Here is a 113,207-nt window from a genome sequence, read left to right as displayed (position 1 = left end):
GAGAAGAAACGCAAAATGAAACGAGTTTTGCTCGGCGCCGTCATGACACTGATGCTCACTGAGCTATTCTTCTGGCAGTTCGGTGACAGCCTGCGCGCTCTGGTGATCGGGACGGTGGTGTTCTTTACCGCGTTCAATCTGCTGGAAGCCTCGCTGCCGTCGCTGATCAGCAAGGTTTCACCGGCGGGTGGCAAGGGCACGGCCATGGGCGTGTACTCCACCAGCCAGTTCCTCGGTTCGGCACTCGGCGGGATTCTCGGCGGCTGGATGTTCCAGCATGGCGGTCTGTCGGTTGTGTTCCTCGGATGTGCCGGGCTGGCTGCCATCTGGCTGGCCTTTGCTGTTACCATGCGCGAACCACCCTACGTGACGAGCCTGCGCTTGCCGTTGTCGCCCGAGGCGATCCGCGAAGCGGGTCTGGTCGAGCGCCTCAGGGCCCTCGTAGGGGTAACAGATGCAGTGATAGTCGCCGATGAAGCGGCTGTTTACATCAAACTGGATAAAGAATTAGTGGATCGCGACACCCTCGAACGCCTGGTGAACAACCCGGCCGGGGCTGCTTGCGAAGCCTAGGAGAACGTTATGGCCCGTGGGGTTAACAAAGTCATATTGGTCGGCACTTGCGGCCAGGATCCCGAAGTTCGCTACTTGCCTAACGGTAACGCCGTGACCAACCTGAGTCTGGCAACCAGCGAACAGTGGACCGACAAGCAGACCGGTCAGAAGGTCGAGAAGACCGAGTGGCACCGTGTATCGATGTTCGGCAAGGTTGCCGAAATCGCCGGCGAATACCTGCGCAAGGGTTCGCAGGTGTACATCGAAGGCAAACTGCAGACCCGCGAGTGGGAAAAAGACGGTATCAAGCGTTACACCACCGAAATCGTGGTCGACATGCAAGGCACCATGCAACTGCTGGGCGGCCGTCCACAACAGGGCGACCAACAAGGCGGTGGCAACAACTACCAGCAGCAGGCGCCACGCCAGCAGGCTCCGCGTCCGCAGCAGTCGGCTCCTCAGCAGCGTCCGGCTCCGGCTCCACAGCAGGCCGCACCGCAACCGGCTCCGGATTTCGACAGCTTCGATGACGACATCCCGTTCTGATTCGCAGCTATACCCGCTTTAAATAAAAAAGGCCCGTCGCTGAACACGACGGGCCTTTTTCATGTACGCAGGTTTTTCAGTCAAGAATCAGATGCGGCAAGAACCGGCTCGAATCCTTGGTGATCAGACTGTTGTCCTCCCGCACGCCAATCCCTGCGGCCTGGTCGCCGATCACCCAGGAGCCAATCAGCGTGTAGCTGTCATCGAACTTCGGCAGCGGCGCAAATTCCTGCAGGATGAAGGGCGCATCCGTGTAGGGACCATCCTCTTTGACGATCAGACCGTCAGCAGTTTGCAGCTCGATGTTGGCACCTTCCCGGGAGAAGTACGGTTTGCGCACCCAGCCTTTCGGCACTGCGCTGGCCGGATTCGGATCGAGATGAGCGGCCAGCAGATTCGGATGGCCTTTGTGCAATTCCCAGAGCAGGGGCAGGGCGCCTTTATTGGAAAGTATGGATTTCCACGCCGGTTCAAAAAACTGCGTATCGCAATCGGCAATGGCCGTACCGAACGGCTCGTGGAAGATGAACTCCCAGGCGTGCAGCTTGAACAGGTGCGGGATCCAGCGATCTTCGAGATCGACAAAACGTCCTTCGGTTGTCAGGCCGATGTCTTCGATATCGATGTGCCGGGATTCGATGCCGACCTTTTCCGCGATCAGTCGCAGGTAGTCCGTGGTGCCTTTGTCCTCGACCGAGCCTTTCATCGAGGCAAAGTAGAACGGGCGCTTGAGCTTCAGCGCAGCAAAGGCCTCATGCAGGCGGGTGTCGATGCTGTTGAACTGGTCGGCATGGCGCGGCAGCATCCCGCGCTCGATGCATTGCTCAAGCCAGCCCCACTGGAAGGCCGAGGCTTCGTACAGGCTGGTGGGCGTGTCGTAGTTGAGCTCCAGCAGTTTCGCCGGGCCGTTGCCGCTGTAGGAGAAGTCCATGCGTCCGTACAGATGCGGATGACCTTCCAGCCAGGACGTTCGGATCATGTCGTAGTACGGCGCAGGAATGCTCAGGCGATCAAGCAGTTCTTCACTGCGCACGACCCGGTCCACCAGATCCATGCACATCTCATGCAGTTCGGTGGTCGGATCCTCGAGATCGTTTTCGATCTGCGCGAGCGTGAACTGGTAGTACGCGCGCTCGTCCCAGTAGGGCTCGTCGTCGATGGTGTGGAACAGAAAACCGAGGCTTTCGGCCGTCTGTTTCCAGTCGTGGCGCTCGGCGCAATGGATCTTCTTCATCAGCTGCTCGAACTGCCCCAGCCGCCCCAACCGCTGCGTGCGCTGGACTGGCTGCCAAAACCGCCACGGGAAGTGGAAGACGCCACGTTGACCGATTTGCTTCGGGAGCTGGTGTAGTCCGAATCATTGCGGCTGGTGCGTGTCGATTCGATCCGCCGGTTCAGCGTCGAAGTGTCGTACGTCTGGCGCGTATCGCGGTCGCGATACACCGTCCGCGAGTTGTTGCTCATGGCATTGCCGATCAGCCATCCGGTCAGCCAGCCATTGCTCGACCCGCCACCACTGGAGACGTGGGTCGTGTTCTGGGTGGTCTGCACTGGCTCGGCATTGCCTTCCGGCATCTGCGCATTGGCAATCGCATCGAGGTTCTGTGCCGGCTCGGAGTTTTGCGGCACCTTGAAACCACCGAGCTTCGGCACAAAGCGGCCATCGGAATTCTTCTGACACCAGCCGGCGGCAAAGTCTGCATCGCACTTGGTTTTGTCGTCATAGGCCGGGGCGATGCGCCGGTGTTCGGCCAGGGCCGCGACGTAGGCATTCGAGCAGGCATCGGCAGCCACTTCGGCGTCGACGCACTGTTCCACGCTCTGGAAGGTGCGCTGTTGCTCCTGCGCGCTCGCTTCACCGGAAATTGCCAGGGCCACCGAAGCGGCCAGGGACAGTTGAACGTACTTGCTTCGTTTCATCTCGGGCTTCCTGCCGATCAGTAGGACGGGGTCATGCACGCAGCGTTGAGCATGCCGACGCTGATCGCCACCGCTGCCACGTAGATGCCGGCGGCAACTTCACCGTTGGCGATGCGCTGGGACGTGCCTTTGAGCACCAGCCCGGTGGCCAGGAATGCCAGCAGTTGCACCGCAGCGGCGATCACTGCCCAGAGCACGAAATCGAGGACGTTGATCGAGTGGGCGATGATGTTGCTCGCGGGAATCGCGAAACCGATGATCGCACCCGACAGGGCGATGGCGGCAGCGTTGTTGCCGCCGCGGATCAGTTCGAATTCCTTGTGCGGCGTGATGCGCGTGTAGACGAACTGAAACAGCATGAACAGCAGCACGGCGCCAATCAGGTAGGCGGCGAAGCCGACCAGCGCGGCCTTGTTCAGGGAAACGGACAGCACTTCCAGCATGAGGAACTTCCTTTTAAATGGTGCTCAGATCGGTGGTGTACAGCGAAATGCCCAGCGATGTGCTCAGGCTGACGGTGCCTTCTTCGTCCTGCTCGACGGAGAACAGCAGCAATTCGCGACGGTCGGTCAGGCCGGTTTCCCGGGCATACAGCATCGAATGGTGTTCGATGGTGTAGGACTCGTCGGGATTGACCACTTGCTCGGTGAGCGGGACCAGTTCGGTCTGGCCGCGTTCGGTGCCCCATTCACGGGTGAAAGACACGCCGTCATGGGTGTAGGCCGGCAGGCCGATCAGGCTGTTCGGGCCCGCCAGGCGCTGCAGTTCGGCGTCACTGTTGACCGTGACATAGCTGACGTAATTGAACAGCGTCACCGATTCGATCTGATCGTCGCCGGTGACGTGGACCTGCAGCCAGAAATCTTCGTTGTCCAGGTAATAGCGATGCAGCTTGTTCGACTGGCCGAGGTCGATCCAGCCGGCGCTCCAGATGGCCTGGGCATCGGGGACCCGTACCGAGGTGCTGCCGTCGAGCAGCAGGCCGAGGGTCGAATCGAACCGGATCCCCTTGCCCTGCGCCAGGCCCAACGGGCCGCTGGCCGCCTCGCGTGCAGGTGCAGGGGCCGAACCGGTGCCGAGCAAATTCTTTAACCATCCCATGGGTACATTCCTTGAAGCGGGTGGAGGTGTTCGTTGGCAAAACGCCGCTAGTGTACCGGCCTCGCGACAAACGAGCAGGCAAAAAAGAAGGGCACCCGGTGCCCTTCTTTTCGCTGGCTGCCCTTACTGGGCCGACTTCTGCTTCAGGCGCTCGAGGATCGCGTTGGCGCTGCCCTCGTTCGGCGTGATGCCGGCGTCGCGCAGTTTGCGCTCCAGGTCGTTGCCGGTTGTGGCATCGGCCAATTCGTCCTGAGCGTTCAGCTCGGCGGCGCGCTGCTTTTGCTTTTCTTGCAGACGGTTCAGGGTGCCGACTGCGGTTTCCAGTTTGCCATTGGCACCGCCGCTGGCGATGGATGCGCTGACCTGGGCTTTCTGCACGCTGTCACGGGCCTTGGCCATGTCCACTTGCTGACGCAGGCTTTTGATCCGCGCTTCGGCCTTGTTGATGTCCTTGCGCATGTTGTCGGCGTAGGTGCCGAACTCGTCGCTCTGGGCCTTCTCGGTGGTCAGGTCGTTGGTCAGGGTCGAAATCGCTTCGGCCACTTCCATCGCCAGATCTTCACGGCCGGCGTTCAGGGCCGAAACAGCCTTGGCTTCCAGATCCTTGATCTTGGCGTCGTACTCGCTCACGCGGTCGGCGGACAGTTTGTGCTTGGCCATGATGGTGACCAGTTCGCGACGGGCGTTGGACAGGGCGCTGTCGGCGTCGCGGATTTCCTGGTCGAGGATGCGCAGGGCCTGTTGGTCGACGATCGCTTCGCCGACTTCATTGGCGCCGCCGCGCAGTGCGGTGAACAACTTGCTCCAGATGGACTGAGTCATTGGATTTTCCCTGTTGATTACTTGAAGAAGTGTTCGAAGGCTTCGCTGGCGCGCTGCACGTTGTCGACCAGGGTTTTCACCTCGGTGACCACGTTGGTCAGGCTCGAATCCGCACTCAGCGCGCCGAACATGTTGTAGACGGTCTGGCCGTTGGGCATGGTTTCGATGCCGATCGACGACAGCGGGAACATCTCCCGGCTGCGCAGTACCGCGTCGTTGAAGGTGCGCACGTCGGTGATCGAATCGATGTCCACCAGCACGGTATCGACGATGATCTGCTGACCGGCGATGGCGATGTGAATCGGCAGGCCGCCGAATTCGTTCATTTCCAGCTTGAGGCTGGGTTCGGCGCTCTGGATCAGGGACAGCGTGATCTCGTGCGAAGCCACCTCATCCAGTGCCTTGAAAGCGTTGTAGAGGCTATCGATGTTCCAGTTGTTGCCTGCGCTCATGTAATTCTCCGACATGAAAGAGCCAGCCAGAATCGGTTGGCGTAGCTGTTGCTCCATTTGCTTGAGCAAGCTTCGGTTTTCGGGAAGCACCCAAGTTTCGTGTTTCACATAACCGGCGGCAGCCAGGCCCGCGCGCATCTGCTTCATATAGAAGCTCGACGGTTTTTTCGCGGACGTTGTCGAGCGCACTCCCTTCGGGCTCTCCGATTTTGTTGCAGGGGAGTTGCTTTTCATGGCGATGACTCCGTTATGAACATCTCACGCGTGAGCCACACTACAACCAATTCAAAGTGCCATCAATGGCTCACGCGTGAGATTTTTTCAGCGCACGAAAAAAGGCCCGCAACGGGGCGGGCCGGTCTTTCTTGCGGACGTTCGTGTATGAGGATCAGCGGGTGGCCGCGAGGAACTCGTCTGCCGAGACCACACTGGCGTAGGCAAACCCCAATGAAGACATGAACGCCGCATGCACCTGGGCCGCCGGTACGACCAAACCATTGAATTCCAGGTCGCGGGTGGCGCAGGCATCGTGGATCACTGTGACGGTGTAGCCCAGGTCCGCCGCTGCCCGGACCACGCCGTCGATGCACATGTGGCTCATGCTGCCGACCACCACCAGTGCCTTTATGTCTTGCTCATCGAGGATCGATTGCAGTTCGGTTTCGCGGAACGCGTTAACGAAATGCTTGAGCACCACCGGTTCATCGGTGCGGTTGATTACCTTGGGGTGCAGCTTTGCGCCCTCGGAGCCCGGGGTGAAGAACGGCGCATCCGCCGAGGTGAATTCGTGACGGATATGGATCACCTGATCACCCGCTTCACGGAACGCGGCGATCAGTCGGGCGGCGTTGTCGGCGGCGGCGTCGACGCCAGCCAGCGGCCACTTGCCTTGGGGGAAGTAGTCGTTCTGGATATCGACTACGATGAGCGCTTGCCTGGCCATGGATGTTTCCTCGAAATGTTTGTTGGGAGTGGAGTCAGTATCGGCGTCCGCTACGTCATCGAGGATTGGCCGCACCGACAATAGACAGGGGAAAACTGACAATGGGTGTTGAAAGGGCCGTTGCCGAGCTGGGCGTGCTGATTTATCCCGGCGCGCAACTGGCGGCGGTGCATGGTTTGACCGACCTGTTCGGCGTGGCCGACCGGATCGCGGTCGAACATCAGGCCGCGCAATTGCCGCGACTGCGGGTGAGTCACTGGCAGGTCGAGAACGAGCAGGCACCGGTCAGGGTTTACGACAGTCATCCCGCTGAAGAAACGGGGTTGCTGGCGGTGCTGATTCCGCCGTCGATCGCCGGGTTCAGCGCAGAACAGGCATCGCCGGGATTGCTGCAATGGCTGCGCGATCAGCATGGCCGTGGCGCAACACTGGGCGGCGTCTGCGTAGGCTCGTGGCTGCTGGCCGAAAGCGGCCTGCTCAACGGTCGCAGCGCCACCACTCACTGGACCTCGGCCAAGGCCTTTGCCGAGCGTTATCCGCAGATCAGGCTCAAGGCCGACACACCGATTGTCGACGACGGCGACCTGATCACCACCGCCGGGCTCATGGCCTGGTCGGAGCTGGGACTGCGGCTGGTCGATCGCCTGCTCGGGCCGAGCATCGCCAGCGCCACCGCACGGTTTCTGGTGATGGAACACAGCGACAGCGCCAGTGCCTGCGGCAGCAATTTTGCGCCGATTCTCAGCCATGGCGATGCGTCGATTCTCAAGGTTCAGCACTGGCTGCAAAGCACCGGAGCGACTGACGTTTCGCTGGCTGCGATGGCTGAGCGTTCGGGTCTGGAAGAGCGTACGTTCCTGCGACGATTCCGGGCGGCGACCGGCCTGAAACCCACCGAATACTGTCAGCACCTGCGGGTCGGCAAGGCCCGTGAAATGCTCGAGTTCAGCAACAGCACCATCGATCACATTGCGTGGACGGTGGGTTATCAGGATCCGGGAGCCTTTCGCGCCATCTTCAAGAAAATCACCGGGCTGGCGCCGAGTGACTACCGCAATCGGTTCGGCGTAACCCCGCCGACCGTGCTGGCGAGATAGCGCCGCGCGGTCGTGCAAAATGCCGTGGCCGCAGCGGCCATCGTGCAGATTGAAACGGGCGCAACGCCAGTACGAAAAGGCTAATCGACTGATCCGCAAAGGTTTTGGCGTCGCCATCGTTTGGCCTGATCTCTGCACTCTTTGACCTACATTCACCGAGCCGCTGGAAGGGGGACGCATGACCCCGACACCTCGCAACAGAATAGTGGTCGCCCATTCCGTACGTCCCGACGCGCCGCAACACGAAGTGCAGACCAACAAGGCGCTGGCCCGCTGGCTGGCGCAGATTCTCGGACTGAAATTCGGCGGCAGCTACGACGCGCAAAAGCATCGCGGTCGCGATCTGTATCTGCTGCCGACCCAAACCATCGTCGGCGCTGCCAAGGCTCATGAACTGGGCATCAAGGGCCCCGAGGATCTGTGGGGCGGTTTCGTCGAGCACGATTTCATCTGCACCAAAGCCATCAGCCATGGCTTGCGCAGCCATCAGGCCCATGCACCACAAGGCTGGTCACCGCTGTTTTCCGAACGCACGCGCAATGTCGTACTCGACGGGCTCAGTGTGTTTGATCTGAAAGATGCACGACCTGCCGCCGAACATCTGCTGTACAGCGGTCCGATCCGTCTCAAACCGATTCATGCGTGCGCCGGTCGCGGACAGGAAGTGATCAAGAGCCTCGACGCTTTCGACGAAATTCTCGCGCGGCCCGATATTTCCAGACAGTTCAGCGAAGGCGTGGTGCTGGAGCAGGACTTGAGCCAAGTGGTTACCCACAGCGTCGGCCAGTCGTTCATCGGTGACCGGGTGCTCAGTTACTGCGGTGATCAATACTTGACCGAGGATGCCCACGGCGAAGAGGTCTATGGCGGCTCGAACCTGCTGGTAGTGCAGGGCGGCTACGAGGAACTGCTGAAACTGGATCTGCCGGATGACGTGCGGCTCGCCATTGAACAGGCGCAGGTTTTCGACCGGGCAGCGGATGAAGCCTATCCACGGTTCTACGCTTCGCGCCGCAACTATGACATCGCTCAAGGGCTGGACAGCAACGGCCAACGGCGTAGCGGCGTGCTCGAACAATCCTGGCGCATGGGTGGCGCGAGCAGCGCGGAAGTGGCGGCGTTGCAGAGCTTCGTCAACGACCCGTCGATGCGCGCGATCCGCGTGTCGTCGGTGGAAACCTACATCGACCGGGCTCTGCCGGCGGACGCCATCGAGGTCTATCGCGGCCCGGCCGAGAACAGCGACTTTCTCCTCAAATACGTAACGGTCCAATCCTATGACGGCTAGAAGCGAAAGCATTCAGATCGACATTGATGATGAACAGATGAGCGGGACGTTTCTCAGCCCCAAGTCGAAGGTCCCCGGCGTGTTGTTCGTGCATGGTTGGGGCGGCAGTCAGGAGCGGGACCTGGAACGGGCCAAGGGCATTGCCGGTCTGGGCTGTGTGTGCCTGACATTCGATTTGCGCGGGCACACCGGCGGCACGGGTATTCCGTTGAGCCGGGTGACCCGTGAAGACAACCTGCGCGACCTGCTGGCAGCCTACGACCGGTTGCTCGCCCACCCGGCGCTGGACACTTCGGCCATCGCGGTGGTCGGCACCAGCTACGGCGGTTATCTGGCCTCGATCCTCACCTCATTGCGCCCGGTGCGCTGGCTGGCGCTGCGGGTGCCGGCGCTGTATCGCGACGAACAATGGCACACGCCCAAGCGCGATCTGGACAAGGCCGACCTGCGTGATTATCGCGGCACGCTGGTGCGCGCCGAAAGCAATCGCGCACTGCACGCCTGCTCGCAATTCACCGGCGATGTGCTGCTGGTGCAATCGGAAACCGACGACTACGTGCCTCACGCGACGATCATGAGTTATCGCGCCGCGTGCCAGCAGACTCACTCGCTGACCCACCGCATCATCGACGGTGCCGACCATGCCCTGAGCGATCCAACCTCGCAGCAGGCCTACACCTCAATCCTGGTCGACTGGATCACCGAGATGGTGGTGGGCGAACGCTTGAGCATCATTCAGTCGCGCTGATCACGGCTTGGGTTTCTTCTCGATCCGCAACGCCTTGGCCTTGGCTTCAACCACCAGGTACATCACCACGGTGATCAGCAGTGGCAGCAGAAAATAGATCGCCCGATAGGCCAGCAATCCCGCCACCAGACTGCCTCGGGAGGCCTCGTGTTGCAGTAGCGCCACGAACACCGCTTCCAGCACGCCGAGTCCGGCGGGAATGTGGGTGATGACCCCGGCAATTGCGCTGATCAACAACACGCCGAGCACCAGCGGATAGTCGAGCTTGCCCGGCAGCAAAGTGAAAATCACCGCCGCCATCAACGACCAGTTCAGCGCGCCGAGCAGCAGTTGCAGGACCGCCATGCGCAGCGACGGCAGGTTGATTTCCACTCCGCGAATCGACCACTCGCGCCGCCGGGAAAACTGGCACGCAACCAGGTAACCGAGGCTGATCAACAGCAGCAAAACGCCGATGCCCTGCAACGCATCGCTGCTGACTTTCCACCCCGGCGGCATGCTGACCAGCCCACTGCTGAACACGGCGCCGGCGATGGTCATGTAGCCGAACCAGTTTGTCGCCAGGCTCAGGCCAAGGATCTTGGCGATGTTGCCTTTGCTCACTCCGAGCCGTGAATACAGCCGATAGCGCATGGCGATCCCGCCGACCCAGGCGCTCAGATTGAGGTTGAACGCGTAGCTGATGACGCCCACCGGCAGGATCTGTTTCCACGTCAGGTCCTGGCGGATGTAAGTGCGGCCGATCAGGTCGAAACTGGCGTACACCAGAAAGCTCAGCAGCGTCAGGCTCGAAGCGATGATCAGCGTGCGCACCTTGAAGTCGGCGAGGGTTTGCAGCACCTCGGTCCACTCGATACGGCTGGCGAACATCGTCAGCAGGACGACCAGCGCGAGGAAAAACAGCAACGTCAGCGGGCGCTTCCAGCGGCTCCAGCGAGACGTTGCGGCTGGCGGCGAATGCGTTGCGGACTGAGCATCGGAACGACTCATGACGGATCGCTCCCGCTCTTGCCGATGAAGGGTTTCAACCGTGGTTTGTGTGCTGGCAGCCAACCGGCCATGGCCGGGAAATGGCGCAGGAAGTGAAACACCAGAAAGCCCACGGTCATGTGCCAGATGCGCCCGCGCGGGGACTTGCTGGCGTCCATCGCTTTGCAGTGGTTGTGGCTCAGATCTTCGAGACGCTCAAACAGATGAGCATTGAAGGCCCGGTCGCGGATCAGCACGTTGGCTTCCAGGTTCAGCGACAGGCTGAGCGGGTCGAGATTGCTCGACCCCACGGTGCTCCATTCCTCGTCCACCAGCGCGACCTTGCCGTGCAGCGGCCGCTGGCAATATTCGTGAATCTGCACCCCGGCCTTGAGCAGGTAGTCGTAGGTCATGCGCGCCGCGAGTTTGGCCACCAGCATGTCCGGCTGGCCTTGCAGAATCAGCCGCACATCGACGCCGCGCCGGGCCGCGTTGCGCATCTCGCGCAGCAAGCGATAACCGGGGAAGAAATAGGCGTTGGCGATCACTACCCGGCGTTTCGCGCGACGCAGCACCTGCAGGTAAACATCTTCGATATCGGTGTGATGCCGGTCGTTGTCGCGGAATACCAGGCGCACCTGACCGTCGTGCTCGGTGAACGCCATCTCCGCCCGACGCTGGCGCCGGCGCTGCCACCAGAAGCGCGCCCGTCCGGGGCGACCGCTTTGCAGCAGAGCAAAGTGATGAATGTCGGCCACCGCCGGCCCCTGAACTTCCACGGCGTAATCCTGCTTCGCCTCGGGGCCGAAATCAGCGAGATGGTCGCCGGAGAAATTGATCCCGCCGATAAACGCAATCAGCCCGTCGACCACCACGATTTTGCGATGCAGGCGGCGGAACCAGTTGGTGCGAAAGCCCAGGCGTTTGGGCGCCGGGTCGAAGATTTGCAGGTGCACACCGGCCTCGCTCAACGCGGTGAGATATCCGGTGCTCAGTTCACCGCAGCCGAAGCCGTCGAGACTGACAGTGGTGCGCACGCCGCGTCTGGCAGCGTCGATCAGAATCTGCTGCAACTCGTTGCCGACCTTGTCTTCGAAAACGATGAAGGTCTCCAGCAGGATTTCACTCTTCGCCGCACGCATGGCCTCGAAGACTCGCGGGAAATACTCCTCGCCGTTTTCCAGCAGTTCCACGCGGTTGCTGCCCTGCCAGCCATAGTCGACATCGACGTGGCCAGGCTCGCGGATCGGTGGGGTGATGGTGATCGGTTCCACGGCGGATTTTTCCAGCGGCGCGCTGCTCATAGTTCGATCTCCACGGACAGCGGAACGTGATCGGAAAGGTGTGACCAAGGGCGGTTGGCAAGCACCTTCGGCTGGCTGGCCTTGAGGTTGCGCACGTAGATCCGGTCCAGCCGCAGCGCCGGCCAGCGCGCCGGAAAACTGCGAGCCGGTTTGCCCTGATGTTCGGCAAACACTTCACGCAGACCGCAAGGTTCCAGCAGCGCATCGGCACGCTGGCGCCAGTCATTGAAGTCGCCGGCGACGATGACCGGTGCATCGTCGGGCAGGTTGGCTAGGCGTTTTCGCAGCAGTTTCAGCTGTGCGTTGCGATGACTTTCACGCAGGCCCAGATGGACGCAGATCGCGTGCAGTTCCCGATCATCTCCCGGCAGGCGCAGAACACAGTGCAACAGGCCACGGTTTTCATGGCCACTGATGGAAACGTCAAGGTTGTCGTGGCGCACGATCTGGAATTTCGACAGCAACGCGTTGCCGTGATCGCCCTCCGGGTACACCGCATTGCGCCCATAGGCGAACTGCGGCCACAGGCTGTCGGCGAGGAACTCGTACTGCGGCATGGTCGGCCAGTTGTTGTAGCGCTTGGGATGGTGTTCGTGGGTGCCGTGCACTTCCTGCAGAAACACCACGTCGGCGGACACACTGCGCACCGCTTCGCGCAGTTCGGGGAGGATGAAGCGGCGGTTCAGCGCGGTGAACCCCTTGTGGGTGTTGACCGTCAGTACCGTGAAGCGGCGCACCGTGGTGATGACGGTGGCCTGTTCATCGGTGACGCCGACCGGCTCGGGAATGCTCATGACGGCATGCCTGCCGAGGTATGGCGCTTGCTGCGCCCAGGTGGGCCATCGATGTGAATCGCTGTCATGCCGTTCTCCCGTCGAAAGTCCTCGTACCGCCTCTGTCTGTTGGTGACTGCGGGCGGTTCGGGAAAGTTTCGACGGGACTACGGACGGTCGGTATTCGCCGGATCAGTGGCCGGCAACGATGCGGGAGCCTTCAGCCGGTTCGGCATACACCGGGCCCAGTCGGTCGAGGCGGCCGCTCAACGCGGTCAGGACCAATGCCACCAGCACCACCAGACCGCCAATCCATGCGGTATGGATCAGGCCGATGTGTGCGACGATCAGCCCGCCACCCCACGCACCGCCGGCAATCCCGAGGTTGAACGCCGCGATGTTCAGCCCCGACGCCACATCAACGGCTTGCGGGGTGTGATGTTCAGCCTGACGCACCACATACACCTGCAGGCCCGGCACGTTGCCGAAGGCGACCGCGCCCCAGACCAGCACGGTGGCCAGTGCCAGCCACGGGTTGCCGGCGGTGAAGGTGAGCACGAACAGCACGGCGGCGAGCAGGGCGAAGATGATTTTCAGGGCGCTGATCGGCCCGCGCTTGTCCGCCAGTTTGCCGCCCCAGATATTGCCGACGGCCACCGATACGCCGTACACCAGCAGCACCAGGCTGACCGTGCCGGCGCTGAAGCCCGAGATGTCCTGAAGAATCGGCGCGAGGTAAGTGAAGGCGATGAACGAGCCGCCGTAACCGATAGCGGTCATGGCGTAGACCAGCAACAGGCGCGGTTGCTTGAGTACTTGCAGCTGTTGCAGCAGCGAAGCCGGTTTGCTGTGGGCGATGTTTTTCGGCACGTACAGCAAGCTGCCGATGAACGCGATGACACCCAACGCCGACACCGCGAGGAAGGTTTCACGCCAGCCGAAATGCTGACCGATGAAGGTGCCCAGCGGTACGCCGGTGACCAGTGCCACGGTCAGGCCGGTGAACATGATTGCAATCGCACTCGCGGCTTTTTCCTTGGGTACCAGGCTGGTGGCGATGGTCGAGCCAATGGAGAAGAACACGCCGTGGGCCAGACCGGTGACGATCCGCGCCAGTACCAGCGATTCATAACTTGGCGCCAGCCACGCCAGCAGGTTGCCGAGGGTGAACAGCACCATCAGCGACAGCAGCAACAGTTTGCGCGGGACTTTGCCGGTGAGGGCAGTCAGCACCGGCGCACCGATGGCCACGCCAAGGGCGTAGAGACTGACCAGCAGCCCGGCGGACGGCAGACTGACGCCGAGATCGGCGCCGATGGTGGGAAGCAGGCCAACGATGACGAACTCGGTCGTCCCGATGGCGAATGCGCTGAGGGTCAGCGCGAGCAAGGCAATGGGCATGACGGCACTCCGGTAGAGGATTGAATGGAGCGCAGTGTCGGGGTTTGGTGGGGGTGGAAAAATACAGGGATGGGCATTTGATATTTGACCTGAGAGCAAAGATCAAAAGCTGCCTTCAAGGCGTTCTTGAACTTTGGCGAGCAAAAAACGCTCAGTTCCTTACAGGTTCAACCAAGGGAGCTCTGCGTTTTGACCAGGTTCAGGATCGCAATTCTATTGGGGGCGCTGCTGTTTTCCGGCGGCCAAATGCTGCAGGCCGCCACATTGCCGGGCGTCCCGGCAGCCACCGCAAAAGCCGCCGAACCCGAACCGCTGGTGCAGGGCGGACTGCTCGGCGCCATCAGTTCCAGCATTGACGACGTGCAGGATAAACTCGACCTCAACGAGCACCTGGTCGATGCCTGGCGTCTGCGGGCCGACCGGGCGGCGGATGAAGTCGACAGGCTGGTCAATCAGCCCTCGGATCGCTCGGGCTGGAGCGTGGCCGGGGACTTCATGATGCTGTCCGGCGTGTGGCTCGGCACCTTTGCCGTGTTGACCGTGCTGGGCAGCGTACTGGCCAAGCGGATGCGCGAGGGCCGCTGGCTGCGCACCCGCCAGCGCAGTCAGGACCTGATCGGTTATTTGTTGCCCTACACATTGCCTGCGTTGATCTGCCTGCCGTTAACCCTATACGTCAGTCACTTCCTGCCGGCCTCGGTCGGTCGGGCGCTGGCGCTGTGTTTTGCCTACGCCACCAGCAGCGGTATTTTTTCCACCTCGATGCTTTTGTGTGTGGTGGTGATGTTCAACACCGGCCACAAACGACGCGCGGTGCAGATCATTCGCGACTACTGCCCGAAACCGCTGTTCCTGATCGGCTTTCTCGCCGCGTTGAGTGACGCGCTGACCAGCCCGCAGATCGCCCGGCAACTGGGCGGCAACATCACCAGCAGCATCGCGGTATTCACTGGTCTGCTGGCGTCGATCATCTTCGGTCTGTTGGTGATTCGTCTGCGCCGGCCGGTGTCGCACCTGATCCGCAATCGACCGCTGGCCCAGCGTCTGAAACAACCCTCGCTGCAGGAATCGCTGCGGATCTTTTCCGGGCTCTGGTACTGGCCGATCGTGTTGATGGTGCTGGTCTCGGCGGTCAATCTGATCGGCATCGGCGAGGACAATCAGAAAGCTCTGCGCTGTGCGCTGTTCACCACGGTGCTGTTGATCGGCACGGTGTTTCTCAGCACGGTGTTGCAGCACCTGTTCAAATCACGCCGGGCCGAGGCGATCCAGCGCAGCAGCGCCTACAAGGAGCGTTTTCTCAGCCTGCTGCATGCGTTGTTGCGGATCGTCATCGCGATTGCGTTCATCGATATTCTCGGGCGGATCTGGGGCGTGTCGCTGATTGATTTTGCGCAAAGCAGCACGGTCGGCCGGGCGATCAGCAACGCCTTGAGCAGCATCGGCCTGATCTTCCTCGTGACGTGGCTGCTTTGGGTGGTGCTCGACACGGCGATTCAGGAAGCGCTGAAACCGCCGGTCAGCAAACGCTCGGCGCGTCAGCCGAGCACCCGGGTGAAAACCATCCTGCCGCTGCTGCGCAACGCGATCAAAATCATCCTGGTGGTGATCTGCGCGATCACCACCATGGCCAATCTCGGGATCAACGTCGCGCCACTGCTGGCCGGTGCCGGGGTGGTCGGTCTGGCCATCGGTTTCGGCTCGCAGCAACTGGTGCAGGACGTGATCACCGGGCTGTTCATCATCATTGAAGACACCCTGTCGATCGGCGATTGGGTGGTGCTCGATTCCGGGCATGCCGGCACGGTCGAAGGCCTGACCATTCGCACCCTGCGCCTGCGCGACGGCAAGGGCTTCGTGCACTCGGTGCCGTTCGGTCAGATCAAGGCAGTGACCAACCAATCGCGGCAGTTTGCGTTCGCGTTTTTCTCGGTGCAGTTCACCTACGACACCGATGTTGAAAAAGCCATCGAGCTGATCCGTGAGACCGGGGATTCGATCCGCGAAGACCCGTTCCTCAAGTACAACCTGCAAGGGCCGCTGGATGTGTTCGGCGTGGACAAGATGGACTTGAACGGCGTGGTGCTGACCGCGCAATTCCGCACGGTGTCGGGCGGGCAATATGCGGTAAGCCGCGCATTCAACCAGCGTTTGAAAAAGCTTGTGGATAACAGCCCGTGGGTGCATTTCGCGCAGACTTATCCCCAGCAGGTTTTACTGCCCAAGCGTCAGGAAGAGGAGGTGGCGGCGCATTCGTCGGTGGTGTTGCCGGAACAGGCGCGGACTCAGTGACGAGTCAGTTTGTTGCTGATTTCGCCCATGGCGGGTTGCTCCAGCTCCACCCAGAACTGTTGTTTGCCGGCAATCTCGGCCGCCACCGGCAAGCCATCGCGATACACCAATCGATTGCTCGCCAGCGCCGGTACTTTTGCGCCCGGTAGCAGGGTGCCGGCGAGGTTCAGCGGATCGACCCCGCACACGGCGATCAGGCTGGCGTCATGAGGGCGGCGGCGGACTTCGCGCAGCAGCGGAATTGCCTCGGGCAGGGCAAATTGTTCACCGGCCAGGCCACTGACAAATCGCCCGCCACGAATCTCGCCGCGGGCCTCCAGTCGATGGAAAGTGCGCAGCAATTCTCGCCAGATCGGAAGCCAGTCGGCTTCGCGTTCCAGCAGGCGCCAGAACACCACGCCGTAACGGCGCAACAAGGTCATGGCGATGTGTTCGAGGGTTTCGGATGACGCTGTCTGGCTGTTTTCCACAACCGGCCCGCGACGCAGAAGCGCCCAGCGCCCGGCATCGTCCATGCCGCCGACAAAGGCTCCGCGCCCGCGCCGACTGCTGCGTTGCTGGCGCTTGCTCGCCGGGGTGATCAGCGCTCGCAACCCGGCAAAGCTGTCGGCATTCACCAGACCGGCGCCGACCAGTTCCTGCAAGGCGATTTCCAGTTCGGTGCGCAGCAGGTGCGCTTCATGAATCAGCTCATCGAAAAACAGCGCGCCGTGCTGGCTGAGAGCCTCGAAGACTTTCTGCGTTTTAGGCGACAGTTCACTGATCGGCGTCTGTTCGGCCAGCGAACTCCACAACCCGACCTGACTGCGCGGCAGCAACACGACCGGCGTGCTGCGCAGCGCCGTGCCGCTGGTTTTCTGCCGGGCGCTGAGGCGTGTCCACACCAGTTTGCCGCTGCGGCACAGATCATCCAGCCAGCTCGGTGAATAGTCCTTGAGCCGCGCCGGGAGGATGTCGCTGTCCCACGCCGATGCCGCTGCCGGATAGCCCTCGAACTGACCGACAATCGCCGGTAACACGGCGCTGCCCTGACCCCGGGTGGACGGGGACAGATGCTGCCAGTCGAACAGGAATCGCATGAAGTCCTGCAACGCTACCGGTTCGATTGCCCGGCGCAGGCGCTTGACCGTGTAGCGGTGGATCCGCGCCAGCAGATGCCGTTCGCACCATTCTTCAATCGTCAGCCCCGGGGTGAACCGACCGCGCAGCACATAGCCTTCACGCTCCAGTCGGGCGAGGGCTTGATGGACCTGTGCGGCTGGCAATGACAGCGGCCGGGCAATGGCCTCCAGTGGCAGCGGGCCGAATGCACTCAGCCGAGCGCGGATGACTTCCACCAGGGCATCGTCGGCAGTCCAGACCTCATCGAAACCGGGTAGCGCTGGCAGTGCCGAATGCGCCTGTGGATAAAGCGCTTGCAGACACGTCAGGCGTTCCCGTGCCAGCCAAAGTGAATGCTTGGGATCGATCTGCAATCGGCAGGCTCGACCGGTGTCGGCCAGGGCATTCAGCCAGTCGCGCCAATGCGGATTGGCCTCGACTTCGCTGTCACTGATGCAGGCCAGACTCATCAGCGCTTCGTGCATTTCATCGGCGCTGTTTGGTGTCGGCCACGCCTCTTCGCGCACGGCGTTGATCGCGTCGGCGTCCAGCGCACCGAGGTCATCGGTGGCTTGTGGGTCGCTCCAGCGGCGGTTGAGCACGGCCTGGGTGCGACGCTCTTCCAGCGGCGCGTCGTCGAGAAAGGTGTAAGGGCGGGCGCTGAGGATTTCCGCTGCCAGCGGCGAGGGCGCCGGAAGGTCACGGGCGATCAGCCGCACTTCGCCGCGCTCCATGCGCCGCAGCAGTTGGAGCCAGCCGTCGCTGTCCATCGCTTCGTGCAGGCAATCGTCGAGGGTTTGCTCCACCAGCGGATGCTCGGGAATTTCCCGTTCACCGGCGAGGTTTTCCAGGCAGGCGATCTGATCGGGAAACACGCTGGCTATCAGGTCTTCGCTTTTCATCCGCTGCAATTGCGGCGCGACTTTTCGCCCGCCGGTGTAGCGCGGCAGGGCCAGCGCCACCCCGGCATTCCAGCGCCAGCGCACACCGAACAACGGCGCATCCAGCACGGCTTGAATCAGTATGTGCTCGGCACTGTTGCTGTGCAGGTAACGCCAGACTTCGTCGAGCTCGAAACTGTGGCTGGTGGACAACGATAGGACGATGGCGTCTTCGCTGGCGGCGGCCTGCAATTCGAAGTTGAAGGTGCGGCAGAAGCGCTTGCGCAGGGCCAGGCCCCAGGCGCGGTTGATGCGACTGCCAAACGGCGAATGAATGATCAGTTGGGTGCCGCCGGACTCGTCGAAAAACCGCTCCATCAGCAGCGTGTCCTGGGACGGCAGGGCACCGAGAGCCAGGCGGGCGCGGGCCAGATAATCCACAAGCTGTTCGGCGCTGGCCAGATCCAGTCCCAGGGTTGCGGTCAGCCAGTCGAGGGCCGGTTGCAGGTTGCCAGGGCTGGCGCTCAGCAATTCGTCGAGCTGTGCCTGCAGGCGGGCCACGGCCATCGACAGTTCGGCGCTGCGACCGGGTGCTTCGCCGAGCCAGAACGGAATGGTCGGCGGCTGCCCCAGGGCATCCTCGACCCGCACCTTGCCGGTTTCCACCCGCAGGATTCGGTAGGAGGTGTTGCCGAGCTGGAACACATCGCCGGCAATGCTTTCCACGGCGAAGTCTTCGTTGACGCTGCCGATGTTCAGGCCCTGGGGTTCCAGCAGCACGCTGTAGTCGGCGTTGTCCGGGATGGTGCCGCCGCTGGTGACCGCTGTCAGCCGCGCACCGCGTCGCCCACGCAGGGTTCGGCTGACGGCGTCGCGATGCAGGTAGGCGCTGCGGATGCCCTGGCGACCGTTGTAGCCCTCGGCGAGCATCGTCAGCAGCGCCTGATAATGTTTTTCGTCGAGGCGGGCGTAGGGCTCGGCCCGGCGGAACAGTGCGAGCAAATCGTCTTCGGCCCACTCCTGGCAACTGACCTCGGCGATGATCTGCTGCGCCAGTACGTCCAGCGGCGCCTCGGGGATGTGCAGGGTGTCGAGTTCGCCCCGGCGTACGCAGTCCAGCAGGGCGGCGCATTCGATCAGGTCGTCGCGCGTCGTCGCGAACAGGCGTCCCTTGGGCGTGCCGCCGACCTGGTGTCCGGAACGGCCGACTCGTTGCAGAAAACCGGCAATCGAACGCGGCGAGGCGATCTGGCACACGAGGTCGACTTCGCCGATGTCGATACCCAGTTCCAGCGACGCGGTGGCGATCAGCACTTGCAGTTCGCCACGCTTGAGCCGCTGCTCGGCGTCGAGGCGAAACTCCTTTGCGAGGCTGCCGTGGTGCGCGGCTACGGCGTGCTTGCCGAGGCGCTCGCTCAGGTGCCGGCTCAGGCGTTCGGCCAAACGCCGGGTGTTGACGAAGATCAGCGTGGTACGGTGTTCACGGGCCAGTGTGGCGAGGCGGTCGTAAACCAGTTCCCAGACGTCATTGGCCATCACCGCCGACAACGGCACCGGCGGCACTTCGATGCCCAGATCCCGTGGGCGGGCATGGCCGATGTCGATGATTTCGCACGGGCGCTCATGGCCGACCAGAAAGCGTGCGACGGCATCGATCGGTTTCTGCGTGGCCGACAGACCGATGCGGGTCAGCGGCTCGGCGCACAACGCCTGCAAACGTTCGAGGCTCAAGGCCAGGTGGCTGCCGCGTTTGCCGGCAGCGATAGCGTGGATTTCATCAACGATCACGGTGCGCGTGGTGCCGAGCATCTTGCGCCCGGATTCCGAGCCAAGCAGCACGTAGAGCGATTCCGGGGTGGTCACCAGAATATGCGGCGCGCTTTTGCGCATGGCGGCGCGGTCTTTTTGCGGGGTGTCGCCGGTGCGTACGGCGGTGGTGATTTCCAGCGGCGGCAGATCCATTTGACGTAACTGGTCGGTTATCCCGGCCAGCGGGTTCTGCAGGTTGATGCGGATGTCGTTGGACAGCGCCTTGAGCGGCGAGACATAGACCACCAGCGTCTCGTCCGGCAGGCCGTCCGGGGTTTCCAGGCCACGGTGGACCAGATCGTCGAGCACCGCGAGGAATGCGGTGAGGGTCTTGCCGGAGCCGGTGGGCGCCGCAATCAGCGTCGAGCGGCGCTGGCGGATCAACGGCCAAGCGCGGGCCTGGGCGGCGGTGACCGTCGCGAATGTGCGGCTGAACCAGGCGCTGACGGCGGGGTGAAAGCCTGCCAGGGCCACGTCCTTGGGGATGGGCAGATTCATGTCTGCAGTTATGCGGGCGGGCGGGCGAAGTTGCAAGTACCGCCGGGGATCTACACTTTACGGGTGACGGTTGCGCACTAAACCCGCAAAATGCAACGATTCCGGCAATTATCGACGACGGTGCCCCGAGCATCGTCGCTAAAGCCATCGTTCCAATCAGACTGGGCCTGCTGACTCTATGCGAATGCGCCTTATGTTACTGGGCGGCGGAAATGCCCTTGGGCAGGCGCTGATTCGCCTCGGTGCGGAGGAAGACATCGGTTTCCTCGCCCCCCGCCCGCCCGAAGACGGCTGGGATGCCGCGAGCCTGACACAACTGCTCGACGACACCCGTCCCGATGCATTGATCAACCTTGCCTACTATTTCGACTGGTTCCAGGCCGAAACCGTCAGCGAAAGCCGTCTGTCGGGCCAGGAACGCGCCATCGAGCGTCTGGCCGAATTGTGCCAGCACCACAACATTGTGCTGGTGCAGCCGTCCAGCTACCGGGTATTCGACGGTTCCCGCGCCACCGCCTACAGCGAAAAGGACGAGCCGGTGCCGTTGGGCCTGCGCGGCCAGGCGCTGTGGCGGATCGAGCAAAGCGTACGCGCCACTTGCCCGCAGCATGTGTTGCTGCGTTTCGGCTGGCTGCTGGACGACAGCCCGGAAGGCACCCTCGGACGCTTCCTCGCTCGCGCTGAAAAGCCGGACGAATTGCTGCTGGCAGACGACCGACGCGGTAATCCGACACCGGTCGACGATGCGGCCCGGGTGATCATCTCGGTGCTCAAGCAACTCGATTGCGCCGCGCCGCTTTGGGGCACTTACCACTACGCCGGCCACGAGGCGACCACGCCGCTGGCGCTGGGGCAGGCGATTCTCACCGAGGCCCGCAGCCTGCATCCGCTGGCGATCGAAGAACCGACCGCCCAGGCCCACGCCGCGCGTGAGGATGCCGCTGAAGAGCCGCAACACGCGGTACTGGCCTGCAAGAAAATTCTGCACACTTTCGGGATCAAGCCGCGCGCCTGGCGTGCCGCGCTCCCGGGCTTACTGGATAGGTTTTATCGTCATGGCTGAAGGCCCTGTTTTAATCACTGGCGGCGCCGGTTTCATCGGTTCGCACCTGACGGATGCGTTGCTCGCCAACGGCCACTCGGTACGGATCCTCGATGACCTGTCGACCGGCAAACGCAGCAACCTGCCGCTGGACAATCCCAAGGTCGAGCTGATCGTCGGCGACGTGGCCGATGCCGCGCTGGTCGCCCGGGCGATGCAAGGCTGCAGCGCCGTCGCGCACCTGGCCGCCGTGGCTTCGGTGCAGGCGTCGGTGGATGATCCGGTGAAGACTCACCAGAGCAATTTCATCGGTACGCTCAACGTCTGCGAAGCCATGCGCGAGGCCGGCGTTAAGCGTGTGCTGTTCGCTTCCAGCGCAGCGGTCTACGGCAACAATGGCGAGGGCGAATCGATCAACGAAGACACGCCGAAAGCGCCGCTGACACCGTACGCCTCGGACAAACTGGCGGGCGAACACTACTTCGATTTCTATCGTCGCCAGCACGGTCTGGAACCGGCGATCTTCCGTTTCTTCAACATTTTCGGCCCGCGCCAGGATCCGTCCTCGCCGTACTCCGGCGTGATCAGCATCTTCAGCGAACGCGCGCAGAAAGGCCTGCCGATCACCGTGTTCGGCGATGGCGAGCAGACCCGGGATTTCATGTACGTCGAAGATCTGGTCGATGTGCTGGTGCAGGCCCTGGAAAAACCTGAAGTGCAAGTCGGTGCGGTGAACGTCGGCTGGAATCAGGCGACCAACCTCAAGCAGATGCTGGCCGCGCTGGAAGCGGTGGTCGGTGAGCTGCCGTCGGTCAGCTACGGCCCGGCTCGATCCGGCGATATCCGCCATTCGCGGGCGAACAACGGTCGCTTGCTCGAGCGCTTCAAATGCCCGACGCCAACGCCGATGAGCGTCGGCCTGGCGCGCCTGCTCGGTCGCTGAGCTTCTTGCGGACATGAAAAAGGCGCCTTTTGACAGGCGCCTTTTTCACGGCCGGAATTCGGGTTTCAAACCTGTTTCCTGTAGCGAGGGAGCTTGCTCCCCGGTCGATTGCGTAACATCGCCGTCAGTTCTGAGTCTGCCCGCCACCAAGCCTCATTCACCACCACGTGAACGTTCTTTGATTGCTCGCTTAGAACTTGTAGCCCAGACCGACCATGTACACAAATGGATCGACGTCGACATTCACTTTTGCGCGAGTGCCCGGAGCCACGGCGTTGTTCTCGACGGTGGCGCGGGTGTCGATGTCGATGTAGCGCACCTGGGCGTTGAGCATGATGTTGTCGGTCAGCATGTAGTCGGCGCCGACCTGCCAGGCCAGGCCCCAGGAGTTTTTCGCCTTGAAGTTGCTGAAGCCGTTGGACTGGGCTTCGCTGCCGACGTGCTCGTCGTAGATCCAGGTGTAGTTGATGCCGCCGCCGATGTACGGCTGGAAGGCCGACTTCGCGTCCAGCGGGTAGTAGACGACGCTCAGGGTCGGCGGCAGGTGTTTCAGGGTGCCGAGCTTGCCGTTGGCGGCCGGCAGGGCAGTGCCCTTGATCTTCACGTCATGCTCGAACGGCGATGCGGCCAACAGCTCGATACCGATGTTGTTGGTCAGCATGTAGGCGAAGTTCAGACCCAGTTGGGTGTCGCTGCTCATGGTCGCCTTGCCGCCCAGGTTGGTGCCGCTCAACGGACCCTGATCGACCTTGACGCTGGAGCTGTCGGCCTTCGGGTTGACGGTGATCGCACCGGCACGAACGATGATGTCGCCGGCTTCGTGGGCGTGGGCGAGCGGGGCTGCGAGCGCGAGGGCAAACAGCGAAGCGCTGAGCAAGGACTTGTTCATGGAAGCTCCCAAAGGACGTTAAAAATGTTTGATGTCCTATGGTACGAATCCGTCTGATACGGTCTTTTGACTCAGCTCAATGAAACAGTGATGGGCGGTTTTTTTGTGGAACCTTTGCTCGCGAAGCCGATTTGGCGGGCTATAACTGATTGCCGGAATTACTCCGGCAGCTCGTAGACGTAAATCTTGTCCGCATCCATCTGATAGCCCGCATCCGCCAGTTCGCTGGTGGACGGCTTGACCTGCAACGGCCCTTCGACCCAGTACGGCTGATACAGCTCGTCGAGTTTCACGCCGACTTCGCTTTTCACATGCACGATCTGGTTCGATGGCGGTGGCGGCACGTGGATGCAGGCGCCGAAATACGGCACCAGCAGGAAGTCCGTGGTGCGGCCTTCCTCGCTGACTTCCAGTGGCACGATGTAGCCTGGCAGGCGAATGTTCTGCCCGTCGAGGCTCTGCACCACCGGCGCGTTGGGCATGTCCTGTTTCGCCGCTGGCGCGGACTCGGCGGACAGTGCATCGCTCATCTTCGACAGGTCATGCAGCGGCGTCATGTTCGGTACTTCGGGCGCCGCGTCCGGCGGGATCATCTCAGACCAGGTCAGGTCTTTCGGTGCCGCTGCCCACACGGGCAGGGCGACCAGCAACAGCAGCGCAAGGACAGCGCGGGGCATGGTGAACATCCTCATAAACGGATCGACAGGCCATCGGCCAAGGATTGGCGATACGCGCGCCAGGCCGGCACGCTGCCCATCAGCAGCGCGGCAGCCAGAATGCCACCGAGCAGCGTCCATTCATACTCGCTTGGCCATGCCAGCGGCAGATACAAGCCGTAATTGGCCTGCACATAACCTTGAGCGGCGGCGATGCCGATGTACAGCAACGCCAGCCCGGCGATCACCCCGGTCAGTGCCAGGGCAAAGGCTTCCAGCACCAGCAGGCTTGCGATGTGCCACGGCCGCGCGCCCACCGAACGCAGAATCGCCATCTCGCGACGACGCTCGTTGAGGCTGGTAAGAATCGCCGTGAGCATGCCGATCAACCCGGTCAGCACCACGAACAGCGAGACCACGAACAACGCTTTTTCAGCGGTGCTCATCAGGCTCCACAGTTCCTGCAAGGCTACGCCCGGCAGGATCGCCAGCATCGGTTCGCCACGGAATTCATTGATTTCCCGTTGCAGCGCGAAGGTGGAAATCTTGCTGTTGAGGCCGAGCATGAACGCGGTGATCGCCTGCGGCGTCAGGTCCATGTTGCGCGCCTGATCGGCACTGATCCGCCCGTTGCCACGGGCCGGCACACCGTTGTGCCAGTCGATGTGGATCGCCTCCATGCCACCGAGGCTGATGTGCAGCGTGCGGTCCACGGGTGTGCCGGTGCGCTTGAGAATGCCGACCACGGTGAACGGTTTGTCGTCATGTTTGACCAGGCTGATCGCCGCGACGCCATGGGCGAGCACGAGTTTGTCGCCGAGCTTGTAGTGCAACGCCTCGGCCACTTCGGCCCCGAGTACCACTTCGAACGGATCAGTAGCGAAGGCGCGGCCGTCGGCCAGTTCCAGGTGCTGCTGGCGACCGTACTGGTAATGCTCGAAATAGGCTTCGGTGGTGCCCATCACCCGGTAGCCGCGATGGGAGTCGCCGAGGGACATCGGGATTGCCCACTTCACTTTCGGGTTGCTGGCGAAGTGTTCGAAGCTGTCCCAGCGGATGTTGTTGGTGGCGTTGCCGATGCGGAACACCGAATACAACAGCAGGTTTACCGAACCGGAGCGGGCGCCGACGATCAGGTCGGTGCCGCTGATGGTGCTGGCGAAACTGGCCTTGGCTTCGGTGCGCACCCGCTCCACCGCCAGCAGCAGGCAGACGGAGAGGGCGATGGCGAACGCGGTGAGCAGGGCGGTGAAGCGGCGGTTGGCGAGGCTGGCCATGGCCAGACGGAACAGATACATCTCAGACCTCGGCAGACGTGGCGGCGCGATTGAGTTCGGCCAGGGACAGGTGACGGTCGAACAGCGGCGCCAGGCTCTGGTCGTGGCTGACGAACAACAGGCTCGAACCGGCCTCACGGCATTCGGCGAACAACAGACGAATGAAGTTTTCCCGGGCGTCGTAATCCAGTGCCGAGGTCGGCTCGTCGGCGATCACCAGTTCCGGCTGACCGATCAATGCGCGCGCAGCGGCGACCCGTTGCTGCTGACCGATCGACAGCGAATCGGCGCGGCGTCCGAGAATGCCTTCGTCCTTCAGACCCAGGTGGGCGAGCAGCGTAGCCGCTGCCTGATCGACGCTGCCATGACGTTGCTTCGCACGGTCTGCCCGCAGCTTCGAAAAGTGGCAGGGCAGCTCGACGTTCTCACGCACCGAGAGAAACGGCAGCAGGTTGAACTGCTGGAAAATGTAGCCGGTGTGATCGACACGAAAACGGTCGCGAGCGCCGGCACCCAGTTCGGTCAGTTCCTGGCCGAGCAGGCGAATGCTGCCGCGACCGGGCTTCTGCACCCCGCCGAGCAGGCCGAGCAGGGTGGTCTTGCCGCTGCCGCTGGGGCCCTTGAGGAACAGGGTTTCACCCGGTTCCAGACGAAACGCCGGGATATCCAGCAGCGGTGGATGACCGGGCCAGTTGAAGCCCAGGTCGGACAGTTCGATGAGTGCTTGGGTCATGGCGCCGTTCGTGATCAGAATTTCAGGGCAGCGGCCTTGGCCGTCACTTCGGTGCCTTGCTGGCCGCTCGGTCCGATCAGTTGTACCTGAATTTTCTGGGTGGCCGGGAAGGTATTGAAAATGTTCGCCAGATCCAGAGTAGTCAAGGCGCCCGGAGCTGCGCAGGTGAACTGGTAGTGAGCGTGGATTTCGCTGTGGTCGTGGTGATGCGCTTCACCGCCCTTGGCGTCTTCGTCGTGGTCATCGTCGTCGTGATCGTCGGCGTCCGGTTTGTCACCGAACAGCGGGCTTTCCAGTTTCTGACTGGCAACTTTGCAACCGGCGGCAGCCGGCAGGCTGAACAGCGCCAATGGTTTTTCCAGCTGCGCACGGGCGGCGGCGACCTTGGCCTTGTCGGCATCGCTGGTGGCGACGTGCTCAAAACCGACGAGGTTCATCGCCGGGCTTTCCAACTCCAGCTCCAGGGTCTGGCCGTCGAGCGCCGCGTTCAGGCGACCGACACCATGCTCATGGGCACCGAGGCTACCATGTTCGTGATCATGATCGTGCTCATCGGCGGCCTGGGCGATGGCCAGCGGCAACAGGGCAAACGGCAAAGCGAGCAGCAGACGACGCATGGCGAACTCCGGGAAGTAAAGTGAAGAGTTTGTTATGTAATCTTATAACGAAAGTGCGCAGAGTTTGCCCGCCCGCTTGGCGTTACACAAGTCCCATGGGAGCATGCAGGTCAGAAAAGTGCGGGAGCGAAGTTATGTTGCGGATACGCGGAACCGTCGGTGATTTGCCGGTGGATTTGACCCTGGAACTGGATGAAAGCGACTGGGCGCGGCTCGGTGCGCAGTTTGGCGTGCAGGTGCAGGCGACCCAGCCGCAAGCCGCTGCAGCGCCTGTGACGAAACCGGTGAATCAGGATGACGCGTTGTGGCAGGTCGCCAGGGGAGTTGCTGCGCAAAGCCGGGCAACTCAGCGGGCCGGAGCTGCTGGATCAGCTCGAAGGACTGACCGGCAGCGCGGCGGCGGGCAAGCGCTTGCTGGTGCGCCTGCGGCATTCGTCTGATGTGAAAGTGGCGAGCGGCGGGGACACGCCGCTCTACAGCTGGATCGAGTAAGCGCTTAGTACAGCGCGGCAAACACCTTGCGCCGGTAAGCGGTCACCAGCGGGTGATCGTTGCCCAGCAGTTCGAACACTTGCAGCAAGGTCTTGTGCGGCAGGCCTTCACCGTAGCTGCGGTTGCGGATGAATAGCTTGAGCAAGGCATCCAGCGCAGCTTCGTATTGCTGGCGGGCCAGTTGCTGGATCGCCAGTTGATACACCGCTTCGTCGTCTTGCGGGTTTTGCGCCAGACGGCTTTTCAGGTCGGCGGCGTCCGGCAGGTCACGGGCCAGGCCGAGGAACTTGATCTGCGCCTTGGCACCGGCCAGTGCAGCCTTGTGCTCGTCGCTCTTGACCGCGTCGAGCACGGCTTGCGCTTCGCCCAGTTCACCGCGTTCGGTCATGCAGCGGGCATACAGGATCAGCGCCTTGGCGTTGGTGTTGTCTTCGTTGAGCATCACCACCAGCGCGGCTTCGGCATCGGCGAAACGGCCTTCGTCGAACAGCGCCTGGGCTTGCTCGAACGGATCAGCCGCTGCCGGCGGTGGCATTTTTACGTGAGGTTCAAGCAGGGCACGCACGGCGGATTCCGGCTGGGCCCCGGCAAAACCGTCCACTGGCTGACCGTCCTTGAACAGCACCACGGTCGGCAGGCTGCGGATACCGAAGCGGGCGACGATGTCCTGCTCGACGTCGCAATCGACTTTGGCCAGCAGCAACTCGCCCTGATAGCTCTCGGCGATGCCTTGCAGCATCGGCATCAACGCCTTGCATGGCGCACACCATTCGGCCCAGAAATCCACCAGCACCGGTTTTTGAAAGGAAGCCTCGATCACCGACTGGTCGAAGTCGGCCGTCGTGGCGTCGAAAATGTACGGCGTTTGCTGACTCATGGGGTATCTCGTAAAAGCGTGAATGGGGCAACTATACGGTCAGGCGCGGGCCGCGTGGTAGAGGCTGACATGGCGAAACTCTTCGGGCTCGGCCAGATCCGGCAGGGTCATGGCTTCGAGCATTTCGATGCGCCGGTACAGCGGATGACGGAAATCCCTGACCCGCGAATCCGCTACCAATGCTTCGCGGCCGCGACTGAGAAAGGCGTCGAGCAGCGGCAGATTCTCGCGGTCGTAGAGAACGTCAGCCACCAGGATCAGATCGAAGCGATCCGCTTCGGCGAAGAAATCCGTGGAATAGCTCATCTGCACATCATTGAGTTCGGCATTCGCCTGGCACGCGGCAATCGCCAGCGGATCGAGGTCGCAGGCCACCACTTCCAGCGCGCCGGCCTTCACGGCGGCAATCCCGGCGATCCCGGAACCGGCACCGAAATCCAGTACGCGCTTGCCACGCACCCACTCGGGGAATTCCGCCAGATAGCGTGCCACCGCCAGACCACTGGCCCAGCAGAAACTCCAGTACGGCGGTTCGTGCAGGATCCGCCGGGTTTCGTCCGGGCTGAATTCTCGGGCCATGTTGTCGCCGTCGATCAGCCACAGCTGCAAATCGGTATCCGGCAATGCACAGGCTTTCAGTCGGGCGTCGCCGAGCAATTCGCCCAGCGCCTGTTGCAGGTCCAGCGGTGCATTCATGGCGCTTTGACAAACTGCAGCTGGCCCAGGGCCTGGGTGGTCGGCTGGCTGATGGTCTGCGACGGCAGGTGCAGGATCAGCTGGCCGGACTGTGTGGCGCGGCCACGCAGCTCGACCCGCGCCCCGACCGGGAACGCATCAGGGTTGAAGCGCAGGCGGAACGGCAGAACCTGGTTGTTGCCGATCAGGCTGGAGCTGGCGAGCAATTGTTGCGGGCGACCTTTCTCGTCGATCACCAGCAGCGCCAGTTCGACTTCGGCGCCCGCCGGCACACCCTGCAGGGTGCCGCTCAGTTCCCGTTGATACGCGGGCAGCGGGCCGAGGTCGGCAGCTTCCCTGGCCTTTTTCTGTGCCTGTTGCGGCGCCGGGCCCGGCGTTGGTGGCTGCGGCTTGGGCTTATCGCTGCCACAGGCCACCAGCAGGGCGAAAACACTGAGCAAAACGAGCGGTCGTAGCGACATTGGTGGCTCCGTCAAAATGAAATCCATGGATCAAACGATCATGGCAGTCTGTATACCGCAAAGCCTATGGCTTGTCTTGCCACCGGGATGCGCTACCATGGCCCTCCCTTTTTTTGTTGCCAGCCACCATGCACTGTCCCTTCTGCGGTGCCAACGACACCAAGGTCATCGACTCGCGTCTGGTCGCCGAGGGCGAACAGGTGCGCCGCCGGCGTGAATGCCTAGCCTGCGGCGAACGTTTCACGACGTTCGAGACGGCCGAACTGGTGTTGCCGCGCCTGATCAAAACCGACGGCAGCCGCCAGCCGTTCGACGAAGAAAAACTCCGCGCCGGCATGCAGCGCGCTCTGGAGAAACGTCCGGTGAGCGTCGAGCGTCTCGAGTCCTCGCTGGTGCACATCAAACACAAGCTGCGCGCCACCGGCGAACGCGAGGTCAAATCCCTCGTGGTCGGCGAACTGGTGATGGCCGAGCTGCAAAAGCTCGATGAAGTCGCCTATATCCGTTTCGCCTCCGTGTACCGCCGCTTCCAGGACCTCAACGAGTTCCGCGAAGAGATCGACCGTCTCGCCCGTGAACCGGTGAAAGAATGACCACCGCCGCCGAGCAGGCCATCCTCGACGCCCGTTTCATGGCAAGGGCCCTGGAACTGGCGCGCAAGGGGCATTACACGACCCATCCCAATCCACGGGTCGGCTGTGTGATCGTGCGCGACGGGCAGATTGTCGGCGAAGGCTGGCATGAGCGCGCCGGCGAGCCCCATGCCGAAGTCCACGCCCTGCGCGCCGCCGGTGAGCTGGCCCGGGGCGCGACCGCTTACGTCACCCTCGAACCTTGCAGCCATCACGGCCGTACACCGCCCTGCGCCGATGCACTGGTGAATGCCGGTGTCGGTCGGGTGGTCGCGGCGATGCGCGATCCCAATCCGCAAGTCGCCGGACGCGGTCTGCAACGTCTGGCCGATGCCGGCATCGCCACTGAAAGCGGCGTGCTGGAAAGCGAAGCGCGCAAGCTCAATCAAGGTTTTCTGAAACGCATGGAACACGGCTTGCCGTTCGTGCGGGTCAAGTTGGCCATGAGCCTCGACGGGCGCACCGCGATGGAAAGCGGCGAGAGCCAGTGGATCACCGGCCCTGCCGCACGTTCGGCGGTGCAGCGTCTGCGCGCCCAGGCCAGCGTGGTGCTGACCGGCGCCGACACAGTGCTGGCCGATGGTGCACGGCTGACCGTGCGCGGCGATGAACTGGGTCTGGATGCTGAACAAACCGCGCTGGCCCTGAGCCGTCCGCCGCTGCGGGTGCTGATCGATGGACGCCTGCGAGTGCCGCTGGATGCTCCGTTCTTCAAAGCCGGCCCGGCGCTGGTCGCCACCTGTGTGGCCATCGAAGAACAGTACGCCCATGGCCCGGAATGCTTGATCGTGCCGGGCGATGACGGTCAGGTCGATCTGCATCAATTGCTGATCGAGCTGGCCAGTCGCGGCATCAACGAAGTGCTGGTCGAGGCCGGCCCGCGACTGGCCGGCGCGTTTGCCCGGCTCGGTCTGGTCGACGAGTTCGTGATCTTCATCGCCGGCAAGTTCCTCGGCTCCACGGCGCGTCCGCTGCTGGACTGGCCGCTAGCCTATATGAAGGATGCGCCGGAGCTGAAAATCACTGAAATTCGCGCGGTTGGCGATGACTGGCGAGTCACTGCAATCCCTGTCTCATCGGCGAGCGTATAATTCCCGGCCATCGCGTTAGCGCTGGCTTCGTTCTCAAGGAGAACCCCATGTTTACCGGCATCATCGAATCCATCGGCAGTATCCGCGCACTGACCCCAAAGGGCGGTGATGTGCGGGTGCATGTCGAAACCGGCAAGCTCGACCTGAGCGACGTCAAACTCGGCGACAGCATCGCGGTCAACGGCGTGTGCCTGACCGCGGTTGAACTGCCGGGCGACGGCTTTGCCGCCGACGTCAGTCGCGAAACTCTCGACTGCACCGCCATGAATGACCTGAAAAGCGGCAGCCCGGTCAACCTGGAAAAAGCCCTGACCCCGACCACCCGTCTCGGCGGGCATCTGGTCAGCGGTCACGTCGACGGTGTCGGCGAAGTGGTTTCGCGCAGCGACAATGCCCGCGCCGTGGAATTTCGCATCCGCGCACCGAAAGAGCTGGCCAAATACATCGCCCACAAAGGCTCGATCACCGTCGACGGCACCAGTCTGACCGTGAACGCGGTCGATGGCGCCGAGTTCCTGCTGACGATCATTCCGCACACCCTGAGCGAAACCATCATGGCGTCCTACAAGCCAGGTCGTCGGGTGAACCTGGAAGTCGACTTGCTGGCGCGTTATCTGGAGCGCCTGCTACTGGGTGACAAGGCCGCAGAGCCAACGTCCGGTGGCATCACCGAAAGCTTTCTGGCCGCCAACGGCTACCTCAAATCCTGACTGAAGGGGGTGCCTTGTGGCGCTCAATAGCATCGAAGAACTGGTTGAAGACATCCGCCAAGGCAAGATGGTCATCCTCATGGATGACGAAGACCGCGAGAACGAAGGCGACCTGATCATGGCCGCCGAATGCTGCAAGGCCGAGCACATCAACTTCATGGCCAAGCACGCCCGTGGCCTGATCTGCATGCCGATGAGCCGCGAGCGCTGCGAAACCCTGAAGCTGCCGCTGATGGCGCCGCGCAACGGTTCCGGTTTCGGCACCAAGTTCACCGTGTCGATCGAAGCGGCCGAAGGCGTGACCACCGGCATCTCCGCCGCTGACCGCGCGCGTACCGTGCAGGCGGCTGCGGCGAAAGACGCGAAAGCCGAAGACATCGTCAGCCCTGGCCACATCTTCCCGTTGATGGCCCAGGCCGGCGGCACCCTGGCTCGCGCCGGCCACACCGAAGCCGCCTGCGACCTGGCGCGCATGGCCGGTTTCGAACCGAGCGGCGTGATCTGCGAAGTGATGAACGACGACGGCACCATGTCCCGTCGCGCCGAACTGGAAGCTTTCGCGGCTGAGCACAACATCAAGATCGGCACCATCGCCGACCTGATTCACTACCGGATGATCCACGAACGTACCGTTCAGCGGATTGCCGAGCAGCCGCTGGACAGCGAACTGGGCCAATTCAACCTGGTGACCTATCGTGATTCCGTGGAAGGCGACGTGCACATGGCCCTGACCCTGGGCACCGTTTGCGCCGAAGAGCCGACCCTGGTTCGTGTGCACAACATGGACCCGCTGCGCGACCTGCTGATGGTCAAGCAGCCGGGCCGCTGGAGCCTGCGCGCCGCCATGGCTGCGGTCGCCGAGGCCGGCAGCGGTGTGGTGCTGTTGCTCGGTCACCCGCTCGACGGCGACGTGCTGCTGGCGCACATCCGCGAAACCGGCGATCAGGCGGCGGTGAAAAAACCGACCACCTACAGCATCGTCGGTGCCGGTTCGCAGATCCTGCGTGACCTCGGCGTGCGCAAAATGCGCCTGATGTCGGCACCGATGAAATTTAATGCGATATCCGGTTTCGATCTGGAAGTTGTAGAATACGTGCCCTCCGAATAATGACCGGTTGTTTCCGGACCCGAATTCGCGGCAAATAAATCACTGAGGGACGCGAAACAGACGCGTCCCGGCTCTTTAAGAGATCTGACGAATGACCCTGAAGACCATCGAAGGTACCTTCATCGCCCCTAAAGGCCGCTACGCTTTGGTAGTGGGCCGTTTCAACAGCTTCGTGGTTGAAAGCCTGGTCAGCGGTGCAGTTGATGCCCTGGTTCGCCACGGCGTGAGCGAAAGCGACATCACCATCATCCGCGCACCTGGCGCCTTCGAAATCCCGCTGGTTGCGCAAAAAGTCGCCCAGAAAGGCGAGTTCGCAGCAATCATCGCCCTGGGCGCGGTCATTCGTGGCGGCACTCCGCACTTCGAATACGTGGCTGGCGAATGCACCAAGGGCCTGGCCCAGGTGTCCATGGAATTCGGCGTACCGGTCGCTTTCGGCGTCCTGACCGTTGATTCCATCGAGCAAGCCATCGAACGTTCCGGCACCAAGGCCGGCAACAAAGGTGCTGAAGCTGCCCTGTCCGCTCTGGAAATGGTCAGCCTGCTGGCGCAGTTGGAGGCCAAGTGATTAGCGACGATAGCGATCGTTTCAACCCGCGCGATCCGAAACCTGCGGATGCCGGCAAGCCATCGAAGAGCGCCAAGCGCCGCGAAGCCCGTCAGCTCGCGACTCAGGCCCTGTATCAATGGCACATGGCCAAGGCTTCGCTGAACGAGATCGAAGCGCAGTTCCGGGTCGATAACGATTTCACCGATGTCGACGGCGCGTATTTCCGCGAAATCCTCCACGGGGTTCCGGCCAACCGCACCGAAATCGACACCGCGCTCAAGCCTTGCCTGGACCTGGCGATCGAAGAGCTGGACCCGGTTGAACTGGCGGTTCTGCGCCTGTCCACCTGGGAACTGCTCAAGCGCGTCGACGTGCCGTACCGCGTTGTGATCAACGAAGGTATCGAACTGGCCAAAGTGTTCGGTTCCACCGACGGCCACAAGTTCGTCAACGGCGTGCTCGACAAGCTGGCACCACGCCTGCGTGAAGCTGAAGTGAAGGCGTTCAAGCGCTAAAACGCGCTTGATACCTCATGGGCGAGTTTGAGCTGATCCGCAATTTCTTCGCCGCCGCGCCCTGTGCGCAGGGCGGCGAGGGCGTTGCACTGGGGATCGGCGACGACTGCGCCTTGCTGGCGGTTCCTTCCGGGGAACAGCTGGCGGTTTCCACCGATACGCTGGTGGCCGGCGTGCATTTCGCCGACCCCTGCGATCCGTTTCTGCTCGGTCAGCGCTCGCTGGCCGTGGCGGTCAGCGACCTCGCTGCCATGGGCGCCACGCCCGTCGCCTTTACCCTTGCCCTGACTCTGCCGACGGTGACTGCCGACTGGCTGCAAGCCTATGCCCGTGGTTTGAACCGCATGGCGCAGAGCTGCAGTGTGGCGCTGGTCGGCGGCGACACGACGCGCGGGCCATTGAGCCTGACCGTCACCGTGTTCGGTCGTGTCCCGGCCGGAAAGGCCCTGACCCGCAGTGGCGCGCAGCCCGGCGACTTGCTCTGTGTCGGCGGCGAGCTGGGCAATGCCGCCGGCGCCTTGCCGCTGGTGCTGGGTCAGCACGAGGCTGAACCGCACATCGCCCAGCCGCTGCTCGATCACTATTGGTCGCCGCAACCGCAACTGGCCCTCGGTCAGGCCCTGCGCGGCAAGGCCACCTCGGCGCTGGATATCTCCGATGGCTTGCTCGCCGATTGCGGCCATATCGCACTGGCCTCGAAGGTTCGCCTCGAAGTCGAGCGTGAGCGTGTCCCGCTGTCGGACGCGTTGGTGGCGTTTCTTGGTCAGCGCGGTGCCGAGCGTGCGGCGTTGAGCGGTGGCGATGATTACGTGCTGGCCTTTACCTTGCCGTCCGTCGAATTGCCGGCGCTGCTGGCCGATGGCTGGCCGATCCACGTGATCGGGCGTGTGGCAGAGGGGCAGGGCGTGGTGCTGCTGGACCGCGAAGGGCATGACATCACCCCGAAAATCCGGGGTTATCAACATTTTCAGGAGTCACCGTGACAGATCACCCGAAACAGGTTCCCGGCGAATTCGTTCCGCCGTCGGTCTGGCGCAATCCCTGGCATTTCATTGCGTTCGGCTTCGGTTCGGGCACCTTGCCGAAAGCACCGGGCACGTGGGGCTCATTAGTTGCGCTACCCTTTATTCCGTTGTGGCAGATGTTGCCCGACTGGGGCTACTGGCTGATGCTCGGGATCACCATGCTGTTCGGCTTCTGGCTGTGCGGCAAGGTGGCCGACGATCTGCGGGTGCACGACCACGAGGGCATCGTCTGGGACGAGATGGTCGGGATGTGGATCACCCTGTGGCTGGTGCCGGAAGGCTGGTACTGGTTGCTCGCCGGGTTCCTGATGTTCCGCTTCTTCGACATCCTCAAGCCGTGGCCGATCCGCTGGATCGACCGGCATGTGCATGGCGGCGTCGGCATCATGCTCGACGATGTGCTGGCGGGCGTGTTCGCCTGGCTGGCGATGCAGGGTCTGGTGTGGATTTTCGCCTGATTTCAAGGCGTGGATGAGGGACACAGGGATGGCTCGACGCGGTTTGGCGATACTGTTTTTTATCCTGCTGGGTGCCGTTGCCCATGCACAGGAGGCGCCGCCGTCGGTCATTCACCTGGCCAGTGAAGACTGGGAAGACTACACCGCCGCCGATGGCCACGGTCTGGGCTGGGACGTCCTGCGCAAGGTGTTCGAACCGGCCGGCGTGACTCTGGATATCCGCACCGTGCCATACACCCGTTCGGTGGGCCTGGTACAGCTGAAGGAAGTCGACGCACTGGTCGGCTCCTATCGCGGCGAGGCCGAGCAGGTTCTATATCCCAAATGGAACTTCGATTCCGATCATATCTACGCACTGGGCCTGGCCAGCAACCCGGCACCGACCGAGGCCACCCTCGGCAAGTATCGGCTGGCCTGGGTGCGGGGTTATCGATACGAGACCTACCTGCCGAACATCAAGCGCTACAACCAGATCGAACGCCGCACCGGGATTCTGTCGATGCTCAAGCAGGGACGGGCGGATTACTACATCGATGCGCTGACGGAAATCGAAGCGGTGGTGAGAAATGCCGCCGACCCTTCGCAATACCGTTATTCGCATCTGGCGGAGTTGCCGCTGTACCTCGGCTTCGCCGACACCCCTCAGGCCCGTGCTCTGATGTCGATCTACGACCAGCGTATGGATCAACTGGTGAAAAGCGGCGAATTGAAGCCCATCTTCGAACGCTGGAAACAGCCGTATCCGTTCGACCGGGGGCAATGACGGCAGGCCAGTCATCAAACTTTTTGATCGTTATGGCCGATAATTCAGCCTAAGCGTCTGCCGGAACCTGCTGTTACAATGCCGCCCAGCGAATCTCGGACTTTTTAGATCAGGAGCACACCGGTGCCTGTCGTTTTTGTCGCCGCTTCCAAGCTGCCAACGCCTTTTGCGCAATTCACCATGCACGGTTTTCTCGATGAAGCCACCGGCCGCGAGCACGTCGTGCTGAGCCTGGGTGAGATTGCCGACGGTGCCCCGGTACTCGGCCGGTTGCACTCCGAATGCCTGACCGGCGATGCCTTGTTCAGCCAGCGTTGCGACTGCGGCTCGCAACTGGAAGCTGCGCTGAAGGCGATCGCCCGTGAAGGCCGTGGCGTGTTGCTGTACCTGCGTCAGGAAGGTCGTGGCATTGGCCTGCTGAACAAGATCCGCGCCTACGAATTGCAGGACGGTGGCGCCGACACCGTTGAAGCCAACGAGCGTCTGGGCTTTGCCGCCGACCAGCGTGACTACGCCATGTGCCTGCCGATGCTGGAGCATCTGGGCGTGAAATCCCTGCGCCTGATGACCAACAACCCGCGCAAGGTCAAAGCCCTGACCGACATGAACATCGTCGTCGCCGAGCGCGTGCCGCTGCACACCGGCCACAACCCGCACAACAAACTGTACCTGGCGACCAAGGCCAGCAAGCTCGACCACATGATGGGCAACGAACATCAGGGCGAGGTAGACCGGGCGTGACCCGCGGTCAGGTGCGCCGCCGCCTGTCGGTCGCCTGGTGGAAATACCTGGCGCTGGCGCTGGTGCCGCTGTTCGTGCTCAACGCCGTGTTCGGCGAAAGCGAGGCAATCATGCCGGTGCTGGCGATGCCATTGTTCATTGCCGGTGTGGCCTCGATGTTTGTCAGCCTGAAATTCTTCGGCCGCTACAAGCATGCGCTGATCGCCACACAAAAAGCCCTCGATACCCCGGATGAACCCGCTGCATGGATTGCCCTCGCGGCCCGTCGTCGCACGGCGTTTCTGGCGGCGGGATTACCGGCGTGGATCGGCGCACTGGCGGTGTTCGTCGGCCTCGAAGCGGTGCCGCTGATGTTGCTGGCGCTGTCCACGGCGGTGCTGTTCTACCTCTACCGTATCCCGCGTCAACTCGGTTGATGCGTCGTCTCTGGCTGGCGGTACTGCTGCTGGCCGTCAGCAGCGAAACCCTGGCCGCCCTGCGGGTGGTCAGTCTCGCGCCATCCTTGTCTGAAATCGTCGTCGAGCTGGATTCGGCCGATCTGCTGGTCGGCGTTCTGGATGCCGGTGACCGACCATCCGCGATCAAGGATGTGCCTTCGGTGGGCCGTTATGGCCAGCTCGACATGGAGCGGCTGCTCAGCCTCAAACCTGACTTGTTGCTGCTCTGGCCCGGGAGTGTCGGCCCGGCCCAGCGTGATCAGCTCAAGCGCCTGAACATCCCGACCTTCGTTGCCGAACCCCACAGTTTCGAGCAGTTGACCATGCAGATCGAAGCCATCGCGACACAACTCGGTCGTCCTGAGCGCGGGGTTGCGCGGGCAGCCGAGCTGCGACTGAAACTCGATAAGCTGCGCCAGCGCTATCGGCGGGAATCGCCGCTGCGGGTGTTCTATCAAGTCTGGGACAAGCCGCTGTACACCATCGGCGGCGGGCAGATCATCAGCGATGCACTTGAAGTGTGCGGCGCACGCAATGTGTTCGCCGACCTGACGCTGCCGGCGCCGCAGGTGAGCATCGAAGCCGTTTTACAGCGTGATCCCGAGGTGATTCTGGCCGGCGATCAGCCACAACTGAATGCGTGGAATGCCTGGCCGCAGGTGGCGGCGGTGAGGCACAGGCAGTTGCTGTTGGTCACCGATAAAGGTCTGGAGCGTCCGAGCGGGCAGATGATCGAGGCGACGGCCAAGCTCTGCCAGTTGATTGCGCCAGACCGCTGACCGCTAGAGCTGCGGCGTCCAGGTCACCCCGAACATGAACGCCCGGCCTTCCTCACGATAGCCATACTGACTGCCGTCATGACTGTACAGTGCCCGGCTGTAACCCTTGTCCAGCAGGTTATCGACCTTGAAATCCAGTTTGATCTCACGGTCCAGCGCCCAACTGCTGCGCAGTCCGAGCAACGCATAACCACCCAGTGGTTGTTGATTTTTCAGGTCGTCATAACTGCTGCTGACGGCCTGCCAACTGGCGCCGAGGCCGAGGCGATCGAATTGCCGATCCAGATCCCAGCTCAAGGTACGACGGGCACGCCGCGCCAGGGTGTGGCCGGTGTCGCGGTCGCGGGGATCGATGATCGCCACGCCGAGGTTGCTCTGCCAACCGAACAGCTCCTGTTTCAGCGCTGCTTCGAAGCCGTTGATCCGCGCCGAGGCGACGTTTTCCGGGCGTGAGTTGCTGCCGAAGATGATCGCGTCTTGCAGATCGGTCCGATACAGCGACGCTTCGAGGCGGCTGCTGTCGCTCAACTGGCTGCGCCATTGCAGTTCGTAGCTTTTCGAGGTTTCCGGTTTCAGGTTCGGGTTGCTGAAGTCCGGGTAATACAGGTCATTGAAAGTTGGCGCGCGGAAGCCTTCGCTGTAGCTGAGCAACAGATCGTTGTCCGGGTTGACCGGCAAAGTCAGCGTGCCGCTCCAGCTGTTCTGGCCACCGAACTGCTGGTTGTCGTCACGGCGCAGACCCAGTTCAGTGGAGAAACTGTCGGCCTGGAAGCGATGCTGGATGAACGCGGCGCGGTTCCAGCGGCTGTCTTCGTCGAGCGCGGTGCTGCTGTTGACCCGGTCCTCGTACCAGTCGCCGCCAAGGATCAGGCTGTTGCGTGCATCGAGGGTCAGGTCGTTCTGCCAGGTCACCGAATCCCGGTAGGTGTTGAACACCGAGCGTTCGTCGCTGAGCTTGTCGAAGGTTTTTTCGCGGTTTTCGCTGTGGCCGAGTTCCAGGCGCGATTTCCAGCGCTCGTTGATCCGCGCATCGATGTAGCTGCTGAAACTGCTGACAGCAAAATCGCTGTAGGGCTGCTGCTGGACGGAGTCGAAGGTGACCGGGTCAAAGCGCCCGAACGGATTGTCGAACTCGCTTTTTCCACGGTTATCCAGCAGGTTGGCGCCGACTTCGATGTCATCGGTCAGCGCATGGCTGAGGCTCAGGCTGATGGATTTGTTGCGGTAGGCGTCGTGGTCGCTGTCGCTGGGATAGGACTCGTGGGTGCGGTCGATCCCGGCGGTTTCATCGAGGCTGGCGCCGAGGTTGAAACGGGTTTTCTCATCGCCGCCGGACAGGCCGACACTGCGCTCCCAGGTCTGGTTGCTGCCGAAGCCGACATGCATCCGTGGCTGCAAGCCTTGCTCGGCGCCGCGTCGGGTGAAGATCTGAATCACCCCGCCAATCGCATCGCTGCCGTAGATCACCGAACGCGAACCGCGCAGCACTTCGACGCGTTCGATCTGCTCGATGTTGAGGTGTTGCAGGTTGCTGTCGCCGGACGTCGAGTTACCGATGCGCTGGCCGTCGACCAGCACCAGGCTTTGCGCCGATTGCGTGCCGCGAATGTAGATGCCCGGCAGACTACCGCGCCCGCCGGTTTGTGCCACTTGCACGCCGGGTACCCGTTGCAGCAGATCGGTGACGCTGCTCGGTTGCAGACGTTCGATTTCTTCGCGGGTGAATACGGTGTTGGCGGCACTGCTGTCGTTGCGCGCTTCCACCTGGCGGTTGGCGCTGATCAGCACGTCCGGCAGCTTCAGGGCCTGATCGCGCTCGAAGGTGTCGGCGAGGGTGTTGGCGGTTGGCAGCAGCAGGAGGGGCAGGGCGAGGCGCGAGAGGTTCATCGGCAGTCCATTGATCTTTCAGGTGTACATAAAATTTCCAGCAACACAAAGCACTGTGGGAGCGGGCTTGCCCGCGATGAGGTCGTCACAGTCAACATTGATGTTGGATGTGCCGACGCCATCGCGGGCAAGCCCGCTCCCACAGGGATGGTGATTACTTGTTGAGCAGAGTCAGGCGCTCTCGCACCGCCGCTTCGATCCCGGCCTCGTCCAGCCCGCACTCGGCCAGCATCTGCGCCGGTTTGGCGTGCTCGACGTAAATGTCCGGCAAGCCCAGGTGCAGCACCGACTTGAGAATGTTCTCGCGGGCGAGGAATTCGCTGACCGCGCCACCGGCGCCGCCCATGATCGCGTTCTCTTCGATGGTCACCAACAGGTCATGGTTGTTGGCGACTTCGCGCACCAGCGCTTCGTCCATCGGCTTGACGAAACGCATGTCGACCACGGTGGCGTCCAGGGTTTCGGCGACGTTCAGCGCTTCGGCCAGTTGCACGCCGAACACCAGCAGGGCGACCTTGCTGCCCTGACGACGAACCACACCCTTGCCGATCTCGATCGGTTCGAGGTTCTTCTCGATGGTCGCGTTCGGGCCGGTGCCGCGCGGGTAACGCACCGCCGCCGGGCCGTTATACAGGTGGCCGGTGGTGAGCATTTTGCGCAGTTCGTTTTCATCGCTCGGGGTCATGATCACCATGCCCGGGATGCAACGCAGGTAAGACAGGTCGAAACTGCCGGCGTGGGTCGGGCCGTCTTCGCCCACCAGACCGGCGCGGTCGATGGCGAACAGTACGTCGAGGTTCTGCACCGCGACGTCATGCACCAGTTGGTCGTAACCGCGTTGCAGGAACGTCGAATAGATCGCCACCACCGGTTTTGCGCCTTCGCAGGCCATGCCGGCCGCGAGAGTCACGGCGTGTTGCTCGGCAATCGCCACGTCGAAGTAGCGCAGCGGGAAGCGTTCGCTGAACGCCACCAGGTCCGAGCCTTCCTTCATCGCCGGGGTGATGCCCACCAGACGCGGGTCGGCAGCGGCCATGTCGCACAGCCATTCACCGAATACGCCGGAATACTTCGGCCCGCCGGCCTTTTTCGGCGCAGCGGCCGGGGCGTCCAGCGGCTCGAGTTTGGTGATGGCGTGGTAACCGATCGGGTCGATTTCCGCCGGGGCGAAGCCTTTGCCTTTCTTGGTGACGATGTGCAGGAACTGCGGGCCTTTCAGATCGCGCATGTTGCGCAGGGTGGCGATCAGGGTCGGCAGGTCGTGGCCGTCGATCGGGCCGATGTAGTTCCAGCCCAGCTCTTCGAACAGGGTGCCGGGAACCAGCATGCCTTTTGCGTATTCTTCGGTACGACGGGCGATTTCCCAGGCGCCGGGCAGGCGCGACAGCACTTTCTTGCTGCCTTCGCGCATGCTTGCGTAAGTGCGGCTGGAAAGGATCTTCGCCAGATAGTTCGACAGACCGCCGACGTTGCGCGAGATCGACATGTCGTTGTCGTTGAGGATCACCAGCATGTTGGCGTTCACTTCCGGCGCATGGTTCAGCGCCTCGAAGGCCATGCCGGCGGTCAAAGCGCCGTCACCGATCACCGCAATCGCCTTGCGATCACTGTTCTGCAGGCGGGCGGCGATGGCCATGCCCAGTGCGGCACTGATCGAGGTGCTGGAGTGGCCGACGCCAAAGGTGTCGTACTCGCTCTCGGAGCGACGCGGGAAGGCGGCGATGCCGTCCTTCTGGCGCAGGGTTTCCATGCGCTCGCGACGACCGGTGAGGATCTTGTGCGGATAAGCCTGATGACCAACGTCCCACACCAGCCGGTCGTCCGGGGTGTCGAAGACGTAATGCAACGCGATGGTCAGCTCGATGACGCCCAGGCCGGCACCGAAATGCCCACCGGTCTGGCCGACCGTGTAGAGCAATTCCAGGCGCAACTCATCAGCCAGGGTTTCCAGCTCGGCTTCGCCTAACCGGCGCAGGCCGTCCGGCGTGTTCGCGCGGTCGAGCAGGGGCGTGGTCGGGCGCTTGCGGGGAATCTCATGGAACGTCGTGGGCATCAGGCGAATCGTTATAGGTATAAAAGATGCGGCAGTTTACCTGATGCATCGTCCCCTGCCCACGCGTTGGTCTTTTTTGGCTGATTAGCCTTTAGTTGCGGCGGTCGACGATATACCGGGCCAGATCACGCAATGGCTCGGCAGCCGCGTCAAACGGTCGCAGCGCATGCAGGGCCTGATCGCGCAGTTCCAGGGCATAGGCTTTGGCGGCGTCGAGGCCGAGCAGGGCCGGGTAAGTCGGCTTGTCGCGGGCAATGTCCGCGCCCTGGCGTTTGCCGAGGGTTTCGGTATCGCTTTCGACGTCGAGGATGTCGTCCTGCACCTGGAACGCCAGGCCGATGGCCTGTGCATAACTTTGCAGGGCCTTGAGTTCATCCTTTTCGGCACGGCCGCTGGCCAGGGCGCCGAGTTTGACGCTGACTTCGATCAGCGCGCCGGTCTTGTGTCGGTGCATCTGTTCGAGGGCTTTTTGATCGAGCTTGAGGCCGACCGAACCGAGGTCGATGGCCTGGCCGCCGACCATGCCGGCCGGGCCTGCCGCGTGCGCCAGCGCCGTGACCTGTTGCAGGCGGATATCCGCGCTCAGGTCGCTCAGACGCGGGTCGAGCAGGGCGCTGAACGCCAGGCTTTGCAAACCGTCGCCGGCGAGGATCGCGCAGGCTTCATCGAATTTTTTGTGGGTGGTTGGCTGGCCGCGACGCAGATCGTCGTCGTCCATCGCCGGCAAATCGTCGTGTACCAGCGAGTAGGCGTGGATCAACTCCACTGCACTCGCCGCGCCGTTGGCCTGCTCGGCCTTGCCGCCGAGGGCTTCGCACGCAGCGTAAGCCAGCAGCGGACGCACGCGTTTGCCGCCGTTCATCACGCTGTAGCGCATTGCTTCGTACAGCCGCGCCAGCTCTGGCAGCGGTGCGTTGAACAGGGTTTCCAGTGCCGCATTGACCCGCGCCTGGCTGGTCGCCGAATACGCCGCGATCATTCTGGCTGGTCCGCGTCGAAGGGTTCCTCGGCCAGTTCGCCATCGCGCTCCAGCAACACCTGGACCTTTTGCTCGGCCTGGGCCAGCGCTGCCTGGCAGTCACGGGTCAGACCGATGCCCTGCTCGAAAGCGGTCAGCGAGTCTTCCAGCGACAATTCACCGTTCTCCAGACGCTCGACCAGTGTTTGCAGGTCGGCGAGGGACTGTTCGAAATCCAGTGCAGCTTTTTTGCGGGCCATGGCGGCTAATTCCGGTTGACGTTAAACCGGCGCGACACTAGCAGATAGGGGGGTTATGGGCAAATGAGCGGGCCGACGGACAAGGGTGTCAGTCGGTCGAGTCACCCGGATATTGAACCTGATACCGAGTGCTCCGCCCCCCGCCCGGAAGACGTTGCAGGCAGCCCTTCTCCAGCAGTTCCGCCAGATGTCGGGTGGCCGTGGCTTTGGAGACCTTGGCCACACTCTGGTATTGCGCCGCACTGATGCCGTGCTCGAAACCGCGTTCACCGCCATCGAGCAAGCGATTGAGCACTTTGATCTGCTCCGCCGACAGCCCGGATTCACGGTGCGCCTGCCAGAAGCGTGATTTTCCCAACACACTTTCAATCCGCGCGATGGCCTGTTGCAGACTGCGCAGCAAGGTTTGCAGGAACCATGTGAGCCAGTCGGTAATGTCCAGCGTGGCTTTCTGGCTCGATTCGAGAATGCGGTAATAGCCAGCGCGATCTTCGAGAATGCTGGCCGACATCGCATAAAAACGAATCGCCTGCGCTTCGCCTTGAGCCAGTGCCAGATCGGTCAGGGTGCGAGTCAGGCGTCCATTGCCGTCGTCGAACGGATGCAAGGTGACGAACCAGAAATGTGCGATGCCGGCTCGCAGCAAAGGATCGAGGCCTGCCTGTTGCCGACTGGCGTCGAACCACTTGAGAAAACTGTCGAGTTGTCGCTCAAGGCCTTGTCGCGGTGGCGCCTCGAAGTGCACGGTCGGACGGTCGATTCGCCCTGAAACCACCTGCATCGGCTCATCGCCGCGTAATGCGCCGACATTGATTGCACGCGAAAGGAAACCACTCTCCTGTTCTGGAAACAGCCATGAATGCCATTCCAGCAATCGTTCCAGCGTCAGCGGTTCGGCAAAACGTTGCGTAGCATCGAGCATCAGTTGTGCGAGCCCTTCGCTGCGCTTGCTGACGTTGTCGCCATCCGGTGATTCCAGCCCCAGGCGTCGTGCCAGTGAAGAACGCACGGATTCAACATTCAACTGTTCCCCCTCGATGGCCGAGGAGGTCACGATGTTTTGCAGCAACGCGTCCAGCTCAGTCTGAGCGCTCAGTGAATTGCCCACTGATCCCGCCATGCCCATCAATTGTCCCTGCGCTTGAACGCATTCGCGCAACAGCGCAGTGAGACGCTCTGCCTGCCAGTTGAAGTCGGGCCAGTCGGGCTGCTGCCAGATCCAGTGAGTTGCCATGAAATGCCATTCCTGAGTGCGTGAGCCGAATAGAAATGCTATTCGGCTCATTTGGTGAGCCGAATATGACGCCTATTCGGCTCATCGTCCACCCGAGGGCGTGATTCCTACCGCATTTCAAGATGTATCCGATTGTTAAAAAACTGCCGAATCGCTAACCTTCGCGCCTTCTACGACCCGACAGTCACGGGTCTTTCAGACGAAACGCAGTTTTCACCGCTGTGAAGTACCGAGGATCGGGTGCAAGGTTTCGTTCAGGCATGGCAGGAGGCATTACATGCGTTCAATTCTTTTGCTGCTGATCGGCCTGGCCTGCGCGCCGGCGCTGTCGGCCGCGCCGACTGCCGAGATGTCGGAACCGGTGGGCGGCTGGCGCTACAACGGCTTGCTCGACCGCAGCGAAAACCCGCAAGTCGCCTATCCCACGCCGCCGATCGATCGCGGCATCCAGCGCAATCGCACGATGATCCAGGGCCAGCTCAAGGCCATTGGCAACCAGCGCGGGCCGCACACCCTGGCGGTCAATGGCAATCCGCTGAACCTGTACACCGACGACGATGGGCGTTTTGCCCGGCCCTATGCCTTCGGCGCGGGCTCCAACAGCGTCGAAGTACGCAGTGCCGAAGGGCAGTCGCTCAAGCGCGTGCAGTTCTACGAAGCGAACAACCTGCGCACACCGGCGCGGATTCGTGTGGTGCTCGGCTGGGACGATCCCAAGGCCGAACTCGACCTGCACATCATTACCCCGGACGGCCAGCATGCGTTTTTCGCCCACACGGCGTTGACCAACGGCGGCGGTCTGGACCCGGACGGCGTCGACGGCCCCGGCCCGGAAATGTTCACCATGACCGCGCCGCTGCATGGCACCTATCTGGTTTACGTCAACTATTGGGGCAACTTCGGCGACGGCGGCTATAACTTCGAGGAGACCAGCAACCAGAACGAGGTCATCACCTCGCAGATCACGCTGGTGCTCAACGAAAACACCGTCGACGAAAAACGCGAAACGTTCATCGTGCCCCTGCGGGCCATCGGTGATCTGCTGCTGGTCAAGACTTTCAACTATTAAGCATCCCGCACCACGGATGAACTGCCGAGCTTTGGGAACATGAGCGAGAAGATGAGCGAAAACACTGAGACCCCGGCGACCGCCGCACCCACCGCCAAACCTTCCCGGCGCTGGCCGTTGCTGGTGGCCGGGCTGTGCCTGGTGGCCGGCGTGGCGGGCGGGCTCGGCTGGTTGATGCACAAGCCCAAAGTGCCGGCGGCGGCACTGGCCAGCGACAAGCTCGGCCTGAGCCGCCCGGACGCGCTGCTGGAAACCCGCTCCCTGAGCCAGTTGCCCAAGGACCTGCTGACGGTGCCGTTCCTCAAGGCCACGCTCACCGAGGATTTCGTCTTCTATTACGAAACCCACGCCGACCGTCTCGGGCTGATCGGCAGTCTGCGACGGATCATCTACGAACATGACCTGAAGCTGCAGGACAGCCTGATCGAGCAGCTCTTCGATCAACCGGCAGACGTGGCGCTGTGGCGCGGCGCCGATGGTCGCCTGAAGGATTTCCTGCTGGTGATGGATCGCGGCGGGCTGGCCAAGCTGCTGGAGCCGCTGGCGAAAGTGGCGCTGGATGATTCGCAACTGAGCGTGTTCAGCACCCTGAAAGTCGGCGGTGAGGACGTGCCGCTGTATCAACTGACCTACAACGCCAGCAAATCCCTGTTGTTCGCTTCCCGTGGCGACAAGCTGGTGGTGCTGTCGAATCCGGCCAAGTTCTACGACCCGGAAAGTGGCGCTTCCGAAGAGTCCGGCCACGTCTCGCCACAAGCCCTGTCGGCGCTGCTCAACGGCGAAAAACTGTTCCCCGAAGCGTTCGGTCTGCCAGCCAAGACGCCTGAAACCAAACAACGTCTGTCGGTCAATTCCAGCGTCCTGGCCATGGGTTACCAGCGCTTCATCCCGAATTTCGCCGGGCTACGTTTCGACATGGACGACAAGGGCTGGCACAGCTTCCTGGCCATGGATGAACTGGACAACCAGCCGGACTTCGATTTCAAACCGGTCTGGCAAGCCATGCCGCTGGGCGCCAGCGCTTGCGTGACCTTGCCGGTGGCGGCCGAGCCGCAGAAACCGTTGCTGGTGAAACTCGGCGCCGAAGAAGCGGTGGCGCAGAAACTTACCGAACACGTGGCCGGCGCGGCGGGCCTGTGCTGGTACGCCGATTCGCGGCTGTACACGCCGTTGCTGGTGGCCAGTCTGAAGGACGAGGACAGCGGCAAGCTCGACGCTGATATCGGCACGTTGTTCGATTCGATGGTCGGCGCCTACGAAAGCAAGGTCGACGACCACGCGTTCCCGGTGGTCGAGAAGCAGGAAGGCCAGAGTCACCTCTGGCAGCGTCAGGTCAGCTCCAACTTCGGCCCGTATGCGGCCAAGGATGCCGAGAATCCGGATGCGATCACCGGCCGTGCCTTCATGAAAGTCAGCCTCGCGCGTCACGGTTCGACGCTGCTGTTTTCCCTCGACGACAAACTGGTCGACAAGGCCCTCGGCACCCTCGACAAGCGCTTCCCGCCCATGGCCGATGTGCTGCCGAAGGGCGTACTGATGCCGATCTACTTCGGCCCGGACTCCATGGCCCAGTTGATGCAGCAGGAAACCCTCGACAGTCTGCCGCAGGACATGGAGCCGGTGTTCTACAACGCCGCGCAAACCTACCTGATCCCGAAACTGCGCACCCTCGGCGGCATGGGCAAATACGCCCTGACCTTGCCGGAAGGCAGTGAGCCCGACGGCCACTGGCAATGGCTGCCGCTGGAGTGGAAAGCGCTGTGACGGCACTGATCCGCAGCCTCGGCTTGCTCGCGCTGTTACTGAGCGCGGGCGCCCGAGCGGTCGAGGCGCCGGCACTCGACCCTGCGCAGTCCCAGGTCTTTCGCGCCTGGTTTGTGCGCATCGCCCAGGAGCAGTTGAGCAAAGGCCCGAGCCCGCGCTGGTATCAGCAGGACTGTGCCGGGCTGGTGCGGTTTGCCGCCAACGAAGCGCTGAAAGTCCATGACGACAAATGGCTGCGCAGCAATGGCGTGTCCAACCGCTACCTGCCGCCGGAGCTGACGCTGAGCGACGAGCAACGCAAGTTCGCCCAGCAATGGCAACAGGGCGGCGGCAAGGTCGGGCCCTACGTCAACGCGATCAAACTGATTCAGTTCAACAGCCATCTGATCGGCCGCGACGTGTCCCAGGCACGGCCCGGCGATCTGATGTTTTTCGATCAGGGCGACGACCAGCACCTGATGATCTGGATGGGCCGCTACATCGCCTATCACACCGGCACGACTACCCCAACCGACAACGGCATGCGTTCGGCAAGCCTGCAGCAACTCATGACATGGAAGGACACCCGATGGATACCCGACGCAGCCAACCCCAACTTCATCGGCGTCTATCGACTGAACTTTCTCTCCCAATGACCGGTGCCCGCATGTTGCGTTTACTGCCTTTTCTGTTGCTGTTAGCCCTGCCGTTTTCGGCGGTGAATGCCGAAGACACCGTGGAGCCAAGCGGCTACACGCCGGTGTCCGGTGAAAGCTTCTTCCTGCTGGCCGACAGCAGTTTCGCCAGCGACGAACAGGCGGTGGTTCGCCTCGAAGCGCCGGGTCGTGACTACCGTCGTTTCCGCATGGAACCGTACGGCGGCGCCGACATCCGCGTGTACAAGATCGACAAGCCGCTGGACTTCCTCAAGCGCCAGAAGAACCTGCACCGCGTAGTCAGCGACGGCCAGTTCAAGGGCGAAGGCCTGTCGAACACCCTCGCGTACCTGTGGGACAACTGGTATCGCAAATCCCGTCGGGTGATGCAGCGTGCGTTCTCCTACGAGTCGCGTCAGCAAGTCACCGAGGAAGTGCCGGAACTGAAGATGGGCAATGCCATCGCTGCGCCGACACCTTACGACGCGCAGCCGCAATTCGCCTTGATTCCGGGTCTGCCGGTGGTCAGCCAGTTCCGTTATCCGCTGTGGCAGGCCAAGCCGATCCAGCCTCCGGCCGGGGTCAATCTGGCCGGGTCGTCCAGCGAGTTCGTCAGCGTTGCGCCGGGTAACGTGTACATCCCGTTGGGCAACCTGAAACCGGGTCTGTATCTGGTCGAAGCGCTGATCGGCAAGTACCGCGCGACCACTATGGTTTTCGTTTCCAACACCGTCGCGGTGAGCAAAATTGCCGGTGATGAATTGCTGGTGTGGGCTGCGCGCAAACACGAAGGCAGCTCGGTGCCGAAGGTCAATGTGCTGTGGACCGATGGCCTCGGCGTGATGAGCAGCGGTGCTACCGACACTGATGGTCTGCTGCGCCTGAAACACGTCAGCCCGGAGCGTTCGTTCGTCATCGGCGAGGACGAAGAGGGCGGTGTATTCGTTTCGGAAAACTTCTATTACGACAGCGAAATCTACGACACCAAGCTCTACGCCTTCACCGACCGGCCGCTGTATCGCCCGGGTGATTGGGTGTCGCTGAAAATCGTTGGCCGCGAATTCAAGAACGCCCGCGACTCGGTGTTGCCGGGGGCGGCAGACGTCAACGTCAGCGTGCTCGATGCGACCGGCACCGAGTTGCAGCGTCTTGACCTGAAACTCGATTCGAAAGCCGGCACCCAGGGCCGCTTCCAGTTGCCGGACAACGCGGTGGCCGGTGGTTATGAGCTGCGTTTCAACTACAAGGATCAGGCCTACAGCAGCGCGTTCCGGGTGGCGGAGTACATCAAGCCGCACTTCGAAATCTCGCTGAATCTGGCCAAGCAGGATTACCGCACCGGCGATCCGGTGAAGGGCAGCCTGGTGCTGCTGTACCCGGACGGCAAACCGGTGGCCAACGCCAAACTGACCCTGAGCCTGCGCGCCCAGCAACTGTCGATGGTCGACAACGAGCTGCAATACCTCGGGCAATTCCCGGTGGAGCTGACCAGCACCGAACTGACCACCGACAGCAAGGGCAACGCGACCCTCGACCTGCCAGCCGCTGACAAACCGAGCCGCTACATGCTCACCGTGTTCGCCAGCGATGGCGCGGCGTATCGGGTCAAGACCACCAAGGAAATACTCATCGACCGCGGTGCTGCCAGCTTCCGCCTGACTGCGCCGCAGCGTTTCAGCGCAGTCGGTGACAAAGTCGCGTTCAGCTACGCCAACGAGGGTGGCAGCGAACAGGCGCAGGCCGTGGTGCCGAGCAGCTACAGCTGGGTGCGTCTGGAAGACCAGACCACCGGCGAAGGCAAACTGGCGGCGAAAGACAAAGGCTTCAGCGTGACGTTCGATCGTCCGGGGACCTACAACCTGTCGCTGAAGGATCAGTTCGGCCGGGTGCTTGGCGGCACCGGTCATTCGGTCACCGGCGACGGCGTCAAGGCCGTGCCGGGCACCGTGGAAATTGTCCTCGACAAACCGGAGTACAAGGCCGGCGACGAAGCATTGGCGCTGATCACCTTCCCGGAGCCGGTCAGCGATGCGCTGCTGTCGCTGGAGCGCGACAAGGTTGAAGCTACCGCGCTGCTGGCCAAGGGCGGCGACTGGCTGAAACTGGAAAAACTCAGCGAAACCCAATACCGCGCACGCATCCCGGTGAAGGACAATTTCGCGCCGAACCTGACGTTCTCGGTGCTGTACACCAAGGGCGGTCAGTACAGCTTCCAGAACGCCGGGATCAAGGTCGTCGCGCCGCAGATCGACGTGGCGATCAAGACTGACAAAGAGACCTATCAGCCGGGCGATACCGTGACGGTCGACCTGACCACGCAGTTCGCCGGCAAGGCTGTACCGGCGCACCTGACGGTCAGCGTGGTGGATGAGATGGTCTACGCGCTGCAACCGGAAGTCGCGCCGACCATCGACCAGTTCTTCTATCACCCGCGCCGCAACAACGTGCGCACCAGCGCCAGCCTGTCGTTCATCAGCTACGACGTGGCATTGCCGGGCAGCCCTGGTGCGCCGGGCAAGGCCAATCGCAGCGAGCGAGGGGTGAAAGTGCTGGAGCGGCCGCGCCGCGAAGACGTCGACACCGCTGCGTGGCAGCCGGAGCTGCTGACCGACGCCGACGGCAAGACCCGCTTCACCTTCAAGATGCCGGACTCGCTGACCCGCTGGCGCATCACCGCGCGGGCGATTGCCGATGACGGTCAGGTCGGGCAGAAGAAACAGTTCGTGCGCTCGGAAAAACCGCTGTACCTGAAGTGGAGCGGGCCGAGCAAATTCCGCAAGGGCGATCAGCCGCAGCTCGGCGTGTTCGCCTTCAGCCAGGCCGAGAAACCGGTCAAGGCTGAACTGGTGACCCATTACGCCGGCGCCGAACAGCGCCTGCCGGTGACCCTCAACAACGGCATCAACTACCTGCCACTGCCAGCCTTCGCATTGGCCACCGGCGAGTGGACAGCCGAACTGGTGCAGGACGGCAAAACCGCGGATGCCCTCGCGGTGCGCCTGACCGCGACCGGCGAAGGCTGGCAAGTGACGCAGACCCAGAGCCTCGACGTAGCCAGCGGCGACACGCCGCTGAACCTGCCGGCGGACGCCACCGACATTCGCCTGCGTCTGGATGACAGCCCGCAAGCGCTGTTCCGTTCGGCCCTCGACGATCTGCTCAGCTATCCGTACGGTGGCGTCGAGCAGACCGCCAGCCGCTTGCTGCCGCTGAGCATCGCTTATCCGTCGCTGGCGTCGAGTCCGCAGATCCGCGACCGCTTGCGCCTGATCATGCAGAACAGCCGTCTGCGTCTGGTGCAAATGGCCGGGCCGTCGGCGAGCTTCACCTGGTGGGGCTTCGACGGCGAGCCGGATGCGTTCCTCACCGCTTACGCCTATTACGCCGACTGGAACGCCAGTCAGGTGCTGGAACTGACCCTGCCGCCGGAGCATTGGCAGCGGGTACTGGAGGTCTACGCCAAGCAGGCGCCGAATACGCCATTGCTGCAACGGGCGCTGATCCTGTCGTTCGCCAAACAGATGCACCTGCCGGTCAACACGCTGCTCAGCGGTTTGATGGACGATCTGGCCAAGGCCGGGGAAGGCAATGCCGCGAACCTGATGGACGACGGTGAAGACAGCTTGGTGATGAGCGATCCGGATTCGGCACTCGGTCTGGCGGCGGCGCGGGTCTTGACCGCCTCGCTGGCGACCCAGTCGAAAGTCGCTTTGCCGGATGCGTTCAATCGTCAGCTGGGTGCTGCACAACAGCGCTTGGCCGTCAGCTCTCAACCGTTTGTCGAAGCATTGAACCTGTCGCTGCAACCGTTCGATCAAGCCCGTGCGACAGCGCTGCTGCAACGCCTGTTGCCGCAGCAATCGACCCTCGAACGTGCGCTGGCGCTGACCTGGCTGCAACGCAGCATCGCTCAGGCGTCGCCGACCATCGCACTGGCCCCGGGCGAAGGCTGGAAGAAAAACTACGGCGCGACCGGCGAGATGTACTGGACGTGGCAGGGTGCTGCGCCGGTGCCGAGCGTGTTGACGGTGTCGGGCACTCAGGAGCGTCCGTTGCGTGCCGCGCTGAGTTACCAGACCCAGCAACCGGCGGTTGATCCGATGGCCGTGACCATCACGCGTCGCCTGTCGCGTCTGGTGCCGGGTGACGAAGCCTTCACTTTCAAACTGGAGCCGATCGGCACTAAACCGTTGTCCAGCGACAGCCTGTACCTGGACGAAGTGATCCTCACCAGCAAGGCACCGAAACCGCTGCGCTACGGCATGCTCGAAGTGCCGCTGCCACCGGGCGCCGATGTCGAGCGCACCACGTGGGGCATCAAGTTGCAGGGCAAGGACGGCACCGAGCCGACCGCTCTGGAGAAAGCACGGTTCGAACCGGGCCAACTGGCCTACGCCGTGCCGGTGGATGCGCTGAGCGGTGAATTGCGTCTACGGCATCTGGTGCGCTTCTCGCAGAAGGGCCAGTTCAACTTGCCGCCGGTGCGTTTCACTCAGGTCTACGCGCCGCAGCATCAGGCCCAGGAAGCGAAAGCCGCCCTCGGCCAGGTCACGGTCAACTGACATGAACCGGCCGCTGCTGTGGCTGATGTTATGTGTGATTCCTGCGCTGGCAACGGCGCAGGATGAACCGCTGCGCGTGGCTTACAAGGGTGAACTGCTGTCGCTGAACACCACGCAACTGACCGCTCGCGAGCCGTTGCCGTCGTCGCTGGATACACCACTGGGCAGTCTGTGGAAGGTGTTCGTCTACGCGTGGCTGGTGGATACCGGCGCGCAAGAGCCGGCGTATGAGTGTCGCGGACAGTCGAAGGAAGAAGTCTATTGCTGCAGCGCGGGCGGGAAGGTCGAGCGTGATCAGGCGCTGGTGAAATCCTGCGGGCTGTATTTCGAGCCGGCGCGGTTGGGCATAACCGCTGGCGACTGGAAAACCTATTGGCAAGCGCGACAGGCGCCGTCGTGGTTGCTGGATTTGCCGTCGGTGCAACCGGCTACTCGGGTTCCCGTGGCTGACTTGCTGAAGGTTTTGTCTTGGTTGCCGGCTCAGGATCAGCTGCGCCGGGTGCTGCTCGACGTGGTGCTGAACGCGGCGGACGGCAATGTCGTCGGTGAACTCGGCGGGCGCTTGCGGGTGAAAACCTGGAGCTGGCTCGGCGATCAGGACCCGCAATCACGTCAGGGTGGTTTCGCTGGCTGGACGGCGGACGGCTCGCCGATCTGGGCCGGCGGCCGGGGCACCAGTCAGATGGTTCTGCGGCATTACGGTGCGGCGTTGGCGACGGTGTTGCCTGCTTCCTGGCCGGCGGAGGCTGGGCGATGTGTCGAGGTCGGTTTGTTTTCGCGTTATCCCGTTACCCGGGTTCTGGCCGGTGATCGGGTGGCGGGTTCCGGCCCGTTGCAGGGCGATTACCGCGTTGAATTCGCCAACGGCAATGCGCTGGATATCCACAGCGACGGCGAACTGTTTCTGCTCAACGACAAGCTTGTGGCGCGGCTGGATCGCGAAGAATACGTCGCTCGGGTGTTGGAGCGCGAAGCCAAACCGGAACCCGCCGAAGCGGCCAAAGCATTGGCCGTGGCGATCCGCACGTATCTGCTGCAAAACGCCACGCGCAACGGCGAATGCCTGAGCATCGATGACAGCAGCACACGCCAGCGTGTCGCCCCTCGTCCTGCTTCCGCCGAATCGCGCAACATCGCGGCGTGGACGGCGGATCTGGTGCTGGCCGGCAGCACCGTCACCTATCACTCCGATCAACCCGGCCCGGACAAACTGGCCTGGCAACAAGCTGTCGAACAAGCCAATGCCGGCCAGCGTTACGACGCGATCCTGCTGCACGCCTATCCGCGTGCCAGCCTCAGCCGTTGGGACAACCCGGTGGCATCCTGCGAAGCGTTGCCCGCCGCGCAGGACTGGCTACAGAAGCAGCGGCGTGGCTGGCGTCCGAAGCTGGAAAGCGAAACCGGCTACAACGAAGTCAGCACCTTCGCCGTCTGCAAGCTCGCTTTCGGCCGGCCCTTCGTCGACCGCGAACGCCAGCGCATCTACGTGCGCGGCGTGCTGTCGTTGCAGGATCGCCTCGACCTGACTCACGAATACCTGCACCTGGCCTTTGAAGCACACCCCAACGGCCAGGATGAAACCTACATCGAAGGGCTCGCCCGTCACCTTTTGCTGGAATAGACCATGACACTCCGTTATCCACAGGTCTTGCTGTTGCTCTGCGCCCTCAATGCATGGCCGATGGCGATGGCCGCCGACAGCGTCAAACTCGACACCCCGGTCGGCGGCTGGCGCAGCGGCGCGCCTGAGGGCGACGGTGAAAGCTTCCGCCAGACCGTCAACTACCCGGCCTCTTCGGTGAACACCCCGGTCGGCCAGGCCAACACCGCCCGCATCAGTGGCGAAATCAAAGCCACGCCGAAAAGCAAAGAGCCCGGCCGGCTGATCGTCAACGGCGTCAGCATGCCGCTGAAAATCGACGACAGCGGCCGCTTCGACCGCCCGTTTTCCTTCCCCAAAGGCAGCAACAGCGTCGAAGTCCGCAGCCCCGACGGCCAGCAACGCCACCGCACCCAGTTCCTCAACGCCAGCGGCGGCGCCACCCCGGCCAAGCTTCGCGTGCTGCTGTCCTGGGACAGCGACGGCACCGACCTCGACCTGCACCTGATTACACCTGACGGCGCGCACATCTGGTACGGCGACCGCGTCGCCCCCAACGGCGCGGCTTTGGATGTCGACGTGACCACCGGTTACGGCCCGGAAATCTTCGCCATGCCGGCGCCGATCAAGGGGCAGTATCTGGTGTATGTGAACTACTTCGGCGGTGGTTATCGCGGGGATGATGAAGGTGGGGAAGAAGCGGTGCAGCCGCTGACTACCGCGCAGGTGACGGTGATTACCGAAGAAGGGACGCCGAGCGAGAAGATGGAGACGTTCGTGGTGCCGATGCGGGCGGTGGGGGAGTTGACGTTGGTTAAGTCGTTCAGCTATCCGTGAGTCAATCGGGGAAAACGCCGCACAGTGCATTGCCTTCATATCCGTGAACGATGGGTCCCAGCACCATGAATGGGCCACAAGCGTATAGCGGAGATGGCACCTTTTGCTGGGTGTCGAGCAGAACGGCTTCGTTTCCGAACTCATCTTTGCCGAAGGATTGCTCGGAGTACGACGTGCACACCGGCAGCTTCAATGGCACCGGAACTACCAGCGCCCAGACAGTAATTCCACACCACTCTCGGACGGGTGTCGATTTTGCTGTTCTGGTGATCTGTGGGGGAGTCGAGCGGTAGCTTTGTGCTCTGTAGGCGTCGGTTTTGAGTGTGGTTTTTTCAGGGAGGGAAACACCTACTCCCACGCATGCTGTCAGGCTGAGGCATATGGTCGAAATCACTCCGACGGATTTCAGGCATGAATTCAGGGCAGATGGGAGCAATCTAGAACGTCCTTGTAGTGCTTTAAGCTTCGTAATTACCAAGAGCTTTTTGCTGAACAATTGTGCAAGTAGCGCCTGCACAATTTGTGTGTTGATCAGCAATTGGCTGAACGGCTCTCGAAAACCACTTTTCCGACAGGCATTAAAAAAGCCGGCTTGTGGCCGGCTTCTCGGGGACTGGCTTGGTTTATTTTTGGTAAACCGCGCCAGCCTTCAAAACGTACACCCGGATCTTGCGTCCGGCTGTGGGACTTGGTCAGACAGTGGTCTGCCGCGTCAGGCGTCATCTGGGCCGCTGGGCGGGTCGATGCGCGAATGTGGGGCGCAGGATACTGAGTTTTGCTTCTGATTCCCAGCTTGAAGTGCGGTTTAGAGCGATCAAACTGGAGAAAGTCCGGGTTTTGTACCGACTTTCAGGGCCTCATCGCCAGCAGGATGGCTCCCAAAACCACGGGCACATCAGAGAAACGGCACCACTGGCCGCCGCTTGCCCAGGGTCGACCACCAGAACACCCACCCCAGCACATGAATCCTTTGCTCTTCGATCTGCGCGGCGCGGAAGATTTCGTCCGGGTATTCGGCACTGTTGTGGCTGCGCAGGCGCAGGGCGTTGCCGGGCATGCGGTGCAGGTATTTGATGCGCAGCATGCCGTCGTGTTCGATGGCGTAGATTTCGCCGTCCACCACCTGGGTGAGGCCGCGGTCGATGGCGAGGGTGGAGCCGTCTTCGATCTTCTCGGCCATGCTGTTGCCGATCATGTGGGTGCAGATGGCGTCGGTGTGGCGGATTTCCAGGGCTTCGAGGTGGCTGCGGGGCAGGCGGATGGTTTGTTCCGGATCCTTGATGACGTGGGTCTTGTCGGAGCCTGGGGCGGTCGGGGCTTCCTTGTAGAGCGGCAATTCGATGTCGTTGGTTTCGAGCACCGTATAGACGCCCTGAATCGCCTGGGCATCCAGCGTGTCGCCGGCGGTGTACAGATGCGGTGTTTCTTTTGGGCCTTCGCCGGTCTTCAGCCACTGGCTGTTGACGGACAGCAGGCGCGCGACTTCTTCCATGCGGTACGCGGGTACGCCCCGGGTGTACCAGTTATGAACGTTTTGGGCTTCCGTGCCCCAGAACTTTGCGAATCCCGTGGTGGTGATGTTCGCAGCTTCCAGGAGTGCCTTGAATCTTGGACCGCTAGTGTTCTTTCTCATAAACACGAGTCTACGGCCGGCCTAGAGCGGTTTGAATAAACCTTGCGTTCAAAATCAGGGCAAATTTTGCGACGGGATGTAAGACGTCCTTGTGGGAAATTACACACAGCAAAACTTTTCTGTAGGTCGCTATAAACAAGCTGTTTAAGCACCTGGCGGGCAGGCACAAAAAACCCCGGATCAACCGGGGTTTTCTTCAAGCGTGTCGCAGGTCGCGAGGCTTAGCCTTTGTAGGCAGCAACCGACTTGGTGATCGCGGCACGGGCAGCGTCAGCGCCGTCCCAGCCTTCGATTTTCACCCATTTGCCTTTTTCGAGATCTTTGTAGTTCGCGAAGAAGTGCTCGATCTGCTGGATCAGCAGGGCTGGCAGGTCGGTGTATTCCTTCACGTCCACGTACAGCTGGGACAGCTTGTCGTGTGGGACTGCGATGACTTTGGCATCGCCGCCGCCGTCGTCGGTCATGTTCAGGATGCCGACCGGACGCGCGCGGATCACCGAACCTGGAGCAACCGGGTAAGGGGTTACGACCAGCACGTCCAGGGGATCACCGTCGTCAGCCAGGGTGTTCGGGATGTAACCGTAGTTGGCCGGGTAGAACATCGGGGTGGCCATGAAACGGTCAACGAACAGGCAATCGCTGTCTTTGTCGATTTCGTATTTGATCGGCGCGTGGTTGGCCGGGATCTCGATCGCGACGTAGATGTCGTTCGGCAGGTCTTTGCCAGCCGGAATCTTGCTGTAGCTCATTGGGCGTTGCCCCCGTTAGTAGACCAAAACACTTGGCCGGATTGACCAAAAAGTGGCGGCGATTATAGGCATATTCCACCCGCGATGCCATGCACCGAAGGTCGTCCAGGCCTTACTCGTGTGCCTGATAGACCGGGTCCGTGGCCTGAAGTTGCTTCAGTCGGGCCAGCGGATCCTGTCGGTAGAAAAGCTGCAGCTGCGCATACACCTGTGGATAAGCCTCATGCAGCAGATCCGGGGCGCTGAAAAAGTACTCGCTGGTGACGGCGAAGAACTCGGCCGGGTTCTCGGCGGCATATGGGTCGATGGCGGTTTCGGCGTCCGGATGGCGGTCGAGCTGGCGGTTGAGGTCGTCATAGGCCTTTTGCATGACCTCGGCCCAGTCGCTGACCCGCATGTCGGCGTGCAGCGGCGGCAGGCCGTTGGCGTTGCCGTTGAGCATGTCGAGTTTGTGCGCCAGCTCGTGAATCACCAGGTTGTAGCCTTCCCAGCCACCACTGGCCATCACCCCGGGCCAGGCGAGGATGACCGGCCCTTGTTGCCACGCTTCGCCGCTGTGCTCGCCGTCCCACTCATGTTCGACGCCACTGGCGTCGCGGTGGCGCTGGGGGCTGAGGAAGTCGTCGGGGTACAGAATGATTTCGTGGAAGCCCTGATACCAGTTCAGATCGCCAAGGTGCAAAAGCGGCAACTGCGCCTGGGCGGCGAGCAGCAGGCGTTGTTCCTGATGCAGTTCGACGCCGGGCAGGGCGGTCAGGTGCTTTTCTTCGAGGAACAGGACGCTGGCTTCGCGCAGCCACTGATCTTCCGTGGTGCTGATGCCGTCGAGGAAGCTCAAGTGGTGACGCACCCGCTGCCACATGTCATCGGCAATCGGGTGCTTCGCCAGAGTGCGCCGGCGTCGCCAAGCGCTCAGTGACCACATCGGTTCAGCGCGATTCGGCTTTGGAACCGGCGCCACCGAGGCGGCTGCGTAGCATGCCGATGATCATCGGCACCAGCGACAGCAGGATGATGCCCACCACCAGCAGCGACAGGTTTTTCTTGATGAACGGTACGTTGCCGAAGAAGTAGCCCAGGGTCACCAGGCCGCCGACCCACAGGATGGTGCCGAATACGCTGAAGCCGAAGAAGCGCGGGTAAGGCATTTTGGCGACACCGGCGACGAACGGCGCAAACGTACGGATGATCGGCAGGAAGCGCGCCAGGGTCACGGTTTTGCCGCCGTGCTTGTCGTAGAAGTCATGGGTCTGTTGCAGATAATCCCTGCGGAAAATCTTCGAGTTCGGATTGCTGAACAGCTTCTCGCCGGCCGTTCGTCCGATCACGTAATTGGTGCTGTCGCCGAGGATCGCCGCCAGCATCAACAGGCCGGCCAGCAGCACCGGGTCCATGCCGCCGCCTGCGGCCACTGCGCCGGCGATGAACAGCAACGAATCGCCCGGCAGGAACGGTGTGACCACCAGGCCGGTTTCGCAAAAGATAACCAGAAACAGGATGGCGTAGATCCAGGTCCCATAGTTGTTCACCAGCATGTCGAGGTAGACGTCGAGATGCAGAATGATGTCGATCGGGTTGAAATCCATGTGGGCACCTGTGGTGATGGCCCGACTCGGCAGGCCTGTGCGGATGATTCGGTGTAAGCCTACAAGCGGGTGTAGTTTTTCTTACAAGCCGGAAAGCACAGGATTATACGATCTGATAGGTGAAAAGCGCGTTGGTTTTGTAGCGGGGCATTTCGAGGGGGAGCGAGGTGCAGGCCTTTGTGGCGAGGGAGTTCGTACCTTCGCCACAAGGGCCTGCATCCGCACTGTTAGAAAAAATCAGAGTTCGTCGCTGATCGGCAAAATGTAGTTCTTGAACTCGGTGTCTTCCTTGAATCCGATGGATTCGTAGGTTTTCTGCGCCACTTCGTTGTCGCTGCTGGTGGACACGCGCATCCGCACGGCCTGGGTTTCCTTGGCCATGCGCTTGGCGGTGCGGATCAGGTTGTCGGCGACCAGCTGACGGCGGGCATCTTCGGCGACATAGATGTCGTTGAGGATCCATACGCGCTTGAGCGACAGCGAGGAAAAGCTCGGATAGAGCTGGCAGAAGCCCATGAGCTTCTTGTCGTCATCATCGGCCAGGGCCAGATAAATGACCGATTCCTTGCGCCGCAGACGCTTTTCGAGGAAGGCCCGGGACGAGTCCGGATAAGGCAGTGCGCCGTAGAACTCACGATATTTGACGAACAGCGGGGCCAGCAGGTCCAGGTGTTCGAGGGTCGCTTGAATAATCCGCATGATAGGTCTCGTCTTCAAGTGGCTGTCTTCAACTGCTCTGACGGCGATGGGAAACCCGGGCGGCCGTGCGTCGATCCTGCCTGAAACCGGCGCAGTAAGGCAATGCGGAAACGGTTCAGGCCGGGGGCGGATCGAGTAGGAAATTACTCTTCATGTCTGCACCGGCTTCCGATTCCAGCGTCTGAACCTGCGCCTCGTCCTTCAGATTGACCCCCGACAGCTGCCGCCGACAGGCTTCGCGCATCAGATACAGCAGGCGATGGGCCGCCATGCCGTAGCTCAAGCCTTCAAGCCGCACATTGGAGATGCAATTGCGGTAGGCATCGGTGAGGCCGACCTTTGGATTGTAGGTGAAATATAAACCCAGGCTGTCCGGTGAGCTGAGGCCGGGGCGCTCTCCGATCAGCATCACGACCATTTTGGCGCCCAGCAACTGGCCGATTTCATCGCCAACCGCCACCCGACCTTGCTCAACCAGCACCACCGGTGCGATTGACCATTCGTCGGCGGTCATCTGTTCTTCCAGTCGGGAGATGAACGGCAAGGTGTGGCGATGCACCGCCAGCGCCGAGAGGCCATCAGCCACGACAATGACCAGATCCACCCCGCCCGGATGTGCCAGCGCGTATTCGCGCAGGGCTTGCGCCGATTGATCGCTCAACTTGCGCCCCAGATCCGGGCGTTGCAGGTAGCTGTTGCGATCCGTCGCCGCGCTGTGCAGCAGCAGGCTGTCGCGTTGGCGTTCGGCCAGTTGGGCACTGAGCCCGGCGTGATCGAACGGTAGATGCACCGCATCCCGGGCCTGCGCGTGGGCGTACTGGAAATCCAGTTGTGCGCGGGTCGGCAGGCTGGTGCCGGTACGGCCGAGGGCGATCCGCGCCGGGGTCAGGCGACGCAGCTCAAGCCAGGGGTTCTGTGGATCGACGGGCGGTTTTTCCATCTGACTCATCCCAGTTGCGCCAACGCCTGGCGAAACGCCGGCGGCAGGTTGTTGCCGAAGCGGACCTTGCCGTCCGCCTGGGTGAAGATGCCCATGTTCGCCAGCCACTGCTCGAACTCCGGCGCCGGTTTCAGGCCCAGGGTCTGGCGTGCATAGAGCGCGTCGTGGAACGAAGTGGTCTGGTAGTTGAGCATGATGTCGTCGGAGCCGGGGATGCCCATGATGAAGTTGATCCCCGCCACACCCAAAAGGGTCAGCAGGGTGTCCATGTCGTCCTGGTCGGCTTCGGCGTGGTTGGTGTAGCAGATATCGCAGCCCATCGGCACGCCGAGCAGCTTGCCGCAGAAGTGGTCTTCGAGGCCGGCGCGGATGATCTGCTTGCCGTTGTAGAGGTATTCCGGGCCGATAAAGCCTACGACGGTGTTCACCAGAAACGGCTTGAAATGCCGCGCCACGGCGTAGGCCCGGGTCTCGCAGGTCTGTTGATCGACGCCGTGGTGGGCGTTGGCCGACAGTGCACTGCCCTGGCCGGTTTCGAAATACATCAGGTTCTGCCCGAGCGTGCCGCGATTGAGGCTCAGGCCCGCTTCATAACCTTCCTGCAACACGTTCAGATTGATGCCGAAACTGGCATTGGCTGCTTCGGTGCCGGCAATCGACTGGAATACCAGATCCAGCGGCACTCCCCGGTTTATGGCTTCTATAGAGGTAGTAACGTGGGTCAGCACGCAGGCCTGGGTCGGAATGTCGTAGCGCTGGATGATCGCGTCGAGCATTTCCAGCATCGCGCAGATCGAGGCGATACTGTCGGTGGCCGGGTTGATGCCGATCATGGCGTCGCCGTTGCCGTACAGCAGACCGTCGAGAATGCTCGCGGCGATGCCAGACGGCTCGTCGGTTGGGTGATTGGGTTGCAGCCTTGTGGATAACCGCCCGCGCAGGCCGAGGGTGCCGCGAAATTTCGTCACGACGCGGATCTTCTGCGCCACCAGCACCAGATCCTGAACGCGCATGATCTTCGACACGGCGGCGACCATTTCCGGTGTCAGGCCGGGCGCGAGGGCTCGCAGACTGGACTCGTCGGCCGCTTCGCTCAGAAGCCAGTCGCGAAAACTGCCCACCGTGAGATGGCTGACAACCGCAAAGGCCTGTTTGTCATGGCTGTCGATGATCAGTCGGGTGACTTCATCGGACTCGTAGGGAATCAGCGCTTCCTGCAGGAAATGCGTCAGCGGGATGTCGGCCAGCGCCATTTGCGCGGCCACCCGCTCGCCATCGTTGAGCGCGGCGACGCCGGCCAGAAAGTCCCCGGAGCGCGCCGGGCTGGCCTTGGCCATCACGTCCTTGAGACTGTCGAAGCGGTAGGTCTGGGCGCCGACGGTATGGGCAAATGCGGCCATGGGGCGCGGTCCTCCTGAATGAATGCTTTTAGTGCAGGCACCGAGCCTGAGGCCCGGTGCCGGTGCAACTTCTAGATACCTTCGAGCATAGCGTCTGCCGGTGCTTCGGAGCGTTGCTTGGCGGTCAGCTGGAAATACAGGTAACCGGCAGCCATGAACCCGAGGAACACGCCACCGATCAGGGTGTTGAACCAGGCCATTGCCACCAGGCACACCAGCGCCAGAAACAGCGCGATCCCCGGCACGATCGGATAGCCCGGTGCGCGGAAGGTGCGCTCAAGGTTCGGCTCGGTTTTACGCAGTTTGAACAGGCTGAGCATGCTGATGATGTACATCACGATGGCGCCGAACACCGACATGGTGATCATCGCAGCGGTGAGGCTCATGCCTTGCAGATTGACCAGGCCGTCGCTGTAGATCGCCGCAATGCCGATCACACCGCCGGCCAGGATCGCCCGGTGCGGGGTCTGGAAGCGTGAGAGTTTGGCCAGGCTTTTCGGCAGATAACCGGCCCGGGCCAGGGCAAAGAACTGCCGCGAGTAACCGAGGATGATCCCGTGGAAACTCGCCACCAGCCCGAACAGGCCGATCCACACCAGCATGTGCATCCACGTCGAGTTGTTGCCGACCACCGCTTTCATCGCCTGGGGCAGCGGGTCGTTGATGTTCGCCAGTTGGCGCCAGTCGCCGACGCCGCCGGCCATCACCATCACGCCGATGGCCAGGAACACCAGGGTCAGGATGCCGCTGACATAGGCCTTGGGAATCGTGCGCTTCGGGTCCTTGGCTTCCTCGGCCGCCATGGCCGCGCCCTCGATGGCGAGGAAAAACCAGATCGCGAAAGGAATGGCGGCGAAGATCCCGGGAATCGAACCGAGGCCGAATTCACTGGACCCCGACCAGCCATTGAGCACGAAGTTGCTGAAACTGAAGCCCGGCGCAACCACGCCCATGAACACCAGCAGTTCGGCAACCGCCAGCACGGTGACCACCAGTTCAAAGGTCGCGGCGATGCTGACGCCGAGGATGTTCAGGGTCATGAACACGAAATACGCCCCGACCGCCGCGACTTTCGGATCAAGCTCCGGATATTGCACATTGAGATAGGCGCCGATGGCCATGGCGATGGCTGGCGGGGCGAAGACGAACTCGATCAGCGTGGCGATCCCGGCGATCAATCCGCCTTTTTCGCCGAACGCCCGACGACTGTAGGCAAACGGCCCGCCCGCGTGAGGAATCGCGGTGGTCAGTTCGGTGAAACTGAAGATGAAGCAGGTGTACATGGTCGCGACCATCAGGGCCGTGACCAGAAAACCCAGGGTTCCTGCGGTGCCCCAGCCGTAACTCCAGCCGAAGTATTCGCCGGAAATCACCAGGCCGACGGCAATGCCCCATAGGTGCAGGGTGCCGAGTGTGGGTTTGAGCTGTGTGGTGGAAGTCATAAGTCCTCTCTGTCTTTTTTATTGTTCGATCTGTTGGACTTTCGGGTGCAGCGGTTGAGTGAATGGGTGCTGTTCACGCAGCGGCGGTGTTCACACAAATCCTGAATGACAGGTACGCAAGGCCCGTGCCAGAGCGGCCAGGCCAGGGTTTGTCATCGGGATGAAGGGGGCGACACCGATAGTTCGGTGCCGCCCGGTTTTTTAGAAGAAGCCCAGCGGATTGATGTCGTAGCTCACCAGCAGGTTTTTGGTCTGCTGGTAGTGATCGAGCATCATCTTGTGGGTTTCACGGCCGACGCCGGACTTCTTGTACCCGCCGAACGCGGCGTGCGCCGGGTACAGGTGGTAGCAGTTGGTCCACACACGACCGGCCTTGATGGCGCGGCCCATGCGATAGGCGCGGTTGATGTCGCGGGTCCAGAGGCCGGCGCCGAGGCCGAACTCGGTGTCGTTGGCAATCGCCAGGGCTTCGGCTTCGTCCTTGAAGGTGGTGATGCTCACTACCGGGCCGAAGATTTCTTCCTGGAACACGCGCATCTTGTTGGTGCCCTTGAGCAGGGTCGGCTGGATGTAATATCCGGAAGCCAGGTTGCCTTCGAGTTTTTCCACCTTGCCGCCGGTCAGCAGCTCGGCACCTTCGCCCTTGGCGATTTCCAGGTACGAAAGGATCTTGTCGAATTGCTGCTCGGACGCCTGGGCGCCGACCATGGTGTCGGTATCCAGCGGGTCGCCGCGTTTGATCTGGCTGACTTTCTTCATCACCGCCTGCATGAATTCGTCGTAGATCGACTCCTGAACCAGCGCGCGGGAAGGGCAGGTGCAAACTTCGCCCTGGTTGAAGAACGCCAGCACCAGACCTTCGGCAGCCTTTTCAATGAAGCTTGGCTCGGCCTGCATGATGTCTTCGAAGAAAATGTTCGGCGACTTGCCGCCCAGCTCAACGGTGGACGGGATGATGTTCTCCGCGGCGCATTTCATGATGTGCGAGCCGACCGGGGTCGAGCCGGTAAAGGCGATCTTGGCGATGCGCTTGCTGGTGGCCAGGGCTTCGCCGGCTTCTTTGCCGAACCCTTGCACCACGTTGAGTACGCCCGGTGGCAGCAGGTCGCCGATCAGTTCCAGCAGCACGCTGATGCCCAGCGGGGTTTGTTCGGCAGGCTTGAGCACCACGCAGTTGCCGGCGGCCAGGGCCGGGGCGAGTTTCCACGCGGCCATCAGGATCGGGAAGTTCCACGGGATGATCTGGCCGACCACGCCCAGCGGTTCATGGATGTGATAAGCGACGGTGTTGCCGTCGATTTCGGCAGCGCTGCCTTCCTGGGCGCGCAGGCACCCGGCGAAATAGCGAAAGTGGTCGGCGGCCAGCGGGATGTCGGCGTTGAGGGTTTCGCGGATGGCTTTGCCGTTGTCCCAGGTTTCGGTGATCGCCAGGGTTTCGAGGTTCTGTTCGATGCGATCGGCGATTTTCAGCAGGATCAGCGAGCGGGCCTGGGCGGAGGTCGAGCCCCAGGCGTCGGCAGCAGCGTGAGCGGCGTCCAGCGCCTTTTCGATGTCTTCGGCAGTGGAACGCGGGAATTCGGCAATCGGCTGGCCATTCACTGGCGAGGTGTTGGTGAAGTACTGACCTTTGACAGGCGCGACGAACTCGCCGCCGATGTAGTTACCGTACTTGCTCTTGAACGAGACCTTGGCGCCTTCAGTACCGGGGTGAGCGTAACGCATGATGATGTTCTCCTTGGCTTTGTACTTATTAGAGAAACGCGCATGTGCGCTTGCTATAAGCGTAGAGCAAAGGTCGGGCCACCGCCGTGCAGGTCAGGCAAATCAAGGCCTTGCGTGATTTCTGTCGGACAAGTGGCAAGCGTCTGTGACGGTATCGGTACAGCTCGGGTGACAGTTTGTACCGTTTCTGGCACAGCCCGTGACCGGGCGGTCTTGCCAGCATTGCAAAGACCGGTTGGCTGGAGGATGCTGGGCACCACTTCACGCATGGGCCGATGAGCCTCGGGGAGAATAATAAGAAATGCACGACAACCATTTGAGTCGCCATGCCCAACAGGTTCTCACCGTCACCCAGGGCAAACCGCACCTGCATGGCCCCGGTGCCGACCCGTCGATCGCCCGCTCGTGGCTGCGTTGTCTTGAGGACTATCACCTCGACCCGGCCCTGACCATGGCGCCGACCGTGCTCGAACACGGTCGTGTCCTCGAAAGCCGCGAACGGCTGCAGCAAGTGTTGCAGATCGCCGGCAATGAAATGAGCAGTCTGCATCAACAACTTTCCGGCGCCGGCCACGCGGTGCTGCTGACCGACGCGCGCGGGGTGATCCTCAATTGCGTCACCGCCCCCACCGAACGCAAGATCTTCGAACGTGCCGGCCTGTGGCTGGGCTCCGACTGGAGCGAAGCCTGCGAAGGCACCAACGGCATCGGCACCTGCCTGGTGGAACGTCAGGCTTTAACCATCCATCAGGACGAACATTTCCGTGGTCGCCACACTGGCCTGACCTGCTCGGCGAGCCCGGTGTTCGACCCCCACGGCGAACTGCTGGCGGTGCTCGATGTGTCCTCGGCGCGGCCGGACGTTTCGCGCCAGAGCCAGTTCCACACCATGGCGCTGGTCAATCTGTCGGCGAAGATGATCGAGAGCTGCTATTTCCTGCGCTGCTTCGATAATCAATGGCTGCTGCGTTTTCATCTCCAGGCCGAATCCGTCGGGCTATTCAGCGAAGGGTTGCTGGCGTTTGACGGGGAAGGGCGGATCAGTGCGGTCAATCAGAGTGCCTTGAACCTGCTCGGGCACATTCGTGGCGGCTTGCTCGGCAAACCGGTGGAAGCGTTTTTCGATTGTTCGCTGGATGAGTTACTCGGGCGCGCCAGTGCCCATGCCAGCGCAAGCTGGCCATTGCGTACCCGTGACGGACGCCATCTGTTTGCGGTATTGCGCGGAGAGGCGCGCAAGCCGTCTCCCGTCCTGCCGAAACCGGCAATTCCCGAGGCGCCGCGCCTGGCCGGTATTTGCCTGGACGATGCCGGGCTGCAAGCGGACTTCCGCAAGGCCCTGCGGGTCTTCGAGCGCGATGTGCCGCTGCTGATCAATGGTGAAACCGGCTCCGGCAAAGAGGCATTCGCCAAGGCTGTGCACAACGCCAGCCAACGCGCCGGCAAGGCCTTCGTCGCGCTCAACTGCGCGGCAATTCCCGAAAGCCTGATCGAGAGCGAGCTGTTCGGTTATCGCGGCGGCAGCTTCACCGGTGCGCGCAAGGACGGCATGCGCGGCAAGTTGCAGCAGGCCGACGGCGGCACGTTGTTCCTCGATGAAATCGGCGACATGCCGCTGGCTTTGCAGACCCGTCTGCTGCGAGTGCTGGAAGACCGGCAAGTGGTGCCGATCGGTGGCGAGCCGGAAGCGGTCAACGTGCGGATCATCAGTGCCACGCACCGCAATCTGCTGGAGCGAGTGGCGGACGGCAGTTTCCGTGAGGATCTGTACTACCGGCTCAACGGGCTGGAAGTGGCGCTGCCGCCATTGCGCGAACGCAGTGACAAATCCCAATTGCTGGATTTCCTGCTGGCCGAAGAGGCGGGCGGGGAAGCGATCCTGATCGAAGACCCGGCGCGCCGGGCGTTGCTGGGGTTCAACTGGCCAGGCAATGTGCGACAGATGCGCAATGTGCTGCGCACGCTGGCGGCGTTGTGCGATGAGGGGCGGATCGGGTTGGATGATTTGCCTGCGATGTTCCGGCAGGTGCAGCCGCTGCTGGTCAAAGCTGATGAAGCGTCGTCCGCACAGCCGCTGGAGGATGCCGAACGGCTGGCGTTGCTCAATGCGCTGGAACACACGCGCTGGCACATGACCCATACGGCCGAGCAGCTTGGCGTCAGTCGCAACACCCTTTATAGAAAGCTGCGCAAACACGGGATCGAGCGGCGTGTCAGTTAAAAGCCCCTCACCCTAACCCTCTCCCAGGGGAGAGGGGACTGACCGGTGTGTTCTCTCAAGTCACGTCGACATGAGATATCCGGTCGAACTCAGATTCTGAAAGCGACACAAATCGGCTCCCTCTCCCTCCGGGAGAGGGCTGGGGTGAGGGCAACGGTCTCCAGCCGGGGCCGAGATGTCGTGATCCACACACCCGGCTCCGTCAGCTAAAGGATGCGGTTTTCCCCTGCCTGGGCTACCCTGCGGCCATGTTTTACGAGGTCGACTATGCACATTCATATTCTGGGTATCTGCGGGACTTTCATGGGCTCGATGGCGGTTCTGGCCAAAGAGCTGGGCCATCACGTGACCGGCTCCGATGCCAACGTCTATCCGCCGATGAGCACCCAGCTCGAAGCCCAGGGCATTCAGTTGACCCAGGGTTACGACCCGGCGCAGCTTGATCCGGCACCGGATCTGGTGGTGATCGGCAACGCCATGTCCCGCGGCAATCCGGCAGTGGAATATGTGCTGAATAAAGGCCTGCCGTACGTCTCCGGCCCGCAGTGGCTGGCCGACCATGTGCTGCAAGGTCGCTGGGTGCTGGCGGTTGCCGGTACGCACGGCAAGACCACCACCAGCAGCATGCTCGCCTGGGTGCTGGAACATGCCGGCATGAGCCCGGGTTTCCTGATCGGCGGTGTGCCGCAGAACTTCTCGGTGTCGGCGCGCCTGGGCGGCACGCCGTTCTTCGTGATCGAGGCCGACGAGTACGACAGTGCGTTCTTCGACAAGCGTTCGAAGTTCGTCCACTACCGTCCGCGTACTGCGATTCTCAACAACCTTGAGTTCGATCATGCCGACATCTTCCCTGATCTGCCGGCCATCGAGCGGCAGTTCCATCACTTGGTGCGGACCATTCCGAGCGAAGGCCTGGTGATCCATCCGACCACCGAACCGGCCTTGCAGCGCGTGATCGAGATGGGCTGCTGGACCCCGGTGCAAACCACCGGTGCCGGCGGTCAGTGGCAGGTCAAGTTGCTGAAAGATGACGGCTCGGCGTTCGAAGTGATGTTCGAAGGCGTCTCCCAAGGCGTAGTCGAGTGGGAATTGACCGGCCAGCACAACGTCGCCAACGCCTTGGCCACATTGGCTGCCGCACGTCACGTCGGTGTCGTGCCGTCCATGGGCATTGCCGGGTTGAGCGCGTTCAAGAGCGTCAAACGCCGGATGGAAAAAGTCGCGGAAGTTCGCGGCATCACCATCTATGACGACTTCGCCCACCACCCGACCGCGATTGCCACCACCCTCGACGGTCTGCGCAAACGCATCGGCGATGCGCCGCTGATCGCGATCATCGAGCCGCGCTCCAACTCGATGAAGCTCGGCGCCCACCGTGACGGTCTGCCGGACAGCGTGGTCGATGCCGATCAGGTGATCTGGTACGCCCCGGCCAACCTCGGCTGGGATCTGGCCGGCACCGCCGCGTTGTGCACCGTGCCGTCGATCGTCAGCGATTCGCTGGAAGGCATCATCGAGCGCGTGAAGAGCCAGGCCCAGCCCGGCACCCACGTGGTAATCATGAGCAACGGCGGCTTCGGCGGCCTGCACGGCAAACTCGCCGAGGCGCTGAAATGAACACTCGTTTTCAGGACGGCGGCCCGGAACGCATCACCCTGGCGATGACCGGCGCGTCCGGCGCCCAGTACGGCTTGCGCCTGCTGGATTGCCTGGTGCGCGAGGATCGCGAGGTGCATTTCCTGATCTCCAAGGCCGCGCAACTGGTGATGGCCACCGAGACCGATGTGTCGCTGCCGGCCAAGCCACAGTTGATGCAGGCGTTCCTCACCGAATACACCGGCGCGGCGGCCGGGCAGATCCGCGTGTACGGCAAGGAAGACTGGATGTCGCCGGTGGCCTCGGGCTCCGGCGCTCCGGCGGCGATGGTGGTGGTGCCATGTTCGACCGGCACCTTGTCGGCCATCGCCACCGGCGCCTGCAACAACCTGATCGAGCGTGCGGCAGATGTAACGTTGAAGGAACGTCGCCAGTTGATTCTGGTGCCGCGCGAAGCGCCGTATTCGAGCATTCACCTGGAGCACATGCTCAAGCTGTCGAACATGGGCGTGACCATCCTGCCTGCTTCGCCGGGTTTCTATCACCAGCCGCAGACCATCGATGACCTGATCGATTTCGTGGTGGCGCGGATTCTCAATCTGCTGGGCATTCCCCAGGACATGCTGCCACGCTGGGGTGAGCACCATCTGAGCAGCGATGAATAAGCTGCTGACGATCCTGCTGATGTTGCAACTGACCGGCTGCGCCACCGCGCGCACGCTGGATGCCGCCAAACCCGGCGCGCCGGTGGTGTATTCCGGTACACGTCTGGATCTGTATGCCATGAACGGTGGCTGTTGTGCGATGGACCGGTTCGGCGCCGAGGCGCCGAGCTATCCCGGCGTGGATCTGCCGGCCAGTGCATTGCTCGATACCCTGTTGTTGCCGCTGTCCGTACTGACGGTGCTGGGCGTCGGGTTTCAGGCGACCGGGGGTTGTGAAAACACCGGCTCGATCAGGCAAGGTCGAGCCGGTGATACCGCTTAAAACAGGCTGATCAGCTCGGGCGGGAAAATAATGTCTGTGGAGAAAACATCCTGTCCTGCCGGCAAGTCGATGACTCGTTTACGGGCTTTCGCCACGCCTTCGATCAGTGCGTCGTAGTCGTCCCGGTTCAAGTTTTCTGACAGTGTGCGGGCTTCGATGGTGTCTGCCGGGTTCTGACTCGAACCGGTCGCCTGCGCGAGTGACTGAAGATAGACATCTTCCACGGTGGCCGCACGGGTCATGTCCGACTTGACCAGCCAAACGCGCCTTGCCGCGAGTCCGGTCGGAGGAGACGAAACATGCCCCTCCATTTTCATGCTCGGGAACCGTGACTGCTCGTCTGCCGGGCTCTGCGAGAGACGCGCTGAATTGTAGGCGCGATTGTCTTGCCCCGGGACGACCTCGACATTACGAGTGTCAAGCAAATACACAAACATCATTCGACGGGATTGAGTCTGCGAGGCGACGCTTTGTGTGTGATGGGTTTCACTGCCGGTCTTCGTCCGGGTATCGTGAGAGCCTGTTGCGTCAAAGAACTCATTCGCGAGCTTCAAGGCAGTTTTGAGGCTGAACATCGTGCTGACAGCCGTTTCGCTTGTGGACCTGCCGACCGATGATGTCGATGGCGTCAGGGTTGCGGATCGGGCAATGTCGAATGGCGTCCGGTTATCTACCTTGAACACGGCAGGAATATCGAGCCTGTACAAGTAGCCATGCCGGTTGATTTTAAAGCCGCAACGCAGCAGCAAATCATGAAAAAAAGGCGGGGTGAGACTTTCTTTCAGGAGGCTGGTGCCGCCTCCCTGATTCCTTAATCGGATAATTTCGGCGTGGATTTCCGTCAGGTACGGCTCGAAAACTTTTGGATCGGTTACGACCAGCGTACTGGCCTGATGGGCCTGGGCCCACGCAGGTAGTTCATCATTGATCCGGCTGTTGAACTGGCCGGTTGGCGATAACTCACTGACCAGTCGCTCAAGTTGCGAAATGGACAGGTTGTAGGGCTGGAAGCGTGCAATGACCTCTTCCCTTGATTTGAGCCGGGAATCAAGATTGGTCCACAAGCGCAGGTATTCCATCAATTGTTCACGCCGTGAAGGAAATTCCCGTTGGCTGGCCCACTCGGGAGGTTTCCCGTAGAACGCAACATCCAGACGAAAACGCGAAATATCCTCCCCATCGATTCTGTACAGGTTCCAGATATCGATGTCACGCCAATAAATTGGAAATGCCCAGTGATTGGCCGAGTACTTGATCGGCCTGACAACAGTCAGTCCGGTGCCTTCTGGAAACGCCACTTGGGTGAGGGGGCCATGACGGTCATCCAGGCCAGGCTTGCGCTGCATTTCTACGTAGCCATGAGAATCCTGATTATCGATATTCCAGGTGTAGTGACTCTGATGACCGTACGCCGGACTGGTATCCGTTGTCTCGGCTATGCCGGGCGTCGGCAGGTGTTGGGAAGGCGTGTGCGAGTCTGGTGTGTCGGGTGTTGGCTGGTGCGGGGATGGCGTGTGCGGATCTGGCGCGTCAGGTGTCGGCACGCGTGACAATGGGGATTGCGGGTCCGGTGTACTGCGGTGCAGGGTGACCGATTCAAGGTGGCTCACCCACTGGGCGGGTGAGCGTTTCTGATGATCCAGGACGCGGTTGAACATGTCGCGGTCCATGTCCGGACCCAGCCAGCGGCGCAGCTCGTCAAACAGGTAAGTGTTCTCCATTCGTTCGGTGCGAACCCTGGCCCACTGCGGTTTTCTCCCGGTGCGGTGGGCTTCGGCGCGAAAACGGGTGATATCGGCACCCTGCAGGCCGTAGAGGTTCCAGATGTCGCGGTCAGTCCAGGCAGGCAACAGCTCGGCGGGTTGATCGATGGGATGCGTGGGGGGCTCGACACTGACAAACGATCCGTTGTCGTCCCTGAACGCATGAATCGACAGGGGCCCGACGGTGTCGTCCAGGCGCATTTTCCGGTGCATGACCACATAGCCATGATGGTGAGTGGTGGTGCTGTCCCAGACGTAGTGCCGGGTGTCGATGTAAACCGCGGTCGTGTCTGATTGTGCGAGGGACGCAAGTGCCTGTGGCGGAGAGTTCTGCGGAATGACTGCTGGTCGATGTACAGCAGACTCGATCAGAACTCCGCTGTCGGCGGGCTCACCGATTCGCCAGGTATTGCTTTGAGGATCGAAATGCAGGGCCGGGCCGGACGGGTGCATTTCCTGTGGCAGCTTGGCCCGATAGGTTCCGGCGCCTTCGTCCCAGTCCACCATGACGGTGGTGGTCGTGGCGTATTGCACCTCGGCATAAATGCGCCCCCGATGTACACGCAAACCTTCGGCATTGACGGCAGGCAAAAGTGTTCGCGCCTGGGCCGGCAGCTCGTAGTGACGAATGTTTTCGGTCGGGTGCGGGTTGCCGGATGACGCTCTCTCCAGGATTGCGGGAATCAGATCCTGGATCTGTATCCGGGGCAACGTTTCGCCTGAAGGCAGTTGCGCCGGGTGGTGTGGCTCGGGCAGGCGGGCGACCGGCCCTGCGGGCCGACTCAGCCCCGGAAGCTCAAGTCGTGGAGTCGGCAGGGGTATTGATGCATCGGGTGGATTGCCGGATGTGCCGGTATTTTTCGGTGTGGGGTTTTTGGGTGCCATCAAGGCGTCCTTTCATTGATTGCCTGCCGTCGGGAATTGCCATCCGATGACGAAATGGCAGATGCAGGCGTGCTGGAGGGCACGTTATCCATGAAGGGGGAGGGAGGTGTGGTAGATAGTTAGGGTGCAGTTGTTGAATCGATCTGGCTCGTTTCAGGTATCGGGCAGTTCAACACAAGGTCCTCGGAGTTCATTGGAAAATGGCATTCCGGGGGCCGTGTTGAACTGCTGGATGGGGGAACTCACTTGCCAAGTTTTCTCAACTCGTCCGACTCGACGATCCTCACCCCGTCCTGCTCCTCCAATGCCAGGCGCCACATGGCCCGGGCCAGCTGGCAGGCTTCGATGCCCCGGTACTTGCCGGGAATCAGTTTCGAGAACGGTGCGGCAAGCTGTTCGCCCAGGCGTGGCTCGCTGCGGTCACCCAGCAGCAGCGAAGGTCGGCAGATGGTCAATTGCGGCCAGTCCTGCGCGCGCAATGCATGCTCCATCTCCCCTTTGACCCGGTTGTAGAAAATCGAGGAGCGGCGATCGGCCCCCAGGGCACTGATCACGATCAGGTGCCGTGCACCCATTTCCCGGGCGCGTTTGGCGAACGCAACCACCATGTCCAGATCCACGGCGCGGAACGCCTCTTCGGAGCCGGCCTGCTTGATGGTGGTGCCGAGGCAGCAGTAGGCGATATCGACACGGCCGGCCAGTTGCGGCAGGAAGGTCTGTGGATCGCCGACCGGGTTTTCCAGATGTGGATGTTCGGCCAGTGGCCGGCGTGAAGGGGCCAGGACACGGGTGATCGTCGGCTCATTGAGCAAACGGTCGAGCAGGTGCTCACCGGTCAGCCCGGTGGCGCCGGCAAGCAAGACATGCTGAGGCGTCAAGTACATAGTGTCTCTCCCTTGATACTGTTCAGCTTAGTTGCTGTTTGTCGCTCCGTCGTTCAACGCAGCACTTTGCAACGCTTTTCTCGCTTGTTGTTTACGCAGCAGTTGCCAATGTGCGAGTACGGTTTTCGGTGCCCAGATCTGCGGTTCGGAGGCTTCGAAGTTGTCCGCCAGCTCGCGCTCGGCAACGGTGGCCTTGGCCAGTTTGAAGGCTTGCTCCAGATCGTCGGTCTGGTTCAGTGCCTGTGCAAACAGGGCATCGCCGAAATAGGTGAAATTGGCCTCTTCGGAACAGCCGAACGATACGCGGTCGGCGCGGGAGGCGGTCATGATCAGTGTGCGCTCGTCCTTCAACGCCGGAATGAAACCACCGGAATAGCACGAGGAGATGACAATGATCTTGTCGCGGTTCTTCAACGGTGCAAGCACAGCGGCAAGCTCGTCGGCGGGCAGGTCGGCCAGTTCCATGCGCGGCTGGTCGAGGACCAGTTCGTGTTCGGCGGTGCCGTGGCTGGTCAGATAGATGAACACCAGGTCTTCCGGGCCGGTACGTTCGGCCAGGGTCAGGGCGGCGCGCCGCAGGTTTTCACGGGTGGCCATCGGCCGGTCACCGAGGTGGTCGCGGTGATTGACCAGGCGAATCTGGCCATAGGCACCGAAACGGCTGGCGAGCATGTTGGCCACGTAGTCGGATTCGCGCAGGAACACGCTTTGCTTGCCGTCGCCGCCGAGGGTCAGGGTGTACAGCTCCACCGCCGGGGTCGAGGCCGGCACATTGGCCAGCGCTTCGTCGAGCAGGCGGCCCTGAGCCAGCAGGCCGAGCTCGAGGGTGTCGGGCAGCAATTTCCCATCGGCATCGCGCACGCGCTGACCGTTGATCCAGGTGCCGCTGAGCACGGTGCCGTCGGTCAGCACCAGGGTGCCGCGTCCCGAGTAGCTGTCGCTGTCGAAGCCGCCGATGTAGAAACTGCCATCAGACAGATTCAGCCGGCCCTGGCCACTGAAGCGCCAGTCGTTGAAGTAGCCGATGTAATGGCTGCCGTCGGCGCCGATCAGTTCGCCCTTGCCGGTCAGTGCGCCTTCCTTGAACTGGCCGAGCCAGACGTCGCCGTCGGCATTTTCGTAGCGGCCCTTGCCCTGCAGTTGATTGTTCTTGAAGCCGCCGACATAGATGTCGCCGTCGGCGCTGTTGAAGGTGCCGTTGCCTTCGAGCTGGCCATTGATGAAGTGGCCGCTGAATTGATTGCCGCTGGCGTCGCCGCGCTGGCCTTCACCGTTGGGTTTGCCGTGGGCGAACTGGCCCTGATAGGAGCTGCCGTCGTCCAGTTCCAGACGACCGAGGCCGGAATACTGGTCGTCCTTGAATTCGCCGCGATAGGTCATCGCGTTTTCCTTGAGGGTGCCTTCGCCTTCGCGCCGGCCCAGTTTGAAGCCGCCGGTGTAGCTGCCGCCGTGGGTGGTCAGCGTGCCCTGGCCGTCGAACAGGCCTTGCTGGAAGTTGCCGCGATAGACCTCGCCATTGCTGCCGTGCCATTCGCCCTGACCGTGCCACTGGCCCTTGTCGAACTCGCCCGCGTACCAGCTGCCGTTCGGGTAGTCGACCCGGCCCTGGCCTTGCAGCAGGCCGTTGACCAGCTCGCCACGATAGCGTCCGCCATCGGGCAGGCGTGCATCCGGGGGCAACAGCGATTCGCCGTCGCCGCAAGCGGTGAGCATCAGGGTCAGGGCAAGCGGTGCAAGAGCAGCAAGTTGGCGCATAGCGGGATCCGGGCAATTAGGCGACCGAGTATGCCGTAGCTATGTGACCTTATACAGCCGGCAGGGAGGAGTGGATGCGAAACCGCGTGAGCCGTTTCGCATCCCGGCACTCAGACGAAGCAGAGTGACAGCGGTTCGGCGATGTAGGCCGGTTTGTCCGAGCCTTCGATCTCCAGGGTGGCGGTGGCCTTGAGCAGCCACTGGCCGGGTTTCTTCTCGGTCACTTCACCGAGGTCGACCTTGAGCCGGACCTTGGAATTGACCTTGACCGGCTGGATGAAACGCACGCTGTCCAGGCCGTAGTTGACCACCATCTTCACGCCTTGCGGCAGGATCAGGATGTCTTCCATCAGTTTGGGGATCAGTGACAACGACAGGAAACCGTGTGCAATGGTGCTGCCAAATGGCGTTTGCGCGGCTTTGACCGGGTCGACATGGATGAACTGATAATCCCCGGTGGCTTCGGCGAACAGGTTGATGCGCTCCTGATCGATGGTGAGCCATTCGGAACGTCCGAGTTCCTTGCCGACATAATCTTTGAGCTCTGCAACTGGAACATAGGGCATTGAGACTCTCCTTGGGTTCATCGGTTTTATAGTTTTTCAGGTGGTGGATTTGACCGCCCTGCGAACCACTGTAGATCATCATGGCGATTTGCTCAGGTCAACCGACCATGCTTTTGGCGAATGCCGATCCATAGCGCAGGCGTGCTTATAATGCCGGGCCCGTGCTTGGCGGGATGTCGGACGGAGATGACGGATGTTGCTACGCGGCCTGACCATGCTGGTGCTGTTTCAATTGCTCGGCACGGCCCTCAATCACTTGCTGTTGCCGGTGCTGCCGGGGCCGATCATCGGCCTTTTGCTGTTGCTGGCGTTCCTGATCGTGCGCGGTGAAGTGGGCGAGCCGCTGAACCTCGCCGCCGGCAGTCTGTTGCGCTATTTGCCGTTGTTGCTGGTGCCGCCGGCGGTGGGTGTGATGGTTTACGCCACGGCGATTGCCGCGGATTTCTGGGCCATCGTCGGTGCGCTGGTGGTTTCGCTGATTCTGTCCATGGCCTTCGCCGGCGTGCTGATGCAACGGCTGGTCAAGCGTCACGCGCCGCATTCGGAGGAATCCTGATGCTGTTCGACTGGCACGGCGCCTGGGCGTCGGTGATTCACCATCCGCTGTTCGGCATTGGCATCACCCTGGGCGCCTATCAACTGGTGCTGGCGGCGTTCGAGAAAACCCGCTGGATATTCCTGCAACCGGTGCTGGTCTCGATGTTGCTGGTGATCGGCGTGCTGGTCGGCTGCGGCCTGACTTACGTCGAGTACCGCAAGAGCACCGAGATCCTCAGCATTCTGCTGGGCCCGGCGACCGTCGCGCTGGCAGTGCCGCTGTATTTGAATCTGCGGCGCATCCGCCAATTGTTCTGGCCGATTTTTACTACGCTGGTGATAGGCGGGGTGGTCGCCACGGGCATGGGCGTGGCGCTGGGCTGGTGGTTCGGTGCCGATCACATGATCCTGATGACCATGGCACCGAAGTCGGTGACTTCGCCGATCGCCATGCTGGTGGCCGAGCAGATCGGTGGCGTCGCGGCGCTGGCGGCGGTGTTCGTGTTGATCACCGGGGTGATCGGCGCGATCTTCGGCCCGGCGCTGCTGACCCGCCTCGGTGTGCACAGCCCGGAGGCGCGCGGCATGGCGCTGGGCATGACGGCGCATGCGGTCGGTACGTCGGTGGCGTTGCAGGAAAGTGACGAGTGCGGCGCCTTCGCGGCACTGGCGATGAGTCTGATGGGCGTGGCCACGGCGGTGTTCCTGCCGTTGGCGGTGTCGATGGTGGTGTAAGGAAATGTCTATGAGTCTGCCGCTTTTTCCGCTGAACACGGTGCTGTTTCCCGGCTGCAATCTGGATTTGCAGATCTTCGAGGCACGCTACCTGGACATGATCGGCCGCTGCATGAAACAGGGCGGCGGTTTTGGCGTGGTGTGCATTCTCGAAGGCCATGAAGTCGGCGCCGCCCCCGAAGGTTTCGCCATGGTCGGTTGCGAAGCGCGGATCACTGATTTCCAGCAGCAGGACAACGGATTGCTGGGCATCCGGGTGCAGGGCGGGCGCCGCTTTCTCGTGCAGCGAACCGAAGTGCAACGCGATCAACTGATCGTCGCCGAGGTCGAGTGGCTGGACGAGGAACCCGAGCAACCCTTGCAGGACGAAGACGCCGATCTGGTGGCCCTGCTCAAGGCTCTCGCGGAACACCCGATGGTCGAGGCGCTGAACATGGGCATCGAGGCGGCAGGGCAGCAGTCGCTGGCCAATCAGTTGGCGTACCTGTTGCCGTTCGCCGAAGAGGACAAGATCGACCTGCTGCAACTCGACGACCCGCAGCAGCGACTGGATGCGATCCAGGCGCTGCTCGACGAGTTGCAGGGCGAGCTGTTCGCCTGAAGCGGCTTATTCGGGCCAGACGATGTCGTTGGCGAACCATTCCTTGCCCTGATCCAGTATCAATATCGGCTTGCCTGCCAGGGCCGCCTTGTCGATCAGGGCGTCATACTCATGCCGGTTGAACGCACCACTGTGGGTGCGCTCTTCAATGGAGTCGCCGAATTGTGTCTGCTCGCCAATGTCATCGACCTTCGCTGCGCGAGTGAACGTTGAGTCGAGCAGCCACAGGCGCTGCGAATCGATGCCCCGCTTCGAGGTCGATATCAGTGCTTCGAGTTCATCGTCGGGAAACCACGCACCTTTGCGGGTGGCTGCGTCATTGAGGAGCTGGTTCTCCTCCCTGAGGACCACTTCCAGCTTTCGCGTGTCGATGACGTAGGCAAATACAAACTGCTGATTGTGGCGGATCGTTTCGTAGTTGCGCTCGGCGTCCAGTTCCACGTCGGATACATCGGACCAGTCGTTGTCCGATTCGCCCGACTCGACATCCGGCTCGCCGGGTTTTCTGCCGGGGTATTTGTTTCTCTGGTTGTTGTAGCGCAGGTACTCCGGATCGGGGGACTCGGTGCCGCGGCCGGCGTATCCCCTGACCAGTTTGAGGCTGACCGTGGCGCTGACGGGTTTCTCCGTTGTCGCGCCTCGAGGATGTTTCAGGCGCGGCAGCATCCGGCCGTCGTTATAGAACTCGAAAGGCGTGCGCTCATCGCCCCTGAACAGACCGGGAATGTCGGTGCGGTACAGGCAATCGCTGCTGTTGCGCAAATAACCCAGCTTCGCAAGAAAGGCCTCGAGAAACTCTCTGCTGACACTCTCATCGAAGTCGCCAAGACCGTGGTGCAGCAGCTTGCCGTTGCGCAATGGCAGGAGCAACGGTTCGATTTCCTGGTGGAGCGCATCGAAGCGGGTCGGATCGTTTACGTCCATTGAGCGAAGCTTGTGGCTGTCCGCCCAGCGGGGAATTATCAACGGATTGGCAATCAGGTCGTCGCGTAGTCGAACGTGCTGGCGGGGGGAGAGATTGTAGGAGCGCAACAGCACGACGCGTTCACCGTGGGTCATTTGTGGATACAGCCGCTTGAAGTGCTCGTTCAACAACTCGGTGGTGGCGGCCTTCAATAGTATCGGTAGCGGTTCGGGCGAACGTTGTTTGCTCGATACAACCGCTGCGCCGTCAGTGTCCGTCGAGTGTGGCCGTTTCAGCGGCCTCGACAGGCTCCACGTTGTCTCAGCGGTATTTCGGTAGAGGGCCGGGCCGGGCGCGAGTTTCCGGTAAAGATCCATTGCACGGTAAGTGCCCAGGCTGTCATCGAACTCCACGTACACCGTGCCGACCCCTTTCACGTCGACGAACTGGCGCCCGACGATGTAACGCAAGCCTTTTTCGTTGGCCGGTTGCATGTTACGCAACAGTCCGGGGTTCAGCAGGTAGCCGTTCAAGCCTGTGGCTGTCTGACCGAGCACCGCTGGCAAGTCCGATATCTGTACACGAGGCGGTTCGGATGTACCGGCGGGTGGCGGGGTATGCCCCGGATTTTGAACGCGTGAAGTGAACGGATCGGGTGCTTGATATTGCGGCGGCTGTGAAGGCAGTGGTCGTAACCGGGGTGGTTGAGCGAGCGGGTCGACAGTCGTGTCTGGCCTGTAAGGACCGTGCGGTGCGGGTGGTTTGGGTCGCATGGTGTCATTCCTTGACGATGATCAGGTGTTCGACCGGGATCGAGCGGGACGGCGCACTTTCCGAACTCCAGGCACGGGTGTCGGTGTTGTAGAAGATCCGGCCGGGAGCCCCATCGCGCAGACGAATATTGTGAACCTGCACGTGACGGGTCTCGAGTTCGTCGCGTTGTTGATGGTCAGCGATGTCCTGAGCGATCATCTGAACCGATGAATAGGCACGGGCATCCACGACGTAAAGGCCGATCACCTCGAACAGGGCGTTGATCCGGTAACGGTTCCCCGACGAGACCACCACGTCGACAGTTTCCAGTGGCAACGCCGGGTCATTGCTGTCCGGCAGATGAATCCGGATGCTGCCGACCTTCAGCAGGTTGTCCTTGATGGCAAGGTCGCGCGAAGTGATCTGTTCCTGCAGGTGCCGGGTGTGAACATGCCAGGTGGATGACCCCGAAATGCTGGCGTCGGCCTCGGCGGTGGACAGTCGAATGGAAAGGTGGCTGGCGGGAAACAGCTCGTAAGTCGAGGATCGTCCTTCCAGCCAGTAGGTCGCATGGTGTTCGGCAGCATGAAAGTCGACCCGTTGCGGCGTTGCCTTCAAGGTGCGCCTTTCGATGGAGGGCCGGACGAAAATGTATTTGCCTGGTCGTTCGTGCAATGAGGCGCGGCTCTGGATCATGGTGTAGCCGCTACTTTTTGCATCCTCGAAATAGTTGTTGCGAGGGAAGTCGAGGGCGTAGGAAATGCCGTCACGCATCACCAGGGTCAAGGGATGATTCATCCGCCAGCCGGAAGCCATGATTCCCGCGCCCATATCGCTTTTCTTGCCTGGATGTTCTTCAACTGCACCATGCAATGAAAGCAACCCGCTTCCTGCCTGAACGTGATGGTGAAGTGAACATTCGAGTAGCCGAGAAACGTGAACGCATCGGAGTTCGTTTTTTTAACGGTATAGATGGCCCGGACCTCGTCGATTTCCGTGCTGTCACGATCGACATAAAGGGTGCTACGGGAGGACCTGTCGTTCTGCCTGGCTTCCAGGATGGTGTGATGGACATCGCGGGAAACGAAGTAGTGCGAGTGGGTCTTGTCCGAAAGACTGAACGGATGGTCATTGACCGGTACCGGGGAAGCCTTGGCGATACCGGCAGTCAGAACGCCGACACTCACCGACAGATCGTTCGGGTCCGTGATTTCGGCAGGCCATTGCGGTTGCAGGTGATAACCGTCCTGGGTGACGAACGTCCATTTGTCATTGCGCAAGGAGCGCTTGCCATCGACGGTCCGGTACACCGCTTCGAGCACCAGCTTCCGTCCTGGCGAGCGCCTGTCGTCGTCGTCGCGCAGAGACTCGATTACAAGTGCGTCATTGTGGATGTACCAGCGCTGGATGGCTTCGAGCGGTACGCCCAGATAGACCTTGCTGGGCTCCTGGCCATCTTCGGTGATGGAAACGTGGCGACTCATCGGATCGAGCTGATAGGTATCGCTGCCGGGGCCGCCATTGACCGTGACATGCAGGCCGCGCACGGAAATCTGGTCATCCCCGGCACCGGCTTCGACGCGGTCGTTGCCGTTGGCGGCGATGATGTCCGCCTGATCGGAGCCGGTCACGCGATTGACCGCGCCGGCGAGCGTCTCGACCTTTTCGATGGATCTGAGCGTCGAGTGCAGCACCGGCTCGAGTTTCGGGTCCGCGGGTCGCAACGACAGCGCGCCGTTTTTCAGGTCGATGTCATAGCCGAGGTGACGCGGCGGGTCGGGAAGGTGATCCAGATGCCTGTGCGTGCCTTGCAGCCATAACAGATCGATACCGTCTCCTCCCGACAACTCGCTCACCTTGATCGGGTCGCATGAAAGCGCTTCGGAGGCCGACTGAAAAATAAAGGAGTCACCCTTGTCGCCGCCATGCAGCACTTTACTGCCGGTGCCATAGCTGAAGAAGTTGGCTTTATTCTGCGCGCCCTGCACAACGTCCTGGCCGCCGCCGAGACTCCAGAACACACCCTTGGTCGAATCGCTCGTGGCTTTGGAAAGAATGGAGTCCGACGTCGGCAGGCCATCCCTCGCGTCGTAGACGTCATCGGTGTCAACGATGACCGGCAGGTTTTCGGTCTTGTACGGCGACTTGCCCTTGGCCCACTCGTAGTAATAGATACGAGTGGGCTGCAGCCGGACCTCGAACCGGCCATTGATGATCACGTCGACGCTCTCCTTGAATTCATTGTCGAGCCAGGCGAGGCTGCGGGTCTTCAAGGCTTTGGCATAGTCGGCGGTAGTCTTGGCAATCAGGTAGCGATCCATCAGCGTCTTGTCCTGATCCTGACCGGTGAATGCGAACCAGCCAGCACGCCAGCGTTCGTTCACGGTCAGTTCGATGTAGTCGTCAATGTCGTCGACCGCCCGGACGGCACCATAGATTTTCGCCCCGACAATCATGATTGCGGCGGCAGCGATACCCACCGGGCCCGCCGCCTGGAATCCCGCCAGTGCTGCGCAGCCAAGGGCCAGGGACAGCGCGCCACTGAATACGCTCAGTCCGCCGGTGACGTACAGATCCTGCGCTTCCTTGCCCTGGGCCTTGGCTGCATCGTTGAAGGATTTGATGGCGGTATAGATATCGAAGGGCAACGTCAGCACACTGGCAATCAACCCGGCTCCGCGACACAGCCACTTGCCCATGGAGGTCTTGCCGAATTGTTCGAAGGTCATGGAGCCCTGGCGGATCATCTGCTCGCCGGTCTTGCTCAGGGCGTACTCGACCCCCAATGAAGTGATTTCCGAGAGACCTCCGCCAACGTTGATCAGCGCTTCAGCCGTGTCACCTTTCTTCAGCGCGTCGATGGCGCCGATGTAGGCGCTGTAGAGTCCGTAAGCCTGCATCCCGACGCCCATGCTGGCCATCCCGCGGCTTTTGGTTTTATCGACCCAGTCTGGCAAGTGTTCGGGCAACGGGTCTCGACGAATGTCCAGGCGTTGGGTGGCGTTCAGCAGGTGGTTGATCTTGTTCATGGCCTCAGCGAATTCACCCGTGGATTTCTCTCGCATGAGCGGTGGGGCGTCGGGGGAGCGCTGAGTGACGATTTCGTACAGCAGGGGCGGGATCTGAGCGTTTTCCGGTGAGGGAACGGACCTCATGCGCTGTTCGATCTGGGCCGTATCGAATTCCAGTGCATCGAGGAACGCCTGGTCAGGTTCGGAAAAGTAGGTGTTGGACGCCGATAGGGTTTCCCCATCGATTCGACCGCCCAAGGCCTGGAGCGTCTGGCGGCTGACACTGAATTCTCCGATGCGCAGAGGGCCGAACAGGGTGTCGAGATCCGCAAGCCCGGGTTTTTGGCCCGAGGTCTGAAGGGGCGGTTCCGGGGGGATGTTCAGGTCGGATATTTTGATCGGAGCTGACGGTCGGTCAGTCCGTGAAGCAGGGTTCAGTTGATTGGTCAAAGTCATGGCTCTTTTCACAAGTCCGTTTGTGGTGCTGCTGCCGGAATGTGGCATGGGGCACGGACTTGTTCATGAGCATTTGCTTTGCCAAATGTTTGATCACGCTCATCGACATCGAGGGCGCCGATGAGCGTTGAGCGCGGGCTCAGTAGGCATATCGCAACAAGGTATGTGGCAGATGCCGCAGTACAAAGAAACCGAACAGGGCGACCAGCGCCGGCAGCACCAGCCACCAGACTTTCTGCGGCATCGGATCAAGGGGGCTCGGCGCTGAATCAGCCACAGGCTCGCTGCGCAGACACAGGCGGCGAGCATCGCACCGGCCAGGACATCCGTCGGCCAGTGTGCTCCCAGATACACCCGTGACAGCGCAATCGCCAGTGCCGGAATGCAGCCGATCAACAGCCAGGTCAGGCGCAGTCTTGGCGGCTGCCCGCGTCCGGCCAGCACGGCGAGTGTCAGGAACAGCGCGAACGATCCGGACGCATGACCGCTGGGCATGCTGTAACTGGTGATCGGGTCGGTCAGCACTTCCGGGCGTACCCGGGCGAAAAACAGTTTGGTCCCGGTGTTGGCCAGTGCGGTGACGAGCAGCGTACTGCCGGCGAAGATCGCCTGACGCCACTGGCGGCACAGCAGCAACAGGCCGGTCAGCAAAATGCTGAACAGCAGCATGTTGCGGAATTCGCCGATCAGGGTGAAGACCACCGCAACTTCGTCTAACACTGCGCTACGGTGTTCCTGCACGAGGGTCATGACACCCTGATCGAGCGCGGTCAGGTAGGGGTAACCGATGAACAGCGCGATCAGGATCAACAGGCTCATGCTGCTGATCCAGATCGTCGCCCGGCGGTGACGGCGCAGGCTGCTGTTGGCGCTCAGGCCGACCATCACCGCAATGCTGGCGGCGACAATACCGGCCTGCAGCCAGAAACCTTCCGGCAATGGCAGACGAATCGCCGCCCCGGTGGCCCAGCCCGGCAGCAGGTAGGCGATGCTCCAGCCAGCCGCCGCCAGCAGGCTGACGGCAACGAAGCGCGGGAAAGGCATGTCGCACATCCCGGCGACCATCGGAAGCATCGGCCTCAGCGGACCGATGAAACGCCCGACCAGCAGACTGGCGATGCCATAGCGCTGGAAATAGGTTTCTGCCCCGTTCATCCATTCAGGGTGTTGACGCAGTCCCGGCAGGCGGCGGATGTTCTGATGGAAGTGGCGGCCGAGGAAATACGACACCAGGTCGCCGAGAATCCCGCCGAGAAAGCCCAGCAACAGCGTCTCGCTCAGTGACAGCGCACCGCTGCCGGCAAGTGCCGCCACGGCAAACAGCAACACCGTTCCGGGAACGATGATCCCGGCAATCGCCAGGCATTCGACAAAGGCCACGACGAACACCGCAGCAGCCAGCCACTGCGGGTTGGCGGCCAGCCACCCGGTCACGCTATCGAGCCATGGGCCCATACAACACACTCCATTTCATTGATGTCCCTGGTCGGCGTAGCGCAGAGGGGAAATTCACAGCAGAAAGTAATCGCGTCCTTCGACCTGACCCCGACGCAGCGGGTTCCGGGTGGACCACTGGGCGTAGGCCGCATCGACGAAGCGATACATCAAGTGCTCGTCGCGCCCATGGGGGATGCCCAGGCGGGTGGTCTGGATGATGTGGCCCGGCGCGGGGCCGGTGTCTTCCACCAGCAGGATTTCGTGGTCGAAGCGCTTGGCATCCCAGACCGGGACCTTCAAACCCAATGCCTTGCACAGCAGGGTCTGCCCGGCGCAAAGCTTTTGCGATGGGCGCGGGCGGCCCTGAGCATCGGGATTGTTCAGCAGCATTTGCGCGAGACTGGCTGGGCCGCTGATCTCGTCGACCCATGGATAGGCCGATTTGATCAGCACCGCATTGCCGGGGCCCTGCGCGCTGAAGTTCAGCGAATCGCCGCCACGGGCGTAGTACATATAGATGTGGCCGCCATCCAGAAACAAAGCCTTACGCTTTTCCGTGTAGCCGAGGGATGCGTGACTGCCCTTTTCTTCGCAGTAATACGCTTCGGTTTCGATGATCCGGGCGCTGAGCCACAGGTCGCCGACCCGGTGACGGATGACTTTGCCCAGCAGATCGCGGGCCAGGACCTGGGCGTCACGATCGAAAAAAGCGTCCGGAAGGCCCAGCGGCAGGCGCTCGGCACGGGCGCGAACGGTCAGGTTGGACATGGCAAACGGTGTTTATCCAGGCGAAAGAGGTCGTGATGATAACAATCCGAGCCTTAATTACGGCTGAACATCGGCAAATCGCCGTCCATTTCGACCATCCGCCCGTCACCGCTGTTAGTCCCGGGACGCGACAGCTATAATCTGCCGCTTTCCTCTTTGCCAAGACCCCAGCAGACCATGACTGAGTCCGTTCTTGACTACATGACCCGATTGGGTCGCGCCGCCCGCGAAGCTTCCCGGGTCATCGGCCGTGCCAGCACCGCGCAGAAAAACCGCGCCCTGCTGGCTGCCGCCAATGCTCTGGACGCCGCCCGCGCCGAGCTTGCGGCAGCCAATGAACTGGATCTGGCCGCCGGCCGCGCCAACGGTCTGGAGCCTGCACTGCTGGAACGCCTGGAACTGACCCCGGCCCGCATCGACGGAATGATCGTCGGTCTGCGCCAGGTGGCAGCCTTGCCGGACCCGGTCGGTGCGATCCGCGACATGAGCTTCCGTCCGTCGGGCATTCAGGTCGGCAAGATGCGCGTGCCGCTGGGCGTGATCGGGATCATCTACGAATCCCGTCCGAACGTGACCATCGACGCCGCCAGCCTGTGCCTGAAGTCCGGTAACGCGACCATCCTGCGTGGCGGATCCGAGGCGATTCATTCCAACCGTGCGATTGCCGCCTGCATCCAGCGCGGCCTGGCCGAAGCCGAATTGCCGGCTGCTGTGGTGCAAGTGGTGGAAACCACTGACCGCGCCGCCGTCGGTGCCCTGATCACCATGCCCGAGTACGTCGATGTGATCGTGCCGCGCGGTGGTCGTGGCCTGATCGAGCGCATCAGCCGTGACGCCCGGGTGCCGGTGATCAAGCATCTGGACGGCATCTGTCACGTCTATGTCAGCGAACACGCCGACCTGCCGAAGGCCCAGCGCATCGCCTTCAATGCCAAGACCTACCGTTATGGCATCTGCGGCGCGATGGAGACGCTGCTGGTCGATCAAAGTGTTGCGAAGGATTTCCTGCCGTCGATGGCCAGACAGTTCCGCGAAAAAGGCGTCGAGCTGCGTGGTTGCGAGCGCACCCGGGCGATCATCGAGGCGGTAGCGGCGACTGAAGAAGACTGGAGCACCGAGTATCTGGCGCCGATCCTGTCGATCCGCGTGGTCGACGGCCTGGACCAGGCCATCGAGCACATCAACCATTTCGGCTCTCACCACACCGATTCGATCGTCAGCGAAAACCTCGCCGACACCCGGCAGTTCGTGGCCGAAGTCGACTCGGCATCGGTGATGATCAACACCCCGACCTGCTTCGCCGATGGATTCGAATACGGATTGGGTGCCGAGATCGGCATTTCTACTGATAAGCTGCACGCCCGTGGCCCGGTGGGCCTCGAAGGACTGACCTGCGAGAAATACGTCGTGGTCGGTGATGGCCAGTTGCGCGGCCAGGCGACGGTCTGACTTGTCCGACCTCGACCCGAAAGCGCCGAAATCCGGCAGGAAGTCTCGCCCCAGACGCATCGGCGTCCTGGGCGGAACCTTCGATCCGGTGCATGTCGGCCATTTGCGCGGCGCGCTGGAAGTCGCCGATGCGCTGGCGCTCGATGAGCTGCGCATGATGCCCAGTGCCCGGCCGCCGCATCGCGATACCCCGCAGGTGTCGGCGCAGGATCGGCTGGCAATGGTTGAATGTGCGGTGGCCGGAGTGCCGCCGCTGGTGGTGGACGCCCGCGAGTTGCAGCGGGACAAACCGTCCTGGACCATCGATACCCTGGAGTCGCTGCGTGCTGAACTGGCCGCCGAGACCCAGGTTTTTCTGCTTTTGGGCTGGGACGCATTTTGCGGCCTGCCCACTTGGCACCGCTGGGAGGAGTTGCTCCAGCATTGCCACATCCTGGTGCTACAGCGCCCGGACGCCGACAGCGAACCGCCGGATGCCTTGCGCAACCTGCTGGCAGCGCGTTCGGTGAGCGACCCGCTGGCCCTGAAAGGGCCGAGCGGACAGATTGCATTCGTCTGGCAGACACCGCTCGCGGTCTCCGCCACCCAGATCCGTCAACTGCTGGCCAGCGGTAAGTCGGTACGTTTCCTGGTGCCCGACGCGGTCCTGGCCTACATCGATGCGCACGGTCTGTACCGTGCGTCGAACTGAACAAGGCGTGCTCGAGTAACACGATCATCGTGGAACGAGCCGCCGAATACATGAGCAAAACGAGTTTTATATGACTGACAAAGACCAAACCAAAGTAAAGCGCAAAGGCACGTTCAAGAGCGCTCCGCTGCCGGAAGTCGCCAACACCAACGAGCCGCTGAAAGGCGACGAGCTGGTCAAGGTGGCCGTGGCTGCCCTGGAAGACGTCAAGGCCCAGGATATCCAGATCATCGATGTGCGCGACAAGCAGAGCATCACTGACTACATGATCATCGCCACCGGTACGTCCAACCGTCAGATCAACGCGATGCTGGACAAGGTTCGCGAAGAAGTGAAAAAGCAGGGCGCCAAGCCACTGGGCGAAGAAGGCAAGGGCGACAGCGACTGGGTGCTGCTGGACCTGGACCTGGTGATCGTGCACATGATGACCGCCTCGGCCCGTCAGTTCTACGACCTGGAGCGCCTGTGGGCCGGTGCCGAGCAAAGCCGTGCGGCAGACGCCAAGCACCACAGCCCGGAAAACACCCACGAGCACTTCACCAAGCTCAACAAAGACCAGCTGTAAGGGACGCGCTGTGCGACTGCGACTGATCGCCGTCGGTTCACGCATGCCCAAGTGGGTGGAAGAAGGCTGGCATGAATATGCCAAGCGTCTTCCGTCCGAGCTGGCGCTGGAACTGGTGGAAATTCCGCTCAATACCCGTGGCAAGAATGCCGACGTGGCCCGCTTCATCCGTCAGGAAGGCGAAGCCATGCTGGCCAAGGTCGGGCACAACGAGCGGATCGTCACCCTTGAAGTGCACGGCAAGCCCTGGAGCACCGAGCAGCTGGCGGTCGAACTCGACCGTTGGCGGCTGGACTCGCGCACGGTCAATTTCATGGTCGGCGGCCCGGAAGGGCTGGCGCCGGAAGTCTGTGCCCGCGCGGATCAGCGCTGGTCGTTGTCGCCGTTGACGCTGCCGCATCCGTTGGTGCGCATCCTCATCGGCGAGCAGTTGTATCGTGCCTGGACCGTGCTGTCCGGCCACCCTTACCACAAGTAATCCTGCCCTCATGTCCCAGCCGATCCGCATCAAGGACCACGAAAAAGACGCCCGCCTGGTGCGTAGCCGCGTCGTGTTCGGGGCCATTGCGATTGTCGTGCTGATCGGCGTGCTGATTGCCCGGCTGTATTTCCTGCAGGTCATCCAGTACGAATATCACTCGACCCTGTCGGAAAACAATCGGGTGCATGTCCAGCCGATTCCGCCGACCCGTGGGCTGATCTTCGACCGTAACGGCGTGGTGGTGGCGGACAACCGTCCGAGCTTCAGCCTGAGCATGACCCGCGAGCGCTCCGGCGATTGGCAGCAAGTGCTCGACGTGATTGTCGAAGTGCTGGAGCTGACGCCGGAAGACCGGGTGATCTTCGAGAAACGCATGCGTCAGGGGCGTCGGCCGTTCGAGCCGGTGCCGATCCTGTTCGAGCTGACCGAAGAGCAGATTGCCCGGATTGCGGTGAATCAGTTCCGCCTGCCGGGCGTGGAGGTGGTCGCGCAATTGGTGCGTCACTACCCGCAGGGCGCGCATTTTGCGCATTCGGTGGGGTACATGGGGCGGATCAACGAGAAAGAGCTGAAGACCCTCGATCCGGTCAACTACAGCGGCACTCACCATATCGGCAAGACCGGCATCGAGCGCTTCTACGAAGCCGAGCTGCACGGGCAGGTGGGTTACGAAGAGGTCGAGACCAACGCCCGGGGCCGTGTGCTGCGGGTACTCAAGCGTACCGATCCGGTGCCGGGCAAGGACATCGTCCTGAGCCTCGACATCAAATTGCAGGAAGCCGCCGAAGCCGCGCTGGGCGGGCGCCGCGGTGCTGTGGTGGCGCTGGACCCGAGCACCGGTGAAGTGCTGGCGATGGTCAGCCAGCCGAGCTTCGACCCGAACCTGTTCGTCACCGGCATCAGCTTCAAGGCTTACGCCGAGCTGCGCGATTCCATCGACCGGCCGCTGTTCAACCGCGTGTTGCGCGGTCTGTACCCGCCGGGCTCGACGATCAAGCCGGCGGTGGCGATTGCCGGTCTGGACGCGGGCGTGGTGACGGCGTCGAGCCGGGTGTTCGACCCCGGTTACTACATGCTGCCCAACTACGATCACAAATACCGCAACTGGAACCGCACCGGGGACGGCTTCGTCGACCTCGACACGGCGATCATGCGGTCCAACGACACCTACTTCTATGACCTGGCGCACAAGCTCGGCATCGACCGGTTGTCGGCCTACATGAACAAGTTCGGCATCGGCCAGAAGGTCTCGCTGGACATGTTCGAAGAGTCTCCGGGCCTGATGCCGTCCCGCGAATGGAAACGTGCCACCCGCAAACAGGCCTGGTTCCCGGGCGAGACCCTGATTCTCGGGATCGGCCAGGGCTATATGCAATCGACGCCGCTGCAGCTGGCCCAGGCCACCGCGCTGGTGGCCAACAAGGGTGTGTGGAACCGTCCGCACCTGGCCAAGACCATCGAGGGCGAGAAGCCCAAGGATGAAAACCCGATGCCGGACATCGTCCTGCGCGATCCGTCGGACTGGACCAAGGTCAACCACGGCATGCAACAGGTGATGCACGGTGCCCGGGGTACGGCGCGCAAGGCCTCGGTCGGTGCGCAATACCGGATAGCCGGCAAGTCCGGTACGGCCCAGGTGGTGGCGATCAAGCAGGGCGAGAAATACGACCGTTCCAAAGTGCAGGAGCGCCACCGCGACCACGCCCTGTTCGTCGGTTTCGCGCCGGCCGACAACCCGAAAATCGTGGTGTCGGTGATGGTCGAGAACGGTGAGTCCGGTTCCGGCGTCGCCGCGCCCGTGGTGCGTCAGGTGATGGACGCCTGGCTGCTGGATCAGGACGGACGCTTGAAGGCCGAATACGCCAGCCCAATCAGTGCGGAGGCTACGGCCCGTGAAGAATAATTTCGATCGCATGCTCTCCAGCGAGGATGTGATGCGTCGCCGCGCGACGCTGTTGCAACGCCTGCATATCGACGGACCCTTGCTGGTCCTGCTGCTGATCCTCGCCGCCGGCAGCCTGTTCGTGCTGTATTCGGCCAGCGGCAAGAGCTGGGACCTGCTGGCCAAACAGGCCACGTCGTTCGGCATCGGTCTGGTGTCGATGATCGTCATCGCCCAGTTCGAGCCGAGGTTCATGGCCCGCTGGGTGCCGCTCGGTTATGTGGTCGGGGTGGTGCTGCTGATGGTGGTGGACATCATGGGCCACAACGCCATGGGCGCGACCCGCTGGATCAACATCCCCGGGGTGATCCGCTTCCAGCCATCGGAATTCATGAAGATCCTGATGCCGGCGACCATCGCCTGGTACCTGTCCAAGCGCACGCTGCCGCCGCAGCTCAAGCATGTGGGGATCAGCCTGATGCTGATCGGCGTGCCGTTCATTCTGATCGTGCGGCAGCCGGATCTGGGCACGTCGCTGCTGATTCTGGCCGGCGGTGCGTTCGTGCTGTTCATGGGCGGGTTGCGCTGGCGCTGGATCCTCAGCGTGCTGGCCGCCGCCGTGCCCGTGGCGATCGCCATGTGGTTCTTCATCATGCACGACTACCAGAAGCAACGAATCCTGACCTTCCTTGACCCGGAAAGCGATCCGCTGGGCACGGGCTGGAACATCATTCAGTCGAAGGCCGCCATCGGTTCCGGCGGCGTGTTCGGCAAGGGCTGGCTGCTGGGCACCCAATCGCACCTGGACTTCCTGCCGGAAAGCCATACCGACTTCATTATTGCGGTGCTGGGCGAAGAGTTCGGCCTGGTGGGCATTTGCGCGCTGCTGCTGATCTATCTGCTGCTGATCGGTCGCGGCCTGGTGATTACCGCCCAGGCGCAGACGCTGTTTGGCAAATTGCTCGCCGGCGCCTTGACCATGACGTTTTTTGTTTATGTTTTCGTCAACATCGGTATGGTCAGTGGCCTGTTGCCGGTGGTGGGGGTGCCGTTGCCGTTCATTAGCTACGGCGGAACTTCGCTGGTGACGCTGCTGTCAGCGTTTGGGGTTTTGATGTCGATCCATACGCATCGCAAGTGGATCGCACAGGTTTGAATAAGGTGAAGAGTTCAATGCAAGTAATGCGTGACTGGGCGACACGATACGCACCGTGGCTCGGCCTGGTAGGCATCCTTGGCAGCGCGCAGGAAGCGCTGGCCGGCGATTACGAAGGCTCGCCCCAGGTGGCCGAATTCGTCGGTGAAATGACCCGCGACTACGGTTTCGCCGGCGAGCAACTGATGGCGGTGTTCCGCGAGGCCCAGCGCAAGCAGGCGATTCTCGACGCGATTTCCAAACCCGCCGAACGGGTCAAGCAGTGGAAAGAATACCGGCCGATGTTCATCACCGACGCGCGCATCGCCCGGGGTGTGGACTTCTGGCGCCAGCACGAGGCGGTACTGGCCCGCGCCGAGCAGGAATACGGCGTTCCGGCGCAGGTGATCGTGTCGATCATCGGCGTCGAGACCTTTTTCGGACGTAATACCGGTAATTACCGGGTGATCGATGCCTTGTCCACGCTGGGTTTCGACTATCCTCCCCGTGCCGAATTTTTCCGCAAGGAACTGCGTGAGTTCCTGCTGTTGGCGCGCGAAGAACAGGTCGACCCGCTGACCCTCAAGGGGTCCTACGCCGGGGCGATGGGCCTGCCGCAGTTCATGCCGAGCAGTTTTCGCGCCTATGCGGTGGATTTCGACGGTGACGGCCACATCAATATCTGGAACAACCCGGATGATGCGATCGGCAGCGTCGCCAGCTACTTCAAGCGTCACGGCTGGGTGGCCGGCGAGCCGGTGGTCAGTCGTGCCGATGTGCGCGGCGAGCAGGTGGATGAAGGCCTGACCACCGGCATCGAACCGACGAAAACCGTCGGGGAGTTGCGAGCGCTGGGCTGGTCAAGTCATGATGCGCTGCGCGATGATATGCCGGTTACTGCATTTCGCCTGGAAGGCGACAATGGCCCGGAATACTGGATGGGCCTGAAGAATTTCTACGCGATCACGCGTTATAACCGCAGCGTGATGTACGCCATGGCTGTACATCAACTGTCTGAAGAGCTGGTAAAAGCACGGGGCGTCAAGTAATGCAGGCATTGCCTATCAACAAACCCCTGAAGCTGGTGGCATTCGCTGCGTTGGCGGTGCTGGTCGCCAGTTGCTCGACCAGCCGGGCGCCGACCCAGAAATACGCCTCGAACACCGTTCGTGCCCAACCGGGTCTGGACATCAACCGGGCCCACAAGGACGGCGCGCCATGGTGGGACGTCGATGTGTCGCGCATTCCGGATGCCACGCCGACCCTGCACACCGGCCCGTACAAGGCCAACCCCTATACCGTGCTGGGCAAGACCTACTTCCCGTTGCAGGAATCCAAGACCTACGTGGCCTCGGGCACCGCGTCCTGGTACGGCACCAAGTTCCACGGTCAGAACACCGCCAATGGCGAGGTCTATGACCTGTACGGCATGAGTGCCGCCCACAAGACCTTACCGCTGCCAAGTTACGTTCGGGTGACCAACCTGGACAACAACAAGAGCGTGATCCTGCGGGTCAACGACCGTGGGCCGTTCTATTCGGACCGGATCATCGACTTGTCCTACGCCGCCGCGAAAAAGCTCGGTTATGCCGAAATCGGCACCGCGCGAGTCAAGGTCGAGGGTATCGACCCGCAACAATGGTGGGCCGCCAAGGGCCGTCCGGCGCCTCTGATGCTCAACGAGCCGCAAGTCGCGCAGAATACTGCGCCGGTGATCACGGCTTCGGCCGGTACCATCGAGCAGTGGACTCCACCGCCGCAACAGCACGCCTCCGACACTGTACCTGTACAGATCGGCGCAAAAAAAAACGCTTCTGCACCAGCGTCTGGCCAGTATCTGCAGGTGGGCGCGTTCGCCAACCCGGACGCTGCAGAACTCCTGAGGTCGAAGCTCAGCGGGATGGTGAGCGCTCCGGTGTTCATCAGCTCGATCGTGCGCAATCAGCAGACCCTGCACCGGGTACGCCTGGGACCGATCGGTTCGCCGGGTGAAATTGCCCAGGTACAGAATAGCGTGCGCCTGGCCAATCTTGGTTCGCCAAGTGTGGTCACCGAGTAAGTAATACGTAGCACTTGATTGACGGTTCACCAGCGATTGGGGGGTGAATCAGGTTGTTGGCTCGTCGAAGAACAAAAGCCCGGCAAAGGGTGACTGGAGTGAGCAACTGAACACGCGATGACTCGTTAGAAAGTCATCTGATTAATTTTGCCCGCAAGGGCAGTTTCCATTAGCGATTTCGAGAGACGGATGAACATCACCACCTTTGCCAAACGCCTGTGTCTGCTAGTCCCGCTGCTCCTCTCGCCAGCCGCCTTCGCGGCCGAGATGATGCCGTCGCCACCTCAACTGGCCGCAAAAGCCTACGTGCTCATGGACGCCAGCAGCGGCAACGTGCTGGTGGAGAACAACGGTGACCAGCGTCTGCCACCGGCCAGCCTGACCAAACTGATGACCGCGTACATTGCTACGCTGGAAATCCGTCGTGGCCAGATCGGTGAAAACGATCCGGTGACCGTCAGCGAAAACGCCTGGCGCACCGGCGGTTCGCGGATGTTCATCAAGGTCGGCTCGCAGGTGACCGTCAGCGACCTGCTGCACGGCATCATCATTCAGTCCGGCAACGACGCCAGCGTCGCGGTGGCCGAGCACATCGCCGGCAGCGAAGACGCCTTCGCCGACCTGATGAACAAGACTGTCGCCGATCTGGGCATGACCAATACCCACTTCATGAACCCGACCGGTCTGCCGAACCCTGAACACTACTCGTCGGCTCACGACATGGCGATCCTGGCGCGCGCGATCATCCACGAAGACCCGGCTCACTACGCGATCTACTCGCAGAAAGAGTTCTTCTGGAACGGTATCAAGCAGCCTAACCGCAACCTGCTGCTGTGGCGCGACAAGACCGTCGACGGTCTGAAAACCGGTCACACCGACGAGGCCGGCTACTGCATGGTGTCCTCGGCCGTACGTGACGGCATGCGCCTGATCGCCGTGGTGTTCGGCACCAACAGCGAAGTGGCTCGTGCTGCCGAAACCCAGAAACTGCTGACCTACGGTTTCCGTTTCTTCGAAACCCAGACCTTCTACCAGAAGGGCACCGAACTGGCTCAGGCCCCGGTGTGGAAAGGCACCACCAGTCAAGTCAAGGCCGGCCTGGCTGAAGACCTGACCATGACCCTGCCGAAAGGCCAGCTGAAGAAGCTCGCTGCCAGCATGACCATGAACCCGCAACTGACCGCGCCAATCGCCAAGGGCGACGTGATCGGTAAAGTCGAAGTGAAACTGGACGACAAGGTGGTGCACAGCGCCGACCTGATCGCCCTGGACGCTGTCGAGGAGGGTGGTATCTTCCGCCGCATGTGGGATAGCATCCGTCTATTCTTCTACGGCTTGTTCAACTGATTCGAGTTGACCTGCATGGCCCCGTTCCCTTCCGGAGCGGGGCCTTGTTCGTTACCGGGCTTACGCTTACGAGGCCGTTACGCCATGACCGATACCGAAGTAAAGGCGCCAAAGATCGAATTTCCGCAGGTTGATTATCCGGTTAAGGTGATCAGCGATACGGGCGTCGGCAACAAAGACAAGATCATCGACATCGTCAAGAAACACGCAAAGATCAACGACGAGCGTGTCGACGAGCGTCAAAGCAGCAACGGCAAGTACACCACCATCCAGTTGCACATCGTCGCGACCGACCAGGATCAGCTGTACAACATCAACAGCGAACTGCGGGCGACCGGTTTCGTACACATGGTGTTGTGATGCCGGGCACGCTGGGCTTTCGCGAACTTGGCCAGATGGCTTACGAGCCGGTCTGGCATGCCATGCAACGCTTTACCAACGAACGCGGCAGTGATGCCGCCGACGAGATCTGGCTCGTCGAACACCCGCCGGTGTTCACTCAGGGTCAGGCCGGCAAGGCCGAACATCTGTTGCTGCCGGGAGATATCCCGGTGGTTCAGGTCGACCGCGGCGGGCAGGTGACTTACCATGGCCCCGGCCAACTGGTGGCGTACCTGTTGCTGGATGTACGCAAACTGGGTTTTGGCGTACGCGACCTGGTCACACGCATGGAGCGGTGCCTGATCGAACTGCTGGCCAGCTACGGTGTGACCGCCTTGGCCAAGCCAGATGCTCCCGGCGTCTATGTCGACGGAGCGAAAATCGCTTCTCTGGGTTTGCGGATTCGCCACGGTTGTTCCTTTCATGGCCTGGCCCTGAACGTGGATATGAACCTGGAGCCGTTTCGACGGATTAATCCCTGCGGCTATGCCGGGCTGGCGATGACCCAGCTGAGCGATCACGCAGGATCGATTGAATTTGCCGAGGTAAGTGCCCGGCTGCGCGCGCAGCTCGTCAAACACCTCGACTATGCTGAGCAGACGACCCTGACGGGCGGAATCGACTGATATGACTACTGATGCAGTGCAAACCATGATCCCGACGCTCGACGTGACCGAGCGCCCGGCCCCGCGTCCCAAGGTTGAAGCCGGCGTCAAGCTGCGCGGCGCCGAGAAGGTTGCACGCATCCCGGTAAAGATCATTCCGACCACCGAACTGCCGAAGAAACCCGACTGGATCCGCGTACGCATCCCGGTTTCGCCGGAAGTCGAGCGCATCAAGAGCCTGCTGCGCAAGCACAAGCTGCACAGCGTCTGCGAAGAAGCGTCCTGCCCTAACCTGGGCGAGTGCTTCTCCGGCGGCACCGCGACTTTCATGATCATGGGCGACATCTGCACCCGTCGCTGCCCGTTCTGCGACGTCGGCCACGGTCGTCCGAAGCCACTGGACGTCAACGAGCCGGAAAGCCTGGCCATCGCCATCGCCGACCTGAAACTCAAGTATGTGGTGATCACCTCGGTTGACCGCGACGACCTGCGTGACGGCGGTGCCCAGCACTTTGCCGACTGCATCCGCGAAATCCGCAAACTGTCGCCGAACGTGCAGCTCGAGACCCTGGTCCCGGACTACCGTGGTCGCATGGACATCGCCCTGGAAATCACTGCGGCCGAGCCGCCGGATGTGTTCAACCACAATCTGGAAACCGTACCGCGCCTGTACAAGGCTGCGCGTCCGGGTTCGGACTACCAGTGGTCGCTGACCCTGCTGCAACGCTTCAAGCAGATGATGCCGCACATTCCGACCAAGTCCGGCCTGATGCTGGGTCTGGGCGAGACCGACGACGAAGTCATCGAAGTCATGAAGCGCATGCGCGAACACGACATCGACATGCTGACCCTGGGCCAGTACCTGCAACCGTCCCGCAGCCACTTGCCGGTGCAGCGTTTCGTGCACCCGGACACCTTCGCCTGGTTCGCCGAGGAAGGTTACAAGATGGGCTTCAAGAACGTCGCTTCCGGCCCGTTGGTGCGTTCGTCGTACCATGCCGACGAGCAGGCGAAACTGGTCAAGGCCGAACTGCTCGGTTCCTGATTCAGCGCTGAACGAGAAAATGCCCGCCGGGGTTTACCGCCCGGCGGGCATTTTTTTGCCCGGACTACACTCGTTGTTCACTTTTCCTGCAATCTGCGGCGCAGCCGAATCTCTTCTGTTTGTCGCCGTTCCTGACTACTGTGTGTGCATGACTTCACACAGGGAGATCCATGGATGACCGTTCGACCGACCCATACCCTTTTTCCGCACAAGCCTGTGCCGGCGCTGCCGTCGGAAGGGCTGATAGGCGTCATTGCGCCCGCCGGTCCTGGCGCGCTGGATACCGAAAAGGCTGTTCAATGGATGCGCGCCCGGGGTTACGGTTTGCGGGTATTTCCTGGCGTCTACGAGAAGGATGGCTATCTGGCCGGCAGCGACGAGGTGCGGCTCAACGATCTGCACGCGGCGTTCACTGATCCCGAGGTTGACGCAATCATCTGTCTGCGTGGCGGTTACGGCACGCCGCGCCTGCTGGATCAAATCGACTACGATCTGTTGGCTCGCCATGCCAAGCCGTTCGTCGGCTACAGCGACATCACTGCGCTGCACCTGGCCATCAGTCGCTACGCCGGGTTCGTGACCTTTCACGGGCCACTGTTGAACGCCGACCTGCTGGGGGACAAGGAACCGCCGACGGTGACGTCGTTCTTCGCCATGCTGCGCGGGCAGTTGAAGACCGGCAGTGTATTGAGCCATCCGGTGGCTTATCCACTGACCACGGTTGAGCCCGGCATCGCTCACGGGCGTTTGCTGGGCGGCAATCTGGCGATGATCGCCGCGACTCTGGGCACGCCTTACGAAATCGACGTCGAAGGGGTGATCCTGCTCATCGAGGACGTCAACGAGCCGCTGTATCGGATCGACCGCTTGCTGACCCAGATGCGTCTTGCCGGCAAACTGGCCCGATTGCGCGGCGTGTTGGTCGGGGATATCGCGGGGGTGGATGTCGATGCGCTGAATCGCCTGCTCAAGCAGACCTTCGAGCCGTTGCGGATTCCGGTGTTGTCGGGCTGGCGCAGCGGGCACTGTGATCCGAACCTGACGCTGCCGTTGGGCGCGCTGGTTCGACTGGATGCGGGGAAGAAGGAATTGATGCTGGAGCAGGATGTAGTGATTCGTTAAACGAGCCACAAAAAAGACCGCCGCCTGAAGAGGCGGCGGTTTTGTTTTTACTGGCTACGCAAGCTTTCCAGCAGCTTGTGTGTCGGGTAACCGTCTGCGGGCCAGCCAAAGGACTGCTGCGCACTGCGGATCGCCTTGCGAGTGTTGGCGCCGATGATGCCGTCAGCGGTGCCCGCGTCGTAGTTGCGCGCGGTCAGCAGGTTCTGCAGCTCGATGCGCTCGGTACGGCTCAGCGGCAGATCATCCTTCGGCCAGGTGCCGTTGATCAGGCCGGCGCCGTTGAAGCGCTCGGACAACAGGCTGACGGCCAGGGCATAGGACGACGAGTTGTTGTACTTGAGGATCGCCCGGAAGTTGTCGAGGATCAGGAACGCCGGGCCACGATAGCCCGCCGGCAGCAGCAGGGCAGCCGACAATTGCTCGGAACCGGCAGGGGCCTGGCCTCCGTTGGGCAGGCTCACGCCCAGTTGCCGCCATTCGGCGACACTCTTGCGAATCGCGCCATCTGCCAGTGTGTAGTTGAAACCGCTCGGCAGCTGCACTTCGAAGCCCCAAGGCTGACCGCGTTGCCAGCCGGAGCTTTGCAGGTAATGCGCAGTCGAGGCCAGAGCGTCGGCGGGGCTGCCCCAGATGTCGCGGCGTCCGTCACCGTCGAAATCCACCGCGTGGGTGTTGTAGGTGGTCGGGATGAACTGGGTCTGGCCCATGGCACCGGCCCAGGAACCGAGCATTTTCTCCGGCGTGATGTCGCCTTGCTGCAGGATCTGCAGCGCCGCGATCAGTTGCGCGTGAGCAAAGGCCGGGCGGCGACCTTCATAGGCCAGGGTTGCCAGGGAGTTGATCACCGACTTGGTGCCCTGGAACTGGCCGAAATTGCTTTCCATCCCCCACACCGATACCAGCGCCTGGCGGTCGACGCCATAACGTTGCTCGATGCGTTGCAGGATATCGGCGTACTGGTTGATCAGGGCCTGGCCCTTGCGTACCCGCAGTGGCGACAGCGCGCCGTCGAGGTATTCCCATACCGGGCGTGCGAACTCCGGCTGGCTACGATCGGCGCGGATCACGCTGGCATCGAAGCTCACGTTGGCAAAGGCGCGATCAAACACATCGGGGCGGATACCGGCGGCCAGGGCGTCCTTGCGGAAACCTGCCTGCCATTCGGCGAAAGTCTGGGTCGGTTGCAGATCGAGGTCGTCACCGGACGGCACTACCGGCGGGATGATCGCGGGGGCCGTGGCTACGGGAGCAGTCTGAAGCGGTTGCGCGTCGGCGGCGGTGGGTTTCTCCGCGCAGGCGACAAGCAGTATGAAACTTGTGGCAGCGATCAGTTGGCGAACGGGCCAACGACGGGAAAGACTGAGGGGCATGCACAGGTCCAGGGGATACGAATCAGGTGCAGACCTTAACATGAGGAAGGGGTGCTGCGCTTCAAGCGGCCAGAAAGTAAGAAGCCTCCCAGCTGTCAGACTGGAAGGCTTCGCGGCGGTAGCTGCCTTTACCCTTGGTTGGTCGTTCCTGGCGGCTGCGGAACAGGGGTTGGGCGACGATGGATTTGGCCTTGTTGTGACCATGTTTCGATGGCTTTTTGCTCATGAGGGTTCTCGCGAGTGAGTGGGTTTTGCGCGGCAAATGATCTGCCGATGTCAGGCGTCTGTCTATAGGACTGAAGGCGGGATGTTCTGTAGGAAATGGTCTGTGCAAAAAAAAACGGGATCGCAGTGTGCGATCCCGAATTTCATTCGGCAGGTAACGTCAGACGCTGACCGGCCATCAACAGCGCCAAACGGCTGAGGCTCATCCACGGCGAACCGGCCGCCTGGCCCTTGATCTGCGCATCGATGCGCTGGGCTTCGAGCAACAATTGCGCCCAGCGTTGCGCCGAGTAGCGTTGCAGGGCCTTGCTCATCAGCGGTTTGCGCTTGTCCCAGACCGGCGGTTTCGCCTGACTGAAACACTTGTCCAGCGGAGTGCCCTGGCTGTACTGAAGGGAGATGTTGGCCAGCAGACGCAGTTCCCGAGCCAGGGCCCAGAGGATCACTGGCGGCTCGACACCTTCACCGCGCAGCCCTTCGAGCATGCGCAGTGCGTGAGCCGGCTCGCCGTTGAGGACTGCGTCGGTCAGGCCGAACACGTCAAAGCGCGCACTGTCGGCCACGGCCGCCTGCACGGTTTCGACGGTGATCTGTCCGCCTTCGGCCATCAGCTTGAGCTTCTCGATCTCCTGTGCGGCAGCAAGCAGGTTGCCTTCGACCCGCGCAGCAATCAGTTCGACCGCGTCCTGACTGGCCGATAGGCCGGCCTGAGACAGTCTTTGACGAATCCAGCTCGGCAACTGGTTGGCATCCACCGGCCAGATCTGGATGAACTGTGTCTGCTGGCCCTCGACCAGCGCCTTGCCCCACTTGGTTTTCTGCGCGCTGCCGTCCAGCTTGGGCAGGCTGATCAGCAATACCGTGTCTTCGGCAGGGCGCGAGCAGTATTCGATCAGCGCGGCGGCACCCTTGTCACCGGGCTTGCCGGAGGGCAGGCGCAGTTCCAGCAGGCGCTTTTCAGCGAACAACGACATGCTGGCGCCGGCCAGCAGCAGCGTACCCCAATCGAAATTGGCGTCGGCAGCGAACACCTGGCGTTCGTCGAAACCTTGCTGACGGGCAGCGGAACGAATGGCGTCGGCGGCTTCCTGACACAGCAGCGGATCATCGCCGCTGATGATGTAGACCGGCGCGAGGGCGCCTTGCAGGTGCTTGCCGAGTTGGGCGGGAGCGAGCTTCATAAGAGAGGGCGAACGGGGCGCCTGAGCGCCCCGGACGTCTTACTGCTGCGGCAGTTCGAGCGGCGACTGGCGCGGGGTTTCCGCTTCAGCCTTCTGCGCCGCTTCCAGAGCATCGGCTTCTGCCTTGGCCCGGGCGTTGGCGGTCTGCTGCAGGGCATCCAGCTGGGCCGGCGTCAGTTGTTGCAGGCGCAGCATCATGCGCTGGACCAGTTCGCGGCGTGTCTCGTTGCGAGCATCGTTGGCTTCCTGGTCGGAACCCACCAGGTTGTTGCCGTCGTGGATGAACACTTTCTGCACTTCAAGCTTGTCGCTTTTGAGCAGCAGGTCTTTTTCACCACGGATGTCGTAGTTGAGCACGGTGGTCACCTGGTACTCGCCAGTACGGCCGGCACCGGCGTAGCTGAGGATGCGCTGGTTTTCCTGCTCATCGGCCAGGTACAGCTTGTACGGCGCGCCGGAGACGATCTTGACGCCGCTGGCCTCCAGCAACTGACGCAGTTGCGTCACGGTTTCGCCGTAGGCGTTGCGGGCGCTCAGGTCGAGTTCCTTGATTGCCAGTTCGGTGGTGCCGGTGCCGCGCAGCTGGAAACCGCAGGCGCTCAACAGGACTGCGAGGCCCATCACCAGCAGATTGCGTTTGATCATTGTGTTGCTCCCCTTGAAACCATGTGGGCCGACCCTGCGGCCCGAAAGGTTTTACTGGACGCCAGGCAAAACCCGGCGCCCGATCCAATTAGCTGGCGACGATATTGACCAGTTTCCCGGGCACTACAATCACTTTGCGGATAGTCAGGCCATCGACGAAGCGCAGCACGTTTTCGTTGGCACGAGCAGCGGCTTCGACTTCTTCACGGGTCGCGGCGGCCGGCATTTCGATCTGGCCGCGCAGTTTGCCGTTGACCTGAATGACCAGGGTCAGGCTGTCCTGCACCAGCGCGCTTTCGTCCAGCACCGGCCAGCCGGCGTCGATCACCGGATCGGCGTGGCCCAGGCGATTCCACAGTTCATGGCTGATGTGCGGCGTGATCGGAGCCAGCAGCAGGGTCACGGCCTCCAGGCCTTCGTGGATCAGCGCGCGGTCCTGCTCGGTGGCTTGCGCGGCTTTCTCCAGCACGTTCATCAGCGTCATCACCTGAGCGATGGCGGTGTTGAATTTGTGGTTCTGGCCGACGTCGTGGCTGGCCTGCTTGATCGCCTGGTGGATCGCACGACGAACGACTTTCTGCTCGTCATTCAGGCCGGCGATGTCCAGTTTGCCCGGCAGGCCCTGGGTGACGTGGGCCTGAGCCAGACGCCAGACGCGCTTGAGGAAGCGGTGCGAGCCTTCCACGCCGGAGTCGGACCATTCAGCGCTCATGTCAGGCGGCGAAGCGAACATCATGAACAGGCGGCAGGTGTCAGCGCCGAACTGATCGATCATCGACTGTGGGTCGACGCCGTTGTTCTTCGACTTGGCCATCTTCTCGGTGCCGCCGATTTCCACCGGCAGGCCGTCGGATTTCAGTTTGGCGCTGATGACCTTGGCCTTGCTGTCACGCTCGAGTTCCACGTCCGCCGGGTTGAACCAGGTGTAGGCACCGTTGGCTTCACGACGATAGTAGGTCTCGGCGACCACCATGCCCTGGGTCAGCAGGTTCTTGAACGGTTCGTTGGAGCTCACGAGACCTTCGTCACGCATCAGCTTGTGGAAGAAGCGCGCGTAGAGCAGGTGAAGAATGGCGTGTTCGATACCGCCGATGTACTGATCCACCGGCAACCAGTGGTCGGCCGCGGATTTTTCCACCAGACCGCCTTCGAAGTGCGGCGAGGCGTAACGGGCGTAGTACCAGGACGACTCGACAAAGGTGTCCATGGTGTCGGTTTCACGCTTGGCAGGCTGGCCGCATTTCGGGCAGGTGCACTCGTAGAACTCGGGCATGCGCGCCAGCGGCGAACCGGCGCCGTCCGGCACCACGTCTTCCGGCAGTACGACCGGCAACTGGTCTTCCGGCACCGGCACGTCACCACAGGCATCGCAGTGGATGATCGGGATCGGGCAGCCCCAGTAGCGCTGACGGCTGATGCCCCAGTCGCGCAGGCGGAACTGGGTGCGCGAGGCACCGAGGTTTTTCTTGATCAGGGCGACTTCCATGGCGTCGAAGGCGCCAGCGAAGTCCAGGCCGTCGAACTCGCCGGAATTGATCAGCGTGCCGTGCTCGCCGTAGGCGTCCTGCCATGGCGCCGGATTGTTTTCGCCGGAACTGGTGCGAACCACGGATTTGACCGGCAGGTTGTACTTGTGGGCGAACTCGAAATCGCGCTCGTCGTGAGCCGGCACAGCCATCACTGCGCCGTCGCCGTAGTGCATCAACACGTAGTTGGCGACCCACACCGGCAGTTTTTCACCGGTCAGCGGGTGCTCGACGAACAGGCCGGTCGGCAGGCCTTTTTTCTCTTGAGTGGCGACGTCGGCTTCGGCGACGCTGCCGCCCTTGCATTCGGCGATGAACGCTTGCAGCTCAGGGTTGTTCTTCGCGGCGAGAGCAGCCAGGTGGTGCTCGGCGGCCACGGCAACATAGGTTGCGCCCATCAGGGTGTCCGGACGGGTGGTGAAGACTTTCAGGGTGCCGCTTTCGCCGATCGAATCGACGTTGTAAGGGAACTGCACTTCCATCCCGCGGGACTTGCCGATCCAGTTGCGCTGCATGGTCTTGACCTGTTCCGGCCAGCCAGTCAGTTCGTCGAGACTCTCCAGCAGCTCATCCGCGTAGGCAGTGATCTTGAAGTAGTACATCGGGATTTCGCGCTTTTCGATCAGCGCGCCGGAGCGCCAGCCGCGACCGTCGATCACCTGTTCGTTGGCCAGAACGGTCTGGTCGATCGGATCCCAGTTCACGGTACCGTTCTTGCGGTAGATCACGCCTTTTTCGAACAGGCGGGTGAACAGCCACTGTTCCCAGCGGTAGTAATCCGGCTTGCAGGTGGTGACTTCGCGGGACCAGTCCACCGCGAGGCCCAGGCTGCGCAGCTGGGATTTCATGTAGGCGATGTTTTCGTAGGTCCACTTGGCCGGGGCCACGTTGTTCTTCATCGCGGCGTTTTCCGCCGGCATGCCGAAGGCGTCCCAACCCATCGGTTGCAGGACGTTCTTGCCGAGCATGCGCTGGTAGCGGGAGATCACGTCGCCGATGGTGTAGTTGCGCACGTGCCCCATGTGTAGCTTGCCGCTGGGGTAAGGGAACATCGACAGGCAGTAGTAAGTCTCCTTGCCTGGCTGTTCACTGACTTCAAAGGACTTTTGCTCGTCCCAGAATGACTGGGCGGCGGCTTCGATTTCACGGGGCTGATATTGTTCGTGCATGGCTACTTTTGTACTGGATAGGGGTGGCCTAATCCTCTTCAATGCGACATCCGGAGCGGGCCGGACGGGCTGGAAGTGGAGTTACAGGAAGCGCCGTAGCATACATGACCGCGCTTGGCCTAGGGAAACCCTGATTGCAGCCGTTTGCCCCGTTGAAATCGCGGCGAGGGCCGTTGGTCGCGGCGTGCAGCCGGTTTGTGCAGCGAAGCTAAGCTCTAACTGGGGAGTGAGTCTTATCTTCAATGAGGTGAGGGATGGTGGAGTCACAGCAAAGAAACATAACCAAACCCGAGTTGTACGAGCGGTTGATCGATCGTCTGGGAATGGCCCTGGACGCGGCAAAAACCGCTGGACGGCTGCGCGACGAGCGCCCCCTGGAGCTGGAATTGCGTGGCTTGAGCCCCGCCGAGTTCAATCTGGTCAAGGCTTACCTGGATCGCAGTGAGCGTGAAACCCACGGATACCTGTCACAGGCAGTGAAGCAACTCGATGCAGCCCATTCGGCCAAGGTCATCTGGCTCAAGGACAAGGCACCGGGCAGAGAGACCGTAAAAGTGCGCACTCTGCAGGCCAAGTAAACGCATGGCAGGTCAAAAAGCGGATCTTTTTCAACGGGATCCGACCCTACTGGTTGTCGCGTTGTATCAACCCACTTAGGCTTCGGGCATCTCTGGAGATGCTCGATGCCTTTTCGTTATTTCATTAAACAACTTCTATTGCCGCCCGGCCTTCTCTTGCTGCTGTTGCTCGTCGCCTGGTGGTTGCGACGTTCGCGCCCGCGACTGGCCGGGCTGTGCTTCGTTCTGGGGTTTGGCGGCTTCCTGCTGATGAGCTTGCCGGTGGTCGTGCAATGGGGTGCCAAGGCCCTGGAGCGTGAGCCGCCGCTGCCCCGGGATTCATGGACAAGCCTTGCGCAACGCGCCGATGCGATTGTGGTGCTGGGTTCCGGGCGCGAGCGTGGCGACCTGGCCTGGGGTGAGGATCAACCGACGGGTGTCGGGCTTGAGCGGCAGCGCTACGCGGCGCGTCTGGCCAAGGCCTCGGGGTTGCCGATTCTGACCAGTGGTGGTCTGCATTACGGTACGCCGCCGACCGAGGCGAAACTGATGGCCGATTCGCTGCGTGATGATTTCGGTGTGACGGTGCGCTGGCAGGAAGGGGAGAGCCGCACCACGTGGGAAAACGCTGCCTTCAGCGCCAAGATGCTGCTGCCGGAAGGTGTCAAACGTATCGTGCTGGTGACCCAGGCCTGGCACATGCCGCGTGCGGTGTGGAGTTATCAACAGGCCGGATTCGAAGTGGTGCCGGCACCGGTCGGTTTCCTCGGCACCGACAATGCCCGGCCGTTCGGTGGCTGGCTGCCGGAGTTCAAGTCGATCTGGCAGAGCGGGCAATTGATGAACGAGGCGGTGGGGCAGATCGGTTATTCGTTGTTCTACCGAGCAGGCGACAGCGGAGACTGAGGGCTTTCGCGCAAGGCGCGGAAGCCCTTCAATGGTCAGAGGGTCTTGGACATCCGGTTGGTCATCAGCGCCCAGCCAAACAGCACCACGCACAGGATGATCAACGGCCACGAGCGCCACTGCAGATACGGCGTCAGGTTGTGCATCGGCACCACTTCGCCGTACAGCACGCCTTGTTCGAACTGCGGAATGCGTTCGGTGATCTGCCCGAACGGATTGATCAGGCCAGTCACGCCGTTGTTGGTCGCACGAATCATCCAGCGCCCGGCTTCAAGAGCGCGCATCTGCGCCATCTGCAGGTGTTGCAGCGGGCCGATGGAGGTGCCGAACCAGGTGTCGTTGCTGATGGTCAGCAGCAGATCGCTGTGTGCGGCAAGACTTGCAGCGAACTCCGGGTACACCACTTCGTAGCAGATGAACGGTGCGATCTGATAACCCTTGGCCTGCAACAGCGGCTGATCGGCAGGACCGCGAGCGAAGTCGGACATCGGCAGATCGAAGAACGCGATCAGCCCGCGCAACAGGTCCTGCAACGGTACGTACTCGCCGAACGGCACCAGTTTCTGCTTCAGATACGTGCCGTCGCCTTCGCCAACCACAGTAATACCGTTGAAGAAGCGTTTTTCGTGACGCACCGTCTGGCGGATCGGCACACCCGTGATCAGCGCCGATTTACGCTCGGCGGCGAAGGTGCCCATCATGTTCAGGTAACCCTCGGCGGACTCCTTGAGCACCGGGACGGCGGTTTCCGGCCAGATCAGCAAATCCACCGGTTTCGAGCGGAAACTCAGGTCACGGTACAGCGCCAGTTGCGCGTTGAGCTGCGCCGGGTCCCATTTCATGCTTTGCTCGACGTTGCCTTGGATGGCGGCAACGGTCAGCGGTGCGCCGGACGGGTTGGTCCAGGCATGGCCCTTCAAGGCAATGCCCGCCGCCCATGGCCCGATCAGCAGCACCAGACCGGCGGCGATAAAGCCTTTGCGACCGGTCTGCAACAGGCGCGGTGCGTTGTAGATCAGCGCAGCGGTCAGCGCCAGGACGAACGACACCAGCCACATGCCGCCCACCGGCGCGAGCCCGGCCAGCGGGCCATCCAGCTGGCTGTAACCGGAATACAGCCACGGGAAACCGGTGAGGAACCAGCCACGAAACGCTTCCTGACCAACCCACAACGCCGCAAAGGCCAGGGCATCGGCCAGCGGCGCCTCGTTGCGACGTAGCCAGCGCGCCCAGAGCCAGGCGGGCAGGGCGAAGAACCAGGCAATGGCCGCGGTGAAAATCAGCATCAGGAACCCGGCCAGCAGCACCGAAGCGCCGCCGAAATGGTGGATGCTGTAGTAGATCCAGCTGGTACCGGCGCCGAACAGGCCGAAACCGAAGCACCAGCCACGACCCAGTGCCTGGCGCGGGCTCAGCTCGCGCAGGCCGGCATAGAACAGGCCGACCGCCAGCAGGGCCAGCGGCCAGAGGTCGAACGGCGCGAGAGCGAAGGTGGTGATTGCACCGGCCGCCACGGCCAGCAGGTTACCGGGCCAGCCGGGGCGGGTTGTCCAGCGCATTTCAGTCCTTAAATTTACCGGGCGATTGGCGTGAGTCGCAGCAAATGAATCCGACGGCTGTCGGCGTTCAGGATGCGGAAACGATAAGCGCCGATTTCAGTGATTTCGTTGCGTTTTGGCAAGTGCCCGAACGCGCTCATCACCAGCCCGCCGACGGTATCGAACTCGTCGTCGGAGAATTCGCTGTCGAAGAACTCGTTGAAGTTCTCGATCGGCGTCAGGGCCTTGATCAGGAAATCACCGCTGGGCAGCGGCTTGATATAGCTGTCTTCTTCGACGTCGTGCTCGTCTTCGATGTCGCCGACGATTTGCTCGAGCACGTCTTCGATGGTCACCAGACCCGCCACGCCGCCGTATTCGTCGATGACGATGGCCATGTGGTTGTGGTTGGCGCGGAACTCACGCAGCAACACGTTCAGACGCTTGGACTCCGGCACGAACGTGGCCGGGCGCAGCAGATCCTTGATGTTGAAGCTGTCGCCGTTCTCCTTGAGGATCAGCGGCAGCAGATCCTTGGCCAGCAGCACGCCCATCACGTCGTCATGGCTTTCGCCGATGACCGGATAGCGCGAGTGGGCCGAGTCGACCACGGCAGGGAGGAATTCGCGGGGTGTCTGGGTCGCCTTGATGCTGATCATCTGCGAGCGCGGCACCATGATGTCGCGTACTTGCAGGTCAGCCACCTGGATGGCGCCTTCGACGATGGCCAGCGCTTCGCTGTCCAGCAGTTTGTTCTGATGTGCATCGCGCAGCAGCTCCAGCAGCTCCTGACGGTTCTTCGGCTCGTGGGCAAAAGCCTGGGTCAGTTTACCCAGCCAGGACTTCTGCCCGTTGCTCGATCGATCTTCGCTCATAGCGATTACTCTGAATCCTTTGTTGTAACGATAGGGGATGTTTCGGTTTCGTCGTCCGCGTACGGATCGGGATAACCCAATTCGGCAAGCAACTCGCGTTCCAGTGCTTCCATTTCCTCGGCTTCCTCGTCATCTATATGGTCGTAACCAAGCAGATGCAAGCAGCCGTGAATGACCAGATGTGCCCAGTGGGCCTTTAGTTCCTTGCCCTGTTCGGCCGCTTCGCGCTCAACCACGGCCACGCAGATCACCAGATCGCCCAGCAGCGGGATGTCGAGAAACTCGTCGGGCACTTCGGCGGGAAAGGACAGGACGTTGGTCGCGTAATCCTTGTGGCGCCAGGTGTGATTCAGTTCGCGGCCTTCTTCTTCATCGACCAGACGAATGGTCATTTCCGAGTCAGCGGTGCGCTGACGCAGGGCCAGTTCGCACCACTGGCGGAATTCGGCTTCGGTCGGCGCAGACGCTTCGGTCGCGATTTGCAGGTCAAGCTCAAGCATCGTGGCGAGTGTCCTTTGGCGCTTCATCGGCCAGGCGCGTCTCGAAGCGCTCATAGGCTTCGACGATGCGTTGCACCAATGGATGGCGCACCACGTCTTTGGGCTGGAAGTGAGTGAAGCTGATACCCGGCACATCCTTCAGGACTTCGATGACGTGATGAAGTCCGGATTTGGTGCCGCGCGGCAGGTCGACCTGCGTGATATCGCCGGTGATTACGGCCGTTGAGCCGAAACCGATCCGGGTCAGGAACATCTTCATCTGCTCGACGGTGGTGTTCTGGCTTTCGTCGAGAATGATGAAACTGTTGTTCAGCGTACGACCGCGCATGTAGGCCAGCGGTGCGACTTCGATCACCTGACGTTCGATCAGCTTGGCCACGTATTCGAAGCCGAGCATTTCATAGAGGGCGTCGTAGAGCGGGCGCAGGTACGGGTCGATCTTCTGCGACAGGTCGCCGGGCAGGAAGCCGAGTTTTTCACCCGCTTCGACCGCCGGACGCACCAGCAGGATGCGGCGGATCTGCTCGCGTTCCAGGGCATCAACGGCGCAGGCCACGGCCAGATAGGTCTTGCCGGTACCGGCCGGGCCGATGCCGAAGTTAATGTCGTTGCCGAGGATTTCCTTCACATAACGCAGCTGATTCAAGCCGCGCGGGCGAATCATGCCTTTCTTGGTGCGCAGGGCGACGGAGGCTTCGGCAGGGGCGTGGTTGTCCAGTTGCTCGACGGCCGATTCCTGGAGAAACAGGTGAACCGTATCCGGCGATAGCTCTGAACCCTTGGTTTCCCGGTACAGGCGGCGAATCAGGTTTTCCGCGGAAGTGGTGTGCTTGGGTTCGCCGATCAGCTCGAACTGATTGCCGCGGTTGCGGATCTCGATGGCCAGGCGCTGTTCGATCAGGCGCAGGTGTTCGTCGAACTGCCCGCACAGATTGGCGAAGCGGCGAGCCTCAAAAGGCTCGAGGATGAAACGATGAGGTTCTATGGGTGCGTTCAAGGTCGTATTTAGCCGCCCTGGGGCAATTAGGATGAAATCAAGGATAACGCCAGTGGCGTGGGTGCGAAAGCTCTTAAAAAGCCTGGCACCGATTCAGCCCTCTGGCGCGGTCTCCTTGCGGTGTTACTGGATCAGCGAGCCGCGCAGTGAGTGCGGTTGTGCCGCATCGATGTGCACGTCGGCGAACTGGCCGATCAGGGTCGGATTATCACAGCGGAAGTTGACGATACGATTATTCTCGGTGCGCCCTTGCAGCTCGCCCGGGTCTTTCTTCGAATAGTCGGTCACCAGAATCCGCTGGATCGAACCGACCATTTGTCGGCTGATCTCGAAGCCTTGCTGGTTCAGACGATGCTGCAAGGCGTTCAGGCGTTCTTTCTTCAGTTCTTCCGGGGTGTCGTCGGCCAGATCGGCCGCCGGGGTGCCCGGACGCTGGCTGTAGACGAACGAGTAGGAAAAGTCGAAACCGACGTCGGCAATCAGCTTCATGGTCTGTTCGAAGTCTTTCTCGGTTTCCCCCGGGAAGCCGACGATGAAGTCCGAGCTGATGCAGATGCCCGGTACGGCAGCGCGCAGTTTGCGCAGTTTGGATTTGTACTCCAGCGCCGTGTGGTTGCGTTTCATCGCCGCCAGGATCCGGTCCGAACCCGACTGCACCGGCAAGTGCAGGTGCTTCACCAGTTCCGGCACTTCGGCGTGGGCCTGGATCAGGCTGTCGGAGAATTCCAGCGGATGCGACGTGGTGTAGCGGATGCGGTCGATGCCGTCGACTGCCGCGACCACGCGGATCAGTTCCGCCAGATCTGCCAGGCGCCCGTCATGGGTCTGCCCGCGATAGCCGTTGACGTTCTGTCCCAGCAGGGTCACCTCGCGCACGCCGTTTTCAGCCAGGTGAATGATCTCGGCGATCACGTCGTCGAACGGCCGGCTGACCTCTTCGCCGCGGGTGTAAGGCACCACGCAGAACGTGCAGTACTTGCTGCAGCCTTCCATCACCGACACGTAGGCGCTCGGGCCGTCGATGCGCGGCTCGGGCAGGTGGTCGAATTTTTCGATTTCCGGAAACGAGACGTCCACTTGCGGCAGCTTGCTGATGCGCGCGGCGTCGATCATTTCCGGCAGGCGGTGCAGGGTCTGCGGGCCGAACACCACGTCAACGTACGGGGCGCGATCACGGATCGCCGCGCCTTCCTGGCTGGCCACGCAACCGCCGACGGCGATGACCATCTCCGGGTTGGCCAGTTTCAGTTCGCGCCAGCGGCCGAGCTGGGAATACACCCGGTCCTGGGCGCGTTCGCGGATCGAACAGGTGTTGAGCAGAATCACGTCGGCATCTTCTGCCCGCGCCGTGACTTCCAGGGCCTGGTGTTCGCCCAGCAGATCGACCATGCGCGAGCTGTCGTACTCGTTCATCTGGCAACCGTGGGTTTCGATGTAAAGCTTCTTGGCCATGGAATAGGGTCGTCACGTGGTTCAAAGAACCGCGCATTATAGGGAACATGTCCCCAGGTTCCTACCGTTGCGCGTCCGGTGGCTATGCTATAGTTCGCGCCCTCATTTTTACCCCGATGTGTTGTCCGCCCGCCATGACCAAACGCGAAGCTCCAATCTACAAGGTGATTTTCCTCAACCAGGGCCAGGTGTTCGAAATGTACGCCAAGCAGATCTATCAAAGTGATCTGTGGGGCTTCCTGGAAGTGGAAGAGTTCGTCTTTGGCGAGCGCACCCAGGTGGTCGTCGACCCGAGCGAAGAGAAGCTCAAGGCACAGTTCGAAGGCGTGGTGCGCAGCTTTGTGCCGATGCATTCGATCGTGCGCATCGACGAAGTGGAACGCCTCGGCACGCCGAAAATCAGCGAAGCCCGTGGCGGTGTTGGCAATGTGATGCCGTTTCCGGTACCGATGCCCGAGAAATAAGCGGGGCGGGAAAAGGCGCTACGACAGGAACTACGGCAGGGGCGAGAACGGCGTACGCCCGTCGGCGCTCTGCAGTTCCATCAGGTATTTACGGAAAATTTGCCCGAGCACCTGGGTTGCGGTTTCCAGGTCTTCGCGGGACATCTTTTCAGACACTTCGTCGGCGGTGTCGAGCGCGTCTTCGGCGCCGTTGACCGCGGCCATCTTCAGCACGATGTAGGCCTGAATGTTGTTGGCCTGCACGCCTTCACCGTGGAAGAACATGGTGCCGAGCTTGAATTGCGCCTGGGCGTGGCCTTGCAGCGAGGCCTTTTCGAAATAGCTCAGGGCTTGATTGAGGTCGCGCGGCGCATTCTTGCCGTCGTAGTAGAACTCACCCAACTCGTATTGCGCTTGCGCATCCCCTTCATCCGCTGCCTTTTGGCAGGCGGCGAGGGCCTGCGTGACATCTTGCGGCTGAGTATTGAGGGTGCAGCGACCCATCGCCGGGATCAACAACGAGTTGCCGCCTGCTTGTGCATGTGCGAGCAGCGGCTGAAGGAGCAACAGGCAGCCCAAGGCAAGGGTGCGGCCGGTGCGGTTCATGGGAATCGACTTACCTCTGAAGGGCGCGCGGACCCGTCGAGGGATCCAATAAGCGCGCATTATGAAATAAGCAGGGGCCACCTTACAAAGTCTTTACTCGATTTTCTGCTGTGTGGGGAATATATCACCCGGTTTGCGGGAGATTTTTGGCAGAAGCGTCGGAGAAAACGCTGGAATGTAGGTGAAAGCTGACGCTGGCAATGGCCAACGTCAGCGATCAAGCCATTACTTCAGTTTGGCGAACGCGCGCTCGGCAGCGTCGAGGGTCAGTTTCAGTTCGGCTTCGCCGTGGGCGATCGAGGTGAAACCGGCTTCGAATGCGCTCGGTGCCAGGTACACGCCACCTTCGAGCATCAGGTGGAAGAAGCGACCGAACAGCGCTGCATCACTGGCCATCACGTCTTCAAAGGTAACAATGTCGTCGGCGCCGCTGAAGTACAGACCGAACATGCCGCCAGCCTGGGTGGTCACGAACGGAATGCCCGCTGCGTCAGCGCGTTGTTGCAGGCCGTCGAGCAGGCGAGTGGTGTAGTCGGTCAGCTCGGCGTGGAAACCCGGACGGCTGATCAGACGCAGGGTGGTCAGGCCGGCGGCCATCGCCAGCGGGTTGCCCGACAAGGTGCCCGCCTGATAGACCGGGCCCAGCGGTGCGATGCGCTCCATGATCGAACGCTTGCCGCCGAAGCAGCCGACCGGCATGCCGCCGCCGATGATCTTGCCGAAGGTGGTCAGATCCGGGGTCACGCCGTAGTAAGCCTGGGCGCCGCCGAGGGCGACGCGGAAACCGGTCATCACTTCGTCGAAAATCAGCACCACGCCGTGCTTGTCGCACAGGCTGCGCAGGCCTTCGAGGAAACCCGGCGCCGGCGGCACGCAGTTCATGTTGCCGGCCACCGGCTCGACGATGATGCACGCGACGTCCTGGCCGACTTCGGCGAGCATTTTTTCAACCGCATCGATGTCGTTGAACGGCAGGGTCAGGGTGTGTTTGGCGAACGCAGCCGGTACGCCGGCCGAGCTTGGCACGCCCTGGGTCAGTGCACCGGAACCGGCCTTGACCAGCAGGCTGTCGGAGTGACCGTGGTAGCAGCCTTCGAACTTGATGATGCTGTCGCGGCCGGTGAAGCCACGGGCCAGACGGATCGCGCTCATGGTCGCTTCGGTGCCGGAGCTGACCATGCGCACCATTTCCATCGACGGCACCAGCGAGCAGACCAGATCGGCCATCTCCGTTTCCATCGCGGTCGGCGCGCCGTAGGACAGGCCGTGTTGCAACTGGTTACGCACAGCGTCCAGCACGTCCGGGTGGCTGTGGCCGAGGATCATCGGGCCCCAGGAACCGACGTAATCCACATAACGCTTGTTGTCTTCGTCGGTGACGTAGGCGCCTTCGGCGTGCTTGAAGAACAGCGGCGTGCCGCCGACGCTCTTGAACGCGCGAACCGGCGAGTTCACGCCACCGGGAATGTGTTTCTGGGCGTTGGCAAACAGGGTTTCGGAACGAGACATGATCGGGCTCTCAGACTTTTAGTAATTCGTTGAATGCGCGGGCGCGGCGGGTCACTTCGGCGGTG

Annotated in this window: 104 protein-coding genes and 3 pseudogenes (2 of these 107 only partly in view); 50 read left to right on the top strand and 57 right to left on the bottom strand. The window is 61.8% G+C overall.

The genetic code is table 11. The annotated features are described in order from the left end of the window. Both R1A29_RS25660 and R1A29_RS25655 read left to right on the top strand, forming a co-directional pair. A pseudogene (locus tag R1A29_RS25660) lies at positions 1-573 on the top strand (MFS transporter) (it extends 826 nt beyond the left edge of the window). 9 nt (positions 574-582) lie between these two features. Next, the gene (locus R1A29_RS25655; protein ID WP_007966163.1) at positions 583-1,101 is read left to right on the top strand and encodes a single-stranded DNA-binding protein; all 519 of its coding nucleotides are present in this window, start codon (positions 583-585) and stop codon (positions 1,099-1,101) included. 76 nt (positions 1,102-1,177) lie between these two features. Here the strand turns inward: R1A29_RS25655 and R1A29_RS25650 are convergent, their stop codons facing one another. From R1A29_RS25650 to R1A29_RS25620, 7 genes are all read right to left on the bottom strand, one after another. Next, the gene (locus R1A29_RS25650) at positions 1,178-2,335 is read right to left on the bottom strand and encodes a glutathionylspermidine synthase family protein (protein ID WP_438299923.1); all 1,158 of its coding nucleotides are present in this window, start codon (positions 2,333-2,335) and stop codon (positions 1,178-1,180) included. Then, on the bottom strand, positions 2,335-3,021 hold the full coding sequence (locus R1A29_RS25645; RefSeq protein ID WP_438299922.1) for a DUF1190 domain-containing protein: 687 nt from the start codon (positions 3,019-3,021) through the stop codon (positions 2,335-2,337). Before R1A29_RS25645 ends, R1A29_RS25650 begins: the two co-directional genes overlap by 1 nt. 17 nt (positions 3,022-3,038) lie before the next feature. Then, on the bottom strand, positions 3,039-3,464 hold the full coding sequence (locus R1A29_RS25640) for a DUF350 domain-containing protein (protein ID WP_085712345.1): 426 nt from the start codon (positions 3,462-3,464) through the stop codon (positions 3,039-3,041). A 13-nt stretch (positions 3,465-3,477) separates the two neighbouring features. Next, complete coding sequence (locus tag R1A29_RS25635) at positions 3,478-4,122, bottom strand: DUF2491 family protein (protein ID WP_438299921.1); 645 nt, start codon at positions 4,120-4,122, stop codon at positions 3,478-3,480. A gap of 123 nt (positions 4,123-4,245) precedes the next feature. Beyond that, the gene (locus R1A29_RS25630) at positions 4,246-4,944 is read right to left on the bottom strand and encodes a PspA/IM30 family protein (RefSeq protein ID WP_305835688.1); all 699 of its coding nucleotides are present in this window, start codon (positions 4,942-4,944) and stop codon (positions 4,246-4,248) included. A gap of 17 nt (positions 4,945-4,961) precedes the next feature. Then, the gene (locus R1A29_RS25625; protein ID WP_085712342.1) at positions 4,962-5,630 is read right to left on the bottom strand and encodes a YjfI family protein; all 669 of its coding nucleotides are present in this window, start codon (positions 5,628-5,630) and stop codon (positions 4,962-4,964) included. Positions 5,631-5,784: 154 nt separating this feature from the next. Beyond that, positions 5,785-6,339 (bottom strand): cysteine hydrolase family protein, encoded by a 555-nt coding sequence (locus tag R1A29_RS25620; protein ID WP_438299920.1) that lies wholly within the window; start codon positions 6,337-6,339, stop codon positions 5,785-5,787. A gap of 101 nt (positions 6,340-6,440) precedes the next feature. On the opposite strand from R1A29_RS25620, the gene R1A29_RS25615 reads away from it, so the two are divergent. The 3 genes from R1A29_RS25615 to R1A29_RS25605 all read left to right on the top strand — a co-directional run bounded on the left by R1A29_RS25615 (position 6,441) and on the right by R1A29_RS25605 (position 9,472). Continuing rightward, positions 6,441-7,436 carry a GlxA family transcriptional regulator gene (locus tag R1A29_RS25615; RefSeq protein ID WP_438299919.1) on the top strand — a complete coding sequence of 332 codons (996 nt, stop codon included), beginning with the start codon at positions 6,441-6,443 and terminating at the stop codon, positions 7,434-7,436. A 178-nt stretch (positions 7,437-7,614) separates the two neighbouring features. Next, positions 7,615-8,724 (top strand): DUF3182 family protein, encoded by a 1,110-nt coding sequence (locus R1A29_RS25610; RefSeq protein ID WP_438299918.1) that lies wholly within the window; start codon positions 7,615-7,617, stop codon positions 8,722-8,724. After that, positions 8,714-9,472: an alpha/beta hydrolase family protein gene (locus tag R1A29_RS25605; RefSeq protein WP_438299917.1), complete on the top strand. Its 759-nt coding sequence runs from the start codon at positions 8,714-8,716 to the stop codon at positions 9,470-9,472. The genes R1A29_RS25610 and R1A29_RS25605 overlap by 11 nt, the downstream gene beginning before the upstream one ends. On the opposite strand, the gene R1A29_RS25600 is transcribed toward R1A29_RS25605, so the two are convergent. From R1A29_RS25600 to R1A29_RS25585, 4 genes are all read right to left on the bottom strand, one after another. After that, entirely contained in the window at positions 9,473-10,462 is a 990-nt protein-coding gene (locus R1A29_RS25600) for a lysylphosphatidylglycerol synthase domain-containing protein (protein WP_438299916.1), read from the bottom strand. It abuts the gene before it with no gap. Continuing rightward, positions 10,459-11,745 (bottom strand): cardiolipin synthase ClsB, encoded by a 1,287-nt coding sequence (clsB, locus tag R1A29_RS25595; protein ID WP_438299915.1) that lies wholly within the window; start codon positions 11,743-11,745, stop codon positions 10,459-10,461. Before clsB ends, R1A29_RS25600 begins: the two co-directional genes overlap by 4 nt. Next, a complete protein-coding gene (locus tag R1A29_RS25590; protein WP_438299914.1) occupies positions 11,742-12,539 on the bottom strand; it encodes an endonuclease/exonuclease/phosphatase family protein in 798 nt (265 codons plus the stop codon). The genes clsB and R1A29_RS25590 overlap by 4 nt, the downstream gene beginning before the upstream one ends. Before the next feature lie 171 nt (positions 12,540-12,710). Continuing rightward, positions 12,711-13,919, bottom strand: coding sequence for an MFS transporter (locus R1A29_RS25585; RefSeq protein WP_438299913.1), 1,209 nt, complete (start codon positions 13,917-13,919; stop codon positions 12,711-12,713). Positions 13,920-14,108: 189 nt separating this feature from the next. Between R1A29_RS25585 and R1A29_RS25580 the strand changes: the two genes are divergently transcribed. Continuing rightward, complete coding sequence (locus tag R1A29_RS25580; protein WP_438299912.1) at positions 14,109-16,211, top strand: mechanosensitive ion channel family protein; 2,103 nt, start codon at positions 14,109-14,111, stop codon at positions 16,209-16,211. On the opposite strand, the gene R1A29_RS25575 is transcribed toward R1A29_RS25580, so the two are convergent. Beyond that, positions 16,205-20,500 (bottom strand): Lhr family helicase, encoded by a 4,296-nt coding sequence (locus R1A29_RS25575; RefSeq protein ID WP_438299911.1) that lies wholly within the window; start codon positions 20,498-20,500, stop codon positions 16,205-16,207. The genes R1A29_RS25580 and R1A29_RS25575 overlap by 7 nt on opposite strands. 178 nt (positions 20,501-20,678) lie before the next feature. Here R1A29_RS25575 and R1A29_RS25570 point away from each other — a divergent pair, with 178 nt between their 5' ends. Next, entirely contained in the window at positions 20,679-21,563 is an 885-nt protein-coding gene (locus tag R1A29_RS25570) for a sugar nucleotide-binding protein (protein ID WP_085712332.1), read from the top strand. Beyond that, positions 21,556-22,485: an NAD-dependent epimerase/dehydratase family protein gene (locus tag R1A29_RS25565; RefSeq protein ID WP_438299910.1), complete on the top strand. Its 930-nt coding sequence runs from the start codon at positions 21,556-21,558 to the stop codon at positions 22,483-22,485. Before R1A29_RS25570 ends, R1A29_RS25565 begins: the two co-directional genes overlap by 8 nt. Before the next feature lie 190 nt (positions 22,486-22,675). Here the strand turns inward: R1A29_RS25565 and R1A29_RS25560 are convergent, their stop codons facing one another. From R1A29_RS25560 to R1A29_RS25540, 5 genes are all read right to left on the bottom strand, one after another. After that, positions 22,676-23,374 carry an OmpW/AlkL family protein gene (locus R1A29_RS25560; RefSeq protein WP_085712330.1) on the bottom strand — a complete coding sequence of 233 codons (699 nt, stop codon included), beginning with the start codon at positions 23,372-23,374 and terminating at the stop codon, positions 22,676-22,678. 158 nt (positions 23,375-23,532) lie between these two features. Continuing rightward, entirely contained in the window at positions 23,533-24,051 is a 519-nt protein-coding gene (locus tag R1A29_RS25555) for a DUF3299 domain-containing protein (protein WP_119428961.1), read from the bottom strand. 11 nt (positions 24,052-24,062) lie between these two features. Continuing rightward, positions 24,063-25,328 carry an ABC transporter permease gene (locus R1A29_RS25550; RefSeq protein WP_064599744.1) on the bottom strand — a complete coding sequence of 422 codons (1,266 nt, stop codon included), beginning with the start codon at positions 25,326-25,328 and terminating at the stop codon, positions 24,063-24,065. Position 25,329: 1 nt separating this feature from the next. Continuing rightward, positions 25,330-26,040: an ABC transporter ATP-binding protein gene (locus R1A29_RS25545; protein ID WP_085712329.1), complete on the bottom strand. Its 711-nt coding sequence runs from the start codon at positions 26,038-26,040 to the stop codon at positions 25,330-25,332. Between the two features lie 14 nt (positions 26,041-26,054). After that, a complete protein-coding gene (locus R1A29_RS25540; RefSeq protein WP_438299909.1) occupies positions 26,055-26,657 on the bottom strand; it encodes a DUF2796 domain-containing protein in 603 nt (200 codons plus the stop codon). A gap of 134 nt (positions 26,658-26,791) precedes the next feature. Between R1A29_RS25540 and R1A29_RS25535 the strand changes: the two are divergent. Beyond that, positions 26,792-27,149 (top strand): annotated as a pseudogene (locus R1A29_RS25535) (hypothetical protein). A 4-nt stretch (positions 27,150-27,153) separates the two neighbouring features. Here R1A29_RS25535 and trxA read toward each other — a convergent pair. From trxA to R1A29_RS25520, 3 genes are read right to left on the bottom strand one after another with little or no spacing between them, the layout of a single operon-like run. Further along, the gene (trxA, locus tag R1A29_RS25530) at positions 27,154-28,026 is read right to left on the bottom strand and encodes a thioredoxin (RefSeq protein ID WP_438299908.1); all 873 of its coding nucleotides are present in this window, start codon (positions 28,024-28,026) and stop codon (positions 27,154-27,156) included. 39 nt (positions 28,027-28,065) lie between these two features. Continuing rightward, on the bottom strand, positions 28,066-28,722 hold the full coding sequence (locus R1A29_RS25525) for a class I SAM-dependent methyltransferase (protein WP_114885804.1): 657 nt from the start codon (positions 28,720-28,722) through the stop codon (positions 28,066-28,068). Beyond that, positions 28,719-29,183 carry a hypothetical protein gene (locus tag R1A29_RS25520; RefSeq protein WP_134828247.1) on the bottom strand — a complete coding sequence of 155 codons (465 nt, stop codon included), beginning with the start codon at positions 29,181-29,183 and terminating at the stop codon, positions 28,719-28,721. Before R1A29_RS25520 ends, R1A29_RS25525 begins: the two co-directional genes overlap by 4 nt. Positions 29,184-29,311: 128 nt before the next feature. On the opposite strand from R1A29_RS25520, the gene nrdR reads away from it, so the two are divergent. The 12 genes from nrdR to R1A29_RS25460 all read left to right on the top strand — a co-directional run bounded on the left by nrdR (position 29,312) and on the right by R1A29_RS25460 (position 37,992). Continuing rightward, positions 29,312-29,776, top strand: a complete 465-nt coding sequence (nrdR, locus tag R1A29_RS25515) for a transcriptional regulator NrdR (RefSeq protein ID WP_003228656.1) — start codon at positions 29,312-29,314, stop codon at positions 29,774-29,776. Continuing rightward, a complete protein-coding gene (gene ribD, locus R1A29_RS25510) occupies positions 29,773-30,906 on the top strand; it encodes a bifunctional diaminohydroxyphosphoribosylaminopyrimidine deaminase/5-amino-6-(5-phosphoribosylamino)uracil reductase RibD (RefSeq protein WP_438299907.1) in 1,134 nt (377 codons plus the stop codon). Before nrdR ends, ribD begins: the two co-directional genes overlap by 4 nt. A gap of 47 nt (positions 30,907-30,953) precedes the next feature. Beyond that, positions 30,954-31,616: a riboflavin synthase gene (locus R1A29_RS25505; protein ID WP_085712322.1), complete on the top strand. Its 663-nt coding sequence runs from the start codon at positions 30,954-30,956 to the stop codon at positions 31,614-31,616. Between the two features lie 16 nt (positions 31,617-31,632). After that, positions 31,633-32,724, top strand: coding sequence for a bifunctional 3,4-dihydroxy-2-butanone-4-phosphate synthase/GTP cyclohydrolase II (gene ribBA, locus R1A29_RS25500; protein ID WP_065259547.1), 1,092 nt, complete (start codon positions 31,633-31,635; stop codon positions 32,722-32,724). Between the two features lie 91 nt (positions 32,725-32,815). Continuing rightward, a complete protein-coding gene (gene ribH / locus R1A29_RS25495) occupies positions 32,816-33,292 on the top strand; it encodes a 6,7-dimethyl-8-ribityllumazine synthase (protein WP_003228649.1) in 477 nt (158 codons plus the stop codon). After that, a complete protein-coding gene (gene nusB / locus R1A29_RS25490) occupies positions 33,289-33,789 on the top strand; it encodes a transcription antitermination factor NusB (protein ID WP_085712321.1) in 501 nt (166 codons plus the stop codon). The genes ribH and nusB overlap by 4 nt, the downstream gene beginning before the upstream one ends. 17 nt (positions 33,790-33,806) lie before the next feature. Next, positions 33,807-34,772 carry a thiamine-phosphate kinase gene (thiL, locus tag R1A29_RS25485; protein WP_438299906.1) on the top strand — a complete coding sequence of 322 codons (966 nt, stop codon included), beginning with the start codon at positions 33,807-33,809 and terminating at the stop codon, positions 34,770-34,772. Next, positions 34,769-35,272 carry a phosphatidylglycerophosphatase A family protein gene (locus R1A29_RS25480; RefSeq protein WP_065259550.1) on the top strand — a complete coding sequence of 168 codons (504 nt, stop codon included), beginning with the start codon at positions 34,769-34,771 and terminating at the stop codon, positions 35,270-35,272. The genes thiL and R1A29_RS25480 overlap by 4 nt, the downstream gene beginning before the upstream one ends. Positions 35,273-35,300: 28 nt before the next feature. Further along, complete coding sequence (locus tag R1A29_RS25475) at positions 35,301-36,035, top strand: substrate-binding periplasmic protein (RefSeq protein WP_438299905.1); 735 nt, start codon at positions 35,301-35,303, stop codon at positions 36,033-36,035. A gap of 123 nt (positions 36,036-36,158) precedes the next feature. Continuing rightward, complete coding sequence (ribA, locus tag R1A29_RS25470; RefSeq protein WP_065259552.1) at positions 36,159-36,776, top strand: GTP cyclohydrolase II; 618 nt, start codon at positions 36,159-36,161, stop codon at positions 36,774-36,776. Beyond that, on the top strand, positions 36,773-37,192 hold the full coding sequence (locus R1A29_RS25465) for an MFS transporter (protein ID WP_114885795.1): 420 nt from the start codon (positions 36,773-36,775) through the stop codon (positions 37,190-37,192). Before ribA ends, R1A29_RS25465 begins: the two co-directional genes overlap by 4 nt. Further along, positions 37,192-37,992, top strand: a complete 801-nt coding sequence (locus R1A29_RS25460; protein WP_438299904.1) for a cobalamin-binding protein — start codon at positions 37,192-37,194, stop codon at positions 37,990-37,992. Before R1A29_RS25465 ends, R1A29_RS25460 begins: the two co-directional genes overlap by 1 nt. A 3-nt stretch (positions 37,993-37,995) precedes the next feature. Here the strand turns inward: R1A29_RS25460 and R1A29_RS25455 are convergent, their stop codons facing one another. From R1A29_RS25455 to R1A29_RS25435, 5 genes are all read right to left on the bottom strand, one after another. Continuing rightward, positions 37,996-39,879 carry a TonB-dependent receptor domain-containing protein gene (locus R1A29_RS25455; protein WP_438299903.1) on the bottom strand — a complete coding sequence of 628 codons (1,884 nt, stop codon included), beginning with the start codon at positions 39,877-39,879 and terminating at the stop codon, positions 37,996-37,998. A gap of 154 nt (positions 39,880-40,033) precedes the next feature. Further along, on the bottom strand, positions 40,034-41,932 hold the full coding sequence (gene dxs / locus R1A29_RS25450; RefSeq protein ID WP_438299902.1) for a 1-deoxy-D-xylulose-5-phosphate synthase: 1,899 nt from the start codon (positions 41,930-41,932) through the stop codon (positions 40,034-40,036). Positions 41,933-42,023: 91 nt separating this feature from the next. Continuing rightward, complete coding sequence (gene ispA / locus R1A29_RS25445) at positions 42,024-42,911, bottom strand: (2E,6E)-farnesyl diphosphate synthase (protein WP_096820759.1); 888 nt, start codon at positions 42,909-42,911, stop codon at positions 42,024-42,026. Then, on the bottom strand, positions 42,908-43,150 hold the full coding sequence (locus tag R1A29_RS25440) for an exodeoxyribonuclease VII small subunit (RefSeq protein WP_007894317.1): 243 nt from the start codon (positions 43,148-43,150) through the stop codon (positions 42,908-42,910). Before R1A29_RS25440 ends, ispA begins: the two co-directional genes overlap by 4 nt. Before the next feature lie 88 nt (positions 43,151-43,238). Further along, entirely contained in the window at positions 43,239-44,384 is a 1,146-nt protein-coding gene (locus R1A29_RS25435; RefSeq protein WP_438299901.1) for a Fic family protein, read from the bottom strand. Positions 44,385-44,661: 277 nt separating this feature from the next. On the opposite strand from R1A29_RS25435, the gene R1A29_RS25430 reads away from it, so the two are divergent. Genes R1A29_RS25430 through R1A29_RS25405 form a run of 6 tightly spaced genes read left to right on the top strand, consistent with a single transcriptional unit; the run spans position 44,662 to position 54,851 of the window. Beyond that, positions 44,662-45,453: a YfaP family protein gene (locus R1A29_RS25430; protein WP_438299900.1), complete on the top strand. Its 792-nt coding sequence runs from the start codon at positions 44,662-44,664 to the stop codon at positions 45,451-45,453. A 51-nt stretch (positions 45,454-45,504) separates the two neighbouring features. Continuing rightward, positions 45,505-47,217, top strand: coding sequence for a DUF2138 domain-containing protein (locus tag R1A29_RS25425; RefSeq protein WP_438299899.1), 1,713 nt, complete (start codon positions 45,505-45,507; stop codon positions 47,215-47,217). Then, positions 47,187-47,852, top strand: coding sequence for a DUF1175 domain-containing protein (locus R1A29_RS25420; RefSeq protein ID WP_438299898.1), 666 nt, complete (start codon positions 47,187-47,189; stop codon positions 47,850-47,852). The genes R1A29_RS25425 and R1A29_RS25420 overlap by 31 nt, the downstream gene beginning before the upstream one ends. Continuing rightward, positions 47,849-52,414: an alpha-2-macroglobulin family protein gene (locus R1A29_RS25415; RefSeq protein ID WP_438299897.1), complete on the top strand. Its 4,566-nt coding sequence runs from the start codon at positions 47,849-47,851 to the stop codon at positions 52,412-52,414. Before R1A29_RS25420 ends, R1A29_RS25415 begins: the two co-directional genes overlap by 4 nt. Position 52,415: 1 nt before the next feature. Then, on the top strand, positions 52,416-54,035 hold the full coding sequence (locus tag R1A29_RS25410) for a DUF2300 domain-containing protein (RefSeq protein ID WP_438299896.1): 1,620 nt from the start codon (positions 52,416-52,418) through the stop codon (positions 54,033-54,035). A 3-nt stretch (positions 54,036-54,038) separates the two neighbouring features. Beyond that, on the top strand, positions 54,039-54,851 hold the full coding sequence (locus tag R1A29_RS25405; protein WP_438299895.1) for a YfaP family protein: 813 nt from the start codon (positions 54,039-54,041) through the stop codon (positions 54,849-54,851). A gap of 1 nt (position 54,852) precedes the next feature. Here the strand turns inward: R1A29_RS25405 and R1A29_RS25400 are convergent, their stop codons facing one another. The 10 genes from R1A29_RS25400 to exaC all read right to left on the bottom strand — a co-directional run bounded on the left by R1A29_RS25400 (position 54,853) and on the right by exaC (position 65,022). Further along, positions 54,853-55,389 (bottom strand): hypothetical protein, encoded by a 537-nt coding sequence (locus R1A29_RS25400; RefSeq protein ID WP_438299894.1) that lies wholly within the window; start codon positions 55,387-55,389, stop codon positions 54,853-54,855. Positions 55,390-55,746: 357 nt separating this feature from the next. Then, the gene (locus R1A29_RS25395) at positions 55,747-56,484 is read right to left on the bottom strand and encodes a S24 family peptidase (RefSeq protein WP_438299893.1); all 738 of its coding nucleotides are present in this window, start codon (positions 56,482-56,484) and stop codon (positions 55,747-55,749) included. Between the two features lie 221 nt (positions 56,485-56,705). After that, positions 56,706-57,233: an inorganic diphosphatase gene (gene ppa, locus R1A29_RS25390; RefSeq protein ID WP_007933577.1), complete on the bottom strand. Its 528-nt coding sequence runs from the start codon at positions 57,231-57,233 to the stop codon at positions 56,706-56,708. Positions 57,234-57,345: 112 nt separating this feature from the next. Further along, positions 57,346-58,158: a zinc-dependent peptidase gene (locus tag R1A29_RS25385; RefSeq protein ID WP_438299892.1), complete on the bottom strand. Its 813-nt coding sequence runs from the start codon at positions 58,156-58,158 to the stop codon at positions 57,346-57,348. Between the two features lie 4 nt (positions 58,159-58,162). Then, positions 58,163-58,819 (bottom strand): DedA family protein, encoded by a 657-nt coding sequence (locus R1A29_RS25380; protein WP_085712304.1) that lies wholly within the window; start codon positions 58,817-58,819, stop codon positions 58,163-58,165. A gap of 237 nt (positions 58,820-59,056) precedes the next feature. Continuing rightward, on the bottom strand, positions 59,057-59,518 hold the full coding sequence (locus R1A29_RS25375; RefSeq protein ID WP_085712303.1) for a GNAT family N-acetyltransferase: 462 nt from the start codon (positions 59,516-59,518) through the stop codon (positions 59,057-59,059). Positions 59,519-59,633: 115 nt separating this feature from the next. Further along, positions 59,634-60,467, bottom strand: a complete 834-nt coding sequence (eutC, locus tag R1A29_RS25370; protein ID WP_371320987.1) for an ethanolamine ammonia-lyase subunit EutC — start codon at positions 60,465-60,467, stop codon at positions 59,634-59,636. Then, entirely contained in the window at positions 60,464-61,858 is a 1,395-nt protein-coding gene (locus R1A29_RS25365; protein WP_438299891.1) for an ethanolamine ammonia-lyase subunit EutB, read from the bottom strand. The genes eutC and R1A29_RS25365 overlap by 4 nt, the downstream gene beginning before the upstream one ends. A gap of 71 nt (positions 61,859-61,929) precedes the next feature. Further along, the gene (gene eat / locus R1A29_RS25360; protein ID WP_438299890.1) at positions 61,930-63,300 is read right to left on the bottom strand and encodes an ethanolamine permease; all 1,371 of its coding nucleotides are present in this window, start codon (positions 63,298-63,300) and stop codon (positions 61,930-61,932) included. 201 nt (positions 63,301-63,501) lie between these two features. Then, entirely contained in the window at positions 63,502-65,022 is a 1,521-nt protein-coding gene (gene exaC / locus R1A29_RS25355) for an acetaldehyde dehydrogenase ExaC (RefSeq protein ID WP_085712299.1), read from the bottom strand. Between the two features lie 301 nt (positions 65,023-65,323). Here exaC and R1A29_RS25350 point away from each other — a divergent pair, with 301 nt between their 5' ends. From R1A29_RS25350 to R1A29_RS25335, 4 genes are all read left to right on the top strand, one after another. Next, a complete protein-coding gene (locus R1A29_RS25350) occupies positions 65,324-67,243 on the top strand; it encodes a sigma-54-dependent Fis family transcriptional regulator (RefSeq protein ID WP_438299889.1) in 1,920 nt (639 codons plus the stop codon). A 267-nt stretch (positions 67,244-67,510) separates the two neighbouring features. Further along, positions 67,511-68,860: a UDP-N-acetylmuramate:L-alanyl-gamma-D-glutamyl-meso-diaminopimelate ligase gene (gene mpl, locus R1A29_RS25345; protein ID WP_007958628.1), complete on the top strand. Its 1,350-nt coding sequence runs from the start codon at positions 67,511-67,513 to the stop codon at positions 68,858-68,860. After that, a complete protein-coding gene (gene ubiX, locus R1A29_RS25340) occupies positions 68,857-69,504 on the top strand; it encodes a flavin prenyltransferase UbiX (RefSeq protein ID WP_085712297.1) in 648 nt (215 codons plus the stop codon). The genes mpl and ubiX overlap by 4 nt, the downstream gene beginning before the upstream one ends. Further along, positions 69,497-69,826 (top strand): YceK/YidQ family lipoprotein, encoded by a 330-nt coding sequence (locus R1A29_RS25335; RefSeq protein WP_438299888.1) that lies wholly within the window; start codon positions 69,497-69,499, stop codon positions 69,824-69,826. The genes ubiX and R1A29_RS25335 overlap by 8 nt, the downstream gene beginning before the upstream one ends. On the opposite strand, the gene R1A29_RS25330 is transcribed toward R1A29_RS25335, so the two are convergent. The 4 genes from R1A29_RS25330 to R1A29_RS25315 form a co-directional block, all read right to left on the bottom strand. Further along, positions 69,823-72,474 (bottom strand): hypothetical protein, encoded by a 2,652-nt coding sequence (locus tag R1A29_RS25330; protein WP_438299887.1) that lies wholly within the window; start codon positions 72,472-72,474, stop codon positions 69,823-69,825. The genes R1A29_RS25335 and R1A29_RS25330 overlap by 4 nt on opposite strands. Positions 72,475-72,716: 242 nt before the next feature. Next, positions 72,717-73,358, bottom strand: a complete 642-nt coding sequence (locus tag R1A29_RS25325) for an oxidoreductase (protein ID WP_085712294.1) — start codon at positions 73,356-73,358, stop codon at positions 72,717-72,719. Positions 73,359-73,385: 27 nt separating this feature from the next. Further along, a complete protein-coding gene (locus tag R1A29_RS25320) occupies positions 73,386-75,113 on the bottom strand; it encodes a C13 family peptidase (protein WP_438299886.1) in 1,728 nt (575 codons plus the stop codon). Between the two features lie 110 nt (positions 75,114-75,223). Continuing rightward, positions 75,224-75,679 (bottom strand): MaoC family dehydratase, encoded by a 456-nt coding sequence (locus R1A29_RS25315; protein ID WP_007909575.1) that lies wholly within the window; start codon positions 75,677-75,679, stop codon positions 75,224-75,226. Between the two features lie 193 nt (positions 75,680-75,872). Between R1A29_RS25315 and R1A29_RS25310 the strand changes: the two genes are divergently transcribed. Genes R1A29_RS25310 through R1A29_RS25300 form a run of 3 tightly spaced genes read left to right on the top strand, consistent with a single transcriptional unit; the run spans position 75,873 to position 77,552 of the window. Beyond that, positions 75,873-76,235 carry a CidA/LrgA family protein gene (locus tag R1A29_RS25310; RefSeq protein WP_039771873.1) on the top strand — a complete coding sequence of 121 codons (363 nt, stop codon included), beginning with the start codon at positions 75,873-75,875 and terminating at the stop codon, positions 76,233-76,235. Then, positions 76,235-76,951 (top strand): LrgB family protein, encoded by a 717-nt coding sequence (locus R1A29_RS25305; protein WP_085712292.1) that lies wholly within the window; start codon positions 76,235-76,237, stop codon positions 76,949-76,951. Before R1A29_RS25310 ends, R1A29_RS25305 begins: the two co-directional genes overlap by 1 nt. 10 nt (positions 76,952-76,961) lie before the next feature. Beyond that, positions 76,962-77,552 carry an LON peptidase substrate-binding domain-containing protein gene (locus R1A29_RS25300; protein ID WP_260521145.1) on the top strand — a complete coding sequence of 197 codons (591 nt, stop codon included), beginning with the start codon at positions 76,962-76,964 and terminating at the stop codon, positions 77,550-77,552. A gap of 6 nt (positions 77,553-77,558) precedes the next feature. Here R1A29_RS25300 and R1A29_RS25295 read toward each other — a convergent pair whose 3' ends face one another. The 5 genes and pseudogenes from R1A29_RS25295 to R1A29_RS25275 all read right to left on the bottom strand — a co-directional run bounded on the left by R1A29_RS25295 (position 77,559) and on the right by R1A29_RS25275 (position 84,881). After that, the gene (locus tag R1A29_RS25295) at positions 77,559-78,989 is read right to left on the bottom strand and encodes a hypothetical protein (RefSeq protein WP_438299885.1); all 1,431 of its coding nucleotides are present in this window, start codon (positions 78,987-78,989) and stop codon (positions 77,559-77,561) included. 244 nt (positions 78,990-79,233) lie between these two features. Continuing rightward, on the bottom strand, positions 79,234-80,007 hold the full coding sequence (locus R1A29_RS25290; RefSeq protein WP_438299884.1) for a TcdA/TcdB pore-forming domain-containing protein: 774 nt from the start codon (positions 80,005-80,007) through the stop codon (positions 79,234-79,236). After that, complete coding sequence (locus R1A29_RS25285; RefSeq protein WP_438299883.1) at positions 80,004-82,676, bottom strand: calcium-binding protein; 2,673 nt, start codon at positions 82,674-82,676, stop codon at positions 80,004-80,006. Before R1A29_RS25285 ends, R1A29_RS25290 begins: the two co-directional genes overlap by 4 nt. 139 nt (positions 82,677-82,815) lie before the next feature. Further along, positions 82,816-84,131, bottom strand: a pseudogene (locus tag R1A29_RS25280) (bifunctional DedA family/phosphatase PAP2 family protein). 54 nt (positions 84,132-84,185) lie between these two features. Next, positions 84,186-84,881: a DNA-3-methyladenine glycosylase gene (locus tag R1A29_RS25275; RefSeq protein ID WP_438299882.1), complete on the bottom strand. Its 696-nt coding sequence runs from the start codon at positions 84,879-84,881 to the stop codon at positions 84,186-84,188. Between the two features lie 177 nt (positions 84,882-85,058). On the opposite strand from R1A29_RS25275, the gene R1A29_RS25270 reads away from it, so the two are divergent. The 13 genes from R1A29_RS25270 (at position 85,059) to R1A29_RS25210 (ending at position 97,643) form a co-directional block, all read left to right on the top strand. Continuing rightward, the gene (locus R1A29_RS25270; protein WP_438299881.1) at positions 85,059-86,330 is read left to right on the top strand and encodes a glutamate-5-semialdehyde dehydrogenase; all 1,272 of its coding nucleotides are present in this window, start codon (positions 85,059-85,061) and stop codon (positions 86,328-86,330) included. After that, positions 86,299-87,021 (top strand): nicotinate-nucleotide adenylyltransferase, encoded by a 723-nt coding sequence (gene nadD / locus R1A29_RS25265; RefSeq protein ID WP_085712285.1) that lies wholly within the window; start codon positions 86,299-86,301, stop codon positions 87,019-87,021. Before R1A29_RS25270 ends, nadD begins: the two co-directional genes overlap by 32 nt. A 70-nt stretch (positions 87,022-87,091) precedes the next feature. After that, positions 87,092-87,586 carry a ribosome silencing factor gene (gene rsfS, locus R1A29_RS25260; protein ID WP_085712284.1) on the top strand — a complete coding sequence of 165 codons (495 nt, stop codon included), beginning with the start codon at positions 87,092-87,094 and terminating at the stop codon, positions 87,584-87,586. A 10-nt stretch (positions 87,587-87,596) separates the two neighbouring features. After that, positions 87,597-88,064, top strand: coding sequence for a 23S rRNA (pseudouridine(1915)-N(3))-methyltransferase RlmH (gene rlmH, locus R1A29_RS25255; protein ID WP_011063671.1), 468 nt, complete (start codon positions 87,597-87,599; stop codon positions 88,062-88,064). A 10-nt stretch (positions 88,065-88,074) separates the two neighbouring features. After that, complete coding sequence (mrdA, locus tag R1A29_RS25250; protein ID WP_438299880.1) at positions 88,075-89,970, top strand: penicillin-binding protein 2; 1,896 nt, start codon at positions 88,075-88,077, stop codon at positions 89,968-89,970. Positions 89,971-90,001: 31 nt separating this feature from the next. Further along, a complete protein-coding gene (gene rodA, locus R1A29_RS25245) occupies positions 90,002-91,105 on the top strand; it encodes a rod shape-determining protein RodA (RefSeq protein ID WP_085712360.1) in 1,104 nt (367 codons plus the stop codon). A gap of 17 nt (positions 91,106-91,122) precedes the next feature. After that, positions 91,123-92,133, top strand: coding sequence for a lytic murein transglycosylase B (mltB, locus tag R1A29_RS25240; RefSeq protein ID WP_085712282.1), 1,011 nt, complete (start codon positions 91,123-91,125; stop codon positions 92,131-92,133). Further along, positions 92,133-93,143, top strand: coding sequence for a septal ring lytic transglycosylase RlpA family protein (locus tag R1A29_RS25235; protein WP_085732950.1), 1,011 nt, complete (start codon positions 92,133-92,135; stop codon positions 93,141-93,143). The genes mltB and R1A29_RS25235 overlap by 1 nt, the downstream gene beginning before the upstream one ends. 189 nt (positions 93,144-93,332) lie before the next feature. Further along, positions 93,333-94,490, top strand: a complete 1,158-nt coding sequence (locus tag R1A29_RS25230; RefSeq protein WP_065259591.1) for a D-alanyl-D-alanine carboxypeptidase family protein — start codon at positions 93,333-93,335, stop codon at positions 94,488-94,490. A gap of 84 nt (positions 94,491-94,574) precedes the next feature. Beyond that, positions 94,575-94,850, top strand: a complete 276-nt coding sequence (locus R1A29_RS25225; RefSeq protein WP_007958664.1) for a DUF493 domain-containing protein — start codon at positions 94,575-94,577, stop codon at positions 94,848-94,850. Further along, positions 94,850-95,497 carry a lipoyl(octanoyl) transferase LipB gene (lipB, locus tag R1A29_RS25220; protein WP_438299879.1) on the top strand — a complete coding sequence of 216 codons (648 nt, stop codon included), beginning with the start codon at positions 94,850-94,852 and terminating at the stop codon, positions 95,495-95,497. The genes R1A29_RS25225 and lipB overlap by 1 nt, the downstream gene beginning before the upstream one ends. A 25-nt stretch (positions 95,498-95,522) precedes the next feature. Further along, positions 95,523-96,521, top strand: coding sequence for a lipoyl synthase (lipA, locus tag R1A29_RS25215; RefSeq protein ID WP_162803535.1), 999 nt, complete (start codon positions 95,523-95,525; stop codon positions 96,519-96,521). A 174-nt stretch (positions 96,522-96,695) separates the two neighbouring features. Beyond that, a complete protein-coding gene (locus R1A29_RS25210) occupies positions 96,696-97,643 on the top strand; it encodes a S66 peptidase family protein (RefSeq protein ID WP_438299878.1) in 948 nt (315 codons plus the stop codon). Positions 97,644-97,690: 47 nt separating this feature from the next. Here R1A29_RS25210 and R1A29_RS25205 read toward each other — a convergent pair whose 3' ends face one another. The 5 genes from R1A29_RS25205 to leuS all read right to left on the bottom strand — a co-directional run bounded on the left by R1A29_RS25205 (position 97,691) and on the right by leuS (position 103,759). Next, positions 97,691-99,013 carry a lytic murein transglycosylase gene (locus tag R1A29_RS25205; RefSeq protein WP_438299877.1) on the bottom strand — a complete coding sequence of 441 codons (1,323 nt, stop codon included), beginning with the start codon at positions 99,011-99,013 and terminating at the stop codon, positions 97,691-97,693. A gap of 61 nt (positions 99,014-99,074) precedes the next feature. Then, a complete protein-coding gene (arfA, locus tag R1A29_RS25200; RefSeq protein WP_007958672.1) occupies positions 99,075-99,239 on the bottom strand; it encodes an alternative ribosome rescue factor ArfA in 165 nt (54 codons plus the stop codon). A gap of 142 nt (positions 99,240-99,381) precedes the next feature. Next, the gene (holA, locus tag R1A29_RS25195) at positions 99,382-100,419 is read right to left on the bottom strand and encodes a DNA polymerase III subunit delta (protein WP_085712276.1); all 1,038 of its coding nucleotides are present in this window, start codon (positions 100,417-100,419) and stop codon (positions 99,382-99,384) included. A 39-nt stretch (positions 100,420-100,458) separates the two neighbouring features. Then, positions 100,459-101,064, bottom strand: a complete 606-nt coding sequence (gene lptE / locus R1A29_RS25190) for an LPS assembly lipoprotein LptE (protein WP_438299876.1) — start codon at positions 101,062-101,064, stop codon at positions 100,459-100,461. Positions 101,065-101,152: 88 nt separating this feature from the next. Next, positions 101,153-103,759, bottom strand: a complete 2,607-nt coding sequence (leuS, locus tag R1A29_RS25185; protein ID WP_438299875.1) for a leucine--tRNA ligase — start codon at positions 103,757-103,759, stop codon at positions 101,153-101,155. Positions 103,760-104,013: 254 nt separating this feature from the next. Here leuS and R1A29_RS25180 point away from each other — a divergent pair, with 254 nt between their 5' ends. Together R1A29_RS25180 and R1A29_RS25175 are read left to right on the top strand one after the other, a co-directional pair. Beyond that, positions 104,014-104,337: a hypothetical protein gene (locus tag R1A29_RS25180; protein WP_085712273.1), complete on the top strand. Its 324-nt coding sequence runs from the start codon at positions 104,014-104,016 to the stop codon at positions 104,335-104,337. Between the two features lie 105 nt (positions 104,338-104,442). Beyond that, on the top strand, positions 104,443-105,222 hold the full coding sequence (locus tag R1A29_RS25175) for a YdcF family protein (protein ID WP_438299874.1): 780 nt from the start codon (positions 104,443-104,445) through the stop codon (positions 105,220-105,222). Positions 105,223-105,257: 35 nt separating this feature from the next. On the opposite strand, the gene lnt is transcribed toward R1A29_RS25175, so the two are convergent. The 5 genes from lnt to miaB all read right to left on the bottom strand — a co-directional run bounded on the left by lnt (position 105,258) and on the right by miaB (position 110,584). Further along, entirely contained in the window at positions 105,258-106,781 is a 1,524-nt protein-coding gene (gene lnt, locus R1A29_RS25170; RefSeq protein ID WP_438299873.1) for an apolipoprotein N-acyltransferase, read from the bottom strand. A 14-nt stretch (positions 106,782-106,795) separates the two neighbouring features. Next, the gene (locus R1A29_RS25165) at positions 106,796-107,635 is read right to left on the bottom strand and encodes an HlyC/CorC family transporter (protein WP_007909641.1); all 840 of its coding nucleotides are present in this window, start codon (positions 107,633-107,635) and stop codon (positions 106,796-106,798) included. Between the two features lie 5 nt (positions 107,636-107,640). Next, positions 107,641-108,135 carry an rRNA maturation RNase YbeY gene (gene ybeY / locus R1A29_RS25160; protein WP_085712270.1) on the bottom strand — a complete coding sequence of 165 codons (495 nt, stop codon included), beginning with the start codon at positions 108,133-108,135 and terminating at the stop codon, positions 107,641-107,643. After that, positions 108,128-109,132 carry a PhoH family protein gene (locus R1A29_RS25155; RefSeq protein ID WP_011336084.1) on the bottom strand — a complete coding sequence of 335 codons (1,005 nt, stop codon included), beginning with the start codon at positions 109,130-109,132 and terminating at the stop codon, positions 108,128-108,130. Before R1A29_RS25155 ends, ybeY begins: the two co-directional genes overlap by 8 nt. Positions 109,133-109,255: 123 nt before the next feature. Continuing rightward, positions 109,256-110,584: a tRNA (N6-isopentenyl adenosine(37)-C2)-methylthiotransferase MiaB gene (gene miaB, locus R1A29_RS25150; RefSeq protein WP_438299872.1), complete on the bottom strand. Its 1,329-nt coding sequence runs from the start codon at positions 110,582-110,584 to the stop codon at positions 109,256-109,258. A 134-nt stretch (positions 110,585-110,718) separates the two neighbouring features. Here miaB and R1A29_RS25145 point away from each other — a divergent pair, with 134 nt between their 5' ends. Then, a complete protein-coding gene (locus tag R1A29_RS25145; RefSeq protein WP_007958692.1) occupies positions 110,719-111,048 on the top strand; it encodes a DUF1820 family protein in 330 nt (109 codons plus the stop codon). Positions 111,049-111,078: 30 nt separating this feature from the next. On the opposite strand, the gene R1A29_RS25140 is transcribed toward R1A29_RS25145, so the two are convergent. The 3 genes from R1A29_RS25140 to thiE all read right to left on the bottom strand — a co-directional run. After that, entirely contained in the window at positions 111,079-111,633 is a 555-nt protein-coding gene (locus R1A29_RS25140; RefSeq protein ID WP_003228518.1) for a tetratricopeptide repeat protein, read from the bottom strand. Between the two features lie 225 nt (positions 111,634-111,858). After that, positions 111,859-113,142 carry a glutamate-1-semialdehyde 2,1-aminomutase gene (gene hemL / locus R1A29_RS25135; protein ID WP_085712269.1) on the bottom strand — a complete coding sequence of 428 codons (1,284 nt, stop codon included), beginning with the start codon at positions 113,140-113,142 and terminating at the stop codon, positions 111,859-111,861. Positions 113,143-113,152: 10 nt separating this feature from the next. Beyond that, positions 113,153-113,207, bottom strand: partial view of a thiamine phosphate synthase gene (gene thiE / locus R1A29_RS25130; RefSeq protein ID WP_085712268.1) — the end only. 569 nt of this gene lie beyond the right edge of the window; the window shows 55 of its 624 coding nt (coding positions 570-624); the start codon falls outside the window, past its right edge; the stop codon is at positions 113,153-113,155.

The organism is Pseudomonas sp. NMS19W (assembly GCF_051554255.1).
Classification (GTDB): domain Bacteria; phylum Pseudomonadota; class Gammaproteobacteria; order Pseudomonadales; family Pseudomonadaceae; genus Aquipseudomonas; species Aquipseudomonas kribbensis.
Note: the sequence above shows the minus strand (reverse complement) of the source record. Positions and strands in the feature narration are given on the sequence as shown.

What these genes read in the sequence shown, in the direction of transcription:
- R1A29_RS25655 (WP_007966163.1), top strand. Translation starts at nt 583, where the DNA reads ATGGCCCGTGGGGTTAACAAAGTCATATTGGTCGGCACTTGCGGCCAG.
- R1A29_RS25650 (WP_438299923.1), bottom strand. Translation starts at nt 2,335, where the DNA reads ATGAAGAAGATCCATTGCGCCGAGCGCCACGACTGGAAACAGACGGCC.
- R1A29_RS25645 (WP_438299922.1), bottom strand. Translation starts at nt 3,021, where the DNA reads ATGAAACGAAGCAAGTACGTTCAACTGTCCCTGGCCGCTTCGGTGGCC.
- R1A29_RS25640 (WP_085712345.1), bottom strand. Translation starts at nt 3,464, where the DNA reads ATGCTGGAAGTGCTGTCCGTTTCCCTGAACAAGGCCGCGCTGGTCGGC.
- R1A29_RS25635 (WP_438299921.1), bottom strand. Translation starts at nt 4,122, where the DNA reads ATGGGATGGTTAAAGAATTTGCTCGGCACCGGTTCGGCCCCTGCACCT.
- R1A29_RS25630 (WP_305835688.1), bottom strand. Translation starts at nt 4,944, where the DNA reads ATGACTCAGTCCATCTGGAGCAAGTTGTTCACCGCACTGCGCGGCGGC.
- R1A29_RS25625 (WP_085712342.1), bottom strand. Translation starts at nt 5,630, where the DNA reads ATGAAAAGCAACTCCCCTGCAACAAAATCGGAGAGCCCGAAGGGAGTG.
- R1A29_RS25620 (WP_438299920.1), bottom strand. Translation starts at nt 6,339, where the DNA reads ATGGCCAGGCAAGCGCTCATCGTAGTCGATATCCAGAACGACTACTTC.
- R1A29_RS25615 (WP_438299919.1), top strand. Translation starts at nt 6,441, where the DNA reads ATGGGTGTTGAAAGGGCCGTTGCCGAGCTGGGCGTGCTGATTTATCCC.
- R1A29_RS25610 (WP_438299918.1), top strand. Translation starts at nt 7,615, where the DNA reads ATGACCCCGACACCTCGCAACAGAATAGTGGTCGCCCATTCCGTACGT.
- R1A29_RS25605 (WP_438299917.1), top strand. Translation starts at nt 8,714, where the DNA reads ATGACGGCTAGAAGCGAAAGCATTCAGATCGACATTGATGATGAACAG.
- R1A29_RS25600 (WP_438299916.1), bottom strand. Translation starts at nt 10,462, where the DNA reads ATGAGTCGTTCCGATGCTCAGTCCGCAACGCATTCGCCGCCAGCCGCA.
- clsB (WP_438299915.1), bottom strand. Translation starts at nt 11,745, where the DNA reads ATGAGCAGCGCGCCGCTGGAAAAATCCGCCGTGGAACCGATCACCATC.
- R1A29_RS25590 (WP_438299914.1), bottom strand. Translation starts at nt 12,539, where the DNA reads ATGAGCATTCCCGAGCCGGTCGGCGTCACCGATGAACAGGCCACCGTC.
- R1A29_RS25585 (WP_438299913.1), bottom strand. Translation starts at nt 13,919, where the DNA reads ATGCCCATTGCCTTGCTCGCGCTGACCCTCAGCGCATTCGCCATCGGG.
- R1A29_RS25575 (WP_438299911.1), bottom strand. Translation starts at nt 20,500, where the DNA reads ATGAATCTGCCCATCCCCAAGGACGTGGCCCTGGCAGGCTTTCACCCC.
- R1A29_RS25570 (WP_085712332.1), top strand. Translation starts at nt 20,679, where the DNA reads ATGCGAATGCGCCTTATGTTACTGGGCGGCGGAAATGCCCTTGGGCAG.
- R1A29_RS25565 (WP_438299910.1), top strand. Translation starts at nt 21,556, where the DNA reads ATGGCTGAAGGCCCTGTTTTAATCACTGGCGGCGCCGGTTTCATCGGT.
- R1A29_RS25560 (WP_085712330.1), bottom strand. Translation starts at nt 23,374, where the DNA reads ATGAACAAGTCCTTGCTCAGCGCTTCGCTGTTTGCCCTCGCGCTCGCA.
- R1A29_RS25555 (WP_119428961.1), bottom strand. Translation starts at nt 24,051, where the DNA reads ATGCCCCGCGCTGTCCTTGCGCTGCTGTTGCTGGTCGCCCTGCCCGTG.
- R1A29_RS25550 (WP_064599744.1), bottom strand. Translation starts at nt 25,328, where the DNA reads ATGTATCTGTTCCGTCTGGCCATGGCCAGCCTCGCCAACCGCCGCTTC.
- R1A29_RS25545 (WP_085712329.1), bottom strand. Translation starts at nt 26,040, where the DNA reads ATGACCCAAGCACTCATCGAACTGTCCGACCTGGGCTTCAACTGGCCC.
- R1A29_RS25540 (WP_438299909.1), bottom strand. Translation starts at nt 26,657, where the DNA reads ATGCGTCGTCTGCTGCTCGCTTTGCCGTTTGCCCTGTTGCCGCTGGCC.
- trxA (WP_438299908.1), bottom strand. Translation starts at nt 28,026, where the DNA reads ATGAGTCAGCAAACGCCGTACATTTTCGACGCCACGACGGCCGACTTC.
- R1A29_RS25525 (WP_114885804.1), bottom strand. Translation starts at nt 28,722, where the DNA reads ATGAATGCACCGCTGGACCTGCAACAGGCGCTGGGCGAATTGCTCGGC.
- R1A29_RS25520 (WP_134828247.1), bottom strand. Translation starts at nt 29,183, where the DNA reads ATGTCGCTACGACCGCTCGTTTTGCTCAGTGTTTTCGCCCTGCTGGTG.
- nrdR (WP_003228656.1), top strand. Translation starts at nt 29,312, where the DNA reads ATGCACTGTCCCTTCTGCGGTGCCAACGACACCAAGGTCATCGACTCG.
- ribD (WP_438299907.1), top strand. Translation starts at nt 29,773, where the DNA reads ATGACCACCGCCGCCGAGCAGGCCATCCTCGACGCCCGTTTCATGGCA.
- R1A29_RS25505 (WP_085712322.1), top strand. Translation starts at nt 30,954, where the DNA reads ATGTTTACCGGCATCATCGAATCCATCGGCAGTATCCGCGCACTGACC.
- ribH (WP_003228649.1), top strand. Translation starts at nt 32,816, where the DNA reads ATGACCCTGAAGACCATCGAAGGTACCTTCATCGCCCCTAAAGGCCGC.
- thiL (WP_438299906.1), top strand. Translation starts at nt 33,807, where the DNA reads ATGGGCGAGTTTGAGCTGATCCGCAATTTCTTCGCCGCCGCGCCCTGT.
- R1A29_RS25475 (WP_438299905.1), top strand. Translation starts at nt 35,301, where the DNA reads ATGGCTCGACGCGGTTTGGCGATACTGTTTTTTATCCTGCTGGGTGCC.
- R1A29_RS25460 (WP_438299904.1), top strand. Translation starts at nt 37,192, where the DNA reads ATGCGTCGTCTCTGGCTGGCGGTACTGCTGCTGGCCGTCAGCAGCGAA.
- R1A29_RS25455 (WP_438299903.1), bottom strand. Translation starts at nt 39,879, where the DNA reads ATGAACCTCTCGCGCCTCGCCCTGCCCCTCCTGCTGCTGCCAACCGCC.
- dxs (WP_438299902.1), bottom strand. Translation starts at nt 41,932, where the DNA reads ATGCCCACGACGTTCCATGAGATTCCCCGCAAGCGCCCGACCACGCCC.
- ispA (WP_096820759.1), bottom strand. Translation starts at nt 42,911, where the DNA reads ATGATCGCGGCGTATTCGGCGACCAGCCAGGCGCGGGTCAATGCGGCA.
- R1A29_RS25440 (WP_007894317.1), bottom strand. Translation starts at nt 43,150, where the DNA reads ATGGCCCGCAAAAAAGCTGCACTGGATTTCGAACAGTCCCTCGCCGAC.
- R1A29_RS25435 (WP_438299901.1), bottom strand. Translation starts at nt 44,384, where the DNA reads ATGGCAACTCACTGGATCTGGCAGCAGCCCGACTGGCCCGACTTCAAC.
- R1A29_RS25430 (WP_438299900.1), top strand. Translation starts at nt 44,662, where the DNA reads ATGCGTTCAATTCTTTTGCTGCTGATCGGCCTGGCCTGCGCGCCGGCG.
- R1A29_RS25425 (WP_438299899.1), top strand. Translation starts at nt 45,505, where the DNA reads ATGAGCGAAAACACTGAGACCCCGGCGACCGCCGCACCCACCGCCAAA.
- R1A29_RS25420 (WP_438299898.1), top strand. Translation starts at nt 47,187, where the DNA reads ATGGCTGCCGCTGGAGTGGAAAGCGCTGTGACGGCACTGATCCGCAGC.
- R1A29_RS25415 (WP_438299897.1), top strand. Translation starts at nt 47,849, where the DNA reads ATGACCGGTGCCCGCATGTTGCGTTTACTGCCTTTTCTGTTGCTGTTA.
- R1A29_RS25410 (WP_438299896.1), top strand. Translation starts at nt 52,416, where the DNA reads ATGAACCGGCCGCTGCTGTGGCTGATGTTATGTGTGATTCCTGCGCTG.
- R1A29_RS25405 (WP_438299895.1), top strand. Translation starts at nt 54,039, where the DNA reads ATGACACTCCGTTATCCACAGGTCTTGCTGTTGCTCTGCGCCCTCAAT.
- R1A29_RS25395 (WP_438299893.1), bottom strand. Translation starts at nt 56,484, where the DNA reads ATGAGAAAGAACACTAGCGGTCCAAGATTCAAGGCACTCCTGGAAGCT.
- ppa (WP_007933577.1), bottom strand. Translation starts at nt 57,233, where the DNA reads ATGAGCTACAGCAAGATTCCGGCTGGCAAAGACCTGCCGAACGACATC.
- R1A29_RS25385 (WP_438299892.1), bottom strand. Translation starts at nt 58,158, where the DNA reads ATGTGGTCACTGAGCGCTTGGCGACGCCGGCGCACTCTGGCGAAGCAC.
- R1A29_RS25380 (WP_085712304.1), bottom strand. Translation starts at nt 58,819, where the DNA reads ATGGATTTCAACCCGATCGACATCATTCTGCATCTCGACGTCTACCTC.
- R1A29_RS25375 (WP_085712303.1), bottom strand. Translation starts at nt 59,518, where the DNA reads ATGCGGATTATTCAAGCGACCCTCGAACACCTGGACCTGCTGGCCCCG.
- eutC (WP_371320987.1), bottom strand. Translation starts at nt 60,467, where the DNA reads ATGAGTCAGATGGAAAAACCGCCCGTCGATCCACAGAACCCCTGGCTT.
- R1A29_RS25365 (WP_438299891.1), bottom strand. Translation starts at nt 61,858, where the DNA reads ATGGCCGCATTTGCCCATACCGTCGGCGCCCAGACCTACCGCTTCGAC.
- eat (WP_438299890.1), bottom strand. Translation starts at nt 63,300, where the DNA reads ATGACTTCCACCACACAGCTCAAACCCACACTCGGCACCCTGCACCTA.
- exaC (WP_085712299.1), bottom strand. Translation starts at nt 65,022, where the DNA reads ATGCGTTACGCTCACCCCGGTACTGAAGGCGCCAAGGTCTCGTTCAAG.
- R1A29_RS25350 (WP_438299889.1), top strand. Translation starts at nt 65,324, where the DNA reads ATGCACGACAACCATTTGAGTCGCCATGCCCAACAGGTTCTCACCGTC.
- mpl (WP_007958628.1), top strand. Translation starts at nt 67,511, where the DNA reads ATGCACATTCATATTCTGGGTATCTGCGGGACTTTCATGGGCTCGATG.
- ubiX (WP_085712297.1), top strand. Translation starts at nt 68,857, where the DNA reads ATGAACACTCGTTTTCAGGACGGCGGCCCGGAACGCATCACCCTGGCG.
- R1A29_RS25335 (WP_438299888.1), top strand. Translation starts at nt 69,497, where the DNA reads ATGAATAAGCTGCTGACGATCCTGCTGATGTTGCAACTGACCGGCTGC.
- R1A29_RS25330 (WP_438299887.1), bottom strand. Translation starts at nt 72,474, where the DNA reads ATGGCACCCAAAAACCCCACACCGAAAAATACCGGCACATCCGGCAAT.
- R1A29_RS25325 (WP_085712294.1), bottom strand. Translation starts at nt 73,358, where the DNA reads ATGTACTTGACGCCTCAGCATGTCTTGCTTGCCGGCGCCACCGGGCTG.
- R1A29_RS25320 (WP_438299886.1), bottom strand. Translation starts at nt 75,113, where the DNA reads ATGCGCCAACTTGCTGCTCTTGCACCGCTTGCCCTGACCCTGATGCTC.
- R1A29_RS25315 (WP_007909575.1), bottom strand. Translation starts at nt 75,679, where the DNA reads ATGCCCTATGTTCCAGTTGCAGAGCTCAAAGATTATGTCGGCAAGGAA.
- R1A29_RS25310 (WP_039771873.1), top strand. Translation starts at nt 75,873, where the DNA reads ATGTTGCTACGCGGCCTGACCATGCTGGTGCTGTTTCAATTGCTCGGC.
- R1A29_RS25305 (WP_085712292.1), top strand. Translation starts at nt 76,235, where the DNA reads ATGCTGTTCGACTGGCACGGCGCCTGGGCGTCGGTGATTCACCATCCG.
- R1A29_RS25300 (WP_260521145.1), top strand. Translation starts at nt 76,962, where the DNA reads ATGAGTCTGCCGCTTTTTCCGCTGAACACGGTGCTGTTTCCCGGCTGC.
- R1A29_RS25290 (WP_438299884.1), bottom strand. Translation starts at nt 80,007, where the DNA reads ATGAATCATCCCTTGACCCTGGTGATGCGTGACGGCATTTCCTACGCC.
- R1A29_RS25285 (WP_438299883.1), bottom strand. Translation starts at nt 82,676, where the DNA reads ATGACTTTGACCAATCAACTGAACCCTGCTTCACGGACTGACCGACCG.
- R1A29_RS25275 (WP_438299882.1), bottom strand. Translation starts at nt 84,881, where the DNA reads ATGTCCAACCTGACCGTTCGCGCCCGTGCCGAGCGCCTGCCGCTGGGC.
- R1A29_RS25270 (WP_438299881.1), top strand. Translation starts at nt 85,059, where the DNA reads ATGACTGAGTCCGTTCTTGACTACATGACCCGATTGGGTCGCGCCGCC.
- nadD (WP_085712285.1), top strand. Translation starts at nt 86,299, where the DNA reads ATGGCCAGTTGCGCGGCCAGGCGACGGTCTGACTTGTCCGACCTCGAC.
- rsfS (WP_085712284.1), top strand. Translation starts at nt 87,092, where the DNA reads ATGACTGACAAAGACCAAACCAAAGTAAAGCGCAAAGGCACGTTCAAG.
- mrdA (WP_438299880.1), top strand. Translation starts at nt 88,075, where the DNA reads ATGTCCCAGCCGATCCGCATCAAGGACCACGAAAAAGACGCCCGCCTG.
- rodA (WP_085712360.1), top strand. Translation starts at nt 90,002, where the DNA reads ATGCGTCGCCGCGCGACGCTGTTGCAACGCCTGCATATCGACGGACCC.
- mltB (WP_085712282.1), top strand. Translation starts at nt 91,123, where the DNA reads ATGCAAGTAATGCGTGACTGGGCGACACGATACGCACCGTGGCTCGGC.
- R1A29_RS25235 (WP_085732950.1), top strand. Translation starts at nt 92,133, where the DNA reads ATGCAGGCATTGCCTATCAACAAACCCCTGAAGCTGGTGGCATTCGCT.
- R1A29_RS25230 (WP_065259591.1), top strand. Translation starts at nt 93,333, where the DNA reads ATGAACATCACCACCTTTGCCAAACGCCTGTGTCTGCTAGTCCCGCTG.
- R1A29_RS25225 (WP_007958664.1), top strand. Translation starts at nt 94,575, where the DNA reads ATGACCGATACCGAAGTAAAGGCGCCAAAGATCGAATTTCCGCAGGTT.
- lipB (WP_438299879.1), top strand. Translation starts at nt 94,850, where the DNA reads ATGCCGGGCACGCTGGGCTTTCGCGAACTTGGCCAGATGGCTTACGAG.
- lipA (WP_162803535.1), top strand. Translation starts at nt 95,523, where the DNA reads ATGATCCCGACGCTCGACGTGACCGAGCGCCCGGCCCCGCGTCCCAAG.
- R1A29_RS25210 (WP_438299878.1), top strand. Translation starts at nt 96,696, where the DNA reads ATGACCGTTCGACCGACCCATACCCTTTTTCCGCACAAGCCTGTGCCG.
- R1A29_RS25205 (WP_438299877.1), bottom strand. Translation starts at nt 99,013, where the DNA reads ATGCCCCTCAGTCTTTCCCGTCGTTGGCCCGTTCGCCAACTGATCGCT.
- arfA (WP_007958672.1), bottom strand. Translation starts at nt 99,239, where the DNA reads ATGAGCAAAAAGCCATCGAAACATGGTCACAACAAGGCCAAATCCATC.
- holA (WP_085712276.1), bottom strand. Translation starts at nt 100,419, where the DNA reads ATGAAGCTCGCTCCCGCCCAACTCGGCAAGCACCTGCAAGGCGCCCTC.
- lptE (WP_438299876.1), bottom strand. Translation starts at nt 101,064, where the DNA reads ATGATCAAACGCAATCTGCTGGTGATGGGCCTCGCAGTCCTGTTGAGC.
- leuS (WP_438299875.1), bottom strand. Translation starts at nt 103,759, where the DNA reads ATGCACGAACAATATCAGCCCCGTGAAATCGAAGCCGCCGCCCAGTCA.
- R1A29_RS25180 (WP_085712273.1), top strand. Translation starts at nt 104,014, where the DNA reads ATGGTGGAGTCACAGCAAAGAAACATAACCAAACCCGAGTTGTACGAG.
- R1A29_RS25175 (WP_438299874.1), top strand. Translation starts at nt 104,443, where the DNA reads ATGCCTTTTCGTTATTTCATTAAACAACTTCTATTGCCGCCCGGCCTT.
- lnt (WP_438299873.1), bottom strand. Translation starts at nt 106,781, where the DNA reads ATGCGCTGGACAACCCGCCCCGGCTGGCCCGGTAACCTGCTGGCCGTG.
- R1A29_RS25165 (WP_007909641.1), bottom strand. Translation starts at nt 107,635, where the DNA reads ATGAGCGAAGATCGATCGAGCAACGGGCAGAAGTCCTGGCTGGGTAAA.
- ybeY (WP_085712270.1), bottom strand. Translation starts at nt 108,135, where the DNA reads ATGCTTGAGCTTGACCTGCAAATCGCGACCGAAGCGTCTGCGCCGACC.
- miaB (WP_438299872.1), bottom strand. Translation starts at nt 110,584, where the DNA reads ATGGCCAAGAAGCTTTACATCGAAACCCACGGTTGCCAGATGAACGAG.
- R1A29_RS25145 (WP_007958692.1), top strand. Translation starts at nt 110,719, where the DNA reads ATGACCAAACGCGAAGCTCCAATCTACAAGGTGATTTTCCTCAACCAG.
- R1A29_RS25140 (WP_003228518.1), bottom strand. Translation starts at nt 111,633, where the DNA reads ATGAACCGCACCGGCCGCACCCTTGCCTTGGGCTGCCTGTTGCTCCTT.
- hemL (WP_085712269.1), bottom strand. Translation starts at nt 113,142, where the DNA reads ATGTCTCGTTCCGAAACCCTGTTTGCCAACGCCCAGAAACACATTCCC.